100 protein-coding genes, 1 tRNA gene and 1 pseudogene (2 of these 102 only partly in view) are annotated in these 115,343 nt (G+C 70.1%); 57 read left to right on the forward strand and 45 right to left on the reverse strand.

The genetic code is table 11. The annotated features are described in order from the left end of the window. The 7 genes in view from ACIA8E_RS10370 to ACIA8E_RS10400 are tightly spaced (each overlapping or abutting the next) and all read right to left on the reverse strand, a layout consistent with a single transcriptional unit that may run on beyond the window. On the reverse strand, positions 1–333 hold the 5' portion of the coding sequence (locus ACIA8E_RS10370; protein ID WP_399296458.1) for an HpcH/HpaI aldolase/citrate lyase family protein. It extends 486 nt beyond the left edge of the window; the window shows 333 of its 819 coding nt (coding positions 1–333); the start codon lies at positions 331–333; its stop codon lies off the left edge, out of view. Then, positions 330–1,529, reverse strand: coding sequence for a CaiB/BaiF CoA transferase family protein (locus tag ACIA8E_RS10375; RefSeq protein ID WP_399296460.1), 1,200 nt, complete (start codon positions 1,527–1,529; stop codon positions 330–332). Before ACIA8E_RS10375 ends, ACIA8E_RS10370 begins: the two co-directional genes overlap by 4 nt. Continuing rightward, on the reverse strand, positions 1,526–2,410 hold the full coding sequence (gene rbsK, locus ACIA8E_RS10380) for a ribokinase (RefSeq protein WP_399296462.1): 885 nt from the start codon (positions 2,408–2,410) through the stop codon (positions 1,526–1,528). Before rbsK ends, ACIA8E_RS10375 begins: the two co-directional genes overlap by 4 nt. Continuing rightward, a complete protein-coding gene (locus tag ACIA8E_RS10385; RefSeq protein ID WP_399296464.1) occupies positions 2,407–3,771 on the reverse strand; it encodes an ADP-ribosylglycohydrolase family protein in 1,365 nt (454 codons plus the stop codon). The genes rbsK and ACIA8E_RS10385 overlap by 4 nt, the downstream gene beginning before the upstream one ends. Beyond that, on the reverse strand, positions 3,768–4,943 hold the full coding sequence (locus tag ACIA8E_RS10390) for an ADP-ribosylglycohydrolase family protein (protein ID WP_399296466.1): 1,176 nt from the start codon (positions 4,941–4,943) through the stop codon (positions 3,768–3,770). Before ACIA8E_RS10390 ends, ACIA8E_RS10385 begins: the two co-directional genes overlap by 4 nt. Then, positions 4,897–6,162 carry an ADP-ribosylglycohydrolase family protein gene (locus tag ACIA8E_RS10395; RefSeq protein WP_399296468.1) on the reverse strand — a complete coding sequence of 422 codons (1,266 nt, stop codon included), beginning with the start codon at positions 6,160–6,162 and terminating at the stop codon, positions 4,897–4,899. The genes ACIA8E_RS10390 and ACIA8E_RS10395 overlap by 47 nt, the downstream gene beginning before the upstream one ends. Then, positions 6,159–7,457 carry an ADP-ribosylglycohydrolase family protein gene (locus ACIA8E_RS10400; RefSeq protein ID WP_399296470.1) on the reverse strand — a complete coding sequence of 433 codons (1,299 nt, stop codon included), beginning with the start codon at positions 7,455–7,457 and terminating at the stop codon, positions 6,159–6,161. The genes ACIA8E_RS10395 and ACIA8E_RS10400 overlap by 4 nt, the downstream gene beginning before the upstream one ends. 263 nt (positions 7,458–7,720) lie before the next feature. On the opposite strand from ACIA8E_RS10400, the gene ACIA8E_RS10405 reads away from it, so the two are divergent. The 3 genes from ACIA8E_RS10405 to ACIA8E_RS10415 all read left to right on the forward strand — a co-directional run bounded on the left by ACIA8E_RS10405 (position 7,721) and on the right by ACIA8E_RS10415 (position 14,867). Continuing rightward, a complete protein-coding gene (locus tag ACIA8E_RS10405; protein WP_030972787.1) occupies positions 7,721–8,455 on the forward strand; it encodes a VIT1/CCC1 transporter family protein in 735 nt (244 codons plus the stop codon). Between the two features lie 399 nt (positions 8,456–8,854). Next, the gene (gltB, locus tag ACIA8E_RS10410; RefSeq protein WP_399296472.1) at positions 8,855–13,414 is read left to right on the forward strand and encodes a glutamate synthase large subunit; all 4,560 of its coding nucleotides are present in this window, start codon (positions 8,855–8,857) and stop codon (positions 13,412–13,414) included. Then, positions 13,407–14,867 carry a glutamate synthase subunit beta gene (locus ACIA8E_RS10415; RefSeq protein WP_399296474.1) on the forward strand — a complete coding sequence of 487 codons (1,461 nt, stop codon included), beginning with the start codon at positions 13,407–13,409 and terminating at the stop codon, positions 14,865–14,867. The genes gltB and ACIA8E_RS10415 overlap by 8 nt, the downstream gene beginning before the upstream one ends. A gap of 137 nt (positions 14,868–15,004) precedes the next feature. On the opposite strand, the gene ACIA8E_RS10420 is transcribed toward ACIA8E_RS10415, so the two are convergent. Beyond that, positions 15,005–15,940, reverse strand: coding sequence for a rhomboid family intramembrane serine protease (locus tag ACIA8E_RS10420; RefSeq protein WP_399296476.1), 936 nt, complete (start codon positions 15,938–15,940; stop codon positions 15,005–15,007). Between the two features lie 162 nt (positions 15,941–16,102). Here ACIA8E_RS10420 and ACIA8E_RS10425 point away from each other — a divergent pair, with 162 nt between their 5' ends. Further along, positions 16,103–16,822: a VWA domain-containing protein gene (locus ACIA8E_RS10425; protein WP_399296478.1), complete on the forward strand. Its 720-nt coding sequence runs from the start codon at positions 16,103–16,105 to the stop codon at positions 16,820–16,822. Further along, positions 16,819–17,382: a HutD family protein gene (locus ACIA8E_RS10430; RefSeq protein ID WP_399296480.1), complete on the forward strand. Its 564-nt coding sequence runs from the start codon at positions 16,819–16,821 to the stop codon at positions 17,380–17,382. The genes ACIA8E_RS10425 and ACIA8E_RS10430 overlap by 4 nt, the downstream gene beginning before the upstream one ends. Before the next feature lie 7 nt (positions 17,383–17,389). On the opposite strand, the gene ACIA8E_RS10435 is transcribed toward ACIA8E_RS10430, so the two are convergent. Beyond that, positions 17,390–17,677: a hypothetical protein gene (locus ACIA8E_RS10435; protein ID WP_399296482.1), complete on the reverse strand. Its 288-nt coding sequence runs from the start codon at positions 17,675–17,677 to the stop codon at positions 17,390–17,392. Between the two features lie 162 nt (positions 17,678–17,839). Between ACIA8E_RS10435 and ACIA8E_RS10440 the strand changes: the two genes are divergently transcribed. Then, positions 17,840–18,343, forward strand: a complete 504-nt coding sequence (locus tag ACIA8E_RS10440) for a pyridoxamine 5'-phosphate oxidase family protein (protein WP_399296484.1) — start codon at positions 17,840–17,842, stop codon at positions 18,341–18,343. A 127-nt stretch (positions 18,344–18,470) separates the two neighbouring features. On the opposite strand, the gene ACIA8E_RS10445 is transcribed toward ACIA8E_RS10440, so the two are convergent. Next, on the reverse strand, positions 18,471–19,478 hold the full coding sequence (locus ACIA8E_RS10445) for an acyl-CoA dehydrogenase family protein (protein ID WP_399296486.1): 1,008 nt from the start codon (positions 19,476–19,478) through the stop codon (positions 18,471–18,473). Further along, positions 19,478–20,659 (reverse strand): acyl-CoA dehydrogenase family protein, encoded by a 1,182-nt coding sequence (locus ACIA8E_RS10450; protein WP_399296488.1) that lies wholly within the window; start codon positions 20,657–20,659, stop codon positions 19,478–19,480. The genes ACIA8E_RS10445 and ACIA8E_RS10450 overlap by 1 nt, the downstream gene beginning before the upstream one ends. Before the next feature lie 113 nt (positions 20,660–20,772). Between ACIA8E_RS10450 and ACIA8E_RS10455 the strand changes: the two genes are divergently transcribed. From ACIA8E_RS10455 to ACIA8E_RS10475, 5 genes are all read left to right on the forward strand, one after another. Continuing rightward, the gene (locus tag ACIA8E_RS10455) at positions 20,773–21,555 is read left to right on the forward strand and encodes an SDR family oxidoreductase (protein WP_399296490.1); all 783 of its coding nucleotides are present in this window, start codon (positions 20,773–20,775) and stop codon (positions 21,553–21,555) included. Between the two features lie 55 nt (positions 21,556–21,610). Next, positions 21,611–22,222 carry a TetR/AcrR family transcriptional regulator gene (locus ACIA8E_RS10460; protein ID WP_355759199.1) on the forward strand — a complete coding sequence of 204 codons (612 nt, stop codon included), beginning with the start codon at positions 21,611–21,613 and terminating at the stop codon, positions 22,220–22,222. A gap of 31 nt (positions 22,223–22,253) precedes the next feature. Further along, positions 22,254–23,411: an acetyl-CoA C-acetyltransferase gene (locus tag ACIA8E_RS10465; protein WP_399296493.1), complete on the forward strand. Its 1,158-nt coding sequence runs from the start codon at positions 22,254–22,256 to the stop codon at positions 23,409–23,411. A gap of 248 nt (positions 23,412–23,659) precedes the next feature. After that, on the forward strand, positions 23,660–23,863 hold the full coding sequence (locus ACIA8E_RS10470; protein ID WP_003969786.1) for a cold-shock protein: 204 nt from the start codon (positions 23,660–23,662) through the stop codon (positions 23,861–23,863). Positions 23,864–23,998: 135 nt separating this feature from the next. Next, on the forward strand, positions 23,999–25,663 hold the full coding sequence (locus ACIA8E_RS10475; RefSeq protein ID WP_399296495.1) for a DEAD/DEAH box helicase: 1,665 nt from the start codon (positions 23,999–24,001) through the stop codon (positions 25,661–25,663). A gap of 70 nt (positions 25,664–25,733) precedes the next feature. Here the strand turns inward: ACIA8E_RS10475 and ACIA8E_RS10480 are convergent, their stop codons facing one another. Genes ACIA8E_RS10480 through ACIA8E_RS10495 form a run of 4 tightly spaced genes read right to left on the reverse strand, consistent with a single transcriptional unit; the run spans position 25,734 to position 29,201 of the window. Beyond that, positions 25,734–26,816, reverse strand: coding sequence for an NAD(P)H-dependent flavin oxidoreductase (locus ACIA8E_RS10480; protein WP_399296496.1), 1,083 nt, complete (start codon positions 26,814–26,816; stop codon positions 25,734–25,736). Positions 26,817–26,824: 8 nt separating this feature from the next. After that, positions 26,825–27,589 (reverse strand): CoA-transferase subunit beta, encoded by a 765-nt coding sequence (locus ACIA8E_RS10485; RefSeq protein ID WP_399296498.1) that lies wholly within the window; start codon positions 27,587–27,589, stop codon positions 26,825–26,827. Then, positions 27,586–28,440, reverse strand: coding sequence for a CoA transferase subunit A (locus ACIA8E_RS10490; protein ID WP_399296817.1), 855 nt, complete (start codon positions 28,438–28,440; stop codon positions 27,586–27,588). The genes ACIA8E_RS10485 and ACIA8E_RS10490 overlap by 4 nt, the downstream gene beginning before the upstream one ends. Before the next feature lie 17 nt (positions 28,441–28,457). Then, complete coding sequence (locus ACIA8E_RS10495) at positions 28,458–29,201, reverse strand: enoyl-CoA hydratase family protein (protein WP_399296500.1); 744 nt, start codon at positions 29,199–29,201, stop codon at positions 28,458–28,460. A gap of 86 nt (positions 29,202–29,287) precedes the next feature. On the opposite strand from ACIA8E_RS10495, the gene ACIA8E_RS10500 reads away from it, so the two are divergent. Beyond that, positions 29,288–30,232, forward strand: coding sequence for an SDR family oxidoreductase (locus ACIA8E_RS10500; RefSeq protein ID WP_399296502.1), 945 nt, complete (start codon positions 29,288–29,290; stop codon positions 30,230–30,232). A 149-nt stretch (positions 30,233–30,381) separates the two neighbouring features. Here ACIA8E_RS10500 and ACIA8E_RS10505 read toward each other — a convergent pair whose 3' ends face one another. Beyond that, positions 30,382–31,281: a hypothetical protein gene (locus ACIA8E_RS10505; RefSeq protein WP_399296504.1), complete on the reverse strand. Its 900-nt coding sequence runs from the start codon at positions 31,279–31,281 to the stop codon at positions 30,382–30,384. A gap of 230 nt (positions 31,282–31,511) precedes the next feature. Here ACIA8E_RS10505 and ACIA8E_RS10510 point away from each other — a divergent pair, with 230 nt between their 5' ends. Further along, positions 31,512–32,288: a S1 family peptidase gene (locus ACIA8E_RS10510; protein WP_399296506.1), complete on the forward strand. Its 777-nt coding sequence runs from the start codon at positions 31,512–31,514 to the stop codon at positions 32,286–32,288. Between the two features lie 10 nt (positions 32,289–32,298). Here the strand turns inward: ACIA8E_RS10510 and ACIA8E_RS10515 are convergent, their stop codons facing one another. Beyond that, a complete protein-coding gene (locus ACIA8E_RS10515; protein ID WP_399296508.1) occupies positions 32,299–34,101 on the reverse strand; it encodes a glycoside hydrolase family 35 protein in 1,803 nt (600 codons plus the stop codon). Between the two features lie 223 nt (positions 34,102–34,324). Here ACIA8E_RS10515 and ACIA8E_RS10520 point away from each other — a divergent pair, with 223 nt between their 5' ends. The 3 genes from ACIA8E_RS10520 to ACIA8E_RS10530 all read left to right on the forward strand — a co-directional run bounded on the left by ACIA8E_RS10520 (position 34,325) and on the right by ACIA8E_RS10530 (position 36,348). After that, positions 34,325–35,209 (forward strand): helix-turn-helix domain-containing protein, encoded by an 885-nt coding sequence (locus ACIA8E_RS10520; RefSeq protein WP_384110545.1) that lies wholly within the window; start codon positions 34,325–34,327, stop codon positions 35,207–35,209. 50 nt (positions 35,210–35,259) lie between these two features. Next, complete coding sequence (locus ACIA8E_RS10525) at positions 35,260–35,598, forward strand: chorismate mutase (RefSeq protein ID WP_399296510.1); 339 nt, start codon at positions 35,260–35,262, stop codon at positions 35,596–35,598. 165 nt (positions 35,599–35,763) lie between these two features. Next, complete coding sequence (locus ACIA8E_RS10530; RefSeq protein WP_399296512.1) at positions 35,764–36,348, forward strand: dihydrofolate reductase family protein; 585 nt, start codon at positions 35,764–35,766, stop codon at positions 36,346–36,348. Between the two features lie 149 nt (positions 36,349–36,497). On the opposite strand, the gene ACIA8E_RS10535 is transcribed toward ACIA8E_RS10530, so the two are convergent. Further along, positions 36,498–37,925, reverse strand: coding sequence for an MFS transporter (locus tag ACIA8E_RS10535; RefSeq protein ID WP_399296514.1), 1,428 nt, complete (start codon positions 37,923–37,925; stop codon positions 36,498–36,500). Between the two features lie 322 nt (positions 37,926–38,247). On the opposite strand from ACIA8E_RS10535, the gene ACIA8E_RS10540 reads away from it, so the two are divergent. From ACIA8E_RS10540 to ACIA8E_RS10590, 11 genes are all read left to right on the forward strand, one after another. Beyond that, the gene (locus tag ACIA8E_RS10540) at positions 38,248–39,729 is read left to right on the forward strand and encodes an aldehyde dehydrogenase (protein ID WP_399296516.1); all 1,482 of its coding nucleotides are present in this window, start codon (positions 38,248–38,250) and stop codon (positions 39,727–39,729) included. Between the two features lie 29 nt (positions 39,730–39,758). Beyond that, positions 39,759–40,745: a VOC family protein gene (locus tag ACIA8E_RS10545; RefSeq protein ID WP_399296518.1), complete on the forward strand. Its 987-nt coding sequence runs from the start codon at positions 39,759–39,761 to the stop codon at positions 40,743–40,745. Then, positions 40,742–41,578 (forward strand): aspartate dehydrogenase domain-containing protein, encoded by an 837-nt coding sequence (locus ACIA8E_RS10550; protein ID WP_399296520.1) that lies wholly within the window; start codon positions 40,742–40,744, stop codon positions 41,576–41,578. The genes ACIA8E_RS10545 and ACIA8E_RS10550 overlap by 4 nt, the downstream gene beginning before the upstream one ends. Beyond that, positions 41,575–42,372 (forward strand): alpha/beta fold hydrolase, encoded by a 798-nt coding sequence (locus tag ACIA8E_RS10555; protein ID WP_399296522.1) that lies wholly within the window; start codon positions 41,575–41,577, stop codon positions 42,370–42,372. The genes ACIA8E_RS10550 and ACIA8E_RS10555 overlap by 4 nt, the downstream gene beginning before the upstream one ends. A gap of 44 nt (positions 42,373–42,416) precedes the next feature. Continuing rightward, positions 42,417–42,938 carry a cupin domain-containing protein gene (locus ACIA8E_RS10560; protein WP_376258901.1) on the forward strand — a complete coding sequence of 174 codons (522 nt, stop codon included), beginning with the start codon at positions 42,417–42,419 and terminating at the stop codon, positions 42,936–42,938. Beyond that, positions 42,938–43,714 carry an SDR family NAD(P)-dependent oxidoreductase gene (locus ACIA8E_RS10565; RefSeq protein WP_399296525.1) on the forward strand — a complete coding sequence of 259 codons (777 nt, stop codon included), beginning with the start codon at positions 42,938–42,940 and terminating at the stop codon, positions 43,712–43,714. Before ACIA8E_RS10560 ends, ACIA8E_RS10565 begins: the two co-directional genes overlap by 1 nt. A gap of 92 nt (positions 43,715–43,806) precedes the next feature. After that, complete coding sequence (locus tag ACIA8E_RS10570; RefSeq protein WP_399296527.1) at positions 43,807–44,592, forward strand: SDR family oxidoreductase; 786 nt, start codon at positions 43,807–43,809, stop codon at positions 44,590–44,592. 45 nt (positions 44,593–44,637) lie between these two features. Then, on the forward strand, positions 44,638–46,299 hold the full coding sequence (locus ACIA8E_RS10575) for a thiamine pyrophosphate-binding protein (protein ID WP_399296529.1): 1,662 nt from the start codon (positions 44,638–44,640) through the stop codon (positions 46,297–46,299). Then, positions 46,296–47,261 carry a PDR/VanB family oxidoreductase gene (locus ACIA8E_RS10580; RefSeq protein WP_399296531.1) on the forward strand — a complete coding sequence of 322 codons (966 nt, stop codon included), beginning with the start codon at positions 46,296–46,298 and terminating at the stop codon, positions 47,259–47,261. Before ACIA8E_RS10575 ends, ACIA8E_RS10580 begins: the two co-directional genes overlap by 4 nt. 22 nt (positions 47,262–47,283) lie before the next feature. After that, entirely contained in the window at positions 47,284–47,505 is a 222-nt protein-coding gene (locus ACIA8E_RS10585; RefSeq protein WP_313936782.1) for a recombinase-like helix-turn-helix domain-containing protein, read from the forward strand. A gap of 7 nt (positions 47,506–47,512) precedes the next feature. Further along, complete coding sequence (locus ACIA8E_RS10590) at positions 47,513–48,586, forward strand: Rieske 2Fe-2S domain-containing protein (RefSeq protein ID WP_399296533.1); 1,074 nt, start codon at positions 47,513–47,515, stop codon at positions 48,584–48,586. A gap of 166 nt (positions 48,587–48,752) precedes the next feature. Here the strand turns inward: ACIA8E_RS10590 and ACIA8E_RS10595 are convergent, their stop codons facing one another. After that, entirely contained in the window at positions 48,753–49,295 is a 543-nt protein-coding gene (locus ACIA8E_RS10595; RefSeq protein WP_389031305.1) for a MarR family winged helix-turn-helix transcriptional regulator, read from the reverse strand. Positions 49,296–49,458: 163 nt separating this feature from the next. Here ACIA8E_RS10595 and pepN point away from each other — a divergent pair, with 163 nt between their 5' ends. The 3 genes from pepN to ACIA8E_RS10610 all read left to right on the forward strand — a co-directional run bounded on the left by pepN (position 49,459) and on the right by ACIA8E_RS10610 (position 55,007). Then, positions 49,459–51,963 (forward strand): aminopeptidase N, encoded by a 2,505-nt coding sequence (pepN, locus tag ACIA8E_RS10600; RefSeq protein ID WP_399296536.1) that lies wholly within the window; start codon positions 49,459–49,461, stop codon positions 51,961–51,963. Between the two features lie 225 nt (positions 51,964–52,188). After that, a complete protein-coding gene (locus ACIA8E_RS10605) occupies positions 52,189–53,589 on the forward strand; it encodes a pyridoxal phosphate-dependent decarboxylase family protein (protein ID WP_399296538.1) in 1,401 nt (466 codons plus the stop codon). Further along, positions 53,586–55,007, forward strand: coding sequence for a lysine N(6)-hydroxylase/L-ornithine N(5)-oxygenase family protein (locus ACIA8E_RS10610; protein ID WP_399296540.1), 1,422 nt, complete (start codon positions 53,586–53,588; stop codon positions 55,005–55,007). Before ACIA8E_RS10605 ends, ACIA8E_RS10610 begins: the two co-directional genes overlap by 4 nt. 66 nt (positions 55,008–55,073) lie before the next feature. Here the strand turns inward: ACIA8E_RS10610 and ACIA8E_RS10615 are convergent, their stop codons facing one another. Next, the gene (locus ACIA8E_RS10615; RefSeq protein WP_399296542.1) at positions 55,074–56,873 is read right to left on the reverse strand and encodes a bifunctional metallophosphatase/5'-nucleotidase; all 1,800 of its coding nucleotides are present in this window, start codon (positions 56,871–56,873) and stop codon (positions 55,074–55,076) included. Positions 56,874–57,373: 500 nt separating this feature from the next. Here ACIA8E_RS10615 and pyk point away from each other — a divergent pair, with 500 nt between their 5' ends. Then, positions 57,374–58,807 carry a pyruvate kinase gene (gene pyk, locus ACIA8E_RS10620; RefSeq protein WP_356238309.1) on the forward strand — a complete coding sequence of 478 codons (1,434 nt, stop codon included), beginning with the start codon at positions 57,374–57,376 and terminating at the stop codon, positions 58,805–58,807. An 8-nt stretch (positions 58,808–58,815) separates the two neighbouring features. Here the strand turns inward: pyk and ACIA8E_RS10625 are convergent, their stop codons facing one another. Beyond that, the gene (locus ACIA8E_RS10625) at positions 58,816–59,592 is read right to left on the reverse strand and encodes a transcriptional regulator (RefSeq protein ID WP_399296544.1); all 777 of its coding nucleotides are present in this window, start codon (positions 59,590–59,592) and stop codon (positions 58,816–58,818) included. Between the two features lie 109 nt (positions 59,593–59,701). Continuing rightward, positions 59,702–59,776 (reverse strand) — tRNA-Leu (locus ACIA8E_RS10630). A 97-nt stretch (positions 59,777–59,873) separates the two neighbouring features. On the opposite strand from ACIA8E_RS10630, the gene ACIA8E_RS10635 reads away from it, so the two are divergent. After that, the gene (locus ACIA8E_RS10635; protein WP_399296546.1) at positions 59,874–60,533 is read left to right on the forward strand and encodes an ANTAR domain-containing response regulator; all 660 of its coding nucleotides are present in this window, start codon (positions 59,874–59,876) and stop codon (positions 60,531–60,533) included. A 76-nt stretch (positions 60,534–60,609) separates the two neighbouring features. Here ACIA8E_RS10635 and ACIA8E_RS10640 read toward each other — a convergent pair whose 3' ends face one another. The 7 genes from ACIA8E_RS10640 to ACIA8E_RS10670 all read right to left on the reverse strand — a co-directional run bounded on the left by ACIA8E_RS10640 (position 60,610) and on the right by ACIA8E_RS10670 (position 69,819). After that, positions 60,610–61,326: an ABC transporter ATP-binding protein gene (locus ACIA8E_RS10640; RefSeq protein ID WP_399296548.1), complete on the reverse strand. Its 717-nt coding sequence runs from the start codon at positions 61,324–61,326 to the stop codon at positions 60,610–60,612. Continuing rightward, positions 61,323–62,261, reverse strand: a complete 939-nt coding sequence (locus ACIA8E_RS10645) for an ABC transporter ATP-binding protein (protein ID WP_399296819.1) — start codon at positions 62,259–62,261, stop codon at positions 61,323–61,325. The genes ACIA8E_RS10640 and ACIA8E_RS10645 overlap by 4 nt, the downstream gene beginning before the upstream one ends. A gap of 5 nt (positions 62,262–62,266) precedes the next feature. Further along, complete coding sequence (locus ACIA8E_RS10650) at positions 62,267–64,051, reverse strand: branched-chain amino acid ABC transporter permease (protein WP_399296550.1); 1,785 nt, start codon at positions 64,049–64,051, stop codon at positions 62,267–62,269. A gap of 5 nt (positions 64,052–64,056) precedes the next feature. Continuing rightward, a complete protein-coding gene (locus ACIA8E_RS10655) occupies positions 64,057–64,986 on the reverse strand; it encodes a branched-chain amino acid ABC transporter permease (protein ID WP_355778953.1) in 930 nt (309 codons plus the stop codon). Between the two features lie 108 nt (positions 64,987–65,094). After that, positions 65,095–66,303, reverse strand: coding sequence for a branched-chain amino acid ABC transporter substrate-binding protein (locus ACIA8E_RS10660; RefSeq protein WP_399296821.1), 1,209 nt, complete (start codon positions 66,301–66,303; stop codon positions 65,095–65,097). A gap of 636 nt (positions 66,304–66,939) precedes the next feature. Further along, the gene (locus tag ACIA8E_RS10665; protein WP_399296552.1) at positions 66,940–67,410 is read right to left on the reverse strand and encodes a PaaI family thioesterase; all 471 of its coding nucleotides are present in this window, start codon (positions 67,408–67,410) and stop codon (positions 66,940–66,942) included. Between the two features lie 81 nt (positions 67,411–67,491). Continuing rightward, a complete protein-coding gene (locus tag ACIA8E_RS10670) occupies positions 67,492–69,819 on the reverse strand; it encodes an FdhF/YdeP family oxidoreductase (RefSeq protein WP_399296554.1) in 2,328 nt (775 codons plus the stop codon). Positions 69,820–69,975: 156 nt separating this feature from the next. On the opposite strand from ACIA8E_RS10670, the gene polA reads away from it, so the two are divergent. After that, on the forward strand, positions 69,976–72,684 hold the full coding sequence (gene polA, locus ACIA8E_RS10675; protein WP_399296556.1) for a DNA polymerase I: 2,709 nt from the start codon (positions 69,976–69,978) through the stop codon (positions 72,682–72,684). Positions 72,685–72,756: 72 nt separating this feature from the next. On the opposite strand, the gene ACIA8E_RS10680 is transcribed toward polA, so the two are convergent. Next, positions 72,757–73,629, reverse strand: coding sequence for a DUF4184 family protein (locus ACIA8E_RS10680; RefSeq protein ID WP_399296558.1), 873 nt, complete (start codon positions 73,627–73,629; stop codon positions 72,757–72,759). A gap of 195 nt (positions 73,630–73,824) precedes the next feature. Here ACIA8E_RS10680 and ACIA8E_RS10685 point away from each other — a divergent pair, with 195 nt between their 5' ends. From ACIA8E_RS10685 to ACIA8E_RS10695, 3 genes are all read left to right on the forward strand, one after another. Next, positions 73,825–75,495, forward strand: coding sequence for a lytic murein transglycosylase (locus tag ACIA8E_RS10685; RefSeq protein ID WP_399296560.1), 1,671 nt, complete (start codon positions 73,825–73,827; stop codon positions 75,493–75,495). A 144-nt stretch (positions 75,496–75,639) separates the two neighbouring features. After that, positions 75,640–75,777 carry an SPW_0924 family protein gene (locus ACIA8E_RS10690; RefSeq protein ID WP_399296562.1) on the forward strand — a complete coding sequence of 46 codons (138 nt, stop codon included), beginning with the start codon at positions 75,640–75,642 and terminating at the stop codon, positions 75,775–75,777. Positions 75,778–75,789: 12 nt separating this feature from the next. Continuing rightward, a complete protein-coding gene (locus tag ACIA8E_RS10695) occupies positions 75,790–76,794 on the forward strand; it encodes a DUF3068 domain-containing protein (protein WP_399296564.1) in 1,005 nt (334 codons plus the stop codon). Here ACIA8E_RS10695 and hrpB read toward each other — a convergent pair. Together hrpB and ACIA8E_RS10705 are read right to left on the reverse strand one after the other, a co-directional pair. Continuing rightward, positions 76,781–79,288, reverse strand: coding sequence for an ATP-dependent helicase HrpB (gene hrpB, locus ACIA8E_RS10700; protein ID WP_399296566.1), 2,508 nt, complete (start codon positions 79,286–79,288; stop codon positions 76,781–76,783). The genes ACIA8E_RS10695 and hrpB overlap by 14 nt on opposite strands. Positions 79,289–79,394: 106 nt before the next feature. Beyond that, positions 79,395–80,207, reverse strand: coding sequence for a class I SAM-dependent methyltransferase (locus tag ACIA8E_RS10705; protein WP_399296568.1), 813 nt, complete (start codon positions 80,205–80,207; stop codon positions 79,395–79,397). Positions 80,208–80,604: 397 nt separating this feature from the next. On the opposite strand from ACIA8E_RS10705, the gene rpsA reads away from it, so the two are divergent. Then, positions 80,605–82,116, forward strand: a complete 1,512-nt coding sequence (gene rpsA / locus ACIA8E_RS10710) for a 30S ribosomal protein S1 (protein WP_399296570.1) — start codon at positions 80,605–80,607, stop codon at positions 82,114–82,116. A 95-nt stretch (positions 82,117–82,211) separates the two neighbouring features. Here rpsA and ACIA8E_RS10715 read toward each other — a convergent pair whose 3' ends face one another. Continuing rightward, positions 82,212–83,174, reverse strand: a complete 963-nt coding sequence (locus tag ACIA8E_RS10715; protein ID WP_399296572.1) for a right-handed parallel beta-helix repeat-containing protein — start codon at positions 83,172–83,174, stop codon at positions 82,212–82,214. A 338-nt stretch (positions 83,175–83,512) separates the two neighbouring features. Between ACIA8E_RS10715 and ACIA8E_RS10720 the strand changes: the two genes are divergently transcribed. The 4 genes from ACIA8E_RS10720 to ACIA8E_RS10735 all read left to right on the forward strand — a co-directional run bounded on the left by ACIA8E_RS10720 (position 83,513) and on the right by ACIA8E_RS10735 (position 87,187). Further along, positions 83,513–85,036: a flavin monoamine oxidase family protein gene (locus tag ACIA8E_RS10720; protein WP_399296823.1), complete on the forward strand. Its 1,524-nt coding sequence runs from the start codon at positions 83,513–83,515 to the stop codon at positions 85,034–85,036. Between the two features lie 84 nt (positions 85,037–85,120). Next, positions 85,121–86,059 carry a PAC2 family protein gene (locus tag ACIA8E_RS10725; protein WP_399296574.1) on the forward strand — a complete coding sequence of 313 codons (939 nt, stop codon included), beginning with the start codon at positions 85,121–85,123 and terminating at the stop codon, positions 86,057–86,059. An 88-nt stretch (positions 86,060–86,147) separates the two neighbouring features. Next, positions 86,148–86,750, forward strand: a complete 603-nt coding sequence (gene coaE, locus ACIA8E_RS10730) for a dephospho-CoA kinase (RefSeq protein WP_399296576.1) — start codon at positions 86,148–86,150, stop codon at positions 86,748–86,750. 68 nt (positions 86,751–86,818) lie between these two features. Then, a complete protein-coding gene (locus ACIA8E_RS10735) occupies positions 86,819–87,187 on the forward strand; it encodes a tetratricopeptide repeat protein (protein ID WP_399296578.1) in 369 nt (122 codons plus the stop codon). 69 nt (positions 87,188–87,256) lie between these two features. Here the strand turns inward: ACIA8E_RS10735 and ACIA8E_RS10740 are convergent, their stop codons facing one another. Next, positions 87,257–87,559 carry a DUF6343 family protein gene (locus ACIA8E_RS10740; RefSeq protein ID WP_399296825.1) on the reverse strand — a complete coding sequence of 101 codons (303 nt, stop codon included), beginning with the start codon at positions 87,557–87,559 and terminating at the stop codon, positions 87,257–87,259. A gap of 54 nt (positions 87,560–87,613) precedes the next feature. On the opposite strand from ACIA8E_RS10740, the gene ACIA8E_RS10745 reads away from it, so the two are divergent. From ACIA8E_RS10745 to ACIA8E_RS10755, 3 genes are all read left to right on the forward strand, one after another. After that, on the forward strand, positions 87,614–88,732 hold the full coding sequence (locus tag ACIA8E_RS10745) for an ADP-ribosylglycohydrolase family protein (RefSeq protein ID WP_399296580.1): 1,119 nt from the start codon (positions 87,614–87,616) through the stop codon (positions 88,730–88,732). Positions 88,733–88,799: 67 nt separating this feature from the next. Continuing rightward, positions 88,800–89,495 carry a class I SAM-dependent methyltransferase gene (locus ACIA8E_RS10750; protein ID WP_399296582.1) on the forward strand — a complete coding sequence of 232 codons (696 nt, stop codon included), beginning with the start codon at positions 88,800–88,802 and terminating at the stop codon, positions 89,493–89,495. A gap of 115 nt (positions 89,496–89,610) precedes the next feature. Beyond that, positions 89,611–90,036 (forward strand): DoxX family protein, encoded by a 426-nt coding sequence (locus ACIA8E_RS10755; protein ID WP_399296584.1) that lies wholly within the window; start codon positions 89,611–89,613, stop codon positions 90,034–90,036. Positions 90,037–90,231: 195 nt separating this feature from the next. On the opposite strand, the gene ACIA8E_RS10760 is transcribed toward ACIA8E_RS10755, so the two are convergent. Beyond that, complete coding sequence (locus ACIA8E_RS10760) at positions 90,232–90,579, reverse strand: hypothetical protein (RefSeq protein ID WP_399296586.1); 348 nt, start codon at positions 90,577–90,579, stop codon at positions 90,232–90,234. Between the two features lie 193 nt (positions 90,580–90,772). On the opposite strand from ACIA8E_RS10760, the gene ACIA8E_RS10765 reads away from it, so the two are divergent. From ACIA8E_RS10765 to ACIA8E_RS10775, 3 genes are all read left to right on the forward strand, one after another. Beyond that, positions 90,773–91,723, forward strand: coding sequence for a slipin family protein (locus tag ACIA8E_RS10765; protein ID WP_399296588.1), 951 nt, complete (start codon positions 90,773–90,775; stop codon positions 91,721–91,723). 108 nt (positions 91,724–91,831) lie between these two features. Beyond that, positions 91,832–94,798 (forward strand): DEAD/DEAH box helicase, encoded by a 2,967-nt coding sequence (locus ACIA8E_RS10770; RefSeq protein WP_399296590.1) that lies wholly within the window; start codon positions 91,832–91,834, stop codon positions 94,796–94,798. Continuing rightward, on the forward strand, positions 94,795–96,093 hold the full coding sequence (locus tag ACIA8E_RS10775) for an SWIM zinc finger family protein (protein ID WP_399296592.1): 1,299 nt from the start codon (positions 94,795–94,797) through the stop codon (positions 96,091–96,093). Before ACIA8E_RS10770 ends, ACIA8E_RS10775 begins: the two co-directional genes overlap by 4 nt. Before the next feature lie 49 nt (positions 96,094–96,142). On the opposite strand, the gene ACIA8E_RS10780 is transcribed toward ACIA8E_RS10775, so the two are convergent. Further along, positions 96,143–96,451 carry a hypothetical protein gene (locus ACIA8E_RS10780; protein WP_399296594.1) on the reverse strand — a complete coding sequence of 103 codons (309 nt, stop codon included), beginning with the start codon at positions 96,449–96,451 and terminating at the stop codon, positions 96,143–96,145. Positions 96,452–96,607: 156 nt separating this feature from the next. Continuing rightward, positions 96,608–97,078 (reverse strand): DUF3574 domain-containing protein, encoded by a 471-nt coding sequence (locus ACIA8E_RS10785; RefSeq protein WP_399296827.1) that lies wholly within the window; start codon positions 97,076–97,078, stop codon positions 96,608–96,610. Positions 97,079–97,343: 265 nt separating this feature from the next. On the opposite strand from ACIA8E_RS10785, the pseudogene ACIA8E_RS10790 reads away from it, so the two are divergent. Then, positions 97,344–97,697, forward strand: a pseudogene (locus ACIA8E_RS10790) (hypothetical protein); the annotation flags it as partial. 302 nt (positions 97,698–97,999) lie between these two features. Here the strand turns inward: ACIA8E_RS10790 and ACIA8E_RS10795 are convergent. Continuing rightward, positions 98,000–98,653, reverse strand: coding sequence for a peptidase (locus tag ACIA8E_RS10795; RefSeq protein WP_399296595.1), 654 nt, complete (start codon positions 98,651–98,653; stop codon positions 98,000–98,002). Next, positions 98,650–99,861 carry a pyridoxal phosphate-dependent aminotransferase gene (locus tag ACIA8E_RS10800; protein WP_399296597.1) on the reverse strand — a complete coding sequence of 404 codons (1,212 nt, stop codon included), beginning with the start codon at positions 99,859–99,861 and terminating at the stop codon, positions 98,650–98,652. Before ACIA8E_RS10800 ends, ACIA8E_RS10795 begins: the two co-directional genes overlap by 4 nt. Before the next feature lie 86 nt (positions 99,862–99,947). Between ACIA8E_RS10800 and ACIA8E_RS10805 the strand changes: the two genes are divergently transcribed. The 3 genes from ACIA8E_RS10805 to ACIA8E_RS10815 all read left to right on the forward strand — a co-directional run bounded on the left by ACIA8E_RS10805 (position 99,948) and on the right by ACIA8E_RS10815 (position 102,196). Continuing rightward, positions 99,948–100,655, forward strand: coding sequence for a winged helix-turn-helix transcriptional regulator (locus ACIA8E_RS10805; RefSeq protein WP_399296599.1), 708 nt, complete (start codon positions 99,948–99,950; stop codon positions 100,653–100,655). Between the two features lie 72 nt (positions 100,656–100,727). Continuing rightward, a complete protein-coding gene (locus tag ACIA8E_RS10810) occupies positions 100,728–101,261 on the forward strand; it encodes a cupin domain-containing protein (RefSeq protein ID WP_399296601.1) in 534 nt (177 codons plus the stop codon). 287 nt (positions 101,262–101,548) lie between these two features. Beyond that, positions 101,549–102,196, forward strand: coding sequence for a uridine kinase (locus tag ACIA8E_RS10815; RefSeq protein ID WP_399296603.1), 648 nt, complete (start codon positions 101,549–101,551; stop codon positions 102,194–102,196). A gap of 30 nt (positions 102,197–102,226) precedes the next feature. Here the strand turns inward: ACIA8E_RS10815 and ACIA8E_RS10820 are convergent, their stop codons facing one another. Beyond that, complete coding sequence (locus tag ACIA8E_RS10820) at positions 102,227–103,123, reverse strand: carbohydrate kinase family protein (protein WP_399296605.1); 897 nt, start codon at positions 103,121–103,123, stop codon at positions 102,227–102,229. Next, complete coding sequence (locus tag ACIA8E_RS10825) at positions 103,120–104,100, reverse strand: pseudouridine-5'-phosphate glycosidase (protein ID WP_399296607.1); 981 nt, start codon at positions 104,098–104,100, stop codon at positions 103,120–103,122. The genes ACIA8E_RS10820 and ACIA8E_RS10825 overlap by 4 nt, the downstream gene beginning before the upstream one ends. 151 nt (positions 104,101–104,251) lie before the next feature. Here ACIA8E_RS10825 and ACIA8E_RS10830 point away from each other — a divergent pair, with 151 nt between their 5' ends. Continuing rightward, entirely contained in the window at positions 104,252–104,614 is a 363-nt protein-coding gene (locus tag ACIA8E_RS10830) for a cupin domain-containing protein (RefSeq protein ID WP_399296609.1), read from the forward strand. An 87-nt stretch (positions 104,615–104,701) separates the two neighbouring features. Here the strand turns inward: ACIA8E_RS10830 and ACIA8E_RS10835 are convergent, their stop codons facing one another. From ACIA8E_RS10835 to ACIA8E_RS10845, 3 genes are all read right to left on the reverse strand, one after another. Continuing rightward, entirely contained in the window at positions 104,702–105,994 is a 1,293-nt protein-coding gene (locus ACIA8E_RS10835) for an MFS transporter (protein WP_399296611.1), read from the reverse strand. Between the two features lie 68 nt (positions 105,995–106,062). Further along, complete coding sequence (locus tag ACIA8E_RS10840; RefSeq protein ID WP_399296613.1) at positions 106,063–106,629, reverse strand: methylated-DNA--[protein]-cysteine S-methyltransferase; 567 nt, start codon at positions 106,627–106,629, stop codon at positions 106,063–106,065. Between the two features lie 57 nt (positions 106,630–106,686). Then, positions 106,687–107,643 (reverse strand): glycerophosphodiester phosphodiesterase, encoded by a 957-nt coding sequence (locus tag ACIA8E_RS10845; protein ID WP_399296615.1) that lies wholly within the window; start codon positions 107,641–107,643, stop codon positions 106,687–106,689. Positions 107,644–107,859: 216 nt separating this feature from the next. Between ACIA8E_RS10845 and ACIA8E_RS10850 the strand changes: the two genes are divergently transcribed. From ACIA8E_RS10850 to ACIA8E_RS10870, 5 genes are all read left to right on the forward strand, one after another. Beyond that, positions 107,860–108,750: an MHYT domain-containing protein gene (locus tag ACIA8E_RS10850; RefSeq protein WP_399296617.1), complete on the forward strand. Its 891-nt coding sequence runs from the start codon at positions 107,860–107,862 to the stop codon at positions 108,748–108,750. A gap of 40 nt (positions 108,751–108,790) precedes the next feature. Next, on the forward strand, positions 108,791–110,911 hold the full coding sequence (gene uvrB / locus ACIA8E_RS10855; protein ID WP_399296619.1) for an excinuclease ABC subunit UvrB: 2,121 nt from the start codon (positions 108,791–108,793) through the stop codon (positions 110,909–110,911). 129 nt (positions 110,912–111,040) lie between these two features. Next, positions 111,041–111,619 (forward strand): TerD family protein, encoded by a 579-nt coding sequence (locus ACIA8E_RS10860; protein ID WP_030919738.1) that lies wholly within the window; start codon positions 111,041–111,043, stop codon positions 111,617–111,619. A gap of 190 nt (positions 111,620–111,809) precedes the next feature. Beyond that, positions 111,810–113,786, forward strand: coding sequence for a TerD family protein (locus tag ACIA8E_RS10865; RefSeq protein ID WP_399296621.1), 1,977 nt, complete (start codon positions 111,810–111,812; stop codon positions 113,784–113,786). 253 nt (positions 113,787–114,039) lie between these two features. After that, positions 114,040–115,041 (forward strand): TerC family protein, encoded by a 1,002-nt coding sequence (locus ACIA8E_RS10870; RefSeq protein WP_399296624.1) that lies wholly within the window; start codon positions 114,040–114,042, stop codon positions 115,039–115,041. Positions 115,042–115,090: 49 nt separating this feature from the next. Here the strand turns inward: ACIA8E_RS10870 and ACIA8E_RS10875 are convergent, their stop codons facing one another. After that, a protein-coding gene (locus ACIA8E_RS10875) for an MBL fold metallo-hydrolase (protein WP_399296626.1) crosses the window boundary here: on the reverse strand, positions 115,091–115,343 show its 3' end. The gene runs 404 nt beyond the window's last position; the window shows 253 of its 657 coding nt (coding positions 405–657); the start codon falls outside the window, past its right edge — the gene reads right to left on this strand; the stop codon is at positions 115,091–115,093.

The raw sequence follows: 115,343 nt of genomic DNA on the forward strand, positions 1-115,343 counted from the left end.
CACGCCGGGTGCGAGCGCCGCGATGTGGTGGACGGTCGCGGCATGTGTGATCTTCGGCAGGCGCAGTTCGGCGAGGCCCGGCAGTCCGGCCAGGGCCAGGACGTCGGCCTCTGTGTGGACCCGGACATGCACCGGCGCGGCCGTGCCGGCGGCCGGTTCGGTGAGGAGTTCGGCGGTGGCTGACCGGGCGTACTCCTTGCGGTCCGGTGCGACCGCGTCCTCCAGGTCGACGATCACCACGTCCGCGCCCGAGTCGCGTGCCTTGCGCACCACGTCCGGCCGGTCCCCGGGAACGTACAGCCACGTCAGATGCACCTCTTCGGCCGCGGTCACAGGACGCCTTCCGCCCGTAGCGCGGCAATGTCCGGTCCTGACAGGCCGAGCCCGGTCAGGATCTCCTCGGTGTCCGCGCCGTGCGGACGGCCCGCCCAGCGGATCGAGCCCGGGGTCCGGGAGAGCCGGAAGAGGACGTTCTGCATCCGGAGCGGGCCCAGTTCGGGGTCGGGGACCTCGGCGACGGAGCCCAGGGCCCGGTACTGCGGATCCTCCATCACGTCCCGGATGTCGTGAATGGGGGCGATGGCCGCCTCCGCCTTCTCGAACGCGGAGATCGCGTCGTCACGGGTGTGCCGGGCCATCCAGGTGCCGACCGCCTCGTCGAGTTCGTCGGAGTGTTCGGCGCGCGTGGTGCCGGAGGCGAACCACGGCTCGTCGATCAGCTCCGCCCGGCCGACCAGACGCATCACGCGTTCGGCGACGGACTGGGCGGAGGTGGAGACGGCGACCCACTGGCCGTCGGACGTGCGGTACGTATTGCGCGGGGCGTTGTTGCGCGAGCGGTTGCCGGTGCGTTCCTGGACATAGCCGAGCTGGTCGTACCAGAGCGGCTGCGGGCCGAGCACGGTGAGGATCGGCTCGATGATCGCCAGGTCGACGACCTGGCCCTCCCCGGTGCGGTCCCGCCCGGCCAGCGCCGCCATCACGGCGTACGCGGTGGCGAGTGCCGCGATCGAGTCGGCGAGACCGAAGGGAGGCAGGGTAGGCGGCCCGTCCGGCTCGCCGGTGATCGCGGCGAAACCGCTCATGGCCTCGGCGAGTGTGCCGAAACCGGGGCGGCTCGCGTACGGGCCGAACTGGCCGAAGCCGGTGACGCGGGTCAGCACCAGGCGCGGGTTGACGGCGCTCAACTCCTCCCAGCCGATGCCCCACCGCTCCAGCGTCCCCGGCCGGAAGTTCTCGATGATCACATCGCTGGAGGCGGCCAGCCGGAGGAGGACGTCGCGCCCGCCGGGAGTGGAGAGGTCGAGGGTGAGATTGCGTTTGTTGCGGCCGAGCAGCTTCCACCACAGGCCGATGCCGTCCTTCGTCGGGCCGTGGCCACGCGACGGGTCGGGCTTGCGCGGATGCTCGACCTTGACCACCTCGGCGCCGAAGTCGCCGAGCATGGTGGCCGCGAGAGGGCCCGCGAAGAGCGTGGCGAGGTCGAGGACCCGCAGACCGGCGAGGGGTGCTTCCGTGGGCGCGGTCATGCGGCGTCGATCTCGCTGCGGTACGGCATGGAGGTCGAGGCGCCAGGCTTCTGTACGCAGAGCGCCGCGGCGATCGACGCCCAGGCCAGGGCCTCCGGTACGGCCCGCCCTTCGCCGAGGGCCACGGCGAGCGCCCCGACGAAGGTGTCCCCGGCAGCGGTGGTGTCGACGGCGGTCACCTCCGGGGCGGGGAAGTGGATCGTTTCGCTGCCCCGGGCCGCGTACAGACAGCCCTTCGAACCGAGGGTGATGACGACCTCGGGGACGTGTCGGAGCAGGATCTCTGCCGCCGCGTGGGGTTCGGTCTTCCCGGAGAGTGCGGCCGCCTCGTGCTCATTGGGGATCAACAGGTCGACGTTGCCGAAGAGCTCGTCCGGCAGGGGTTGTACGGGGGAGGGGGTGAGGATCGTCCGTACGCCCTGCGCGTGGGCCATCCGGGCCCCTTCGACCACGGCCGACAGGGGCAGTTCCAGCTGGAGGAGCAGCAGATCGGCTTCCGCGATGGCGGCCATCTCGCCGGGGCCGAGCGTGTGGACGGTGCCATTGGCGCCGGGGATCACCACGATGGCGTTGCCGCCCGTGTCGTCGACGACGATGTGCGCCGTGCCGCTGGGGCCCTCGGCGGTGTGCAGCAGATCGGTTTCGACGCCCGCGTGCTCCAGTTCGGCCCGGAGCCGTGTGCCGTACGCGTCGTCGCCGACCGCGCCGATCATCAGCACGTCGCCACCCGCGCGGGCGGCGGCGATGGCCTGGTTGGCGCCCTTGCCGCCGGGGATGGTGCGGAACTCCGTTCCGGTGACGGTCTCCCCGCGCTCCGGGGCCCGTGCGACATAGGCGACAAGGTCCATATTGGTGCTGCCGAGCACCGCGATGGCGGTCATGGGCGGAGTGCCTCCTGGTAGGTCAGTTCAGCGAGTGCGTCGAAGCCGACGGAGTCGAAACCCGGGACGGATGTGGCGAGACGGTTCTTGAGCGGGGTGGTCCACCGGACGGGCAGCGCGTCGGGCCGGCCGGCCAGCAGACCGGCCAGCGAGCCGGCGGTCGCACCGTTCGAGTCCGTGTCCCAACCACCTGAGACCGCACGGCAGATGGAGCCGGAGAAGTCGCCGTCCGCGTGCGTGAGAGCGGCGGCGAGCAGCGCGGCGTTGGGCAGTACATGGACCCAGTGGTACGCGCCGAACGCGGCGTGCAGCCGGTCGGTGACGGCGTCGAAGTCCGGCTCCCCGCGGGCCGCGTCGATCCCGGTGCGGACAGCGTGCGCGAACCGGGAGCGCGGCGGTACGACGCGCAGCCCGGTCGCGAGGCAGCCGTGCACATCGGTCTCCCCGCCGGCCGCCTCGGCGAGCGCGGCAGCGGTGAACATCGCCCCGTACACGCCGTTGCCGGTGTGGGTGAGGACCGCGTCCCGGTGGGCCTGCTCGGCGGCGGCAGCGGGGTCGCCGGGGTGTGTCCAGCCGTGCACATCGGCGCGGATCTGGGCGCCGATCCACTCCCGGAACGGGTTGCGGTGCCGGGCGGTGTCCGGCGGCTCGATGCCGTCGAGCAGATTGCGGTACGCCACCCGCTCGGCGGTGAAGGTCCGGCCGGCGGGCAGTTCGTCGAGCCAGAGCCGGGCGAGATCGGCGGTGGAGAAGGACGGTCCGTAGCGCTGGATCAACAGCAGGGTGAGAAGTGGGTAGTTGAGATCGTCGTCCTCCGGCATCCCGTCGATGTTCTCGGCGAGCGAGGTGGCGGCGGAGCGGCGGTTCCAGGGGTACGCGGCGGTCAGCTCGGCGGGCAGGCCCCTGGCGGTGAACCAGGTGGTGAGCGGCCAGTTCCCGGTGGCGCGGGCCAGTGCGCGGATTCCCGCGAGAGGCAGTTTCTCGACGGGCTTGCCGAGCAGGCAGCCGGCGGCGCGGCCCAGCCAGGCCGCCTCCAGCCGGGCCTTGCCGACCGTTGGAAGCTCCGCGCGCGGAGCCGGCCAGTGCGGGCAGGCCGACCGGATCGCGGCCAGATCCGTCGGCTCGTCGACGGCCGCCGTGGAGTCGAGCTGCGCGAGTTCGTCGAGCAGCCGCTCGGCGAGCGCGCGGAGTGCGGGCGGCGCGGGGGGTGTCGACGCGCCCGCGCGCTCCGGGGCGGGGCCGCCGCCCGCCGCGTACCAGCGGCGTTCGATGTCCCGCACGTCCCGGCCGTCCTCGGCCGCCTGGCGCAGTTCGTGCCCGATCAGATCCTCCGGCTGCACCCAGGTGACCCGCACGGTCACGGCGTACCCGCCAGCGTCGCGAACGCCGCCTCGTGCGTACGTCGCCGGGCGGTGTCCCGTACGAACACCTCGCGGGCGACGTCCGTCAGTGTCCGCGCCGGTGCGTGCAGGTCGAGGCGGCTGGCCTCGGCGACCGTTTTCACCCAGGCGGCGGGGATCGCCGCCTCGCCGTGCAGCGCGCCGGCGACCGCACCGCTCATCGTGGCGATCGAGTCGCAGTCCCGGCCGTAGTTGACCGAGCCGAGCACCGCGTGCCGGTAGTCGCCGTCCGCGACGAGCAGCATCCCGAGGGCGATCGGCAGCTCCTCGACGGAGTGCAGCCGGGACGGGCGGCGGGCGCCGAGGGAGGGTGCGCGGTAGTCGGGCCCGACGGTGTCGAAGGGGGCGACGGCGGTACGCAGCGGCGTCAGTGCCGTCTCGAAGTCCCGGTAGCGTACGGCCACTTCGCAGACCGCTTCGATGGCGGCCCGGGTCCCGTCCTTGGCGAGCGACAGACAGGCGTCGACGACGGTGGCGGGCGTCGCATCCGGCGCACAGGCGGCGGCGACGGCCGCCGCGAAGACTCCGGCGGCCTCCCTCCCGTACGACGACTGATGGGCGCCCGCGACATCCAGCGCCTCGGCGTACGCGGCTTGCGGATGGGCAGCGTTGACCAGGCCGACCGGCGCCATGTACATCGCCGCCCCGCAGTTCACGATGTTCCCGGAGCCCGCCTCGCGCGGATCGACATGGCCGTAGTGCAGCCGGGCGACGATCCATTTCTCGGCGAGGAAGATCCGCTGCAGCGGCAGCGCCTCGGCCTCCAGCTCCGGGATCCAGCGGGGGATCGAGATCAGCTCCGGTACGAGATGGTCGGCGACGCAGTACGCGTCGAGATGGTCCCGTACGGTGCCGTACACCCGTACCAGCGCATGGGTCATCAACGTGTCGTCGGTGACGTGGCCGTCGCCCTTGTGGTACGGGGCGATGGGGCGGGCGGTGCGCCAGTCCTCGCCGTCCCACGGGCCTACGATGCCGGTGATCCGGCCGCCGTGGCGCTCGACGATCTGCTCGGGGGGCCGGCCCTCGACCGGCCCCCCGAGCGCGTCGCCGACGGCGGCGCCGACGAGGGCGCCGGTGATCCGGTCATCGAGACCGAGCGCGGTGGGTGTTTTGTTCTGAATCGGCGTCATGCCGGAATTGTCCACCCGAAGAGGCCGGTTCCGTGTCTGTCAGCAGCCCGGCGAGTTCGATGAGATCGGTGCCCGCGAGACGGGGCAGCGCGCATCCCGCGAGCGTGCGGCAGGCCTCGCGCCAGCCGTCCGGGACGGCGGCGATGCCGCCGAGCGCACCGGTCAGCGCGCCGGCCAGGGCGGGCGCCGAGTCCGCGACCCGTGACAGGCAGGCCGCCGCGGGAACGGCCTGGGCGATCTCGCCGCGGGCCGCGGTGGTCAGAGCCAGGGCGACCGGTACGGTCTCGGCCGCGGCGATCCCGTAGCTGTAGACATGGTCGACGATCTGATGCTCCAGCACGGGTACGAGCGCGAAGGCGCCGGCTGCCTCGCCGACGAAGTCGCGGGCGATCCGGACGGCGTGAGCGGCGTTGCGGGCGATCTCGGTGCCCTCGGGAAGCTGGACGAGCGCGGCGTTCACCGCGGTGTCGACATCGGCTCCGCCCAGTGCCTCGGCGATCGCGGCGGCCATCGCACGGGCGCCGTGCACACCGTCGCCGTCCTGGGTGTATCGGGCATCGAACTCGGCGAGTTCGGCGGCGGCCCAGGGCCGGCCGGGGTGGACGACCGCCAGCACGGCAGCCCTTACACAGGCCGCGTCGTCGAAGTAATGCGGGTTGTCGTGGCCGGTGGCGGGCGGCCGCAGCCCGGCGGCGAGATTGCCGAGCCCGGCCCGGACCGAGATCCGGGCGCGCAGCGGGAGAACCGCCGACTCGACCTCGGGCGCCCGTGCGGCGGCCGCGGCGACCTCGGCGGCCAGTGCGTTCCACGCGACATCGATGGCGGCCCGCATCCGGCGGTCGGGGGAGAGACCGTGCAGCGGACCGGCCGCCGAAGCCAGCACGGTCCCGGCGGCGAACGCGGCCCACTCGGCGTCGTCGGAGGGACCGAGCCGCAGTGGCTCGGGCGGCTGGTTGAGTGCGATGGGCACGGGGAGGGTGGTGGTGGCGTTCTGCTCGGCGAAGGTGTCGAGCTCCCGGGTGAGCCGACGCGTCCATTCGGGCATCCGGGCCGCCCGGTGACGCGCCGCCGGCCACCCGGCGGCATCCCCCGAGGCCAGTCCGAGCAGCAGCCCCTCGATCCTGGCCCGGCGCCCCGGCAGGGGCCGGTTCAGCGGCTGGTTCAGGGGTGGGGTGGAACGATTCTCCGGGCGGGGCTCGGTGTCCCGCGCGGTGGTCATGACACCACCGCCGCGGGTCCGTCCGCGGCGGACGGACCCGACGGCCCGTCGGCGGGGGCGGCGGTCTGCCGGGCCGGGGCGGCCGGGGGGCGGGTGCCGGCGGGGGTGCCGCCGGCCTCGCGGGGTCTGCCGGCTGCGCCGGCTGTGCCGGTCCCGCTGCCCCTGCCGTTCCCGCAGCTCCCCGTGCCGTCCGGCTCGTCCGTCTCGTCCGGTGTGAGCAACTCCGCGATGTCCAGGACGTGGTGGCCCCGCATCGACGGCAGGCAGCTGCCTCGGACCGGCCCGATCGCCCGCCCCCAGTTCCGGGGGATCGCGGATACCCCGCCCAGCGCGCCGGCCAGGGCGCCCGCCACCGCTGCCGTGGTGTCCGCGTCGCGGCCCATGTTGACCGCCGTCAGCACCGCCGTACGGAAGTCGCCGCGCGCCGCCGCGAACGCGCCGAACGCCAGGCCCACCGCCTCCGGTGCCAGGTCCGTCCACGGATAGCCGCCCACCACCACCGCGGAGCGCACCGCGCGTTCCCTCGTGAGGCGGTCGGGGTGCCTGTGCTGGGCGGCCGTCACCGCCCGCCGCAGCGAGCGCGCGGTCCAGGAGTCCATCGGTACGACGGACAGGGCGGCCGCGATCACGGACGTGACCCCCGCTCCCGCCATCGCGGCGGCCACCCCGGCCGCCACCGCCTGGCCGCCGTAGATGCCCTCCCCGTCGTGGCTGACCTGCCCGTCGATCGCGACCAGGCGGGCGGCCTCCGCGGGCCGGCCTGCCGCGAAGACCCCGAACGGGGCCGCGCGCATCGCGAGTCCGTCGCTCCAGGCGTGCCTGTGCTGGGCGGAGATCGGGGCGGCGAGGCCGCGGCGCAGGTTCTCCAGGGTGCCGCGCTCGCTGAACCCGGCGCCGCGGAACGGCCCCTCGTCCAGGTCGGCGATCCACAGATGCCAGGCCCGCTCGACATGGGTGACGGTCAGCGCCGAGCCGTGCCGGGCCAGCAGCAGCCCGGAGAAGATCGCGTACTCCGTGTCGTCGGTACCGGCCGGGTCGTCGCTGACGAAGCCTTCGATCCGGCCCCAGCGGCGGCGGATCTCGGAGGGTCGCAGGTTCTCCGCGGGTGCGCCCAGCGCATCGCCCACGGCAAGGCCGAGGAGCGCACCCCTGGCCCGGTCGGCCCGGTCGGGGCGGCCGGGACCGTCGGCGTGGCTCGCGTCGAGCGCGTCGAGACGGTGCGCGTCGTGCCGGGCTGCCTCCGCCATGCCCCCGCCGGTGCGCGGTTCTGCCGGATTGCCTGCAATCAACTCCATCGCGTCGACCCTTCGCTCGTACCGAGCCAGTTCTCGTACCTGTCCGATCTGTGCCACGCGGAGCACCGACAGAGGCCGATAAACGCAACAAAAGGGCCACTCGGATGACGGGATCCCCTTCGTAAGGCAGGCCGTACTTACCTGGTCAGAGGGCAGGTAAGTACGGCCTGGCTTGCTGGCGGCAGATTCCTTTCGTGCGTACTTTCGGAGGTGTTGAGCGGGGGTGGGGCGAGCAGAACCCGCTGCCGGAGAAGGGGAGAGCTGTGGCCATCATCGAGACCGACGCCGTACTGCACGAGGCGCACCGCGATAACCACACCCACCGTGATGTGAACGGCGGCTGGCTGCGTCCGGCGGTCTTCGGTGCGATGGACGGGCTGGTCTCGAACCTGGCGCTGATGACCGGCGTCGCGGGTGGCTCGGTCTCCCAGCAGACGCTCGTGATCACCGGTCTGGCGGGACTGGCCGCCGGTGCGTTCTCCATGGCGGCCGGCGAATACACCTCCGTGGCCTCGCAGCGCGAGCTCGTCGAGGCCGAACTCGACGTCGAGCGGCGCGAGTTGCGCAAGCACCCGACAGACGAGATGGAAGAGCTCGCCGCACTCTACGAGTCCCGCGGCGTCGAGCCCGGGCTCGCCCGCGAGGTCGCCCGGCAGTTGTCCCGCGACCCCGAGCAGGCCCTGGAGATACACGCCCGCGAGGAGCTGGGCATCGACCCGGGCGATCTGCCGTCGCCGCTCGTCGCCGCCGTCTCGTCGTTCGGCGCCTTCGCGATGGGCGCGCTGCTGCCCGTACTGCCGTATCTGCTCGGTGCGAGCGCGATGTGGCCTGCGGTGCTGCTCGCGCTGGTCGGCCTCTTCGGCTGCGGGGCGGTGGTGGCGAGGGTGACGGCCCGCAGCTGGTGGTTCAGCGGGCTGCGGCAGCTGGTGCTCGGCGGCACGGCCGCTGCGATCACGTACGGCCTGGGTACCCTGTTCGGCGTGGCCGTCGGCGGCTGACCGCGCCCGCGCCGCCCGCGCAATGCGCCTGCAAGCAATCTGCCTGCAATCCGTGTGACGTACGTCTTGGGTTCCGCCCCTGGGCGGAACCACCCCGACGGACGTAAAATGAGTCTCTATACAAGGCTCCACATAAGTAGCCGTTACTCGGCGGTTTCGTTTCCTTTACCACTGGGCATGAGCCGTAGACACCGCAGGCAACGACGCCTGCTCTCTGTGGTCCCCCGGGCGCCGATCCTCCGACTGCGACCCGCTCCACCGCTCCGCGCGGTGTCCGCATGTTGGAACGGACTATCCGCTTCTTGAGAAGCGGCCCATCATGTAACCTGCACGAAATTTCGCAGAGGGCCAACGTCGTCCCTCGGCACTGCATATGCCACGACGACGACGGGAGAGCCAATGCGTTCCGACGCCTGGTCGCCCATGGACGGTCGCCCCGCCCAGCAGGGGATGTACGACCCCCGTAACGAGCACGACGCCTGTGGTGTCGGGTTCGTGGCCACTCTTACCGGTGTGGCCAGCCATGAGCTGGTCGAGCAGGCGCTGACCGTACTGCGCAACCTCGAGCACCGCGGTGCAACCGGATCCGAGCCCGACTCGGGCGACGGCGCCGGAATCCTGCTCCAGGTACCGGACGTCTTCCTCCGCGCGGAGGTCCCCTTCGACCTCCCGGAGGCCGGTGGCTACGCCGTCGGAATCGCCTTCCTGCCCTCGGACGAGTCCACCGAGGCCGTCCAGAAGCTGGAGAAGATCGCCGCCGAGGAGGGCCTGAAGGTCCTCGGCTGGCGTGAGGTCCCGGTCAGTCCCGGCCTCCTCGGCAGCGGTGCCCGCGCCACCATGCCCGAGTTCCGCCAGCTCTTCGTCGCGGACGGCGAGAGCGCCGGCATCGCGCTCGACCGCAAGGCCTTCGTGCTGCGCAAGCGCGCCGAGCGTGAGGCCGGGGTGTACTTCCCCTCGCTCTCCGCCCGCACGATCGTCTACAAGGGCATGCTCACCACCGGGCAGCTGGAGCCGTTCTTCCCCGACCTCTCCGACCGCCGTCTCGCCACCACGGTCGCGCTGGTCCACTCGCGCTTCTCCACGAACACGTTCCCGAGCTGGCCGCTCGCCCACCCGTACCGCTTCGTCGCGCACAACGGCGAGATCAACACGGTCAAGGGCAACCGCAACTGGATGAAGGCCCGCGAGTCCCAGCTCGCGTCGAGCCTCTTCGGTACGGAGCAGCTGGACCGGATCTTCCCCGTCTGCACCCCGGACGCCTCCGACTCCGCCTCCTTCGACGAGGTCCTGGAGCTGCTCCACCTCGGCGGCCGCTCGCTGCCGCACTCGGTGCTGATGATGGTCCCCGAGGCGTGGGAGAACCACGACTCGATGGACCCGGCCCGGCGCGCCTTCTACCAGTACCACTCCACGATGATGGAGCCCTGGGACGGCCCGGCCTGCGTCACCTTCACCGACGGCACCCAGGTCGGCGCGGTCCTCGACCGCAACGGTCTGCGCCCGGGCCGTTACTGGGTCACCGACGACGGCCTCGTCGTCCTCTCCTCCGAGGTCGGTGTCCTGGACATCGCCCCCGCGAAGGTCGTCCGCAAGGGCCGCCTCCAGCCCGGCAAGATGTTCCTCGTCGACACCGCCGAGGGCCGCATCATCGAGGACGACGAGATCAAGGCGGGCCTCGCCGCCGAGCAGCCGTACCAGGAGTGGCTGGAGACCGGCGAGATCGAGCTGGAGGATCTCCCCGAGCGCGAGCACATCGTGCACACGCACGCCTCGGTCACCCGCCGCCAGCAGACCTTCGGCTACACCGAGGAAGAGCTCCGTGTCATCCTCGCGCCGATGGCCCGCACCGCCGGCGAGCCGCTCGGCTCCATGGGCACGGACTCGCCGATCGCGGCCCTCTCCGAGCGCCCCCGGCTGCTCTTCGACTACTTCACCCAGCTGTTCGCGCAGGTCACCAACCCGCCGCTGGACGCCATCCGCGAGGAGCTCGTCACCTCGCTGCGCTCCACGCTCGGTCCGCAGGGCAACCTGCTGGAGCCGACCGCCGCGTCGTGCCGCAGCGTCACACTGCCGTTCCCGGTGATCGACAACGACGAGCTGGCCAAGCTGATACACATCAATGCCGACGGCGACATGCCGGGCATGAAGGCCGCCACGCTCTCCGGTCTCTACCGGGTCAGCGGCAGCGGTGAGGCCCTCGCCGCCCGGATCGAGCAGATCTGTACCGAGGTCGACGCCGCCATAGAGGACGGCGCCCGCCTGATCGTCCTGTCCGACCGGCACTCCGACGCCGAGCACGCGCCGATCCCGTCGCTGCTGCTCACCTCGGCCGTCCACCACCACCTCATCCGTACCAAGCAGCGCACCCAGGTGGGTCTGCTGGTCGAGGCCGGGGACGTCCGCGAGGTCCATCACGTCGCGCTGCTGATCGGTTACGGCGCCGCCGCGGTCAACCCGTACCTGGCGATGGAGTCCGTCGAGGACCTGGTCCGGGCCGGCACGTTCATCGAGGGCATCGAGCCCGAGCAGGCCATCCGGAACCTGATCTACGCGCTCGGCAAGGGCGTCCTGAAGGTCATGTCCAAGATGGGCATCTCGACCGTCGCCTCCTACCGCGGCGCCCAGGTCTTCGAGGCCGTCGGCCTCGACGAGGCCTTCGTCTCGAAGTACTTCAACGGCACCGCGACCAAGATCGGCGGCGCCGGACTCGACGTCGTCGCCAAGGAGGTCGCCGCCCGGCACGCCAAGGGCTACCCCGCCTCCGGCATCTCCGCCTCGCACCGCGCTCTGGAGATCGGCGGCGAGTACCAGTGGCGCCGCGAGGGCGAGCCGCACCTGTTCGACCCGGAGACGGTCTTCCGCCTCCAGCACGCCACCCGCAACCGCCGGTACGACATCTTCAAGAAGTACACGGACCGGGTGAACGAGCAGTCCGAGCGCCTGATGACGCTCCGCGGCCTGTTCGGCTTCAAGTCGGACCGCGAGGCGATCCCGGTCGACGAGGTCGAGTCCGTCTCCGACATCGTCAAGCGGTTCTCCACCGGCGCCATGTCGTACGGCTCGATCTCCCGCGAGGCGCACGAGACGCTCGCTATCGCCATGAACCAGCTGGGCGGCAAGTCCAACACCGGTGAGGGCGGCGAGGACGCTGACCGGCTCCACGACCCGGCGCGCCGCTCGGCCATCAAGCAGGTCGCCTCCGGCCGCTTCGGTGTGACCAGCGAGTACCTGGTCAACGCGGACGACATCCAGATCAAGATGGCGCAGGGCGCCAAGCCCGGCGAGGGCGGCCAGCTGCCCGGCCACAAGGTCTACCCGTGGGTCGCCAAGACCCGGCACTCCACCCCGGGTGTCGGTCTGATCTCCCCGCCGCCGCACCACGACATCTACTCCATCGAGGACCTGGCTCAGCTGATCCACGACCTCAAGAACGCCAACCCGGCGGCCCGCATCCACGTGAAGCTGGTCTCCGAGGTCGGCGTCGGCACGGTCGCCGCGGGTGTCTCCAAGGCGCACGCGGACGTCGTCCTGATCTCCGGCCACGACGGCGGAACGGGCGCCTCGCCGCTCACCTCGCTGAAGCACGCGGGCGGCCCCTGGGAGCTGGGTCTCGCCGAGACCCAGCAGACCCTGCTGCTCAACGGCCTGCGCGACCGCATCGTCGTGCAGACCGACGGCCAGCTGAAGACCGGCCGCGACGTCGTCATCGCCGCGCTGCTGGGCGCCGAGGAGTTCGGTTTCGCGACCGCGCCGCTCGTCGTCTCCGGCTGCGTCATGATGCGGGTCTGTCACCTCGACACCTGCCCGGTCGGCATCGCCACCCAGAACCCGGTCCTGCGCGACCGGTTCTCCGGCAAGGCCGAGTACGTCGTCAACTTCTTCGAGTTCATCGCCCAGGAAGTCCGCGAGCTCCTCGCCGAGCTCGGCTTCCGTACGATCGAAGAGGCCGTCGGCCACGCCGAGCTGCTGGAAACCGACCGTGCGGTCACGCACTGGAAGGCGCAGGGCCTCGACCTGGAGCCCCTGTTCTACGTCCCGGAGCTGCCCGAGGGCGCGGCCCGCCACCAGCAGATCGAGCAGGACCACGGTCTCGCCAAGGCCCTCGACAAGGAGCTGATCAAGCTCGCCGCCGACGCCCTGAACGCGGACAGGGCCGAGGACGCCCAGCCGGTCCGGGCCCAGATCGCGATCCGGAACATCAACCGGACCGTCGGCACCATGCTGGGTCACGAGGTGACGAAGAAGTTCGGCGGTGCCGGGCTGCCTCAGGACACCATCGACATCACCTTCACCGGCTCCGCCGGCCAGTCGTTCGGCGCGTTCGTGCCGAGCGGTGTGACGCTGCGCCTGGAGGGCGACGCCAACGACTACGTCGGCAAGGGCCTCTCCGGCGGCCGCGTCATCGTCCGCCCGGACCGCGGCGCCGACCACCTCGCCGAGTACTCCACCATCGCGGGCAACACCATCGCCTACGGCGCGACCGGCGGCGAACTGTTCCTGCGCGGCCGCACCGGTGAGCGGTTCTGCGTCCGTAACTCCGGCGCGACCGTCGTCTCGGAAGGCGTGGGCGACCACGGCTGCGAGTACATGACCGGTGGTCACGCCGTCGTCCTCGGCGAGACCGGACGCAACTTCGCCGCCGGTATGTCGGGCGGTGTCGCGTACGTCGTCGACCTGGACCGCGACAACGTCAACGTCGGCAACCTCGGTGCGATCGAGGAACTCTCCGACACCGACAAGCAGTGGCTGCACGACGTCGTGCGCCGCCACCAGGAGGAGACGGGCTCCACCGTCGCCGAGAAGCTGCTTGCCGAGTGGGACACCGCGGTGGCCCGTTTCAGCAAGATCATCCCGTCCACCTACAAGGCAGTGCTCGCCGCCAAGGACGCCGCTGAGCTCGCCGGTCTCTCCGAGCAGGAGACCACCGAGAAGATGATGGAGGCGGCGACCAATGGCTGACCCCAAGGGCTTCCTGACCACCGGGCGCGAGGCCGCCAAGACCCGTCCCGTGGGCGAGCGCGTCAAGGACTGGAACGAGGTCTACGTTCCGGGCTCGCTGCTCCCGATCATCAGCAAGCAGGCCGGCCGCTGCATGGACTGCGGCATCCCGTTCTGCCACAACGGCTGTCCGCTGGGGAACCTCATCCCCGAGTGGAACGACTACGCCTACCGCGAGGACTGGACGGCCGCGTCCGAGCGCCTGCACGCGACGAACAACTTCCCGGAGTTCACGGGCCGCCTGTGCCCCGCTCCGTGCGAGTCGGCGTGCGTCCTCGGCATCAACCAGCCGGCCGTCACCATCAAGAACGTCGAAGTCTCGATCATCGACAAGGCGTGGGACAGCGGCGACGTCACCCCGCAGCCGCCCGAGCGCCTGTCCGGCAAGACCGTGGCGGTCATCGGCTCGGGCCCGGCGGGTCTCGCCGCCGCCCAGCAGCTGACCCGGGCCGGTCACACGGTCGCCGTCTATGAGCGTGCGGACCGCATCGGAGGCCTTCTCCGGTACGGCATCCCCGAGTTCAAGATGGAGAAGTCGCACATCAACCGCCGCATCGAGCAGATGCGCGCGGAAGGCACCAAGTTCCGTACGGAGGTGGAGATCGGCAAGGACCTCGATGCCGCCAAGCTCCGCCGCCGGTACGACGCGGTCGTCATCGCCGCCGGTGCCACCGTCTCCCGCGACCTGCCCGTCCCGGGCCGTGAGCTGAACGGCGTGCACTTCGCGATGGAGTACCTGCCGCTCGCCAACAAGGTGCAGGAGGGCGACCTGACGGTCTCCCCGATCTCCGCCGAGGGCAAGCACGTCGTCGTCATCGGCGGCGGCGACACCGGCGCCGACTGCGTCGGTACCGCCCACCGGCAGGGCGCGGCCTCCGTCACCCAGCTGGAGATCATGCCGAGGCCGGGCGAGGAGCGGAACGCCAACCAGCCCTGGCCGACCTTCCCGATGCTGTACAAGGTCACCTCGGCGCACGAGGAGGGCGGCGAGCGGGTCTACGCCGTCTCCACCACCCACTTCGAGGGCGACGAGGACGGCAACGTCCAGGCGCTGCACCTCGTCGAGGTGGAGTTCAAGGACGGCAAGCTGGAGCAGAAGCCCGGCACCGAGCGGCGGATCCCGGCGCAGCTGGTCACGCTCGCCATGGGCTTCACCGGTACCGACCAGTCCAACGGTCTCGTCCAGCAGTTCGGTGTGGAGCTCGACGAGCGCGGTAATGTCGCGCGCGACGCGGACTACGCCACCGACGTCGAAGGTGTCTTCGTCGCCGGTGACGCGGGCCGCGGCCAGTCCCTCATCGTGTGGGCCATCGCCGAGGGCCGCTCCGCGGCGCGCGGTGTGGACCGCTTCCTGACCGGGGCCAGCGCACTGCCGGCCCCGATCCGCCCGACGGACCGTTCCCTCACGGTCTGAGCACCAGCACCACCACCAACAGACGTCCCGTACAACGGCGTACGGAACTGAACGCGGCGCCTGCCCGTCCCCGACCGGACGATTCGGCAGGCGCCGTGGCGCGTCCGGGGACGCCCCGTACCCGCCGGCCGGACAGCTCAGGCCACTGCTCCACCGGTCAGCTGTGATGTCTTGAGCGCCACCAGGGCGACCAGCAGCACGAACAGCACCGCACACCCGGCGATCTGCACGGCGGTACGGCGCTTCGCCGGAGCGTAGGCGAGCACGGCCATGACGATGCCGCCCGTGAGAAGGCCGCCCAGATGCCCCTGCCACGAGGTGAACCCTGCGGAGATCAGCATCCAGATCAGGAACCCGGCCAGGAACCGGTTGACCGCCTGCATGTCCCTTCCGAGCCGCCGGTTGATGACGTAGAAAGCCGCCGCGAGCCCGAAGATCGCCCCCGATGCGCCCACCGCGGTGCCGCCCGGCGCGATCAGATACACCAGCACCGAACCGCCCAGCGCGGACAGCAGATACAGCGCGAGATAACGCCCCCGGCCGAGCTGCTCCTCGACGACCCGGCCCAGATTCCACAGCCCGTACATGTTGAAGAGGATGTGCAGCACCCCGAACGGCATGGAACCGAACGACGAGCCGCCCGGCGGAAGGTGAAGGAAGGCCCCGGTCAGCAGCCGGTACCACTCGCCGTCCACCACACCGACCGCGTCGAACCCGGGGATGTTCCCGCTCTCGTACACGTACTGACTGCCGTCCGAACCGTTCAGGCCCGCGCCGAGCATCCCGAACCTGTCGACGATGTCCGGACGGATCAGCTCGCCCAGATACGCCAGTACGTTCAGGCCTATCAGTACGTACGTCACGACGGGCACCGCCGTCCTCGGCACCGCGCCGCCGAACACCGTGCGCGCCTGCCGGACCGAGCGCTGTCCCTCCTTCACACACTCCACGCAGTGGTGGCCGACAGCGGCCTCACGCATGCAGTCGGGGCAGATGTAGCGGTCGCAGCGGGTACAGCGCACATACGTCTCGTACGACGGATGGCGATAGCACGTGGTGACGGCGGCCTCCATGGCCGGCTCCTTCACTGGTGGGCGGTCACAAGGGCCGGTGGGGCGGTGGCGAACAAGATAGCGAACACCGCGCAGGACGCCGCAGCCGGGTACGAGTGGATAAGAGCAGGTCGGCCACGGTGACGTAACCTCGTAACTCCCGTACCAGGAACGGAGTCCCGGATGGCAGCCATCAGCCTGCGCAAGGTCGAGGAGACGGCGCCCGCGCTGGTCAGCCTCTACAAGAGCGCGGGGGTATCGCTGCAGAAGCACGGGCTGAGCGGGGAGCGTGCGGCGGTCTATCTCGTCCTCGACTACTCCGGCTCCATGAAGGAGTACTACAAGGACGGCAGCGTCCAGGCGCTCGCCGACCGGGTGCTCGGTCTGTCGGCCCACTTCGACGACGACGGCCGTGTGCCCGTCTTCTTCTTCTCCACGGACATCGACGCGGTCACCGAGATAGCCCTGGACAACCACCGCGGGCGCGTCGACGAGATCGTGGCGGGCCTCGGCCACATGGGGAAGACGAGCTATCACCTGGCCATGGACGCGGTCATCGACCATTACATCGACAGTGGCTCGACCGCGCCCGCACTCGTCGTCTTCCAGACCGACGGCGGTCCGATCAACAAGATGGCGGCCGAGCGCTATCTCTGCAAGGCGGCGAAACTGCCGATGTTCTGGCAGTTCATCGGCTTCGGCAACAAGCGCAGTTCGCAGTTCAACTTCCTGCACAAGCTCGACGAACTGGCAGTTCCCGCACAGCGTCCCGTCGACAACGCAGGCTTCTTCCACGCCGGACTCGACCCGCGGCAGGTCCCGGACGCCGATCTGTACGACCGGCTAGTCGCCGAATTCCCGCACTGGCTGGCCGCGGCCCGAGCGCAGAGGATCGCCAAGTGACGCTACGAGTGCTGAGGGCGGCCGACCGCACGGTCGTGCCCTGGAAGAACGGCGGGGGAGTCACCCGGGAGATCGCCGCGTCCCCCGAGGGTGCACCGCTGGACGACTTCGACTGGCGGGTCAGTCTCGCCGATGTGTCCGCGGACGGGCCGTTCTCCTCGTTCCCGGGCGTCGACCGCACGCTGACCGTGGTCGAGGGCGCCGGGATGGATCTGATGGTGGGCGGCGAACACCACATCGTCGACGAGCAGTACTGGCCGCACGACTTCCCCGGAGACCTGGAGACGGACGGCCGGCTGCTCGGCGGCCCGGTCGTGAACCTCAATGTGATGTACCGCAGAGAACGTACGACGGCGGAGGTGGCGGTCGTACGCGGCACCGTCCGGCTGCCGGCGCCGCCGAGCGGTACGGTCCTGGCCGTCGCGCTGGAGGACGGTGCGGTGCTCGAAGGCCAGGACATCGAACTCGACCGCTACGACGCACTGGTGGCCGACAGCGCGTCGCCCGGAGTGCTCCGGACCCAGGGCTGGGCGCTCCTGGTCACGCTGTCCGCCAGGTGAGCCGCGGTCACGCGCCAGGAACCCGGTAGCGGTGCGCCTGCGACATCTTCGGCGGTCCGGACGTCATGGGCAGGCCCAGCTTCTCGGCGACCGGCAGCATCACGCTGCCGAACTTCTCCGCGGCCTCCGAGGACTCCCACAGGTCGAAGAGCTCCACGCCCGAATCGGTCAAAGTGCAGACCTGCGACAGGCAGCCGGCGAAGGGGTCTCCGGGCAGTGCCTGAAGTTCCCTCTGGAGAGCGTCGTACTGGTCGGCCGTGACGCCCGACAGAGTGGCATGCACCAAGATCGCCATCGTCAATCCCCTCGGGTTCACGGGATCAGTCCCTCCCCGCCGCCACGGTGACGGCCAGGTGCCTCGTACAGCAGAACACGATCGACCCAGGACGGCATCCGATCGGGTGGCCACCTGGAAAACCGGACAGAAGATGTCGGGATTCAAGGGTTCGATGGAGTCATGACATCGACTTCCTGGGCAGCGTTCCAGTCGGCGGAGCCGGACTTCGCCGAGACCGTTCAGGCCCGCTTCGGGCTGTACAAGCACCACGTCCTGGCCACCCTGCGCAAGGACGGCTCGCCGCGTGTGACCGGACTGGAGGTGGACTTCCGCTTCGGTGAGCTGTGGCTCGGCATGATGCCGAACTCGCGCAAGGCACTGGACCTGCGGCGCGATCCGCGGTTTGCGGTGCAGGCCAACCCGGGACCGGACGACACGATGGCCGACGCCGACGTCCGGATCTCCGGCCGCGCGGTGGAGGAGACCGACCCCGACGTCCTGGCCCGCTTCGTCGAGGAGGCAAAGCCACCGGAGCCGTTCCACCTGTTCCGCACGGAACTGACGGAGGTGGTCCGCACGGGGTTGAAGGGCGAGGAACTGATCGTCCAGACCTGGCGCCCGGGCACTCCACTGCGCACGCTCCAACGGGGCAATGACGACAGCACCCCGCGCGAGGCAACCTGAATCGACCGGGCCGGGGGGCCGGGCCAGGCGAAGCCACCGGCCCGGGCCATGTCTGGTCCGCCGAGCGGGAGAATCAAGCCCGTCGAGGGGGTCCCATGCGCTTCGGACTTCGCGCCATGGCGGGAGATCACGGGCGAAGCGGCCACCGGGCGCCCCCGGTCACCAGCCGCTCCCGGCAATCCCCCCGCGCCCCCCAGGCATCCCGCAACGGCCCCGCCTTCCGCACCCACACCGAGAGTTCCAGCTCCTCCGTATACCCCACCGCCCCATGCAGCTGCAGCGCCGCCCGCGCCGCCGCGTATGCCGCTTCGCCCGCCACGACCTTCGCCGCCGCCACATCCGCTCCCGCGTGCGGCGCCCCTTCGGCGAGCGCCGCCGCAGCCCCGTACAGCAGCGGGCGGGCGAACTCCAGGGCGATCAGCGTGTCCGCCAGCCGATGCTTGACCGCCTGGAACGATCCGATCGCCACCCCGAACTGGGTGCGCTGCTTCACATACGCGACCGTGGCCCGCAGCAGCGCCTCGCCCGTCCCGAGCGCCTGCGCCGCCGTGGCGAACGCCGCCCAGTCCGCGGCCGCGCCGGCCGCCTCCACCACCCGCGGTCCCGAGGCGAGCACCTGTCCGCCGGGCTCGACCCGGAACAGCCGCCGCGCCGGATCGGACGAAGCGCGGAGCGGGCCGTGTCCGGACGCGAGTCGCAGCTCGTCCCCCGACACCGCGAACACGGCGTCCACGGCGTCCGCGTCCAGCGCGAACGCCCCGCCGTCGAGCAGGAGCGTCGCCGACACGACCCCCGACGCCATCCGGGGCAGCCACTCCTTCGCGACCGGACCCCCCACCCCGCTCAGCAGTATCCCCGCCGCAACCGTCTCCACCAGCGGCCCCGGCACCGCGTGCCGGCCCAGCTCCAGGAAGGCCACCGCGAGTTCCACCGGAAGCGGTCCGAGGCCCTCGTACGCCTCCGGTACCGCGAGCGCGAACACCCCCGCCTCCGCGAGCCGCGCCCACAGGGCCCGCCCGGGTCCGTGGTCCCCGGCGCCCCACGCCCGGACGGCCGCGGGCGTCTGCGCGGCCGACAGCATCGAGTCCAGCGAGCGGGCGAAATCCCGCTGCCCGTCGTCGAGGAGGAATCGCATCAGCGCCGTCCCTTCGGCAGGCCGAGCAGCCGCTCGGCGATGATGTCCCGCTGGATCTCGTTTGTGCCGGCGTAGATCGGGCCCGCGAGGGAGAAGACGTATCCCTGCGCCCACTCGCCCTCCGCGAGCTCGCCGTCCGGGCCGAGCAGATCGAGCGCCGTCTCGTGCAGCGCGATGTCGTACTCCGACCAGAACACCTTGTTCAGACTCGACTCGGCGCCGGTGCCCCCCGCTTTCAGCCCCGTCCGGGCGGAGGGACCCGCTTCGCCCGCCGCGAAGCGCGACGCATGGGCGTATGTGAACAGCTGGTACGCACGCGCCCCGATCACCGCGTCCGCCACCCGGTCCCGCATCGCCGTGTCCGTCGGGTCACCGTGGGTACGCCACAGCTCGGCCAGCCGGTCCGCGGCGGCCAGGAAGCGGCCGGGGGAGCGCAGCGTCAGTCCGCGTTCGTCGCCCGTGGCCGACATGGCGATGCGCCAGCCCTGGCCCGGCTCGCCGATGACGTCCTCGTCCGGTACGAACACCTCGTCCAGGAAGAGCTCGGCGAAGGCCGGCTTGCCGTCGAGCCGTCCGATCGGCCGGACGGAGACGCCCGGCGCCGACAGGTCGAACATCAGATAGGTCAGCCCGTGGTGCGGCTTCGCGGCCTCGGGGTCCGTACGGAAGATCCCGAACGCCCGGTCCGCGAACGCGGCCCGTGACGACCAGGTCTTCTGCCCCGACAGCAGCCAGCCGCCGTCCGTGCGCACCGCGCGCGACCGCAGCGATGCCAGGTCCGAGCCCGACTCCGGCTCGGACCAGGCCTGCGCCCAGATCACCTCGCCACTGGCCATCGGCGGCAGGACCCGGGCCCGCTGCTCGTCCGTGGCGTGGTCGAAGAGGGTCGGGGCGAGCAGGTTGATGCCGTTCTGCGAGACCCGGCCGGGGCCGCCCGCCGCGTAGTACTCCTCCTCGAAGATCAGCCACTTGAAGATGTCGGCGTCCCGGCCGCCGTACGCGGACGGCCAGGAGACGACCGACCAGCGGTCCGCGTGCAGCAGCGCCTCCCACTCCCGGTGCGCGGCGAAGCCTTCCGCGGTCTCCAGGGAGGGCAGCGGTTCGGCGGGCACATGGGCCCGGAGCCACTGCCGGGCCTCGGCCCGGAACGCGTCCTGATCAGGGGTGAAGGTGAGATCCATCGGACGCCCGCCCTCTCTGTCGTCATCGGACCCAGCTTCCCTAACAAGTGTTTGGTAGGTTAACGTACGAGCACGAGGCCGTCGAGGAGCCGGGCACCCGAGGAGGCAGGGGCGTGAGCGCACCGCAGTACATACCGGGACACCAGTTGCTGACCGGCCGCACCGCCGTCATCACCGCGGCCGCCGGCGCCGGGATCGGCGGCGCCACCGCCCGTAAGTTCCTGGAGGAAGGCGCCCGCATCGCCATCGGCGACGCCCACGCCCGCCGGCTCAAGGAGACCGAGCAGGCCCTCGCCGAGGAGTTCGGCGCCGCAAACGTCACCTCGCTGCCCTGCGACGTCACCGACGAGACCCAGGTCCAGGCCCTCTTCGCCCACGCCGAACAGGCCCACGGCAGCCTCGACATCGTCGTCAACAATGCCGGACTCGGCGGAACCGCCGAGCTCACCGAGATGACCGACGCACAGTGGTCCAAGGTCCTCGACGTCACCCTGACCGGCACCTTCCGCTGCACCCGTGCCGCCCTGCGCTCCCTCAGGTCCGCGGGCCGCGGCGGCGTCGTCGTCAACAACGCCTCGGTCGTCGGCTGGCGCGCCCAGACCGGCCAGGCCCACTACGCGGCCGCGAAGGCAGGCGTCATGGCGCTCACCCGGTGCGCCGCCGTCGAGGCCGCCGCGTACGGCGTACGGGTCAACGCCGTCGCCCCCAGCCTCGCCATGCACCCGCACCTGGTGAAGGTCACCTCCGCCGAACTCCTCGACGAACTGACCCGCAAGGAGGCCTTCGGCCGGCATGCCGAACCCTGGGAGATCGCCAACGTCATCGTTTTCCTGGCCAGCGGCTACTCCTCGTACATGACGGGCGAAGTGGTCCCCGTCAGCAGCCAACATGCCTGACCGGGCACCCGCCGGGGCGTCCGCGGCGGGCGGCGCACGGGCGGAGAATGGGCGGGTGCCTACCAAGAAGAAGCCCCAGGTGACCCCCTCTCCCGAGCGGCGCCGCGAACTGCTCGACACCGCCGCCGAGGTCTTCGCCGCGCAGGGATACAACGCCACCACCGTCCGCAGGATCGCGGACGAGGCGGGCATGCTCGCGGGCAGCCTCTACTACCACTTCGATTCCAAGGAATCGATGATCGACGAGATCCTCTCGACCTTCCTCACCGAACTCTGGGAGGGGTACGACGCGGTGCTCGCCGCCGGCCTCGGCCCACGCGAGACGATCGAGGCCCTCGTCACCGAGTCCTTCCGGGAGATCGACCGGCACCGCGCAGCCGTCGCCATCTACCAGAAGGAGTCCAAGCACCTCGCCACCCAGCCGCGCTTCGCGTATCTCGTCGACTCCCAGCAGAAGTTCGAGAAGGCCTGGCTCGGCACGCTGGAACGCGGCGTCGCCGCCGAGGTCTTCCGTGCCGACCTCGACATCCGGCTCACGTACCGGTTCGTCCGCGACACCGTCTGGGTCGCGGCCTCCTGGTACCGGCCGGGCGGACAGCACAGCCCCGAGGAGATCGCCCGCCAGTACCTCTCGATGGTCCTGGACGGCATCGCCCTCGACACCTGACCACACTCGAGCTCACCGAGGAGCAGCAGCCATGGCCGAGGCCTACATCGTCGAAGCGGTACGCACCCCCGTCGGCCGCCGTAAGGGTGGCCTCGGGACCGTCCACCCGGCCGACCTCGGCGCCCATGTCCTGCGGGCCCTCGTCGAGCGCACCGGCATCGACCCGGCGGCCGTCGAGGACGTCGTCTTCGGCTGCCTCGACACCGTCGGGCCGCAGGCCGGCGACATCGCCCGGACCTGCTGGCTGGCCGCCGGACTGCCCGAAGAGGTCCCCGGCGTCACCATCGACCGCCAGTGCGGCTCCTCGCAGCAGGCCGTCCACTTCGCCGCCCAGGGCGTCCTCTCCGGCACCCAGGACCTGGTCGTCGCGGGCGGCACCCAGAACATGACGCAGATCCCGATCGCTTTCGCCTCCCGTCAGGCCGCCGAACCCCTCGGCCTCACCGAAGGCCCGTACGCGGGCAGCGAGGGCTGGCGCGCCCGGTACGGGGACCAGCCGGTCAACCAGTTCCACGGGGCCCAGCTGATCGCCGAGAAGTGGGGCATCAGCCGCCGCGACATGGAGGAGTTCGCGCTCCGCTCCCACCGGCGGGCGATCCGCGCCGTCGACGAGGGGCGCTTCGCACGTGAGACCGTCGCGTACGCGGACGTCACCGTCGACGAGGGCCCGCGCCGCGACACCACCCTGGAGAAGATGGCCGCACTCCCGCCGGTCCTGGACGGCGGCACGATCACCGCCGCCTGCTCCTCCCAGGTCTCCGACGGGGCCGCCGCGATGCTCATCGCCTCCGAACGCGCCGTCGCCGAACACGGCCTCACCCCGCGCGCCCGCATCCATCACCTCTCGGTACGCGGTGAGGACCCGATCCGGATGCTGTCGGCGCCCATCCCGGCCACCGCGTACGCGCTGAAGAAGGCCGGCATGACCATCGACGACATCGACCTGGTCGAGATCAACGAGGCGTTCGCACCGGTGGTGCTGGCGTGGCTGAAGGAGACCGGCGCCGACCCGGACAAGGTCAACGTCAACGGCGGGGCGATCGCGCTCGGTCACCCACTCGGCGCCACCGGCACCCGACTGATGACGACGCTGCTGCACGAGCTGGAGCGCACGGGCGGCCGCTACGGCCTGCAGACCATGTGCGAGGGCGGCGGACAGGCGAACGTGACGATCATCGAAAGGCTCTGAGCCGGGCGCGCCAAGGCTCCTGGGTGACCGCGCCGCCTGGCGGTGGGGTGGATCACACCGCGGATCTGCAGAACGTGCTACGGTTGCCGAGTTGCAGTTTTGGTACCCATGAACTTTATGTGCGCCTGACGGGAATGCTTCCTCAGGCGCATTATTGTTTTCCGGCTTTCTCCGGATGGGGCTCAATGCGGCGACTTGGAATTCGTAAAGTGCGGATTTCCGGCACTGCACCTCTTTAGGAGAATGACATGGCTACTGGAACCGTGAAGTGGTTCAACTCGGAAAAGGGCTTCGGCTTCATCGAGCAGGACGGCGGCGGCGCCGACGTCTTCGCCCACTACTCCAACATCGCCACCTCGGGCTTCCGTGAGCTCCAGGAGGGCCAGAAGGTCTCCTTCGACGTCACGCAGGGCCAGAAGGGCCCGCAGGCGGAGAACATCGTCCCGGCCTAATTGCCGCGACGCGTACCTCGCAGCCGGGGCCCGCACCGTGAAGGTGCGGGTCCCGGCTTGTGCTGTCCGGGGGTGCGCCGAAAGTCCCGGACAGTCCCCAGTAGTTCCCAGGAATCCCCAGGAGGGCAATTCCGTATGACCCGCTCCGAACGCCAGGACCGACCCGCCCGCACTCGCCCGTCGAGGGGGCGCGGCACGGCCCCGGCACAGGCAACCGCCAAGGGTTCCGGCAAGGGATCCGGCAAGGCGTCGCCCCGTCGCAGGGCCACGCCGCCGCAGGGCGAATTCGCCCTGCCCGAATCCATGACCCCCGCACTGCCCGCCGTCGAGGCGTTCGCCGAGCTGGACATGCCCGCCGCCCTGCTGAAGACCCTTGCCGCGCAGGGCGTCACCGACCCGTTCCCGATCCAGGGCGCCACCCTGCCGAACTCGCTCGCCGGCCGGGACATCCTCGGCCGCGGCCGCACCGGCTCCGGCAAGACCCTGGCCTTCGGTCTCGCGCTCCTCGCCCGCACCGCCGGCCGGCGCTCCGAGCCGCGCGCCCCGCTGGCGCTCGTCCTCGTCCCGACCCGCGAGCTCGCCCAGCAGGTCACCGACGCGCTGACGCCGTACGCGACGTCCGTGAACCTGCGCCTCGCCACCGTCGTCGGCGGCATGTCGATCACCAAGCAGTCCGGCACGCTGCGACGCGGCGCCGAGGTGCTCGTCGCCACACCCGGCCGGCTGAAGGACCTCATCGAGCGCGGCGACTGCCGCCTCGACCAGGTCTCCATCACCGTCCTCGACGAGGCCGACCAGATGGCCGACATGGGCTTCATGCCGCAGGTCGTCGCGCTGCTCAAGCAGGTCGAGCCGGACGGTCAGCGGATGCTGTTCTCCGCGACCCTGGACAAGAACATCGACCGGCTGGTCAAGATGTTCCTGACCGACCCGGTCGTGCACTCGGTCGACCCGTCCGCGGGCGCCGTCACCACCATGGAGCACCACGTGCTGCATGTGGCCGACGAGACGGACAAGAAGGCAGTCGCCACCAGGATCGCCGCCCGCGAGGGCCGGGTGATCATGTTCGTGGACACCAAGCGGGCTGCCGACCGCTTCGCCAAGCGGCTGCTGGCCAGCGGTGTACGGGCTGCCGCCCTGCACGGCGGACGGTCCCAGCCGCAGCGCAACCGGACACTCGACCAGTTCAAGAACGGCCAGGTCACCGCGCTCGTGGCGACCAATGTCGCGGCTCGTGGCATCCACGTCGACGACCTCGACCTGGTCGTGAACGTGGACCCGCCGACGGACCACAAGGACTATCTCCACCGCGGTGGGCGCACGGCGCGCGCCGGGGAGTCCGGCAGCGTCGTGACGCTGGTGCTGCCGGAGGAGAAGCGGGAGATGACCCGGCTGATGGCTGACGCGGGCATCGCTCCGCGGACCACCCGGATCAAGTCCAGCGACGAGGAACTCACCCGGATCACCGGGGCCCGTGAGCCGTCCGGCATCGCGGTCGTGGTCGAGGTCCCCCAGCCGACGCAGCCGAAGCCGCGCACGCGGTCGGGCGGTGCGGGTGCCGGTACCGGCGGTACGTTCCGCGCGGGCAGCCGGGGCCGTGGCCGTCGCGGCGGTGCCGGCTCCGGCACCGGGTCCGCTCAGGGCGGCGAGATTCGCTCGGGCGGCGCGGCTCGGGCCGGCGGAGCGGTTCGGGCCGGCGGCTCGGGCCGTGGCAACGGTTCGGGCGCGGGTGCGGGGCGTGCGGGTGGCTCCGGGCGCAGCAACGGCAGCGCGGCCGCGCGAGGCCGCAGGGCGGCGTAGCGGCGTACGCGGTGCGGTGACAGGGCGACGACCGGGTCACCGCACCGGGGCGCTGCCCCGGACGCCGGTCTCAATCGCCGGACAGGCTCGATGTATCCGCCTGTCCGGCGATCGAGGCCAGTGCCTCCAACGTCCGCTGTGCCTCCTTCATCAACCGGCCCACCAGGTCCTCACAGCTCGGCAGGTCCTCGATGACGCCCGCCACCTGGCCCGACGCCATCACCCCCAGGTCCGTCCGGCCGTCGACCATGGATGCCTTGAGCAGCATCGGGGTGTTGGCCGCCAGTAGCACCTGGCTCCAGGACAGATCCTTGCCGTGCCTCATCGCGAGCCCGTCGCGCACCATCCGGGACCAGCTGAGCCCCGAGATCCGCTTGAAGCCCGCGGCCCGGCGCACCGCCTGGACCAGGGCCCTGGTGCGGCCCGCGCGCTCCAGCGCAGCGACCATCTCCGTACGCAGCATCCGGTGCGGCAGCCCGTCCACCGCCGTGGTGACCGTGACGTCCCTGACACCCGCCGCCAGATAGCGGGCCTTCACCGCGTCCGGGACCGTCGAGTCCGACGTCAGCAGGAACCGCGTGCCCATCGCGATGCCCGCCGCCCCGTACGCCAGCGCCGCGACCAGCCCGCGGCCGTCGTGGAAGCCGCCCGCCGCGATCACCGGGATGTCCACCGCGTCCACCACCTGCGGCAGCAGTACCGTCGTCGCCACCTCGCCCGTGTGCCCGCCGCCCTCGCCGCCCTGCACGATCACCGCGTCCGCGCCCCACGCCGCGACCTTCTCGGCATGACGCCGCGCGCCGACCGAAGGAACGACGACCACTCCCGCGTCCTTCAGCTCCGCGATCAGCTCCTGCGACGGGGCCAGCGCGAACGACGCGACCTTCACACCCTCGTCGACGACGATCCGTACGCGCTCGCGCGCATCACCGGCGTCGGCGCGCAGATTGACCCCGAACGGCGCCTGCGTACGGGACTTGACCTCCCGTACCGCCGCGCGCAGCTGCTCCACGGTCATCGTCGCGGAAGCCAGAATGCCCAGCGCGCCGGCCTCGGCGGTGGCGGAGACCAGCCGAGGCCCGGCGACCCAGCCCATGCCGGTCTGCACGATCGGGTACCGGACGCCGACCAGTTCGGTGAGGGGCGTGCGCATCGGATCCATCAGGCCCTGACCTCGCGGTCACGGGTGCCCTCCGGGTCGACGACCTCGCGGATCAGCCGGAGCTCCTCGGGGGTCGGCTCGCGGGTGTACGGGACGTCGTCCGCGATCGTCAGCGTGAAGCCGGTGGCTTCGCGGACCTGGTCGGCGGTGACACCCGGGTGCAGCGAGGCGAGGCGCATCGAGCGGTCCGCGGTCGCGAAGTCGAGGACGCCGAGGTCGGTGACGACACGCGGGATGCGGTGGTAGCGGGTCGCCGACGGGCCGGCGGCCGCCGCACTGTCGTAACCAACCCCGCTGATCATGTCGACGCGCTCGACGAAGACCCGGAGGGAGTGCTTGGGGATCCAGTAACTGACCGGATTGTTCAGGGTGTTGACGGGGGCGCCGCGTACGCCGAGCAGCTGGCGGGCGGGCTGTTCCCAGTCGCCGATGCAGGAGATGTTCTGGTTGCCGAACCGGTCGATCTGGCCGGCGCCCATCATCACGTGGCGCCTGCCGCCGGTGACCATGGCGAGGTGCAGACGGTACGGCAGCCAGCCCTCGGGCGTGCCGTCGAGGCCCACGATCATCGCCTCGCCGTCGGTCAGCAGCAGATCGGGCGAGAAGGTGCGCTTGGCGAGGCGGGCGCCGACGGACGGGATCAGGCCCATCGGGCTGGCGAGCACCTCGCCGTTGTCGCGCCAGGCGTCGGCGCAGGCGATCACGCAGTACTCGGCGCGGGTGGCGGGCCGGGTGCCGGGCGGCGTGGTCTCAGGGGTCGTCACTTCTGCTCCTCGTGCCAGGTCTGGACGGCCGACTGATAGCTCTTCTCGCTGCCGTCGGGGGCCAGGAAGCGGGCGGTGAACGCCGCCCAGGCGGCCGGGTCGGCGGCCGCGGTGGCGTATGCCTTCTGGAACGCCTCGTCGCGCGGGTAGTCGGGGGCGCAGGAGGTGAAGTGCGCGCCGTTCGGGGTCTCGACGACGCCGGTGACCGAGTGCCGCCTGACGAGCAGGGTCTGCGGGGTGGCCCGCGCAGTCAGTTCGGCCGTCTCGACGAGTCGTTCGCAGGAGACGTACGCGGTATCGGCGGCCTCGCAGAACAGGTCGTCGAAGTACGGGTCGGGCCCGAGGTACTGGCCGTTTCCGGACCGGTCGGCGCGGTTCAGGTGGACCAGTGCCGCGTCCATCCGCAGGGCCGGCATCGCGACGAACTCCTCGCCGTCCGCGTACGGCGAACGCACCGTACGCAGACCGGGGTTGACCCGCATGACGTCCGATCCGATGCCGGCCCGGACGGGCAGGAACGGCAGCCGGTTCGCGGCGGCGTGCAGTCCCCACATGAACATCGCCTCGTCCACCTCGGTCAGCTCGAGGTCGCCGCGCTGGCGGGCCGCTCTGAAGTGTGGTTCGAGCGGGATCGAGTCGAGAGTGGCGAAGGCCGCGACCAGTTTGCGGATCCGGCCGGCGGCGGCGAGCAGTCCGACGTCGGGGCCGCCGTACGAGACCACGGTGAGATCGGTGATCCGGGACCGGAGCAGCGCACGCACCAGCGCCATCGGCTTGCGGCGCGAGCCCCAGCCGCCGATGCCGATCGTCATGCCGCTGCTGAGCCGGGAGACGACCTCGTCGGCCGTCATGGTCTTGTCGGTCACCGTCATGCCTCCTTGCCGAAGGTGTCACGGACGCGGTCGGCGGCTCCGCCGAGGTTGGCCTCGAAGGTGAAGCCCTGCTCGAATCGGTAGCTGCGACGGACGTCCACCGGGTCGATGCCGTTGATGGCGGCCTTGGCGAGCCGGATCAGATACCCGTCCTTCCGGGCGATCTCGCCCGCCAGCTCCAGTGCCGCGTCCTGGAGTTCGGCGCGCGGGACGACTTTCCAGACCGAACCGTGGGCGTGCAGCTCGGCGGCCGTGGTGGTGCGCGAGGTGTAGTACAGCGTGCGCATCAGATGCTGCGGGACGAGCCGGGCGAGATGCGTCGCGGCGCCGAGTGCGCCCCGGTCCAGCTCGGGCAGGCCGAACGTCGCGTCGTCGCTCGCCACGATCGCGTCGGCGTTGCCGGCCAGGCCGATGCCGCCGCCGAGGCAGAAGCCGTGCACTGCGGCGACGACCGGCACCTCGCACTCGTACACCGCGGCGAACGCCTCGAAGCAGCCGCGGTTGGCGCCGATCAGGGTGTCGTGCCCGGAGTCGCGCTGCATCTCCTTGATGTCGACGCCCGCGTTGAACCCGCGCCCGGCGGCGGTCAGGACGACACAGCGGACCTCGGGGTCACGGCCCGCCGCGCGCAGTGCGTCCGCGAGGTCGTACCAGCCCTGCACGGGCAGGGCGTTGACGGGCGGGTGGTCGACGGTGACGACGGATACGCCCTTGACGGGGCTTGCGGTGGAGACACCCATGAGCGGATCAGCTACCTTTCCACCAAACATTTGTTAGGTGTGGAAGGTAGCAGCCTGCCCCCGCATCGCCAACAAGGAGATGTGAGATGACCGCAAGCAGCGACGGACACGGCACGGGGCTCTGCGCGGGCCGTGTGGTGATCGTGACGGGGGCCGGGCGGGGGCTCGGCCGGGCCCACGCCCTCGCGTTCGCCGCCGAGGGGGCGAAGGTCGTGGTCAACGACCTGGGTGTAGGACTCGACGGGGCCGGCGGGTCGTCCCGCGGACCCGCCCGGCAGGTGGTCGACGAGATCGAGGCGGCAGGCGGCGAGGCGGTGGCCCACGGCGGTGACATCGCGACCGCGGCGGGCGCGGCCTCGCTGATCGGGGCCGCGCTGGACACCTACGGGCGGCTGGACACGCTGGTCAACAACGCGGGCTTCCTGCGCGACCGGATGCTCGTCAACCTGGACGAGGACGACTGGGACGCGGTGATGCGCGTCCACCTCAAGGGCCACTTCCTCACGCTGAAACACGCGGCGGCGCACTGGCGGGCCGAGACCGAGGAGGGCCGCACCCCCGTAGCCCGGGTGATCAACACCAGCTCGGGTGCGGGGCTGCTGGGCAGCGTCGGCCAGGGCAACTACTCCGCCGCGAAAGCCGGGATCGTCGGACTGACACTGGTCGCCGCGGCGGAGATGGGACGCTACGGGGTCCAGGTCAACGCGATCGCCCCGGCGGCCCGCACCCGGATGACCGAGCAGACCTTCGCGGAGACGATGGCGGCGCCGGGGGAGGGGGCGGGGGCGTTCGACGCGATGGCGCCGGGGAACGTGTCACCGCTGGTGGTGTGGCTGGGCTCGGCCGCGAGCGACGGGGTGACCGGACGGGTCTTCGAGGCGGAGGCGGGCCGGATCACGGTGATGGAGGGCTGGCGCCAGGGCCCGTCCGTGGAGCGAGGCGCGCGGTGGGCGCCGGCGGAGGCGGGGGAGGCCACACGGAAGCTGCTGGCGGAGGCGGGGACGGGGCGGCCGGTGTACGGGGCGCGGTGACGCGCGGAAAGGTGCCGGCAACGGCGGGAGAACCAGCTTCTCCGGCGATCGAGGAGTGGGGGTCCGGTGGCAGCACACCCGGGTTTCGGGAAGAGGCGGTGGGGACACCGCCCGCCGCGGACGCACCGACCCGACCCCACCACCCACGCTCACGTGTCGCAGTCCAGCACCGTGCGGCAGAGCCCGCACCGCACCCGCACTCGCCCCCGCACCGCAACCCGGATCCGCTGAAGACACGTCGGGCACGCGAACGAGACCCGCAGCCCGTCCGGACCGTCTTCGAAGGCGTACGGAACACCGGGGACGGGCGCCGCGGCCGTGCCCGGATGGTCCCGGGCGTACCGGCGGACCTTCGCGTAGCGCCGCCGGCCCGCCCACCCCGCCGCCGCGAGCGGTGGCTGCCGGGCGTCCTGCTCCGCCCGCGCCCGCCCCGCAGCGAACGCCTCGTAGGCCTGCGGGCTGGTGAACCACGGTGAGGGATCCTCGTCGAAGGCGAACGCCCGCTTGGCCAGGACGTACCCGAACTCCTCGGGGGTGAGGTAGCCGAGTTTCTGGCTGGACGTGGCGTCCTCCCGGAACGCGTCGAGCAGTAGCCAGCCCGCGCCCAGATATGCCGCCGCGGTGTCGGTGAGGATCTCGTTGTCGCGCGTGCCGGGGAACTCCAGGCCGAGCCGGTGCAGCAGCACATGCATGACCTCGTGCGAGAGCGCGGCGCCGATGTCCCTGCGGTGGGTGCGGAAGCGGTCGTTGAGCTCGATGAAGTACTCGGGGCCCGCCGCGAGTTCGACACTTCCCGCATGCTCCATCGCCCGGAACGCGACGATCATGCGGGCGTCCGGCAGATGCAGGTGCTGGACCATCGCCCGCGCCACCCGCTGCGCGCCGAGATGCAGATCGTCCTGATCGGAGAAGGCTGCGTCGGCGGGCACGAGGCTCGGGCCGTAACTGCGGACACCGTCGTACGACAGCCTCCGGTACAGCGCGGTGATCGCGGACCGGACGGTGTCGAGATGAGGGAAGCCGTGTACCACCGGACTGTCGCCTGTCACGTCCGCACCCCCTCCGTGACGCTCAACCGGCCTCCACTGTAAGCGGATGCGGGCCGATCGGTGGCGAGTACGGGAGCGAGGGGCGTCCGCGACATTGGCCGAAAAGTGGACCTTGTGGGGTCTGTGATCGCTTCCCGATAATCCGGCTCATGCCCTTGTCGGGTGCATGACGACATCGGGCACGTGTCGACCCACCCCCCACGCACCCCCCCACGAAAGAAGGCACTTCGTTGAAGCAGCTTCTGCGCACCCTGAAAAGATGTTCCGTCATAGCCGCGGTGGTCCTCGCCGCCGTCAGCCTGCAGCCCGCCGGAGCGTCCGCCGCCCCGACGCCCGTCGTCGGCGGAACCCGCGCCGCCCAGGGTGAGTTCCCCTTCATGGTCCGGCTCTCCATGGGCTGTGGCGGCGCCCTCTACACCAAGAGCATCGTGCTCACCGCGGCACACTGCGTGAACGGCTCGGGCAACAACACCTCCATCACCGCCACGGCCGGCGTCGTCGACCTGCAGTCCGCCGGTGCCATCAAGGTCAAGTCCACCAAGGTCCTGCAGGCCCCCGGCTACAACGGCATGGGCAAGGACTGGGCGCTGATCAAGCTCGCCAAGCCCATCGACCTGCCCACCCTGAAGATCGCCACCGACACCACGTACAACAGCGGCACCTTCACCATCGCCGGCTGGGGCGCCGCCACCGAGGGCGGCGGCCAGCAGCGGTACCTGCTGAAGGCCACCGTTCCGTTCGTCTCCGACGCCGACTGCCAGGACGCGTACGGCAGCGACCTCGTCCCCGGTGACGAGCTCTGCGCCGGATACGTCGACACCGGCGGTGTGGACACCTGCCAGGGCGACTCCGGCGGCCCCATGTTCCGCAAGGACAACGCCGGAGCCTGGATCCAGGTGGGCATCGTCAGCTGGGGCCAGGGCTGCGCCGAGCCCGGCTACCCCGGTGTGTACAGCGAGGTCTCGACCTTCGCCGCCAATATCGCCTCCGCGGCAGCCACGCTCTGACGCCGCAGTATCAGCTCCGATCAACCCCGGGTGTGCCCATGCCGACGGGCACACCCGGGCCCAGCTCCGCGTACGGGGCTCCCGCACCCTCCACCTCCAGCACCCACACCTCATTGGTGCCTTCCCGCAGCACCGGACCCGGCACGTACAGCGTCTGCTGCGGGCCCGCCGACCAGTAGCGGCCCAGGCAGAAGCCGTTCACCCAGACGAACCCGCGTGTCCAGCCCGGAAGTTCGAGACCCACATGATCCGGGTGACCCGGCTCCGTCTGTTCGAACGACCCCCGGTACAGCCCGGTGCGTCCCTCCGCGACATCCCCGAACGGCACCCCGGCCACCGCGCCCGGCTCCTCGAACGCGGCCAGCCGCAGCGCCCTGGCCCGTACACCGTGCAGGTACTGCCGCTCGTGCAGCACCCCGCCCGTGATGCCCTTCGGCTCACCCAGTCGCGGCCCGTAGTTGACCCGGCCCAGCGACTCCACCCACAGCTCGACGGACGCAGGCCCGGCCACGGGCGTGTCGAGGGTGGCACTCCCGTCGCCCAGCACGCCTTCCCGGACGCCGTTCACGTACACCACAGCCCGGTCCCGGAGCCCCGTCACCCCCAGCGTGTAAGGCTGCCGCGGACCCGGAACATCCACCTGATAGCGCACCAGACCCCGGTCGACGCCCAGCTCCTCGAACGTCGGCGGAACACCGGATTCCGCCGGTTCCGGGTCGCCCAGTGCTTCCAGCACGCCGGACAGCGGCGCCCACCCGGTCAGCTCCACCCGCACCGGCGCCGCGAGCCCGGACGGCTCCGGCGGCAGATCAGGAAGCGGACCGTCCGAGAACTCGGCGAGGATCTCCCGGAACAGCCAGAACTTCTCCGTGGGCCGCCCGTACTCGTCGATCGGGGCGCCGTAGTCGTACGACGTCACGGTCGGCAGGAAGTCCTCGTCCTGCAGCGAACCGGACCGGTTGGCCCCCGCCCAGCCCGCGAAGTTCGTCCCCCCGTGCGCCATGTAGATGTTCACGGACGCCCCGCACTCCAGGATCTCCCGCAGCGCGTCGGCGGCCTGCGCGGGTTCCCGTACGACCGGCGGAGCACCCCAGTGCGCGAACCAGCCGCACCAGAACTCCATGCACATCAGCGGACCCTTCGGCTGGTGCCGGCGCAGCACCTCGAACGCCTCACGCGCCCCCGACCCGAAGTTCGCCGTGGCGAGCAGACCGGGCACGGATCCGCCCGTCAGCATGTGGTCCTCCGGCCCGTCGGACGTGAACAGCGGCACACTCACCCCCTGTTCGCCCACCATGTCCGCCAGTCGTCGCAGATAGACCGCGTCGGTGCCGTAGCTGCCGTACTCGTTCTCCACCTGGACCATGACCACGGGGCCGCCGCGGTCGATCTGCCGTTCCACCACCTGCGGCAGCAACTGCGCGAACCACCGCTCGACCGCCCCCAGATACCCGGCATCACGGCTTCGCACACGCCGCCCGAACCGCCCCGTCACCCAGACCGGCAGCCCGCCGTTCTCCCACTCGGCGCAGATGTACGGCCCCGGGCGGACGATCGCCCACAGGCCGGCCCGGTGCGCCGCGTCCAGGAACCGGCCCAGCGCCGCCACGTCCCGGAACACGCCGGGCTCCGGCTCATGGACGTTCCATGGAACGTACGTCTCGACACAGTTCAGGCCCATGGCCCGAAGCATCGAAAGCCGGTGATCCCACTGTGCCTCGTGCACCCGGAAATAGTGCAGGGCCCCCGACAGCAGGCGTACGGGGTTCCCGTCGAGCCGGAAGTGGTCGTCCCCCACGGTGAAGTCAGCCATCGTGCTCGTACTCTCCTGTTGCGCCGGTCCCACCCCCGAAGCCGCGCGTCCCGAGGCCGCACGACGGTACGCACCACGGAGCGGGCGGACCCGGGAGGAATGCTGCAGCCACCTTCGCCCCCTGGCGTGCGGCCGGTCCATGGACAAAGATCGCTGCTGTTTGGACACAATGCGCAGATCACCGAACCGACCCCGGCCGAGCGGAGCGGAGGAAGGGAAGCCGATGTCGACCTACCACACCTGGATGCGCTTCTTCACGCCCAGCCCGCTCCACCACCGGCTGGGCCTCGTCTGCCTGGGCGTCGGCCTGCAGCACGGCGCGCTGCCCACGGTCGGTCCCCGCACCCTGGACCACCATGTGGCCGTCGTGATCCACTCGGGCAGTGGCTGGTTCGGCAGCCCCGACGGCCGCCGGCTGCCCGTCACCGCCCCCAGCCTGATCTGGCTGACCCCCGGCACCCCGCACCACTACGGCGCCGACCCGGGCACCGGCTGGGACGAGAGTTTCGTCGACTTCACCGGCCCCGCCACCGCCACGTACACCGAACTCGGCTACATCGAACCGGACCGCCCCCTCGTCCCCCTCGCCGACACGGCGGGCCCGCGCGCCGCGGTGAGCCGGATCGTCCGCGCGGCCCGACGCGGCAACCCGCTGCTGGAGGTCGAGACCGGCGCCGCCGTCCATGAACTCCTCGTCGCCCTGCGCCGGGCCCGCGCCGATGTCAGCCCCGACGGCGACCCGGTCCTGAAGGCCCTCGCCCGCGATGCGTTCCAGCCGCTTTCGGTCGCCGAACACGCAGCCAGGCACAACATGACGCCCGCCGAACTGCGCACCGCGGTACGGCGCGGCGCCGGCTGCAGCCCCAAGGACTACCTCCTGGGCATCCGTCTCGGCCGCGCCAAGGAACTCCTCGCCGCGACCGAACTGCCGGTCGCCGCGGTCGCCCGCCGCGTCGGCTACGACGACCCCGCCTACTTCTCACGCCTGTTCGCCCGCCGCGTCGGCACCGCCCCGGTCCGCTTCCGCGAACAGCAGGGCCGCGCCGTACCGGGCGGTTGGAGCGACACGATCCCCGACCCGGACCACCCACCGATGATCAGCCCCTGAGGGCTGTCCCGTAGCAGGGCCCCGGACCCGGCCGTCTAAGCTCGTCGACCATGACCACCAGCGACACCGACGAGTCCGTACGCGCGGAACTGAACCGGCTCCGCGAAAGCATCGACAACATCGACGCTGCTGTTGTCCACATGCTCGCCGAGCGCTTCAAGTGCACCCAGCAGGTCGGCCATCTCAAGGCGAACCACAAGCTGCCCCCGGCCGACCCCGACCGCGAAGCCGAACAGATCGCCCGCCTGCGCCGCCTCGCGGAGAACGCGAAACTGGACCCGGCCTTCGCGGAGAAGCTCCTCAACTTCATCATCGCTGAAGTGATCAGGCACCACGAGCGGATCGCCGGCGATCCTCCGGCCGGCGACGCAGTCTTCGAGGGGTGCTGACGGCGTTCGTCGCGTACGACACGGAACGGGCCGCCGAGGCTGTCGAGGGGGACCTTCGTGTCGAGGCAGCCGGCAGCCGACCGACTGCCCGGAAGGGCCCGGTCGGCGTACCTCCGGCCCGGGCTGTTGGACCCCCGAATCCCGATCGTGTTGGCGAGGACCGTGATGCGGAAAGTCATCCTGATGATGTCGGTGTCCCTCGACGGATTCATCGAGGGGCCGGACCGCGACATCGGCTGGCACCTGGTCGACGACGAGCTGCACAGCCATTTCAACGACGAACTCGCAGCGATGGGCGGCTTTCTGAGCGGTCGTGTCACCCATGAGCTGATGGCCGAGTTCTGGCCGACGGCCGACGCCGACCCCTCGAATACCGGGCCGATGGCGGAGTTCGCCGGTATCTGGCGGGACATGCCCAAGATCGTGTTCTCCAGGACCCTGGAGCGGGCCGACTGGAACACCACCGTCGTGCGGGACGTCGTCCCCGAGGAGATCATGGCGCTCAAGGCACAGCCGGGTGGGGACCTGTCCCTCGGTGGCGCCGATCTCGCCGCGGCCTTCAGGAAGCACGATCTGATCGACGAGTACCGCGTCTACGTCCATCCGGTCCTCATCGGGCGGGGCAAGCCGCTGTTCCGGCCGGCGGACGCGAAGAGCGATCTGCGACTCGCCGGGACCCGGAGCTTCGGCAACGGGGTCGTCCTGCTCCACTACCGGCGTCCCGAGGAGATCTCCGCGGCAGGGCGATGACCTCCCGCGCGGACTCCCGTCTTCGGGGACACGCCGCGCACCGGCACTGCGGCCACACACCCCCACCGGCACGGCGGCCCGGACGCTGATCGCACTGCAATGCACTGCACCGGGCGGGCCGCCGGCGACGTCGCGAGCGCGCGGGGCGGTCAGGGGGAGATCTCCTCCAGTGGTCGGTTGGCCGTCTCCTCGGCGAGGGCGCCTGCCACCACCGCGCCGACCAGCGCCACCGCACCGAGCATCACGAAGACCGCGGCGACGTTGTTCCCGGCGCTGTAGACCGCGCCGACCAGGATCGGGCCCAGGATCACGCCGAGGCGATTGACCGCGCCGCCGACACTGCAGCCGAGGGCGCGCATCCGGGTCGGGTACAGCTCCGGCGTGTACAGGTACAGGCAGATGTTGGAGCCGAAGAAGCCGACGGCCGACAGCGAGGTCCAGATCAGGACCTGGGCGGGGGTGTGGGCGCCGAGCGCGGCCAGGGCCAGCAGGAGCGCGGCGGAGCCGCCCAGGAAGATCGCGAAGATCTTGCGGCGGCCGAGGATGTCCACGGTGAGCGCCACCAGCAGGCAGCCGAGCAGTCCGGCGACCGAGGTGACCGTGGAGTAGAGCAGGGCGTCGGAGAGCGTGAGGCCGTACCCGTCCTTGTAGATGCTGGGCAGCCAGGACGTCACGCCGTAGTTGACGAAGTAGCCGGTGAACCAGATCGCGCCCACCACCAGGGTGCGGCGGCGGTAGCGGCCGGTGAACAGGGAACGCAGCCCGGTGGCGGTGCGCTCCGCGTCGGTGGCCGCCTTCGCCGCCGGGGACCCGGGGTGCACCGGGGGTCCGGGGGAGTACCGGACCGGCGGCAGCGGTTCGCCCGTGGCGGCCGACACCTTCGCCTCGATCTCGTCCATGACCGCCTCGGCCTCCGCTGTCCGCCCCCGGTCCGCCAGCCAGCGCGGCGATTCGGGAACCGTGCGCTGGACGAGGAACGCGAGCAGTCCGGGGACGGCCGCGACCGCGAACATCACGCGCCAGCCGGCCGCGGGCACCAGCCACGCGGCGGCCAGGGCGCCGACGGTCAGTCCGGCCGGGAAGACGAGTTCGTACAGCAGGACGAAGCGGCCCCGCTTGAAGCTCCGGGTGATCTCGCTGATGAACGCTGCGGCCACCGGTACCTCGCCGCCGATCGCGAGCCCCTGCACGAAGCGCAGCGCCAGGAACGGGGTGAGCGACGTGCAGGCCACGAGGGCGAGGCCGGCCAGTCCTGAGGCGGCCACGCAGTACGCGATCACCCGGACCCGGCCGAACCTGTCGGCCAGCCGGCCCGACAGCAGCGCGCCGATGAGCATGCCGACCGAGCCGACGGTGAGCACCGACGTGGCATCGCCGTCGGTCAGGTGCCACTCCTGCCGGAGCTCTGGCAGTGCGTACGCGATCAGCAGCTGGTCGAAGGCCTCGAAGAAGGTGACGACGCCGACGACGAGGCGGACGGTGACATGCCAGCGGGAGGCCGGCAGCCGCTCGAAGCGGGCGGCTATGGCGTCACGGGCGGTGACGGCTTCGCGGGTGGCGGCGGTGGGCCGGGTCATCGAGGGTTCCTCCTGCTCCGGGTGGGGGCGGAGCGGTTGGGGAGCCAGGTGTGCGGGAGAGCAGGGGCGTACGGGAGTGAGCTGAGCGTACGGGGACGGCGTGGCGGTGCGGGCTCGTGAGCTTGTGAGACCGCCCACCACTGTCGTCGGCTGCTCTCTGAAGTGCCTAGCTTCTTAGGTCTTAAGTTTTATCGGTCGGGGGGTGGAGGTCGTCAAGACCTCCAGGGCAAAAGAGTTTTTACGAAGAGGCCTTGCGGTGAATTACTTAAGCACTTAGATTTTTAGCTCTGAGGTAACCGTATCGACTGCAGGAGGCCAACTGATGCTTGCCGACGAAGTGTTGGTCGCAGGGCAGTGGCGGCAGGGCCGCGGTGCCCCCATCGAGACCGTCGACCCCGCCACCGGCCAGGTCATCGCCACCGTGCACGCCGCATCCCTCGACGACGTCGAGGACGCCGTGACCGCCGCCGTCCACGCGGCCCACGACCCCGCCTGGCGTGAGCTGCCCGCCCATCTGCGGGCCCGGCTGCTGCACCGCATCGCCGACCTCGTCGAGCGCGACGCCGACCGGCTCTCCACCCTGCAGACCGCCGACACCGGCAAGTGCCGTACCGAGACCCGTGCCCTCGTGCTGAGCGCCGCGGGCACCTTCCGCTACACCGCCGCCGCACTGGAGACCGCCGAGGACACGATCACCCCGGCCCGCGGCCCGTACATCACGATGAGCGTCCACGAACCCATCGGCGTCGTCGGCGCGATCACCCCGTGGAACTCGCCCATCGCCAGCGACGCCCAGAAGCTCGCCCCCGCACTCGCCGCGGGCAACGCGGTCCTCCTCAAGCCCGCGGAGTGGACCCCGCTCGTCGCCCTCGCCCTCGGCCGCCTCGTCCACCAGGCACTGACCGAGGCCGCACTGCCCGCCGCACTGCTCTCCGTGCTGCCCGGCCGCGGCAGCGTCATCGGCGACGCGATCGTCCGCCACCCGGCCGTCGGAAAGATCACCTTCACCGGTGGCACGAACACCGGCCGCACTCTCGCGCACGCCGCCGCCGACAAGCTGATCCCTGTATCGCTGGAGCTCGGCGGCAAGTCGCCGACGATCGTCTTCGACGACGCCGACCTCGAGCAGGCCCTGGCAGGCGTCATGTACGGCGTCTTCTCCTCCAGCGGCCAGAGCTGCATCGCCGGATCGCGGCTCTTCGTCGCCCGCTCGCGGTACGAGGAATTCGTCGGCGAACTCGTCGCCCGCACCGAGAAGCTGCGCGTCGGACCCGGCACCGACCCGGACACCCAGGTCGCCCCACTCGTCCACCACAAGCACCGTGACAGCGTCGCCGCCTACGTCGACCTGGCCCGCGAAGAAGGCGCCACCGTCCGGTGCGGGGGAGCGGCCCCCGAAGGCGACTCCTACCGCGACGGCGCCTACTACCTCCCCACCGTCCTCGACGGCCTCCCCAATACCGCCAGGGTCTGCCAGGAAGAGATCTTCGGACCCGTGCTCGTCGCCCTGCCCTTCGACGACGAGGACGACCTCGTCGCCCAGGCCAACGACAGCGTGTACGGCCTCGCCTGCGGACTGTGGACCCGGGACCACACCAAGGCCTGGCGGGTCGCCCGCCGTATCGACGCCGGAACGGTCTGGATCAACACGTACAAGCAGTTCAGCATCTCCACCCCGTTCGGCGGGCTGAAGGACAGCGGCATCGGCACCGAGAAGGGCCGCGACCTGATCCGCGGCTACCAGCGGCAGAAGTCCCTCTACTGGGGCACCGGCACCGCCCCGCTGCCCTGGGCCACCCACTGATGCCGACAGACGAGGAGCCGGAGAACCACATGACTCACGAGAACCGCACGGCGTACGAGAACCTCCACGCCCGCCCCGCCGCCGTCCCGCTCGAACCCGTCGCCCGGCTGCGCGCCCTGCGCTCCGTCGAGCTGCACACCCCCGCCTTCACCGAGTCCACCGACTTCTACACCGAGGTGTGGGGCCTGGAACCCGTCGAGCAGGACCGCGACGCCGCATGGCTGCGCGGCACCGGCGAAGAACACCACGTCCTCGCCCTCACCCGCGGCGAACGCAACGGCCTCGGCCGCATCACCTTCGCCGTCGCCACCCCCGCCGAGATCGACGAGGCCGCCCGCCGCCTCCTCGCCAGGGGCATCGTCCCCGTCGCCGGTCCCGGCCCCCTCGACCAGGTCGGCGGCGGATACGGACTCCGCTTCACCGACCCCGAGGGCCGGCTCATCGAACTCAGCGCACAGACGCACGCCGTCACCCCGCGCGGCCAGGACGCCGCCGTCCCCGTCGGCGTCACCCACACCGTCCTCAACACCACCGACATCGACGCCGCCGTCGCCTTCTACACCTCGATCCTCGGGCTGCGCGTCTCCGACTGGTCCGAGCACCAGATGGCCTTCCTGCGCTGCAACGCCGACCACCACTGCATCGCCTTCAACCAGGCCGCATGGGCGTCACTGAACCACGTCGCGTACGAGATGACATCGGTGGACCACTTCATGCGCGGCCTCGGCCGGCTCCGCCACCACGGCATCAACCCTCAGTGGGGGCCCGGCCGGCACGGACCCGGCAACAACACCTTCTCGTACTTCACCGACCCCGCCGGACTCGTCTGCGAATACACCTCCGAGGTCGCCCAGATCGTCGAGGACGCCTGGATCGCCAAGGTCTGGCGGCGCACCCCCGACCTCTCCGACCTGTGGGGGACAGCAGGTCCGCCGTCCCAGAAGATCCGCTGCCACATGGCGGGCGAACCCGACCCCGGGCCACTGGCCCCCGCCACCGACGAGGTGTCCGCATGACCGCCACCACCACCCGCCCCACTCCCGTCGCACGCCCCGCGCGACCCGCGCGACGCATCGGACTCGTCGGCTGGGGCGCCATCGGCCGTGTCGTCGGCACCGCCCTCGCCGAGGGCCACATCCCCGGCGCCGAACTGACCTGCATCGTCGACAACCGGCCCCTCGTCGACGCCCCCGCACCCCAACTGTCCTTCGAGGACGCCCTCACCGTCTGCGACCTCATCGTCGAAGCCGCAGGCCAGGCCGTCGTACGGGAGTGGGCCGAGCGGGTCCTCGACAGCGGCGCCGACCTGCTGATCGCCTCCACCGGAGCACTCGTCGACCCCGAACTCGTCGACCGGCTGCGCACAGCCGGCCCCGGACGCGTCTACTTCACCGGCGGCGCCGTCGGCGGACTCGACCTCCTCCAGGCCGTCACGGGGCTGGGCGCCCTCACCTCCGTACGCCTGACCACCACCAAACTGCCCGCCACCCTCCACCAACCGTGGATGGACGCCGAGCTCACCGAACGGCTGCGGACCACCACCGAACCGGTGGAAGTGATGCGCGGCACCGCCCGCGACGTCCCGGTGAAGTTCCCCAAGTCCACCAACGTCGCCGCATCCGTGGCCCTCGCGACCGGCGACCCCGACCTCGTCGAGGTCGTCGTCGTCGCCGACCCGGCCGCCACCCTCACCCGGCACGTCATCGAGGCGGACGGCCCGCACGGCACCTACCGCTTCGAGGTCGCCCACCGGCCCGACGCCACGAACCCCGCCACCAGCCAGGTCGTGCCGCACGCCGTACTGCGCAGCCTCGCAGCCGTCGCCGGCCGGGCAGGACAGATCCTGTGACCGCCACCCTCACCACCGCGGTCCACACCCAGGAGGCCGGGAACCCCGACGCACCGCTGCTGCTCTGCCTGCACGGCATCGGCTCCTCCTCCGCCGCCTTCGCCCCGCAACTCGCCGGACTCTCCGACCAGGTACGGGTCGTCGCCTGGGACGCCCCCGGGTACGCGGCCTCCGCCGACCCCGGCCGGGCCCCCGGCCTCGACGGCTACGCCGACACCGCGGCCGCGCTGATCCGTGACCGCGGCGGCCGCGCCCATGTCCTCGGCGTCTCCTGGGGCGGCGTCATCGCCCTGCGCCTTGCCGCCCGCCACCCCGACCTCGTCGAGTCCCTGATCGTCGCCGACTCCAGCCGCGGCTCCGGCACCCACCCGGACAAGGCAGCCGCCATGCGCGCCCGCGCGGCACAGCTCGCCGCCGAAGGCCCGGACGCCTTCGCCGCCGCCCGCGGCCCGCGCCTCGTCTCCGCCGACGCCCCCGCCGAACTCGTCGAACGCGTCGTGGCGACCATGGCCGCCTCCATCCGCACCCCCGGATACGGCTACGCCGCCGACGCGATGGCCGAGGCCGACCTCACAGACGACGTGCCCGCCATCACCGCACCGGCCCTCGTCCTCTGCGGCGAACAGGACACCGTCACCGGAACCGAGGAGTCCCAAGCCATCGCGGGCGGCCTCACCAAGTCCGTGTACGTGACCCTCTCCGGCGCCGGACACCTCTCCAACCAGGAACGGCCCGAGGCCTTCAACGCCTGGGTCCGCGCCCACCTCCACGTCGTCGCCCGCACCCCCGCGTGACGACGGCCCGCCCCCACCCGCACCAACGAACCGAGGAGCAACCCGTGCCCATCGACAACACCCCCTACGAGACCGACGGCGACCTCGCGAAGTACACCGACTCGCTCATCGCCACCAAGGACTCCCGCGAGCCCGACTGGAACACCCTCTCCTTCCAGGCGAAGGCCGGCGACCAGTACAAGCGCGCCCAGATCCGCTACGTCGGCTCCGGCGCCACCGGCAACCACGAGAACGACAACCGCATCATCCCGTCCGGCGGCTTCACCTTCTCCAACATGCTGCTGCCGCCCGGCGCCGAGGGCCCCGAGCACACCCACCACGACGTCGAGGAAGCCTTCTTCGTCCTCGAGGGCCAGGTCAGGGTCGGCATCCACCGCGGCGCCGACGAGGTCGAGTACCGTACCCTCGGCTACCGCGACATGATCGTCGTGCCTGCCGGAGTGGCCCGCTCGCTGAAGAACGAGGGCGACACCGACGCCCTGTTCTGCGTCATCATCGGCACGCAGAAGCCGCAGGTCCCGACGTACCCCGAGCACTCCCCGATGCACGGCATCACCCGCGACTGATGGCCGCCGACGACACCCCCCGTACAGCGGACGGCTCCCGTACGGTCGTCGTCACCGGCGCCGGCCGCGGCCTCGGACTGGCCGCGGCCCGCCGGATCGGCGCCGACGGCTACCGCGTCGTCATCGCCGAACTCGACGAACGGACCGGCAAACAGGCCGCCGACGACCTGCGCGCCGACGGCATCACCGCGGACTTCCACCCGCTCGACGTCGCCGACCCGGACTCCGTCGACGCCCTCGCCGCCACCCTCGCCGGCGACGGCACCAGGCTCCACGGCCTCGTCAACAACGCCGGTCTGGCCAACGCGGTCGGCGGGAAACCGTTCCACGAGATCGACGTGGAGGCGTGGGACCGCATCATGACGGTCAACGCCCGCGGTCCCTGGCTCGTCGCCCGCGCCCTCCTGCCGCTCATGAAGGCAAGCGGTGGCGGCCGGATCGTCAACCTCGCCTCGGACGCGGCGCTGTACGGCTCGCCCCGCCTCGCCCACTACATCGCCTCCAAGGGCGCCGTCATCTCCCTGACCCGGGCCATGGCCCGCGAGACCGGAGAGCTCGGCATCACCGTCAACGCGGTCGCCCCCGGACTGACCGAGGGGGAGTCCTCCGTCGACATCCCCGTCGAACGGCACGAGCTGTACCGGCTGAACCGGGCGATCTCCCGGCCCCAGCAACCGGCGGACCTGGTCGGCCTAATCGCCTTCCTCGTCGGCGACGAGTCCGGCTACATCACCGGCCAGACCTTCGCCGTCAACGGCGGCTTCACCATGCACTGACCTTGCGGGCACCCCGCCGCACCGGACCACCCCCACGGGGGCCCCGGTGCGGCGACCGCCCCAGGACACCCCCTCACACCAAGGAGTACGAGATGGACCTCGGCCTCGCCGACCGCAGCATCCTCGTCACCGGCGGCAGCTCCGGCGTCGGCCTCGCCACGGTCCGCATGCTGCTCGCCGAAGGCGCCCGCGTCGCCACCTGCGGCCGCCGCGCCGACGGCCTCACCACCGCCCTCGACGGGCTCGCCGGACCGGACAGGCTCCACCACGCCCCCTGCGACGTACGCGACGAAGCGGCAGTCAAAGCATTCACCGAAGAAGCCGCCGACCGCTTCGGCGGCCTCGACGGACTCGTCAACAACGCCGGCGCCTCCCGGATGAAACCCTTCGCCGAGACCACCGCCGACGACTGGCGCGACGAACTCGAACTCAAATTCTTCGGCGTCCTCAACCCCCTCCACGCCGCCCTGCCCCACCTGCGCAAGTCCGGCAACGCCTCCGTCGTCAACATCAACGCCGTACTCGCCAAACAGCCCGAGACCCGGCTCATGACCACCAGCGCCGCCCGCGCCGGCATCCTCAACCTCTCGACGTCCCTGTCGAAGGAACTCGCCCCCGACGGCATCCGCGTCAACTCCGTCTGCCTCGGCCTCGTCGACACCGGACAGTGGGAACGCCGCTACGCAGCATCCGGCAGCCCCCTCGACTACGCCGCCTGGCAGGCCGAACTCGCCGCCGACCGCGGCATCGCACTCGGCCGCCTCGGCAACGCCGACGAAGTCGCGTACGCCATCACCACCCTCCTGTCACCCCGGGCCTCGTACATCACCGGCACCACCGTCGACGTCTGCGGCGGCGTCAACCGATCCATCGCATAACACCCACCCCCCACCCCCGTTCACGTACCTCAGGAGCGCAACGACATGACCCAACCCAACGGCGGCGACCTGCTCGTCGAGACGCTGCGCGGACTCGGCGTCGACACGGTGTTCGGCATCGTCAGCGTGCACAACCTGCCGCTCGTCGAAGCCGTGGACCGCGACCTGCGCTTCGTCCCCGTGCGCCACGAAGCCGCCGCAGTCAACGCGGCCGACGGCTACGCCCGCGCCACCGGACGCCTCGGCTGCGCCCTCACCAGCACCGGCACCGGAGCGGGCAACGCAGCAGGCTCCCTCATCGAGTCCCTCAGCTCCGGCACCCCCGTCCTCCACATCACCGGCCAGATCGACAGCGAATATCTCGGCTCCGGACGCGGCTTCATCCACGAGACCAAGGACCAGCTCGGCATGCTCCGCGCGGTCTCCACCCACGCCGTCACCGTGACCGACGCCGCCGACGCGGGCGACATCCTCCGCGATGCCGCCGCCCGCGCCCTCACCGCCCCGCACGGCCCCGTCAGCGTCGAATGGCCCATCGACCTGCAGTTCGCCCCCCAGCAGCTGACCGGCACCCCCGTACCCGTCAGCTCACCCCCGGCCCTGCCCGACCCGGCACTCCTCGACGAGGCCGCGGCGCTCCTCGCCGCCGCACACCGCCCCCTCGTCTGGGCCGGCGGCGGAGCCAACAACGCCCGCCCCGAACTCGCCGCACTCCTCGGCGCGCTGAACGCCGGACTCGTCACCTCCAACTCCGGCCGTGGCTCCGTCCCCGAGTCCGACGAACGCGTCCTCGGCAACTACGCCACCGCCCCCGCCGGACGCGCCCTCCTCGCCGAAGCCGACGTGCTGCTCTCCATCGGCACCCACTTCCGCTCCAACGAGACCGCCGACTACAGCCTCGAACTGCCTTCGGTGCACATCCAGCTGGACCTCGACCCGGCCGCCCCCGGCCGCGTCTACCCGGCCACCTGCGCCCTGCACGGCGACGCGGCCGCCGTCCTCACGGCCCTCGTGGAACGCATCTGCAGCAGCGGTACGGAGACGGACTGGCCGGCCCGCGTACGCAAGGCCCGTAACGACGCCCGCAGCGCACAGCGTCACGCGATCGGCCCGCAGGCCGCAGTCAACGACGCGATCCGCGACGCCTGCCCGCCCACATCCGTCATCGCCCGCGACGTCACCATCCCCTCCTCAACCTGGGGAAACCGGCTGCTGGAAATCACCGACCCGGCGACCAACGTCTTCCCCCGCGGCGGAGGCATCGGACAAGGCCTCGCCATGGGCATCGGCGCCGCACTCGGCCGCCCCGACACCCCCACCGTCGTCATCGCAGGCGACGGCGGCCTCGCCGTCCACCTCGGCGAACTCCTCACCCTCGCCCAGGAGAGGCCCCGCCTCACCCTCCTCGTCTTCAACGACGGAGGCTACGGCGTCCTGCGCAACATGCAGGACACCCACTTCCCCCGCCGCTCCGGAGTCGACCTCACCACCCCCGACTTCGCCGCGCTCGCCGCCGCCGTCGGACTCCCGTACGCCCGGATCGCCACCGAAGCCGACGCGGGCCCCGTCATCAAGGAAGCCACCGCCTCGGACGGCCCCACCCTCGTCGAGATCGACCTCACCGCACTCGGCCCGATGAACACGCCGTTCACCCCGCCCGTCAAGCTCCCCTCGACCGCCACCGGACAAGGAGGCGACCCGCGATGAACACCACCGGACAAGAACCCCAGCTCGACCTGCTCGTCCACCGCATGACCTGGGAAGCCGACGGCGTCCTCGGCATCGAACTCACCCACCCGGACGGCACCCCCCTCCCCGTCTGGACCCCCGGCGCCCACATCGACGTACACACCGGCGGCCACATCCGCCAGTACTCCCTGTGCTCAGACCCCGCCGACCCCACCCACTGGCGCATCGGCATCCTCAAGGAACCCGCATCCCGCGGCGGCTCCGCCCACGTCCACACCCAGCTGCGGCCCGGCCAGACCCTCCGCGTCCAAGGCCCCCGCAACCACTTCGAACTCGACGCCGACAACAACGCCGGCAGCTTCCTCTTCATCGCAGGCGGCATCGGCATCACCCCGATCCTCGCCATGGCCCGCGAAGCGACCCGCCGCGCCATCCCCTGGCGCGTCGTCCACGGCGGCCGCACCCGCGCCTCCATGGCCTTCGGTGCCGAACTCACCGCACTCGCCGAACTCCCCGGCGGATCAGTCGAGTTCGTCCCCCAGGACGAGCAGGGTCACATCGGCCTCGACACCCTCCTCGGCGACCTCCCCGCAGACACCCAGGTCTACTGCTGCGGACCGGAACCGCTCCTCGCCGCCGTCGAGGAACGCTGCCCCACCGCCCGTACGGAACGCTTCGCCGCCCCGACGGCAGCCCCCCGCGACGCAGCGGACACCGGCTTCGACGTCGTCTGCTCCCGCACCGGAACCACCGTCCAGGTCGGCCCCGACACCTCGGTCCTGGACGCACTCGAAGGCGCCGGAATCTCCGTACCCTCCTCCTGCCGCGACGGCATCTGCGGCACCTGCGAGACCAAAGTCCTCGAAGGCACCCCCGACCACCGGGACTTCCTGCTCTCCGACAGCGAGAAGGCCGCCGGTGCCTCGATGATGCTCTGCGTCTCCCGCGCCTGCACCCCGTGCCTCGTCCTCGACCTCTGAACCACCCCCGAAGGGAGCCGACATGACCACCCCGCAGTACCTCAACCCCCACCAGGCACGCACCGCCGACCCCACCCCGTACGAGAAGAAACTCGCCGCGGTGATCGAGGACGTCTTCGGCAGCGGCACCCACGACCTGCCCGGCCTCGTCGCCGGACTCAACGCCCGCGACCTGCCCGCCCCCGACGGCAACCCGTGGACCGAGGACACCTTCCGCACCGAGATGCGACGACTGGGAGCGTGAAACGACCATGACCACCGACACCGCAACACACACCGGCGAGACCACCCGGCCCTCCGAAGTCGCCCGCCCCGGCAACCGCACCGCCGACCGCCTCTTCACCACCGGCATACGCAACCAGTGGTACGCCGTCTGCCCCTCCGGCTCCGTCCCCGCCGGCGGCATGAAGCGCCTCACCCTCCTCGGCGAGGAATGGCTCCTCTTCCGCCGCGCCGACGGCACCCTCCACATGCTCGAGGACCGCTGCCCCCACCGCGGCGCCCGGCTCTCCCTCGGCAAACACCTCGGCGACCGGATCGCCTGCTGGTACCACGGCGTCCAGGTCGACGGCACCGGCACCGTCGCCGCCGTACCCGGCCTGCCCGGTTGCAACCTCGAAGGCAAACAGCTCGTCGCCGCACCCCACGTCATCGAGACCGGCGGCGCGGTCCTCGCCTACTTCGGCGACAACGAACACCCCGAACCCGCCCCCCTCGTCCTGCCGGAACAGCTCACCGACCCCGACGTCTCGGCCTTCCTCTGCTACGCGGAGTGGAACGTCAACTGGCGCTACGCCGTCGAGAACCTCCTCGACCCCATGCACGGATCGTTCCTGCACCGCGACTCGCACAGCATGTCCGAAGGGCAGACCACCGCCCGCTTCCGGATCCGCGAGACCGAACGCGGATTCTTCTTCGAGAAGACCGACCAGAGCGGCGTGAACTTCGACTGGGTCGAACTCTGCCGCACCGGCATCGACTGGGTCGACCTGACCATCCCGTACCCGCCCACCGCAGGCCCCGGCGGCCCGTTCGGCATCGTCGGCATGGCCACCCCCATCGACGAGGACCGTTGCGCCGTCTTCTTCTGGCGCTACCGCCGCGTCACGGACTGGCAGCGCGACACCTGGCGCTTCCTCTACAAGACCGTGCTGGAGGACCGCCACTGGGACGTCCTCGAACAGGACCGGATCATGCTCGAAGAACTCCGCAGCGACGCCGACCAGGCGGAGAACCTGTACCAGCACGACCTGGGCGTCGTCCGCGTCCGCCGCATGTACCGCACGGAAGCAGAGGCCCAGGCCAAGGCGGACACCACCCGCTGAGCCGCCTCGAACACAAAGATGTCCCCGACCGCCGGACGGGCTCGACCACCGAGCCCGCCCGGCGATCGAGGTTCACGCACCGTCCGGGCCAGGCGACTCCGAGCCCGTCCGGCAGATCGAGCGAGTCCGGCGATCGAGGACAAAGCGGCCACCGGGCGACACCGCCCTACCCCTCCTCGCCCGCACCCTCCTCCGCCGCCAGCACGGACCGCTCCAACTTCTCCAACAACCGCGCCAACTGCCGGCACTCCGCAGGAGTGAGCCCCGCCAGCATCCGCCGCTCGTTCTCCAGATGCTCCGAGAACAACTCGTCGATCGTCGACAGACCCTCGTCCGTCAACCGCGAATGCACCACCCGACGGTCCTGCGGATCCCGCTCCCGCAGAATCAGCCCGTCCTTCTCCAGCCGGTCGATCCGCAACGTCACACCGGCCGAACTGATCAGCCCGGAATCCGCCAGCTCACCCGCCGTACGACGAAACGGCGCACCCGCCCTGCGCAGCGCGGTCAGCACATCGAACCCCGCCATCGACAGGCCCTTGCGCTCCACCGGTCGCGAAATCGCCGCGCTGTACCGCAAGAACGCCCGATGCAGCCGGCCGAACACCTCCAGCGGAGCCGTATCCAGCTCCGGCCGCTCCCGCCGCCAGTCCTCGACGATCGACGCCACCGCGTCCTGCCGCGTCGCGGAAGCCGTCTTCTTCGCCATCCCGGGCACCCTCCGTGCAGGAACACAATGGGTAAGAATCTTAGCCCTCAACGGCCACCCGCAGCCGCGCAGCCACCCACCTGCACCGCACCCGGCCCACCGCGCACTCAGCCCTGCGAGAACCCCACTGCGCACCCCCTACGCCATGCGGCAGCATGGATCCATGTCCGTACTGACGCGCAACGAAGCGCAGACCCGAGCCCAGTTCCTCGACGTACACCGATACACGATCGACCTCGATCTGACCACGGGTGAGGACACCTTCGACTCCCGCACCGTCATCCAGTTCACCGCACTCGCGGCCGGAGACACCTTCGTCGAACTCAAGCCCGCCACCCTGCGCTCCATCAGCCTCGACGGACACCCCCTCGACCCCGCCGACCTCACCGAGAACCGGTACCCCCTCACCGCCCTCACCGCCGGCCCGCACGAACTGCGCATCGACGCCGCCATGCGCTACTCCCGCACCGGCGAAGGCATGCACCGCTTCACCGACCCCACCGACGGCGAAACGTACCTCTACACCCAACTCTTCATGGAAGACGTCCAACGCGTCTTCGCCGCATTCGACCAGCCCGACCTCAAATCCGTCTTCGCCCTCACCGTCACCGCCTCCGAAGACTGGACCGTCCTCGGCAACGGCATCGCCGAACACACCGGCAACGGCCGGTGGACCATCGCCCCCACACCACTGATCTCCACCTACCTCGTAGCCGTCGCCGCAGGCCCGTGGCACTCCGTCACCACCCAGCACGCCGGACTGCCCTTCGGCATCCACTGCCGCCGCTCCCTCGCCCCCCACCTCGACGCCGACGCCGACGAAATCCTCGACATCACCCGCGCCTGCTTCGATCGCTACCACGAGAAATTCGACGAGCCCTACCCCTTCGACTCCTACGACCAGGCCTTCGTCCCCGAATTCAACGCCGGCGCCATGGAGAACCCCGGGCTCGTCACCTTCCGCGACGAATTCATCTACCGCTCAGCCGTCACCGACACCGAACGCCAGACCCGCGCCATGGTCATCGCCCACGAAATGGCCCACATGTGGTTCGGCGACCTCGTCACCCTCGCCTGGTGGGACGACATCTGGCTCAACGAGTCCTTCGCCGAATACATGGGCTACCAGACCCTCACCGAAGCCACCCGCTTCACCGACACCTGGGTCGACTTCGGCGTAGCCCGCAAGGGCTGGGGATACGACGCCGACCAACGCCCCTCCACCCACCCCGTCGCCCCCGACCCCGCCGCCGTCCCCGACACCGCATCCGCCATGCTCAACTTCGACGGCATCTCCTACGCCAAGGGCGCATCCGCCCTGCGCCAACTCGTCACCTGGCTCGGCGAAAAGGACTTCCTCACCGGCATCAACACCCACTTCGCCCGACACAAATTCGCCAACGCCACCCTCGCCGACTTCATCGACAACCTCGCCTCCGCCACCGACCGCAACGTCCACGCCTGGGCCGAACAATGGCTCCGCACCACCGGCGTCGACACCCTCACCCCCCACATCGACGAATCCGACGGCGCCTGGTCCATCACCATCGACCAGCACGGCCACCGCCCCCACCGCATCGCCGTCGGCGCCTACGACCACGCCATCGAAACCCAGCCAGGACCCGACCGCCTCATCCTGCGCGACCGCTTCGAACTGGACGTCCCCCACAACAACACCGCCAAGAACCACACCGGACGCCGCCCCGCCCTCGTCGTCCCCAACGACCACGACCTCACCTACGCCAAGGTCCGCCTCGACCCCGAATCCTGGAACACCGCACTCCACACCCTCTCCGGCATCCCCGAGGCCCTCACCCGAGCCGTCATCTGGAACACCGCCCGCGACATGGTCCGCGACGGCGAACTCCACCCCACCACCTACCTCCGCACAGCCCGCACCCACCTCCCGCACGAAACCGACCTCGCCCTCGTCCAAGGCGTCCTCACCTTCGCCGACACCCAGGTCACCCGCCGCTACACCACCCCCGACAACCGCCCCGCCGCCCACGCCACCCTCACCGACCTCTGCCGCGACCTCATCCGCCGCACCGAGGACGGCACCAACCCCGGCCTCCGCCTCACCGCCGTACGCCACTACATCGACGCCGCCACCCAACCCGACACCATCCAGGACTGGCTCACCAACGACAGCGTCCCCGGCGGCCCCGAACTCGACCCCGAACTCCGCTGGCGCATCCTCACCCGACTCGCCGTCCTCGGCGCCACCGACGAAACCACCATCGCCACCGAACTCGAACACGACCCCAGCGCCACCGGCCAGGAAGGCGCCGCCCGCTGCCGCGCCGCCCTCCCCACCCCCGAAGCCAAAGCCACCGCCTGGCACAGCCTGTTCAACGACGACACCCTCTCCAACTACCTCTTCAGCGCCACCGCCCAAGGCTTCTGGCAACCCGAACAGGCCGACCTCGTCCACACCTACGTCCCCCGCTACTACCCCGAAGCCACCGCACTCGCCGCCCGCCGCGGCCCCGCCATCGCCGAAGCCGCAGGCCGCTACGCCTTCCCCCACTACGCCATCGACACCGACAACCTCCACCACGGCGAACAAGCCCTGAACGACCCCACCCTCATCCCCGCCCTCCACCGCAAACTCACCGACCAGATCGACGACCTGCGCCGAGCCCTCGCCGTACGCAACGCCCACTGACCCACCACACCGACACCACACACACCGCAGCACCCGTGCCCGGCGCCACCCACCCCAAGGGGAGACGCCGGGCACACCCATACCACCAGCACCCCCGACAACCCCCCACCCCCCACCGCCCATCCCCCTTTCGAGTTCAGATCACCACGCTCACCGGCCGCGCCACCAGAAACCCGGACAAGCTGGCATGTCCACCCATGCGCGCACCCGAAGGGCCCCACCACCATGCCCACCCCACCCCTCGCCGGATCCACCACCGGACCCGACGCCCTCCGCCCCCTCCTCGACACCGTCCTCACCGCACTCCACGACGGAGCCCACCAACGAAACGGCCCCATCCCCGCCGGCGGACCCCCAACCACCACCACCCGCATACACGCCGCCACCCACCCCGTCATCCCCGACCACGGCACCGGCCCCCACCACGCCCTACGCACCCTCGTCACCGCACTCACCCAAGGCTCCGCAGACCCCGCACACCCCCACTGCGCAGCCCACCTCCACACCCCACCCCTCGCCCTCGCCACCGCGGCCGACCTCGCCGCCTCCGCCCTCAACCCCTCCATGGACTCCTGGGACCAAGCACCCGCCGCCTCAACCCTCGAAGCCGCCACCACCACCGCACTCGCCCACGAGATCTACCCCCACCACCCCCACCCCGACGCCCTCATCACCACCGGCGGCACCGAAGCCAACCAACTCGCCCTCCTCCTCGCCCGCGAACGCCACGGCCCCGTACAAACCATCTGCGCCACCAACGCCCACCACAGCATCAACCGCGCCACCTGGCTCCTCGGCCTCCCCGAACCCCTCACCATCCCCGCCCCCACCGGCGTCATGGACCTCACCGCACTCGAAGAAACCCTCACCCGACACCACCACCAACGCCTCCTCGTCACCGCCACCGCAGGCACCACCGACACCGGCCAGATCGACCCCCTCGACCACATCGCCGACCTCTGCACCACCCACGGCGCCGAACTACACATCGACGCCGCCTACGGCGGCCCCCTCCTCTTCAGCCCCACCCACCGCACCAAACTCCACGGCCTCCACCGCGCCCACAGCGTCACCCTCGACCTCCACAAACTCGGCTGGCAACCCGCCCCCGCAGGCATCCTCGCCGTCCCCGACCACCACCACCTCCAAGCCCTCCACCACCAAGCCCCCTACCTCAACGCCCACGACGACACCGAAGCCGGCCTCCCCGACCTCCTCGGCCGCTCCCTACGCACCACCCGCCGACCCGACGCCCTCAAAATCGCCGTCACCCTCCAAGCCCTCGGCCGCACCGGACTCGCCGACCTCATCGACCGCACCATCAACACCGCCCACCACCTCGCCGACCTCATCACCCACACCCCCACCCTCGACCTCTACGACCGCCCCACCATCACCACCGTCCTCTTCCGCCCCACCCACACCGACGATCACACCGTCGCCACCATCCGCCGCACCCTCCTCACCAACGGCCAAGCCGTCCTAGGCCGCGCCCACACCCACAACGGCCTCTGGCTCAAAGCCACACTCCTCAACCCCCACACCACCCCCAACGACCTCCAAACCCTCCTCGACCACGTCACCCACCTCACCCACCACCTCAAGAAAGGCAACACACCCCGATGACCGACCGACCCAGCCCCAACCCCGACCAGCCACACGACCTCGTCGGCATCGGCATCGGCCCCTTCAACCTCTCCCTCGCCGCCCTCGCCCACGGCATCCCCGGCAACCCCCACCCCCTCGCCGCGACCTTCTACGAACAACGCCCCGCCTTCCACTGGCACCCCGGCCTCCTCATCGACGGCGCCAGCCTCCAAGTCCCCTTCCTCGCCGACCTCGTCACCCTCGCCGACCCCGCAAGCCCCTGGACCTTCCTCAACTACCTACGCAGCCGCGACCGCCTCTTCCCCTTCTACTTCGCCGAGCGCTTCCACATCCAACGAGCCGAATACGACGCCTACTGCCGCTGGGTCACCGACCAACTCCCCGGCCTCCACTTCAGCCACCAGGTCGACGCCGTCCGCTGGAACCCCGAACGCCAGCTCTTCGAAGTCGACTTCACCCAACTCGACACCCACGGCGAAGCCGAAGCCCTCGGCCGCGCCTACACCCGCCACATCGCCCTCGGCATCGGCACCGAACCCTTCATCCCCGAACCCCTCAAACCCCTCGCCGACGCCGAAACCGTCCCCGTCATCCACTCCGCCGACTACCTCCACCACCGCCGACAACTCCTCGAAGCCGAACACATCACCGTCATCGGCTCCGGCCAGTCAGGCGCCGAAATCTTCCTCGACCTCCTCCGCGCACGCCCCGCCGGACACGAAAAACTCCACTGGCTCGCCCGCACCCACGCCTTCGCCCCCATGGAGTACTCCAAACTCGGCCTCGAACACTTCACCCCCGACTACAGCCGCTACTTCCACGCACTCCCCGAACACGTACGCGACGAACTCGTCCCCCACCAATGGCAACTCCACAAAGGCATCGACGCCGACACCATCGCCGCCATCCACGACGAGCTCTACCGACGCACCCTCCACGGCGGCTGGCCCGACACCACCCTCACCCCCGGCGTCCACGTACGCACCGCAGGCCGCCTCGCCAACACCCGCGTCGAACTCCACCTCGAACACACCCAACAAGGCACCCGCACCCGCCTCACCACCGACGCAGTCGTCCTCGCCACCGGCTACCGCGAACGCCCCCTCGACCGCCTCCTCACCGGCCTCGCCCCCCACATCCGCCGCGACACCGGCGGACGCCCCCGCATCGACGACCACTTCCGCCTCGAACTCGACCCCACCGTCACCGGCAACGTCTACGTACAGAACGCCGAACGCCACACCCACGGCGTCGGCGCCCCCGACCTCGGACTCGCCGCCTGGCGCAGCGCCACCATCCTCAACAACCTCACCGACACCAACGCCTACCCCCTCCCACAACGCACCGCCTTCACCACCTTCGGCCTCACCCCCCAGAACACCCCCAAAATCCCCCACCAGCACCCCGGCCTCATCCCCCTCGTACAAGGCAACTGACCCACCCCACCCAAAACAAAAGCGGCCGCCTCCCGGAAAGGAGACGGCCGCTCAACCAAAGAACCGCTAGAACACCGGCTTACCATCCCGCGTCAGCCGCCAGTCCACCGAAGCGAACTGCGAACCGTCCACCGAACCCTTCGACTGCACCCACGCAATGATCGTGTTGCGGATCTCCTCCGAATTCGCCCACAACTGCTTCGCGCCCGGCACATGCGGGAAATTACCGCCACCGCTCGCCCGATAATTGTTCACCGCCAGCACGAACTGAGCCGCCGGATCGATCGCCTTGCCCTCGAACGACAGATTCACGATCCGCGAACCATTCGGCTTCGCAACGTCGATGTCATACGTCAGACCCGACACCGCGTCATAGTTGTAGTCCGGCGTGTTGTCCGCATTCGTCAACTTCGCCGTATCCACCGGAACGTCAGCCGCCGTCTGCACGTAATACCGCGCCGAGAACTCCAGATAGTCCTTGATCTGCGCACCCGTCAACAGCCGGGCCTCAAGCGTGTTCTCGAACGGATACAGCCCCGCCGCGTCCTTGATCGTCACATCGCCGGCCGGAATCTGCGCCGTACGCGAGAAACACGACGCCTGCGACAGCACCGGAAGCGACGCATACTCGCCACCAGCCAGAGCAGCCTTCACCGTCTCCGCCTGAACCACATTGATCAGATCAATGATCGGCTCGTCCTTCCACGCCGCCTCCGCCGTCGTCATCGCCACCGTCGACGTACCGATGACCTGATTGACGTACGCCACGACCTTCTTGTGCTCATCCGCCAGCAGACCAGTGATCTTCGGGTCCTCGGCCGCCGTGTTCGAGTTCAGCACCTGCGAACCCGCACGCTCCACCACCCAGCGGCCCTTCTCCCACACCAGATCGAAGTCGAACAGCGTCAGCCGCTGCCCCCACTTCAACGGCTCGGAGAGCACCACCTTCTTACCCGTCTCCTTGTTCTCCACGAAGTACTCGGGGATCTCCAGATGGGCATGGCCGACCAGAATCGCATCGATACCCGGCACCTGCTCCGCCACCAGAGCCGCCGCATTCTCCACATACGGAACCTGATCACCGTACGACGACGTCCCACTGGTCCCCGAGTGCGCCGACACGATCACCACATCCGCACCCATGGACCGAAGCCGCGGCACAAACTTCGCCGCCTGCTCCTCCAGCCCCGGGAACACCATCTTGCCGCTGACATTCACCTTGTCCCAGATCGCGATCCCCGGATTCGTCAGACCCAGAATCGCCACCTTCACATCCGGACCGTGCGGCGTACGCATCCGCTTGATCACATACGGAGCGAACGCCGGGCGCAACGTCTTCGCATCCAGCGCATTCGCACCCAGCAGCGGGAAATCACACTGCTCCTCGAACTTCCGCAGCACCGGAATGCCGTAGTTGAACTCATGGTTGCCCAGCGCCGCCGCGTCATACCCGATCGCGTTCATCGCCTGCGCCATCGGATGGACCGGACCACGCTTCGCCGTGATCGGATCGATCTTCGCGTAGTAATACGACAGCTGCGTGCCCTGGATCGTGTCACCCGCATCGATCATCAGGGTGTTGTGCCGGCCCTTCTCCGCTCGGACCTGATCCACCAGCGTCGAGATCTTCGCCAGACCCACATCGTTGTGCGCCTTGTCGTCGAACTCCTTGTCCGTGAAGTAGTCCCAGTTGAAGACATTCCCGTGCAGATCGGTCGTGCCCATCACCGTGAACGAGTACCGCTTCGGCGGACGCCCATGACCACGACCGTGAGCCTCGGCAGGCACAGCCACACCCCCAGCCATCGCCACACCGGCCCCGGCCGCAGCCGATGTGCCCAGGAACGTCCTACGGTTCAGCGGCATCTTGTCTCCCACAGATCAGATCTCGTACTACACAACGCGCGTAGATAATGACCCACCAGCCCCACCCAGCAACACCCCTCGCAGGTTTCTATCTGATGACCACACGCGTCACACCCCGATGCGACAGCGGCCCCATGCCCCACACGCCAACCCCCTGCGGCACCCCCGACCACCCACGCGTCGCCCTCCCCGACCCCGGCGCCGAGAACACCACCCCCAAACCACCCACGCCCACCACACCCGGCAGCCACCGCAGCCGCGCCGCATACGGAGCAGAACCCGAAACACCCCCCGCCCCCGACCTCGAACCCCAACGAGAGACCGTCCACGCCCAGGTGAACGCCCGATTCACCAAGGCACCCCCGAAAACTCTGATCAGAATGCTCATCAGAGCACCCCCGTGCACAATTCAACCCTTGTCAATAACCCTTCACCCAAAGGTTGTTGAGTCGACACGCAGACCCAAATCGCTACCCGTAGGTAAGGTCTAGGCTCAAACCATGCGCCGAGCAAAAATCGTCTGCACCCTGGGCCCCGCCACCGACACATACGACCAGATCAAGGCACTCGTCGAAGCCGGAATGGACATCGCCCGCTTCAACCTCAGCCACGGCTCCTACGCCGAACACGAACAGCGCTACCGCCACGTACGCAAAGCCTCCGACGAAACCGGACGCAGCGTCGGCATCCTCGCCGACCTTCAAGGCCCGAAGATCCGCCTCGGCCGCTTCCGCGAAGGCCCCGTACTCCTTGAACGCGGCGACACCTTCACCATCACCGTCGAACCCACCGAAGGCGACCGCAACACCTGCGGCACCACCTACGAAGGCCTCAACACCGACGTCACCACCGGCGAACGCATCCTCGTCGACGACGGCCGCGTCACCCTCGAAGTCACCCACGTCGACGGCCCCCGCGTCCACACCACCGTCATCGAAGGAGGCATGGTCTCCGACAACAAAGGCCTCAACCTCCCCGGCGTCGCCGTCTCCGTCCCCGCACTCTCCGACAAAGACATCGAAGACCTCCGCTGGGCCCTGCGCACCGGCGCCGACATCATCGCCCTCTCCTTCGTACGCAGCGGACAAGACATCGACGACGTCCACCGCATCATGGACGAAGAAGGCCGCCGCCTCCCCGTCATCGCCAAAGTCGAAAAACCCCAGGCCGTCGAGAACATCGACGACATCGTCGCCGCATTCGACGGCATCATGGTCGCCCGCGGCGACCTCGGCGTCGAAATGCCCCTCGAACAAGTACCCATCGTCCAGAAGCGCGCCATCAAACTCGCCAAGCGCAACGCCAAACCCGTCATCGTCGCCACCCAGATGCTCGACTCGATGATCGACAACTCCCGGCCCACCCGCGCCGAAGCCTCCGACGTCGCCAACGCCGTCATCGACGGCACCGACGCCGTCATGCTCTCCGGCGAGACCAGCGTCGGCAAATACCCCATCGAAACGGTCCGCACGATGTCCCGCATCGTCGAAGCAGCCGAGGAAGACATCCTCGCCAAGGGCCTGCCCCCGCTCACCGACCGCAACAAGCCCCGCACCCAGGGCGGCGCGGTCGCCCGCGCAGCCGCCGAGATGGGCGACTTCCTCGGCGCGAAATTCCTGGTCGCCTTCACCCAGAGCGGCGACACCGTCAAGCGACTCTCCCGCTACCGCTCACCCATCCCACTGCTGGCCTTCACCCCGGACCCGGCCACCCGCTCCCAGCTGAACCTCACATGGGGCGTCGAGACCTTCCTCGGCCCGCACGTCGACTCCACGGACGCGATGGTCGCCCAGGTCGACGAGGAACTCCTGCGGATCGGCCGCTGCGAGAAGGGCGACGTCGTGGTCATCACGGCCGGCTCCCCGCCCGGCGTCGCGGGATCGACGAACCTGGTACGCGTGCACCACATCGGCGAGGACGACAGCCCCAAGTAATCCGGTCGTCAGTGCTTCGGCCCGACGTGAGCGTCCATGAGCGCGACGGACGCCCGTCGGGCGACGGAGATGTTGAGCGGGTTGCCCCCGCGTGAGAGGGTCGTCCACTCGACCCCGACAGCGGTGAGGGTGTCGCTGAACAGCTTGCGGATGTCGTCCGACTTGTTGGTGAAGAAGTACCGGGGGTACTCGTAACGCTTCCGCTCGCCGGCGATGAGTCGGGTGGTCCAGTTGGTGATGCGACATCCGTCGGAGTGGATCAGACCGCGGATGAATTCCCACGGGTGGGCATCCACGATCTTCTGTTGCCAGGGCTCGAGAGCGATCTTGCGGTTGTGCTTCCTGCCCGGGCCGTGCTGGGGAAAGAAGCAGGGCCAGTGCTTGCTGTAGCAGGTCACGTTCTGGCAGCCCTGACGCTGAACCCGGAATACCTTGTTGCCAGGACGCACGAGCTGCATGGCCTCGGCGCAGGCGTCGATGAGGCCGGGCCAGGCATCGGCGCAGGCAATACGCAGGAAGTACACGCCCCTTCTCGCGTGGGTGATGCAGCCGTCACCGAGATAGAGGCCGAGTAAATAGGCGTACGCGGCGGGGTCTTCGGGATCGCTCGGCAGGCCGTCGCACCTTGGGCAGTCAGCGGCGCGGTTCCAGCCGAGGGGTTCTATTCGTGTTTGCCACGAACGGATGGCAGCCCGGGAGATGCCGGTCTGTTTGCTTACCGAGTTCTGGCTGAAGCCTTGGGCGATGAGATCCAGAGCGCGCTTGCGCGTATCAAGGTCGTACACAAGGCCGAGCCTGTCCGGATCTTGATGGCCTCGAGTTGGAATAGATCAGCATTCACACGTTCACGTGAAGTTCTGATATTCCTATGTGATCTTGGAATCGAAGGAAAAGTGCCCCGAGTCGGACTCGAACCGACACTGTATGGGTTTTGAATCCATTGCCTGCTGCCAATTGGGCTACCGGGGCTCGCAGAATCGAAGGTTCCCTTCGACCCCCTGCGCGACCACCATACCGCAGGTGGGTAGGCTCAAGGGAGCTGTACCTGCCCTGAACGAGGAGCCCCGTGACCACGCCCGAGTCGCCCCAGCCCGTCGCCGACGACGACAAGTCGCACGTCCCGCCGCTGACGACCCGCGTCGTCATCGCCGAGGACGAGGCTCTCATCCGCCTCGACCTCAAAGAGATGCTCGAAGAAGAGGGCTACGCGGTCGTCGGCGAGGCCGGTGACGGCGAGAAGGCGGTCGAGCTCGCCCGGGAGCACCGGCCCGACCTCGTCATCCTCGATGTGAAGATGCCGATCCTCGACGGCATCTCCGCCGCCGAGCGCATCGCCGAGGAGTCCATCGCGCCCGTTCTGATGCTCACGGCGTTCTCGCAGCGTGACCTCGTGGAGCGGGCCCGGGATGCCGGGGCGATGGCGTACCTCGTGAAGCCGTTCAGCAAGAGCGACGTGGTGCCGGCCATCGAGATGGCTGTGTCGCGGTTCGCGGAGCTGAAGGCGTTGGAGACCGAGGTTGCGGATCTTTCGCAGCGGTTGGAGACGCGGAAGCTGGTGGATCGGGCGAAGAGCATTCTGCAGACGGATTACGGGCTGTCGGAGCCGGCTGCGTTCCGGTGGATTCAGAAGACGTCGATGGATCGTCGGCTGTCGATGCAGCAGCTTGCGGAGGCGTTGATCGAGGATGCCGAGGAGAAGCGGCGGGCGGCGAAGGACGGCGCGTAGTCGTGTAGGTGTGTATGGAAGAGGCCCGCATCCCGGATCGTTCGGGGTGCGGGCCTCTTCGGTGTGCAGGGGTGGGTCAGTCCTCGCCGAGGTATGCCTTGCGGACGGATTCGTCGTGGAGGAGGTTCTGGCCGGTGCCGGAGAGGACGATCTTGCCGACCTCCATGACGTGGCCGTGGTCGGCGAGGGAGAGTGCGGCCTGGGCGTTCTGCTCGACGAGCAGGATGGTGGTGCCCTGGGCCTTGAGCTCGACGATGGTTTCCATGATCTTCTGCATCATGATCGGGGAGAGGCCCATGGAGGGTTCGTCGAGCATGAGCAGTTTGGGCCGGGACATGAGGGCGCGGCCCATGGCGAGCATTTGCTGTTCGCCGCCCGAGAGGGTTCCGGCGGCCTGCTTCCTTCGTTCTCCGAGGATGGGGAAGAGGTCGTAGGCGCGCTGGATGTCCTTTTCGATGCCTGCTTTGTCGTTGCGGAGGTAGGCGCCGAGGAGGAGGTTCTCGGTGATCGTCAGCCGGGGGAAGATGTGGCGTCCCTCGGGGGAGTGGGCGAGGCCCAGGGAGACGATCTTGTGGGCGGGGATGTTGGTGAGTGGTTTGCCCTCGAAGAGGATCTGGCCGCCGATGGGCTTGAGGAGGCCGGAGAGGGTGCGCAGGGTGGTGGTTTTTCCTGCGCCGTTGGTGCCGATGAGGGTGACGACCTGGCCGGCTTCGACAGTGAAGGAGATGCCTTTGACGGCTTCGATCTTGCCGTAGGCGACGCGGAGGTCTTCGACCTGGAGCAGTGCGGTCATCGGGTGTCCTCCTCTTCGGTGCGGGTGGTGCTGGTGTCGTCGTCGGTGGCGGCTTCCGCTTCGGCGGGCTCCGCTTCCGTGGTTTCGGCCTCGGCGTGTGCTCCGGCTTCTGCTGCTTCTACTTCGGCGACTTCTTCGGCACCGGGGGCGCCTTCGAAGGGGGTGCCGAGGTAGGCGGCTACGACGCGTTCGTCGCTCTGGACGACGGCGGAGGTGCCTTCGACGAGCTTTTCGCCCTGTACGAGGACGGCGACTCGGTCGCAGAGGTTGAAGATGAAGCGCATGTCGTGCTCGATGACGAGGACGGCGATGCCTTGGTCCCGGATGGCGAAGATGAGCTCTTCGGTGACGCGGGTTTCCTGGGGGTTCATGCCTGCGGTGGGCTCGTCCAGGAGGAGGAGTCCGGGGTCGCTGGCGAGGGCGCGGGCGATTTCCAGCTTGCGCTGGTCTCCGTAGGGGAGGTTGCGCGCGAGGTGGTCGGCCTTGGCGCGGAGGCCGATGAACTCCAGGAGTTCCATGGCGCGTTCTCGGCTGGCGTTCTCGGCTTTGGTGAAGCCGGGGAGGCGCAGGAGGGCGGACCAGAGGCCTTCTTTGGTGCGGGTGTGGCGTCCGACAAGAACGTTTTCCAGGACGGTCATGTTGGGGAAGAGCCGGATGTTCTGGAAGGTGCGGGCGATGCCTGCCTGGGTGACGAGGTGGGGCTTGGGCGGCAGGACGGTGCCCTTGTAGCTGACTGTGCCTTCGGTGGGGACGTAGAGCCCGGTGAGGCAGTTGAAGAAGGTGGTTTTGCCGGCGCCGTTGGGCCCGATGAGGCCGACGATTTCACCTGCGTTGACGGTGAGGTCGACGTTGCGTACGGCGGTGAGGCCGCCGAAGCGCATGGTGACGCCGCTTGCGTCGAGGACGGTGGTGGCGGTTTGTGTGGTGGTGGTCATGGTGGTCACGCCCCCGCCTTGGCGATGCCGGCGCCGGTTTCTTCGGACTGCCGTGGTTCCGGTACGTCGATGGGGTCGTTCTCGTGGAATTCGAGCTGCTTCCTGCGGTCGGCGACCAGGCCTTCGGGGCGGAAGCGCATCAGGAGGATGAGCGCGATGCCGAAGAGGAACAGCTGGTAGTCCTGCATGAACTGGAGTTTGGCCGGGATGAGGTAGAGCAGTGCTGCGCCGACGAAGGGTCCGCTGAGGGTTCCCATGCCGCCGAGGATGACGGCGGCGAGGAGGAACGCGGAGTTCGGGGGTACGGAGCCGGCGAACTGGTACTGCTCGGGCGTCACGGTGTAGTTGACGTGTGCCTGGACGGTGCCGGCGAGGCCGGCGAGGGTGGCGCCGAGGGCGAAGGCGAGCAGCTTGAGCCGGAAGGCGTTGATGCCCATGGCGGTGGCGGCGGTTTCGTCTTCGCGGATGGCGACCCAGGCGCGGCCGATGCGGGATTCACCGGAGCGGCGGAACACGAGGACGACGACGGCGGTGACGACGAGCATCAGCAGGTAGTAGTTGGCCGGCCTGCTGAGGGTGAAGGGGCCGATGTCGTGGCTGAGTCCGAAGTCGATCCCGAAGAGGTTGAGGTCCGGGATGCTGGGGATGCCTTGGGAGCCGTTGGTGAGGTCGGGTCCGCTGTTGCCGTTGAGGTTGTTGACGGTGACGCGGAAGATTTCACCGAAGCCGAGGGTGACGATGGCGAGGTAGTCGCCGCGCAGTCGGAGGGTCGGGGCGCCGATGAGGACGCCGAAGACGAGTGAGACTGCGGCTCCGGTGAGGACAGCGGCCCAGAAGGGGAAGTGGACGCCGATGGCGGCGAGGGGTGCGCCGGAGACGAGGGCCGCGGTGTAGGCGCCGACACCGAGGAAGGCGACGTAGCCGAGGTCGAGGAGGCCGGCGAGGCCGACGACGACGTTGAGGCCGAGGGCGACGGTCGCGAAGATGAGGATGTTCGCGCCGATGAGGGTGTATTCCGCGGTGTCCTGGGTGAAGGGGAAGCAGAGTGCTGCGACCAGGGCTGCGGTGAGGGCGACGTTGCGGTGCTTCGTGGTCAGCGCGGTGATGCGGGAGATGAGTCCCGCGCGGGTGACAGCGGTGAACGCGAAGGCTGCGGTGATGAGGAAGCCGATGAACTGTTCGGAGTCTTCGGTGGGGATGCCGATGCCGTAGGTGAAGACGTACAGCATGGTGCCGAAGGCTGCCGTGATGATGAGGATTTCGGCCCAGGCGGGGAGTGTTTTGGCGCGGGTTGCCGCGGGTGCGGCGAGGCTGTTGCGGAAGCGCTGCCAGGCGCCCGGCCGGGGTTCGCGCTGGGAGAGGGGTTCGTCGCTGGGGAGTGCGAGTGCGGCGATGATGGCGATGAGTGCGCCGATGCCGCTGACCCATGCGCCGGGTTCGAGGTTGACGACGCCGCCGAGCTCGTAGGAGATGGCGCCCATGGTGTACCCGGTGGTGCCGAGGGTGCCGAGGGCGAGGAGCCGGACGGGGCTGTTGGTGCCGCCGGGGGTGAGCCAGCGGAGTCCTCGGATGCCGTATCCGCTGAGTGCGAAGAGGAGGGTGAGGGCGGCGCCGGTGAGGGTGAGGACCTGAAGGCCGCCGGGGTAGCCGGTGACCGTGAGGTCGCCGGGGAAGTCGGTGGTCCAGGTCCAGGCGAGGAAGGTGCCGGCGAGTGCGATGGCGGCGCCTGCGATGGTGGCGAGGCGGGCGATCGGTGCGGGCAGTGGGATGAGTGTGCTCTGGGTGGTCATCCGTATCACGCCCGATCCGCGACGCGTTCGCCGAGCAGGCCCTGGGGCCGGAGCAGCAGGACGACGATAAGGAGGACGAAGGCCCACACGTCCTTCCAGGCGCCGCCGCCGAAGAGGTCCATGCCGGGGACGTCGCTCATGTAGCCGGTGGCGAGGGATTCGGCGACGCCGAGTACGACTCCGCCGAGCATGGCGCCGTAGATGTTGCCGATGCCGCCGAGTACGGCTGCCGTGAAGGCCTTGAGGCCCATGATGAAGCCCATGCGGAAGCCGATCTGGCCGTTCTTGAGCCCGTAGGCGACGGCTGCGACGGCTGCGAACGCGGCACCGATGGCGAAGGCCATGACGATGATGCGGTCGGTGTTGATGCCCATGAGCTTGGCGGTGTCGGGGTCCTGCGAGGTTGCTTGCATGCCGCGGCCGGAGCGGGTCTTGGAGACGAAGAGTCCGAGGGCGATCATGCAGACGGGTGCGGCGATGAGGACGAAGAGGTCACCGCGTTGGATGTTGGCGCCGAAGATACCGAAGGCGTCGCCCTTGAACTGCGGGAAGGGGTGGTCCTTCGTGGCGTTGGGGTACCACTTCCAGATGGCCTGCTGGAGTGCGAGGGAGAGTCCGATCGCGGTGATCAGCGGGGCGAGTCTGGGGGCGGTGCGCAGCGGCCGGTAGGCGAAGCGTTCGGCGGCGACGCTGACGGCGACGGAGCATATGACGCCGCCGATGATCATGAGAGGGACGATTGCGAGGAGGTTGGAGCCGGCCGGCATCCAGAGGTACACGGTGAGAGCTCCGAAGCCTCCGATCATGAAGATCTCGCCGTGGGCAAAGTTGATGAGCTGGATGATTCCGTAGACCATCGTGTAACCGATCGCGATGAGACCGTACATCGCGCCGAGGATGAGTCCATTGGCCAGCTGTTGCGGCAGTTCGTTCACCGCAGGGCCTCCGTGGAGTGGTTCGGATATGGCACCGCGCGGGAGCGCTGGTAGCGCCCCCGCGCGGCCTGGTTGCTTGCTATGGGTGACCGGTAGGGCTTGGCAGTCCTACTTGTAGGCCTCGCTGAGCTTGGAGACCCACTTGCCGCCGTCGACCTGGTAGGCGGTCATCATGGTGTTGGTGGTGTCGCCGTACTCGTCGAAGGAGACGGGGCCGGTCACGCCGTCGAAGTTGACCTTGCCGACCGCGTCGAGGACCTTGGCGCGGGGGTCGGAGGGGAGCTTGCCGTCGTTGGCGGCGACGACGGCCTTGACGGCCTCGATGATGGCCATGGTGGCGTCGTAGGTACCGCCGCCGTAGGCCTCGTAGGCGTCCTTGTAGCCGGCCGTCTTGTAGTCCGCGATGAACTTCTTGGCGGAGTCGAGCTCCTCGACGGGCTTGCCGACGGAGGTGGCGATGTCGCCCTGGGCCTTCTTGTTGAGCTTGATGAAGTCGGCGCTGTACATGCCGTCGCCGCCCATGAGGGGGATCTGGACGCTGTCCTTGAGCTGCTGGCTCAGGGGTGCGCCGGCGGGGTATTCACCGCCGTAGTAGACGGCCTTGGCGCCGGACTTCTTGACCTTGGTGACGACGGCGTTGAAGTCGCGGTCGTCGGGGTTGACGTGGTCGGCGCCGACGATCTTGCCGCCGAGCTCGGTGAACGTCGCCTTGAAGGAGGCAGCCAGGCCGGCGCCGTAGGTCTTCTGGTCGTCGATCAGGTAGACGTTCTTGATCTTCGCGTTGTTGAAGAGGTACTTCGCAGCGAAGGCACCCTGGATCTGGTCCGTGGTGGCGGTGCGGAAGTAGGTCTTGAAGGGGCGCTGCTTGTCGCCGGTCTTCCAGTCGTTGCCCTGGGTCAGCTCGGTGCCCGTGTTGGCGGGGGAGATCTGGGTGAGGCTGGCGTCGTTGAGCGGCTTCTGCATCGACTGCGAGACGCTGGAGTTCAGGGGACCGACAACGCCGAGGACGTCCTTGTTGTCGATGAACTTCTGGGCGTTCTGCCCTCCGACGGAGGGCTGGGCCTGGTCGTCGAGGGGCTGAATCTTGAACGTGACGCCGGGGACCGTCTTGTTCTTGTTCGCCAGGTTGACGGCGAGGTCGGCGGAGTTCTTGATGCCGAGACCGAGCGCGGAGAGGTCGCCGGTCAGGGGCGCGTCGACGCCGATGACGACGGTCTGGTTGTCGTCGCCGCCGCTGCTGTTCTTGCTGTCGTCGCGCGACCCGCAGGCGGTGAGCGTCAGTGCTCCGGTGGTGAGCACTGTGGTGAGGATGAGCAAAGAACGGTGTCGCACGAAAAGTCCTTTCCCTGGCGCGGCCTCCTCTGCTTGAGGTGCCGTGTCGTTCGCCGGGCCGTACTGGGTTGGTACAGGGCCGTGCAGCAGACGCGCCCGGCGGCGCGGTGACTGGCCGTGACTCTAGGCGCAGGTGGCGGGGTCGGGGATGGGTCGGCTGAGGATGTGACTGTCTTGTTATGACGTTGAGGAAGGCTTGAGGTGGCTGTGCGGACATGTACGGCTTTTTGCTGGACGGTGAAGTGACCGCATTCTGAGAACGCGCAGCTCTGCTAAGGGGCTTGAAGCGATCTTGGTGCTGTCGCGTCGCGGGGGCGGTGCGGGCGCGTCGAAGTGCCCGGCGGCCGAGGGGCCGGGTCCTGTGTGCCGCCCGGCGGTGCCCGGGTATTGCGCGCCTGTTACGCAGTGTTACGCCGGGGGGCGGTGTGGTCCACGCCCCGTGGTGTCCGTGGGGTGTGTGTGGCTGTTGAGTGGGCCATACAACTGGTTGTGCGGTCAAGAGCGTTGGGGGTGGAAGTTGCTCAACGCCCGTTTCTGCGCGGGTGGTTGTGGGTGGATATGGCGCTGCCCGGCCGGGTTTGTGGTCCGGGCCGGGCAGAGGTGTGGTGCGGTGCCGGTGCGTCAGGCGGCGGCGGGCTTGGGGGCGTCGCGCAGCAGGCAGGTGAGGCGTGCGGTGCAGACGCGCTTGTCCTGTTCGTCGGTGATGACGATCTCGTACGTGGCGGTGGAGCGGCCGCGGTGTACGGGGGTGGCGACGCCGGTGACGAGTCCGCTCCGTGCCCCTCGGTGATGGGTGCAGTTCAGGTCGACACCGACGGCGAGCTTGGTGGCGCCGCCGTGGAGCATGCTGCCGACGGAGCCGAGGGTCTCGGCGAGGACGGCGGAGGCGCCGCCGTGCAGGAGTCCGTAGGGCTGGGTGTTGCCTTCGACGGGCATGGTGCCGACGACGCGGTCCGCGGAGGCTTCGACGATCTGGACGCCCATGCGTTCGCCGAGGTGGCCGGCGGAGAAGAGGGCGGGCAGGTCGACGCCGAGTGCGGCGTACTCGTCGATGATCTCCTGGGGGAACTTGGGTGCGGTGTGCTCGCCCATGGGGTCCGGCTCCGATCGTCTGCGGTGGTTCATAGCTTTATTGCTGTGTGCATCGTTCTTACCAGACGACTGAGCGAACGCTTAGCGGGATGTGGGTGCGGATTCTTCCGGTATGTCCTGCTCCTGGACGCTCCGGCTCTGGATGTTCTCGAAGCGGATGACGACGGACTTGCTGGCGGGGGTGTTGCTGGTGTCGGCGGTGGAGTCGAGGGGGACCAGCACGTTGGTCTCGGGGTAGTAGGCGGCGGCGCAGCCGCGGGCGGTGGGGTAGTGGACGATGCGGAAGCCGGGTGCCCGGCGTTCGGTGCCGTCCTTCCATTCACTGACGAGGTCCGTGTATGCGCCGTCGGTGAGGCCGAGGGTGCGGGCGTCGTCGGGGTTGACCAGGACGACGCGGCGGCCGCCCTTGATGCCGCGGTAGCGGTCGTCGAGGCCGTAGATCGTGGTGTTGTACTGGTCGTGGGAGCGCAGGGTCTGCAGCAGCAGCCGGCCTTCGGGGAGTTCGGGGTATTCGACGGGGGCCGCGGTGAAGTTGGCCTTGCCGGTGGTGGTGGGGAAGCGGCGGGAGTCGCGCGGTGGGTGCGGGAGGGTGAAGCCCCCGGGGCGGGCGACGCGGGCGTTGAAGTTCGCGAAGCCGGGGACGACGCGGGAGATGCGGTCGCGGATCGTGGCGTAGTCCTTCTCGAACTCTTCCCAGTCGGTGGTGGATTCGGGGCCGAGGACGGCGCGGGCGAGGCGGGCGACGATGGCGGGTTCGGAGAGCAGGTGGGGGCTTGCGGGGGCGAGGTTGCCGCGTGAGGCGTGGACCTTGCTCATGGAGTCCTCGACGGTGACGAACTGCTTGCCGCTTGCCTGGACGTCCTTGTCGGTGCGGCCGAGGGTGGGCAGGATCAGGGCGCGGCGGCCGGTGACGGCGTGCGAGCGGTTGAGCTTCGTGGAGACGTGGACGGTGAGGCGGGCGCGGCGCATGGCGGCTTCGGTGACGTGGGTGTCGGGGGTCGCCGCGACGAAGTTGCCGCCCATGGCGAAGAAGATCTTCGCGTCGCCGTCGCGCAGGGCCTGGATGGAGCGGACGACGTCGTAGCCGTGGTGGCGCGGTGAGGTGATGCCGAATTCCTTGTCGAGGGCGTCGAGGAATTCGGGTGCGGGGCGTTCGAAGATGCCCATGGTGCGGTCGCCCTGGACGTTGGAGTGGCCGCGGACGGGGCAGACCCCGGCGCCGGGGCGGCCGATGTTGCCGCGCAGCAGAAGGAAGTTGACGACTTCGCGGATGGTGGCCACGGAGTGTTTGTGCTGGGTGAGGCCCATGGCCCAGCACACGATGGTGCGCTTCGAGGCGAGGATCATGGTGAGGGCCTGCTCGATGGCGGTGCGGTCGAGGCCGGTGGCGGTGAGGGTCTCGTCCCAGTCGGCGGCGCGGGCGGCGGCCGCGAACTCTTCGTAGCCGTGGGTGTGTTCGGTCACGAATGTGTCGTCGACGGCGCCTTCGGTCTCCAGGATCATCTTGTTGAGGAGCCGGAAGAGGGCCTGGTCGCCGCCGATACGGATCTGCAGGAACAGGTCGTTGAGGGCGGTGCCCTTGATCATGCCCTGGGGTGTCTGGGGGTTCTTGAACCGCTCCAGTCCGGCTTCGGGCAGCGGGTTCACCGAGATGACCCTGGCGCCTGCGGCTTTGGCCTTCTCCAGGGCGGAGAGCATCCGGGGGTGGTTGGTGCCGGGGTTCTGTCCGGCGACGATGATCAGGTCGGCGTGGTGGAGGTCCTCGAGGGAGACGCTGCCCTTGCCGACGCCGATGGTTTCCATGAGTGCGGAGCCGGAGGACTCGTGGCACATGTTGGAGCAGTCCGGCAGGTTGTTGGTGCCGAATTCGCGGGCGAACAGCTGGAGCAGGAACGCGGCCTCGTTGCTGGTGCGGCCGGAGGTGTAGAAGAGCGCTTCGTCCGGGGAGTCGAGGGCGCGCAGTTCCTCGGCGATGATGTCGAAGGCGTGTTCCCAGGTCACCGCTTCGTACCGGTCGGCGCTTTCGGGCAGGTACATCGGCTGGGTGATGCGGCCCTGCTGGCCGAGCCAGTACCCGCTGCGGCCGGCGAGGTCGGCGACGGGGTGTGCGGCGAAGAAGTCCGGAGTGACGCGGCGCAGGGTGGCTTCTTCGGCGACGGCCTTGGCGCCGTTTTCGCAGAATTCGGCGGTGTGCCGTTTGTCGCCCTCGGGCCAGGCGCAGCCGGGGCAGTCGAAGCCGTCCTTCTGGTTGACCTTGAGGAGGGTCCGGGCGGTGCGGCGGATGCCCATCTGCTGCTGGGCGATGCGCAGGCTGTGGGCGACGGCGGGGATGCCGGCGGCCGAGCGCCGGGCCGGTTCGACGTGCGGTGCGTCCTGGACCGGGTCACCGGTGGGCGGCTTGGTGGCCATTGTGCTCCCCTTTGAGCCAGCTGCGAACCTGCGCGGTGTCGCTGCATGCGTTCCTGTGGTTGTTCCTGTCGTCGATCGTGTCACGCGGCGCGGGGCGTGTGCCGGGCGAGTGGCTTGCGGTCCGGATTGTCAGTGGGCCGTGGCAGGATCGGGGGCGTGGCTGAGACGGCATCGAAGAAGACGGCAGACAACCGACCGCGCCTGCTCCTGATGGACGGGCACTCCCTGGCGTACCGGGCGTTCTTTGCGCTGCCTGCGGAGAATTTCACGACGGGGGCGGGGCAGCCGACGAACGCGGTGTACGGCTTCGCGTCGATGCTGGCGAACACGTTGCGTGATGAGGGGCCCACGCATTTCGCGGTGGCGTTCGACGTTTCGCGCCGGACGTGGCGGTCGCAGGAGTTCCCCGAGTACAAGGCGAATCGTTCGAAGACGCCGGACGAGTTCAAGGGGCAGGTCGAGCTGATCGGCGAGCTGCTGGACGCGATGCACGCCGATCGTTTCGCGGTCGACGGCTTCGAGGCGGACGATGTGATCGCCACGCTGGCGACGCAGGCGGAGGCGGCCGGGTTCGAGGTGCTGATCGTCACCGGTGACCGGGATTCGTTCCAGCTGATCACGGACAACGTCACGGTGCTGTACCCGACCAAGGGTGTCTCGGAGCTGACGCGGTTCACTCCGGAGAAGGTCGAGGAGAAGTACGGGCTGACGCCGCAGCAGTACCCGGACTTCGCGGCGCTGCGCGGGGACCCGTCGGACAACCTGCCGGGTATTCCGGGCGTCGGGGAGAAGACGGCGGCGAAGTGGATCAACCAGTTCGGTTCGTTCGACGACCTCGTCGCGCGTGCGGACGAGGTCAAGGGGAAGGCCGGGCAGAACTTCCGGGACCACCTGGATTCCGTGAAGCTGAACCGTCGGCTGACCGAGATGGTCCGTGACGTGGAGCTGCCGAAGACTCCGCAGGACCTGGAGCGCGCGCCGTACGACCGCTCGGCGGTCACGGGTGTGCTGGATGTGCTGGAGATCCGTAATCCGAGCCTGCGCGAGCGGCTGCTCGCCGTGGATCCGGGGGCTGCGGAGGACGAGGCTCCGGCTCCTGCTGCGGGCATCGAGCTGGACGGTGCGGTGCTGGCTGCGGGCGAGCTCGCGCCGTGGCTGGCCGAGCACGGCGGGCAGCCGCTGGGTGTCGCCTCGGTCGACACGTGGGCGCTGGGCGCCGGCAGTGTCACGGAGATCGCGCTGGCCGCGGCCGACGGGGCGGCGGCGTGGTTCGACCCGGCGCGGCTCGACGAGGCGGACGAGCGGGCGTTCGCCGCGTGGATCGCGGACGCCGGGCAGCCGAAGGTCATGCACAACGCGAAGAGTGCGATGCGGGTGTTCCCCGAGCACGGCTGGCAGGTCGAGGGCGTCACGATGGACACGGCGCTGGCCGCCTATCTGGTCAAGCCCGGCCGCCGTTCGTTCGCACTGGACGCGCTGGCGGTGGAGTACCTGGGCCGGGAGCTGGCCCCCGCGGCGGCGGACGGGCAGCTGGCGTTCGGTGCGGACGACCAGGCGGAGGCCGATGCGCTGATGGCGCAGGCCCGCGCGGTCCTGGACCTCGGGGAGGCGTTCGCCGCCCGGCTGAAGGAGGTCGGTGCGGCCGAGCTGCTCCACGGCATGGAGCTGCCGACGTCCGCGCTGCTGGCCCGGCTGGAGCGGCACGGCATCGCGGCAGGCCGGGAGCATCTCGAATCGATGGAGCAGCAGTTCGCCGGCGCCGTCCAGCAGGCGGTGAAGGAGGCGCACGCGGCGGTGGGCCGCGAGTTCAACCTGGGCTCGCCCAAGCAGCTCCAGGAGGTCCTCTTCGGTGAGCTGGGCCTGCCCAGGACGAAGAAGACGAAGACCGGTTACACGACGGACGCGGACGCGCTCGCGTGGCTGGCCGCGCAGACGGAGCACGAGCTGCCGGTCATCATGCTGCGCCACCGCGAGCAGGCGAAGCTGCGGGTCACGGTCGAGGGCCTCGTCAAGACGATCGCGGCGGACGGCCGTATCCACACCACGTTCAACCAGACCGTGGCGGCGACCGGCCGGCTCTCGTCGACCGACCCCAATCTGCAGAACATCCCGGTCCGCACCGACGAGGGCCGGGCGATCCGGCGCGGCTTCGTCGTCGGCGACGGGTTCGAGACGCTGATGACGGCCGACTACAGCCAGATCGAACTGCGGGTGATGGCCCACCTGTCGGAGGACGCGGGCCTGATCGAGGCGTTCATGTCCGGCGAGGACCTGCACACCACGGTCGCGTCGCAGGTCTTCGGCGTCGACAAGTCCGCCGTCGACCCGGAGATGCGCCGCAAGATCAAGGCCATGAGTTACGGACTGGCGTACGGGCTCTCCGCGTTCGGTCTCTCGCAGCAGCTGAACATCGAGGCGGGCGAGGCGCGCGGCCTGATGGACACGTACTTCGAGCGGTTCGGCGGTGTCCGTGACTATCTGCGCCGGGTGGTGGAGGAGGCCCGGGCCACCGGCTACACGGAGACGGTGTTCGGCCGCCGCCGCTACCTCCCGGACCTGAACAGCGACAACCGGCAGCGCCGCGAGACGGCCGAGCGGATGGCGCTCAACGCGCCCATCCAGGGCACGGCGGCGGACATCGTCAAGGTCGCCATGCTCCACGTCGACCGGGCGCTGACCGACGCGAAGCTGACGTCGCGGATGCTGCTCCAGGTCCACGACGAAATCGTGCTGGAGATCGCCAAGGGCGAGCGCAAGCAGGTCGAGGAGATCTTGCGCCACGAGATGTCGACGGCGGTGCAGTTGCGTGCCCCGCTGGACGTCTCGGTCGGTGTCGGCGCGGACTGGGAGTCCGCGGCGCACTGACCCGGCAGTGACGCGGCGCCCGCCCGGGCGCAGGGATTCCCAGAGGTGTCCGGCCCGGTCGGCCGGACACCCTCAGGGGCTGTCCGGCGGGCTTGTCATCAGGTCTGTCCGGTGACCGGGTGGTGCGGTGGCGGTGGGTGGCTCGTCCCGGGGCCGGGCTCGGAGCCGTATCCAGGTTCCGTACAGCACCAGGCCGACCGCAAGGCCTGCTCCGGCGCCGAAGCAGGCGGTCGGGATGATGTCCAGCGGTGTGTCGATGTGCCCGAAGTACGCATACCAGCGGGCGCACCGGTGGACGATGCCGAGGAGTACGCAGACGCTCAGCAGGGCGCCCGCGCACCACCGTGCCCGGCGGTCGAGGACCGGTACGGACGGTTGGACGGGCCGCGCCCCGGTCCGTCGCAGCGCGGACGCGGTGAACCAGGCGAGCACGGTCAGTGCCACCGCCGAACTGCCGTACTGCACGCACTGGAACACCGGAAAGCCGCCGACGTTCTCATTGAGGACCGGCACCAGCCGGGTGCCCCACCTGTCGTGATGGGTGAACGCGTCCCACACCACGTGCGTGCCCGCCCCGATGACCGCCGACACGACGAACCACGCACCGTCCCGCACCCTCCACGGGCCCTGCCGTTCTCCGCGTACGAAGGTGTGCACGCGCCCCTGCCACGCTCCCGGCAGCAGCGCCACGACCGGTTCGCGCAGCAGCAGCCACAGCGCCACCACGGCCGCGGTGATCAGGACGTCCACCGTGAACACGCCCCACACGGCATGCGTGACCTGACCGAACTCCATTGCGCCCGGGACAGCCGTATCCGCGTAGTACGTCATGTCGGGGGCGAACGAACCCGCGACGAGGGCCGAAGCGAAGAGCGGCCCGCGCGCGGTGCCGTTGCGTCGGACGACCGGCAGTACGGCAGCGGCATGGCTGAGGGTGAACGGCATGGCCGCAAGTATGCGCGAGCACGGTCGTGCGCATCCGATGGACACCCGACACCTGCCGTTCAACTTGCGGTCCGGAACGTGAAATACCAATAAAAATCGGTCAGGCCACTGTGTTCGGGCGGCGCAAGTTGCCGTAGGGTCGCCTGAGTCCTCGCGCTGGGGAGCGCGGGCCGTCGATGGGGAGGGACCAGACGTATGGCAGCGCAATTCGGTCGCCGACTGCGCCGAGGGGCGACCACCACTGCGGTGGCGGCAGTTGCTGTGGCGGCGCTCTCCGCGTCACAGGGCCCCGGAGCGGTGCTCGCATCGGACGGTGGCGGCGGTGACCAGCGCACAGCCGGGTCCGCACCCTCGGACGACAGGGCGGCAACCGGCAACTCGCCGTACTACACGGACCTGCCGCCGCTGGTTTCCCCCAACAAGCCCGGTACGTCCACCAATCTGCCGATCACCGGCAGTGCGGAGTCCGGCATACCGGCCTCGATCCTGGCTGCGTACAAGAAGGCCCAGCAGTCCATCGCGAGCAGCGACGCCGCCTGCCGGCTGCCGTGGCAACTCCTCGCTGCGATCGGCAAGGTGGAGTCCGGCCAGGCCCGGGGCGGCCGGGTCGACGCGAACGGCACCACGTTCTCCCCGATCCTCGGCCCGGTCCTCAACGGCCAGGGCTTCGCGATGATCAAGGACACCGACAACGGGGCGTACGACGGGGACTCGACGCACGACCGTGCGGTCGGCCCGATGCAGTTCATCCCGTCGACATGGGCGACCTGGGGCCAGGACGGCAACGACGACGGCCGCAAGGACCCCAACAACATCTATGACGCGGCGCTCGCCGCCGGGCACTACCTCTGCGCCGGCTCCCGCGATCTGGCGCTCGCGGCCGATCTCGACCGGGCGGTCCTCAGCTACAACCACTCGAACGAATACCTGCGTACGGTCCGCTCCTGGTTCGACTACTACAAGCGCGGCACGCACGAGGTCCCCGACGGCACCGGCGTCGTCCCGCCGCCCCTCGACGGTGGTTCGGACCCGAGCCCGGACCCCGGCACCTCGCCGTCCCCGACCCCGCCCGCTAAGCCGGACCCGGACCCGGACCCGAAGCCGTCGAAACCGGGCGGCGGTTCGACCGACCCGAAGCCCCCCACGCCCCCGGCCACCCAGCCCCCCAAGCCGTCCCAGACCCTCGCCGGTGTGGAGAACGCGGGCACCGGTGCGCTGACCGCCACCGCGGGCGACGCGTTCGCCGAGCGGATCAAGGTACGGGCGAAGAACAGCCTCGGCGGGCCGCTCGCCAAGGTGTCCGTGACGTTCACCATCGCCGGTGACACGGACGCCCGCTTCGAGGGCGGGAAGAGCGCGGTCACCCTGGCCACCGGATCCGACGGCACGGTGACCGCCCCGGTGCTGCAAGCGGGCGAGACGACGGGGAAGTTCACCGTCCGGGCCATCGCCACCGGCCGCTCGCTGCCGGCCGTCATGTACACCGCGACCGTCACCGCCCGGCAGGCCGACGCCATCGCCCGGACCGACGACAAGACGCTGACCGCGGCGCCCGGCGCCGAGTTCGCCGACGCCGTCGAGGTCAAGGCGACCTACAAGGGCGCGATCGCGTCCGGTGTCGCCGTCACCGCCACGATGATCACCGACGCGGACACTCCGGCCGAGAACGACAAGGGTCCGTACTTCAAGGACCCGGACGGCAACACGGTCCGCACCCTGACGGAGCTGAAGACCGACGCCGACGGCACGCTGACGCTCCCGAAGATCTACGCCGACGACACCGCGGGCACGTACAAGCTCCGCCTGACCACCGAGGGCGGCGCCACAGTCGTCATCGAGCTCACGGTCGAGGCCCCCGCCGCCTGACGCCCCGCACCGCGTTTCACCGAGCAGCCCCTGTGCCACCACCCGGCACAGGGGCTGCTCCACGTGTTCTCATCTCGCGCCTGCGTTGCTACGGTGCCCCAACCCTGACGACCCATCAGATCAGCGCTCTCCGGGAGGCCGAGCATGCGTGCAGTCATCGCCGCCGCCATCGGGCTGGCCGCGGCCCTCGCCCTCGTGTTCACCATCAGCGCGATCGGCGCACCCCCCGGCGAGACCTCGCCCCAACCCCTGCTGACCAACGTCCCCGGCCCCAAGAAGTAGAGGGAGGGCGCCATGCGCCGCCGAGCCGGCCTCGTACTCCTGGCCTTCGCCGTGTTCTTCGCCGCCCTGTCACCCCTGCTGCGCTGGTACGCCTTCCCGAGGCTGGCGAAGATCCCCCCGAGCCAGTACCAGGAGATGGTGCTGGAGGCGAAGCCCGCCACCCTCCTCGACTACAACGACGGCATGAAGGTCAAACAGGTCCCCAAGGTCACCATCGTGCAGACCCTCAAGGGCAATGTGGAGGCGTCCGAGAAGATCGAGCGCAGCGCCGGCCGCGACGTCGTCGTCTGGGACGGACTCAGCTACGTCGTCGACCCGAACGGCAAGATGGTCTCGGAGATCCCCGAGCGCTACATCTTCGACGCGCACAGCCAGGCCCCAGTCCACGCCACCGGCGAGATGGTCGACGGCGACCCGGTCGAGCGCCAGGGCATCGAGTTCAAGTGGCCGTTCCTCACCCAGAAACGCGACTACGAGTACTTCGACGCTCAGAGCCGCACCACCTCGCCCATCCACTACAAGGGCACCCGCAAGTTCCGCGGCATGGACGTCTACTACTTCGAGCAGACCATCCCGTGGACCGAGGTCCCGATGCCGAAGAAGATGCCGATCAAGGGCGTCACCGCCGAGCAGGTCGCCAAGACGGGCATGACCCGCTGGTACACCACCAAGCGGATGTTCTGGGTCGACCCGGTCACCGGCGCGCCCGTCAACGGCGAGGAGATCCACAAGGAGGAGCTGCGCAACGCGAAGGCGATGGGCATGCCCCAGGACACGGTCACCGCATTCGCCGGGCACGTGAAGATGCGCGAGGACTACATCGAGTACACCGTCGCCCTGGTGAAGTCCCAGCGGGTGCTGGTCCTGCTGCTCACCTCGTACCTGCCGTGGGGCTTCCTGGTGCTCGCCGCCGGGCTGCTCGCGCTCGCGCTGTGGCTGGAGGCGCGCTCCCGGCGGCCGGGCGGCCCGCAGCCGGCCGCCGCATCCGCACCGGATCCGGTGCCTACTCCCGCCTGAGCCGCGCCGACGTGTACCGGGTCGCCTCCACCGTCGTCGGGTCCGCCGGCCACGGATGCTTCGGGTAGCGGCCGCGCAGATCCGCCCGCACCGCCCGGTATCCGTCCCGCCAGAACGACGCCAGATCCGCGGTGACCGCCGCCGGGCGGCCGGCGGGGGAGAGCAGATGGACGAGCACGGGCACCCCGGCCACCTTCGGTGTCTCGGCGAGACCGAACAGCTCCTGGAGCTTCACCGCAAGCACGGGCTGCTCGCCGCCGTACTCCACCCGGATCCGCGACCCGCTCGGCACCTCGATGCGCTCCGGTGCCAACTCGTCCAGCCGGGCCGCCTCGCCGGTCGCCCACGGCAGGAGCCGGCGCAGCGCCTGCCCGGCGTCGATCCTCGCCAGGTCGGAGCGGCGGCGGGCCCGGGACAGTTCGGGCTCCAGCCACTCCTCGGTACGGGCGAGCAGCGCACCGTCCGACACATCCGGCCACGGGGTGCCCAGCTCCCGGTGCAGAAAGGCGAGCCGCTCGCGCAGTTGTCCGGTCTCCCGGGTCCAGCGCAGCAGTCCGAGCCCCTCGCGCTCGAGCCCGTCCACCAGCGCCGCCCGCACCAGCTCGGGCCCCGGCTGCTTCAGCGCGCGCACCGACAGTTCGACGGCGCCCAGCCGTTCCACCGAGCGCGCCACCACGTCGCCGCCCACCCAGCGGACCTCCTCGCCGGAGAACCGCAGATGCCCGGCGGCCAGCCGCGCAGTGTCCTCGTCGATGACGGCGGCGAGTCGCACCCGGGCGGACGCCGCGTGCGCCGGCCGGTCCGCGACCGCGACGGCCAACCACGGCGCACTGCGCAGCCGCGACCCGTCCCGCAGCTCCGCGCCCGTCCCCGACGCCATCAGGAAGGCCCCTTCGCCGCGGGCCCGCGCCACCCGTTCCGGAAAGGCCAGCGCCGACACCAGGCCGACGGCCGCATCGTCCGAACCACTCCGGCCGGAACCCTCGCCGCTGCCTTCGATGGACGACGACAGCCGCCGTACCTCCTGCCGCCAGCGCGCCGCATAGCCGTCCCCGCCCCGTCGTGCGGTACGCAGTGCGGCCGCCAGGTCGTCCCCGTACTCCCGCGGCGGCTCCTCGCTCAGCAGCGCCACCACCTCGGCCGCCCGGCGGCCGCCGACCTCGGCCGCACCGTCCAGGAGCGCCCGCGCGAGCCGCGGATGCAGACCCAGCCGGGACATCCGTACGCCCCGGTCGGTCACCCGGCCGTCCGCGTCCACCGCGCCGACCGCCGTCAGCGTCTCGCGGGCCGCGCCCATCGCACCGGCCGGCGGCGGATCCAGGAGCGCCAGACCCGACGCGTCCGGATCGCCCCAGCACGCCGCCTGCAGCGCGAACGCCGCCAGATCGGCCACCTTGATCTCCGGCGACGGGAAACGGGCCAGCCGCCCGTCCTCCCCCTGCTCCCAGCACCGGTACACCGCCCCCGGTGCCTCACGCCCCGCCCGGCCCGCCCGCTGCCTGCCCGCCGCCTGCGAGGCCCGTACGGTCGTCAGCGCGCTCAGTCCCCGCGCATGATCGGTACGCGGCTCCCTGGCCAGGCCCGAATCGACGACGATCCGCACCCCTGGCACCGTCAGCGACGACTCGGCGACGGAGGTCGCGAGCACCACCCGGCGGCCCTCCGACGAACCTGCCAGCACGGCGTCCTGGACCGCCGCCGGAGCCCGCCCGTGCACCTGCAGAACCTCTGCCAGTACCCCCGTCAGCTGTCCCGCGACGCGGCCGATCTCACCGACGCCCGGCAGGAAACACAGCACATCGCCGTCCCGCTCGGCGAGCGCCCGGCGCACCACCGAGGCGACATGGGTCAGCAGCGCCGGGTCGACCCGCATCCCGTGCGGCGGCCTGACCGGCCTCACCGGCGGGGCCCACACCACCTCCACCGGGTGCGACACGCCCTGCGCCTCGACCACCGGTGCGTCGCCGAGCAGCCGGGCCCAGCCCTGCGCGTCCGTCGTCGCCGACGCGGCGACCAGCCGCAGATCGGGCCGGATCGCCTCCCGTACGTCGAGGAGGAACGCGGCGACCGTGTCCGCGTCCAGGTGCCGTTCGTGGCACTCGTCGATGATCACCGCGTCGACCCCGGCGAGCTCCTGGTCGCGCTGGAGCCGTTGCAGGAGCACGCCGGTGGTCACGACCTCCACCACCGTGTCGCGCCCCACGACACGCTCCCCGCGCACGGTGAACCCGACGCGCCGCCCGGTCTGCTCCCCGAGTAGCCACGCCATCCGCCGCGCCGCCGCCCGGGCCGCGATCCGGCGCGGCTCGGCGACCACCACACGGCGCGCAGGGCCGCCGCCGACCAGGCCCGCGAGGACCAGCGGGACCAGCGTCGTCTTGCCGGTGCCGGGCGGTGCGCAGAGCACCGCGACACCCCGGTCGTCGAGCGCCTGCCGGAGCGCGGGCACGGCGGTACGGACGGGCAGCCGGTCGAGGGCGTCGGTACGGATCACGCCCCCAGTCTCGTACGACCGGCGCCCGGTACCGCACGGCGGGCGCTCGGTCCCGTACGACCTGCACGGCGCACGGTCGGTCCCGTACGCCATGCAGCAGGAGTGCTCAGTCGCGTACGCAGACGAAGATTGCCGTGCCCGGGATCAGGTTTCCGCGCAGCGGGGACCAGCCGCCCCACTCCTGGTCGTTCCAGGCCGGCCACTCCGGCTCGACCAGGTCGACCAGCCGGAACCCGCCGGCCACCACGTCCCGCACCCGGTCGCCCACGGTCCGGTGGTGCTCGACGTACACGGCGTGGCCCTGCTCGTCCTGCTCGACGTACGGAGTGCGGTCGAAGTACGAGGCGGCGACCGACAGGCCCTCGGGGCCCGGCTCGTCAGGGAACGCCCAGCGGATCGGGTGCGTCACCGAGAAGACCCAGCGGCCCCCCGGGCGCAGCACCCGGTGCACCTCGCGGAAGATCTGGACCGGGTCGGCGACGAACGGCACCGCTCCGTAGGCGGAGCAGGCCAGGTCGAAGGAGCCGTCCCGGAACGGCAGCGTCCCGGCGTCCGCCTCCACGAGCGGCACCCCGCCGCCGATCCGCAGTGCGTGCTGGAGCTGGCGGTGGGAGAGGTCGAGGGCGACGGGGCGGGCGCCGCGGGCCGCCAGCCAGCGCGAGCACTGCGCCGCGCCCGCACCGATTTCCAGGACTGCCAGGCCGCTCAGCGACTCGGCGGGGCCGAGCAGACCGGCGTCGGCCTCGTCGAGACCCTCCGGACCCCAGACGAAACGGTCGTCGCCGAGGAAGGCGCCGTGGTCGCTCTGGTACTCGTCGGCATGCCGGTCCCACCAGCCGCGACTGGCCCGGCTGCTCTCCGCCTTCCCGGCGCTGCGGCGTGTCGCTTCGGGTTCGGCGGCGTAGATCTCTTGGCTCATCGTGTCCGTCGTTGTAGTTTGCCTTCACCCCGTTGCACGCGGTACGTACCTTGGGGGCAGCTGTGGGTACGGAACCGTACTCACGCAACACGGCCGGGGCCGATGTGGCCTCGGGGAACAAGAATTGTGTCGGGTTTGGGCCCTTGTGCCCCGGGTGTGCACCTTCGCGCATTGACCCTGCCCGGCTGCCCCCGTATGCTACAAGTTGCGCTGCGAGCCTGCGCGCCTCAGACCTAGCAGGCCGCGCTTGCGTCTGTTGCATGTCCCCTCGGTTCACGAGGCGCCTCCCGCTCGCGGGTCGGGCGCTTCCCAGGCTGTCCGGCTTCTGCAGAGGCGATACGGGCTCTCGGCGTAGCAGTACCTACGACTCACTGTCCGTACCGGAGCCCTTTCCCACATGACGAGCAGCACCGAGACCACCGCCACCACTCCGCAGGTTGCGGTCAACGACATCGGCGACGCGGACGCGTTCCTCGCGGCGATCGACGAGACGATCAAGTACTTCAACGACGGCGACATCGTTGACGGTGTCATCGTCAAGGTTGACCGGGACGAGGTTCTCCTCGACATCGGTTACAAGACCGAAGGCGTCATCCCGAGCCGCGAGCTCTCGATCAAGCACGACGTCGACCCGAACGAGGTCGTCAAGGTCGGCGACGAGATCGAGGCCCTGGTTCTCCAGAAGGAGGACAAGGAAGGCCGCCTGATCCTCTCGAAGAAGCGCGCTCAGTACGAGCGTGCCTGGGGCACCATCGAGAAGATCAAGGAAGAAGACGGCATCGTCACCGGTACCGTCATCGAGGTCGTCAAGGGTGGTCTCATCCTCGACATCGGCCTCCGTGGCTTCCTCCCGGCGTCGCTCGTCGAGATGCGTCGTGTCCGCGACCTTCAGCCCTACGTGGGCAAGGAGCTCGAGGCGAAGATCATCGAGCTGGACAAGAACCGCAACAACGTGGTCCTGTCCCGCCGCGCCTGGCTCGAGCAGACCCAGAGCGAGGTCCGTCAGACCTTCCTCACGACCCTGCAGAAGGGCCAGGTCCGCTCCGGCGTCGTCTCCTCGATCGTCAACTTCGGTGCGTTCGTGGACCTCGGTGGCGTCGACGGTCTCGTGCACGTCTCCGAGCTGTCCTGGAAGCACATCGACCACCCCTCCGAGGTTGTCGAGGTCGGCCAGGAAGTCACCGTCGAGGTTCTCGACGTCGACATGGACCGCGAGCGCGTCTCGCTGTCGCTCAAGGCGACGCAGGAAGACCCGTGGCAGCAGTTCGCCCGTACGCACCAGATCGGGCAGGTCGTTCCCGGTAAGGTCACGAAGCTCGTTCCGTTCGGTGCGTTCGTGCGCGTCGACGAGGGCATCGAGGGTCTGGTCCACATCTCCGAGCTGGCCGAGCGCCACGTGGAGATCCCGGAGCAGGTCGTCCAGGTCAACGACGAGATCTTCGTCAAGGTCATCGACATCGACCTCGAGCGTCGTCGCATCAGCCTCTCGCTGAAGCAGGCCAACGAGTCCTTCGGTGCCGACCCGGCGTCGGTCGAGTTCGACCCGACTCTGTACGGCATGGCCGCGTCCTACGACGACCAGGGCAACTACATCTACCCCGAGGGCTTCGACCCCGAGACCAACGACTGGCTCGAGGGCTTCGAGGCTCAGCGCGAGGTGTGGGAGACGCAGTACGCCGAGGCGCAGGCGCGCTTCGAGCAGCACCAGGCCCAGGTCATCAAGTCCCGCGAGGCCGACGAGGCCGCTGCGGCCGAGGGCGCTGCTGCCCCGGCCGGCGGTGCCCCGGCTGCCTCCGGTGGCACCGGTGGCGGCTCGTACTCCTCGGAGTCCGCGGACAACTCCGGCGCCCTGGCGTCGGACGAGGCCCTGGCTGCCCTGCGCGAGAAGCTGGCGGGCGGCCAGAGCTGACGCTCTGACCCTCCGGTCGGTCATCGACTGCAGTAGCTGACGAGTGAGGCCCGCTCCCTTCGGGGAGCGGGCCTCACTCGTTTCCGCGGCCGGGGTTACGGCGTGACCGTGATGTTCGTCAGGCCGTTGCCGCCGGTGACCGTGTTGCTGCTGTAGACGGTGGTCGGGCAACTCGCGCTGTAGTTGGTGACGTTGATGGCGATCCGCTTGTCGCCCGTGGAACCGGACAGGTCAGAGGTGTTGTCGCGGAACACGGTGCCGCAGCCCCAGCCGCCCTGCTGGGTGTGGGTCTCGTACCCGTTGTTGGTCGTGCGGGTGCCCCCGTTGCCCTCGACCAGGACGTCGTTGCCCTTCACGTCGACCCAGGAGTCGTCGTAGTTGGCGCCGGTCAGTCCGCTGCCGTCGAAGGTGTTGCCGATGATCTTCGATCCGGTGGTGCCTTCCTTGATGTCGACGTTCTCGCCCCCGACACCCGGCCCGATCGTGTTGTTCAGGATCTGCACCTGGTCGCTCCGGTCGGTGAGATCACCGGCCGTGCCGACGTAGACGCCCTCGCCCATGCCGCGGCCGTCGTGCCCGGTGTCGTAGATCCGCGAGTTCTTGATGACGCCGTTCGCGCTGGACTTGCGGAAGTGCACGCCCTCCATGTCCAGGTCGTGCACGGTCACCGAGTCGATGACGACGCCGTTGGCGGCGTCGGCCATGATGCCCTTCTGGCCGCCGGTGACGGTGACGCCCTGGACGGTCCAGTAGGAGGCGCCGTTGAGGTGGAGGCCGTAGCCGCCGCCTGCGGTGAGGACCGCCCCGGCCGAGCCGGTGAGGGTGATCCGGGCGGAGGCGGTGCCGGGGACGGTCGCCTTGAAGTTGCCGGTGTACGTGCCGTCGGCGAGCCGGATCGTGTCGCCGGGCACCGCGGCGGCCAGGGCCGTCTTGAGTTGGGCGGCGGTGCTCACGTCGATGACCGTGGCGGCGCCGGCGGCGGTGGCGGAGGCGAGAGCCAGGCCTCCGGTGGCGAGCGTCGTGGCCAGCAGGGCGGGGAGCAGCGTGCGGGTGCGCATGGGGGTGCCTTCCCGTCGAAGGAGTGCGAGACGTTCTCGTACATGAATATGGGGCGCATGTCTGAACGTGCTGCCCAGTGACCGTAGGGATGGGGCGTGCCCCTGTCAAGGTCTGGACCATTGTTCGCCGACTGCCGTCGCGCCGTGAACAGAGAGAAACGTGCGGGATACACGAGTAACTGACGGGACGTAACACGCGCTTGCCAGGATCCCGGCAACGTCAAGATCTGAACGGGAGCCGGGACATGACGCACACTTCGAACAACACGTCCGTGCCGACGGGCGCGAGCCGTCGCACCTTTCTGCGCCAGGTCGGGATCACCGGTGGGGCGGGCGCGATGTTCGCGACCATGGGGGCCCTCGGCCTCGCCCCCACGGCCCAGGCCGCACAACGCGAACCCGCCTTCCACGCCCCCAGCAAGGGCGACTTCACGCTGACGGGGAAGGGGGCGGCCAAGGTCGTCGTCGTCGGCGGCGGCATCGCCGGACTCGCCGCCGCGTACGAGCTGGGCAAGGCTGGTTACGACTGTACGATCCTGGAGGCCCGGAGCCGTACGGGCGGCCGCAACTTCACCGTACGCAACGGAGATTCCACCACCGACCTGAACGGCAACACGCAGACCGCACGGTTCAGCGAGGGCCAGTACATGAACTGCGGCCCCGGCCGGATCCCGCAGTGGATGGTCACCCTCGACTACTGCCGCGAACTCGGCGTCCCCATCGAGATGTTCACCAACGTGAACGCCAACGCCTATATCTTCAACGAGAAGGCCGGCATGAAGGCCCCGGTGCGCTACCGCACCGCCAAGGCCGACGTATACGGCTATGTCGCCGAACTCCTCTCCAAGGCCACCGACAAGGGCGCCCTCGACCGTCAGATCACCGCCGAGGACCAGGAACGACTCCTCGAATTCCTCAAGGAGTTCGGCGACATCGGCGACACGCTCGACTACACCGGCAGCCCCCGGCGCGGCTACCGCATCGACCCTGCGGCTGCCGGAACCCCCGGCGAGGAACTCGGCTCCGTGCCGTCCGCCTCCGAGGTCTTCGCCAGTGGCGTCGGACGCTACTTCGCCTTCGAGTTCGAGTACGACCAGGCCATGCTGATGTTCCAGCCGGTCGGCGGCATGGACCGGATACCCGCGGCGCTCACCCGGGCGATAGGCGAGCGCAGGATCCGTACCGGCGCAGCCGTCAGCAAGATCACCGACACGGCCCATGGCGTGACGGTCACGTACACCCAGGGCGGACGCACCCACACCGTCGACGCGGACTACTGCATCGCCGCCCTGCCGCCCAACATCCTCGCCAAGACCGCCCACAACCTCGGCCCGGCCGTCCAGAGCGCCCTGGAGGCATGCAAGCCGTCCTCGGCCGGCAAGATCGGGCTGGAGTACAAGAGCCGCTGGTGGGAGACCGACCACCAGATCTACGGCGGCATCACCGAGACCGACATGGACCTCTCCCACATCTGGTACCCGTCCTACGGCCACCAGGGCCGGCGCGGCACCATCATCGGCTACTACAACACCGGTTCCAACGCCGATGGGTACGCCGCTCTCACCCCGCGCGAGAGGGAGGCACGGGCCATCGCCCAGGGCGTGAAGATCCACGGCGACAAGTACCGTACGGAACTCGCCACGTCGTTCTCCCACCACTGGCGGCAGACCCCGTACCTGGAGGCCTCCTGGCACTCCCTGTCGGGAGGGCCCGACGCGCCGGCCTTCGCACCGCTCAACCAGGCCGCCGGACGCGTCTACTTCGCCGGTGACTACCTGAGCTACGCGGATGCCTGGCAGCACGGTGCCTTCACCTCCGCACGGAAGGCGGTCACCGCACTGCACGCGCGGGTTCTGGCGTAACCACCTCCGTGAAGGGGCACAGGCAGGGAATGCCTGTGCCCCGGAGGGCGTTCTTCTCATGGAATACGAGGAGGAGCGGTAACCGTGCCTGATCCGCAGAGTTTGTACGAATGGGAGCCGAAAGGCCTGGCCGTCGTCGACATGGCGCTCGCGCAGGAGTCGGCCGGCCTGGTCATGCTCTACCACCTCGAGGGATACATCGACGCGGGTGAGACGGGCGAGCAGATCGTGGACGGCCTGCTCGAATCGCTGCCGCACCAGGTCGTGGCCCGCTTCGACCACGACAGGCTCGTCGACTACCGCGCACGGCGCCCGCTGCTGACGTTCAAGCGCGACCGCTGGGCGGCGTACGAGACCCCGACGCTGGACGTCCGGGTGGTCCAGGACGCCACCGGGGCGCCCTTCCTGCTGCTGTCCGGGCCCGAGCCGGACGTGGAGTGGGAGAGGTTCGCCGCCGCCGTCGAGCAGATCGTCGAGCGGCTGGGCGTCCGCCTCGCCGTCAACTTCCACGGTATCCCTATGGGCGTCCCGCACACCCGCCCGGTCGGCATCACCCCGCACGGCAACCGCACGGACCTGATGCCTGGCCACCGCAGCCCGTTCGACGAGGCGCAGGTCCCCGGCTCCGCCGAGGCCCTGGTGGAGTACCGGCTGATGCAGGCCGGACATGACGTCCTCGGTGTCGCCGCCCATGTGCCGCACTATGTCGCCCGCTCCGCCTACCCGGACGCCGCGCTCACCGCGCTGGAGGCGATCACGGCCGCGACCGGACTGGTCCTGCCGAGCATCGCCCACTCGCTGCGCACGGAGGCGCACCGCACACAGACCGAGATCGACCGCCAGATCGACCAGGGCGACGAGGAGCTCGTCTCGCTCGTCGAGGGGCTCGAGCACCAGTACGACGCGATCGCGGGCTCCGAGACGCGCGGCAACCTGGTCGCGGAGTCGGTCGAGCTGCCGTCCGCCGACGAGATCGGCCTCGAATTCGAGCGGTTCCTCGCCGAGCGGGAAGGCGATGCCTGACGGACCGGCGCGTGCGATGCCGTGACCGGCGACGGTGCGCCGTGACCGGGGCATGACCGGCCGGGGGTCGCGCACTAGGCTGCCGACCATGCTGAAAGTGGGCCTGACCGGCGGCATCGGCGCCGGCAAGAGCGAAGTGTCACGGCTGCTGGCGTCGTACGGGGCCGTGCTGATCGACGCCGACACGATCGCGCGCGAGGTCGTCGAGCCCGGGACCCCCGGACTCGCGGCCGTCGTCGACGCGTTCGGCACAGGCATCCTCACCGCCGAGGGCACCCTGGACCGGCCGAAGCTCGGCTCGATCGTCTTCTCCGACGGCGACCGGCTCGCCACCCTCAATGCGATCGTCCACCCGCTGGTCGGTGCCCGCTCCGCCCAACTGGAGCGGGCCGCAGGCCCCGACTCCGTCGTCGTCCATGACGTACCGCTCCTCACCGAGAACGGCCTCGCGCCCCTCTACGACCTGGTCGTGGTCGTGGACGCCACCCCGGGGACCCAGCTCGACCGGCTCGTACGGCTGCGCGGAATGACGGAGTCCGAGGCCCGCGCCAGGATGGCCGCGCAGGCCACCCGCGAGCAGCGAAGCGCCGTCGCCGATCTGATCATCGACAACGACGGGCCGCTCGAGGCGCTGGAGCCGCAGGTCCGCAAGGTCTGGGCGGAGCTCACCCGGCGGGCGGCCGCCGACTGACCACCGGACCGGAATACCGGTACCCGGCCGGACGTTGGAAGGCCGGAAGCGAAGGGAAGGATGCGAGCGTGCCCAAGAGGACCCCGGAAACCCACGTCATCGACTTCCGCGCGGCCGAACGCCTGCTGGCCGCGCGCGATCCACGGGGCGCGGTCAAGCTCCTGGACTCGGTGATAGCAGCCCATCCGGAGAACACGGCCGCCCGCCTGCTGCGGGCCCGCGCCTTCTTCGCCGCCGCCCAACTGCGCCCCGCCGAGCTCGAATTCGAACTCGTCCTGGAGCGCGAACCGGACAACGCGTTCGCGCACTTCGCGCTGGCCCGCACCTTTCAGCGCTCCGGCCGCTCGGAAGCGGCCGTGCGCCACTTCCGGCTGGCCGCCGCCCTCGACCCGAACCCGGAGTACCTGCGGGCGGCCCGCTTCGACACGGGCGCCTGACCGCCTCGGCCCGTCGCGCGTACCTGCGCCGGAACCGACGGGTACCCGCGCCGGAACCGAACCGAGGCGTCAGTGTCCGTACCGGCCGCGTCCGCCGTGGTCCGGCTCGTACGGGGGGACGTTGCGGCCCGGCTGGTAGTGCGGTCCCTGGTGGATGTGGTGCACGATCACCGCAAGATCCACCAGCGTCAGCAGAAGCAGCAGCCCGCAGGCCACGGCCCAGCCCGGACGGTCGACCAGGGAGAAGGCTGTCAGGCCGAAAACAGCCCAGGCCATGCCCCATAGACTCAGGCACAGCCGCAGTCGCAAGGGGCTGCGTGCAGTCATCGGTTCGTTACCGGTACGCATGGCGATCGCCTCTCCTACCAGGATGGACCCACGACTGCGGATTTGAGGCACGTCGAGACAGATTGTGGGGGACCGCCCGTGAACGGCACACCATGGCGCAACAGCGCCGCCCGCAGGGCCCGGGTCCGCGGATCGCTGCTGGGCGGTGCGATCGGGGACGCACTGGGCAACCCGGTGGAGTTCCTCTCGCTCGCCGGCATCCGCAGGGCGTACGGGGAAGACGGCGTCCGGGGACTCGTCGCGGACGCGGACGGGGCCGTCGGCCGGATCACCGACGACACGCAGATGACCCTGTTCACCGCCGAAGGACTGATCAGGGCGCACTCCCGGGCGATGTCGAAGGGCATAGGCGGCGCCGAGACCGCCCTCGTACGCAACGCCTATCTGCGCTGGCTCGACACCCAGAACCACCCCGCACCACCACCCCGCGGCGGGGACGACCCCGTACGGACCGGGTGGCTGCGGCAGCAGCGCTTCCTGTACGCGCGCAGGGCCCCCGGCAACGCCTGCCTGACCGGGCTCGCGGCCGAGCACATCCCCGACCCCACGGGTCCGCTCGGCCGGCCCGGGCCGGTCAACACCGGGTCCAAGGGATGCGGGACGGTGATGCGGTCCGCGCCCTTCGGGCTGATCGGTGAGGGAGCGGAGACCGGCTTCGGGCTGGCGTACCGGTGCGCGCAGATCACCCACGGGCACCTGACCGGCGCGTACGCGGCCGGTGCGTTCGCCGCGGTCATCGCCCATCTGATGGAGGGCGACTCGATGGCGGGCGCTGTGCTCCGGGCCATGGAGCTGCTGGCCCGCCACCCGGGACACGAGGAGACGACGGTGGCGCTGCGCGCGGCCGTCGACCTGGCCGCGCAGGGCGCGCCGACCGCCGAGAAGGTGGAGTCGCTGGGCGCGGGCTGGGTGGCCGAGGAGGCCCTCGCCATCGCCGTGTACTGCGCCCTGGTGCTGCCGGGAGCCGACCAGGTGGCACAGGCGCTGCTGCTCTCGGTCAACCACTCGGGCGACAGCGACTCCACCGGTTCGGTCTGCGGAAATCTGCTCGGCGCCCGCCACGCGGACGTGCAACTCCCGCCGTCCTGGCTGGTGCTGACGGAGGGGCGGGCAGTGATCGCCGAACTGGCCGACGATCTGTGTCTGGAGTTCGAGCAGGCGGTGGAGTGGCCGCAGGAGCGCTATCCGGTGTGCTGACGGGTCTTTCCCGGGACCGCCCCGCCGGACCGGGAACGACACCCAACGGCCGTTCGTTCGGCTGTACATGAGCGGATCAGTGGTGCGTGAGGGGCATTCGGGGACGGGGCCCGGCTCGATCACGCCGGACGGCTGCGCGGTCGAGCTGTACGCGCGGCTGTCCGTCGGAGCCGAACCGGACGTGATCGAGGCGGCGGTGCCCGCCGGCGCGAGCATTCTGGAGCTCGGCTGCGGGGCGGGCCGGGTGACCCATCCGCTGGTCGCACGCGGCTTCGAGGTCACGGCCGTGGACGAGTCGGCGCAGATGCTGGAACACATTCGGGGCGCGCGCACGGTGCGGAGCCCCATCGAGTCGCTCGAGCTCGGCGACGAGACGTTCGACGTGGTGATGCTGGCGTCGTTCCTGGTGCACACGAGCGAGCACCGGGTGCGCGACGCCATGCTGCGGACCTGCCGGAGATACGTCAGGGACGGTGGCGTCGTACTCCTTCAGCGCGAGGGCGCCGACTACCACACCGATCTGCCGCGGGAGCGGGTCGATCCGGCTGGATACACCGTGCGGATCGTCTCGGCGGACCCCGTGGGCGACGGGGTGAACTCGGTGCACGCGGAGTACATCTTCGACGATGCGCGATGGACCCAGACGTTCCTGTCACGGGAGCTGACGAAGGAACAGTTCGAGGGGCACCTGGAGGCGGCGGGACTTGCCGTCGACCGCTGTCTGACGGATGACGGGGTGTGGGTACGGGCCGTGCCCAGGTAGCCGCCGGGGCAACGGAACCGAGAGATCGGCTGTCCGGGATGCGATGAGTTCCGGACCGCTGTGGGGTCTTTCCTTGCGTACGCAACACCACGCGACGCTTCCCGAGGAGACCCAGATGTCCGAGACCACGACGAACACCGTCACCGGGGCGACCGCGGCACGCAGCCGGGGTGCGGTCGCGCTCACCGTCGCACGGGTCGTGCTCGCCCTGTTCTTCGCCTTCAGCGCGTTCGCCAAGCTGATCGCCCATGAGTCCGCGATCGAGTCCTTCGACCGGATGGGCTGGAGCCATGGCGCGATGTACCTCATCGGAGCCCTGGAGATGGCGGGCGCCGTCGCCCTGCTGGTGCCCCTGCTGTCCGGGGTGGCGGCGATGGCCTTCGTCGGGCTGCTGGCCGGAGCGTCCATCGTCCAGCTCACGCTGCTCGACCCGGTGAACGCGATCATGCCGGCGCTGCTCATCGTGCTGGTCGTCCTGATCGCCCGGGACCGGCAGGACAGTACGGCACAGCTGATCGCGCTCGTGCGTCGGCGGGTCTAAGAGCCGTGCCGTAATCCCTGGTGGATAAGCGCGCGGCGTCGGATGCGGTGCATCGCAAGGCGGAGGGGCGTGCTCATACTGAATGTATTCGGGCGTTCCGACAACGCAGCGAGGTGCCGTAGCTGTCGTCGTGCGCCCGCCCGGGATTACGGGACAGCCCTTGGGGACAGCGGCGGGGCCTGCGTCCAGCGCCTGTCAGTGGACCGTGCTGAAGCTGCGCCAGGGGAGAGCGCTCGGAGGATTGACGTCGGTGAGCGTCGTGGCGACATACGTCGTCCCCGGACCCGTGCAGTCGCGCGTGCGGTACAGGATGATGTCGATCGCGGTCCCGTTCAGCACTTCTTTGGCGCCCGCCGGAGCGAGCTGGTGGCAGCCCTTCACGGAGGGGCTGTTCAGCATGATCACGGCGTCCCGCTCGGTGACGTAGGTGACCGGCCCGACCGCGGTGCGGCCGAGGCCGGAACAGCCCGCGACGGTGACGGTCAGGAGCGCGGTCCCGGCGGCGATGCCGAAACGGCGGCGTCGGTGATCGATCACAGGCATGGGCGGGTCCTCGTCTGTCTCGTCCGGCTCATCTGTACCGCTAGTCACGCTGCCCGTTACCGGCCGCCCCGGCATCCGGTGCGCGGCCTGCCGGGTGACCGTGGAGCGGACCCGTGTTCGCCCGGTGTTCATATGGGGCATACCGTGGTAATAGCGGCATTAATCGTATGTATCCGGCTGGCAGGGGGCCGTCATGGTCCAAGAACTGGTGGTCGCCCTGGTGGCGGCGGCGTCCGTGGGTGTGGTCTACGTGGCGGCGGCTGCGAAGGTCGTCAAGCAGTACGAACGGGGCGTCGTGCTGAGGCTCGGCAGGCTGCGCAACGAGGTGCGCGGACCGGGTTTCACCATGGTGCTTCCCGGTATCGAGCGATTGCGCAAGGTCAACATGCAGATCGTGACGATGCCGGTGCCCGCGCAGGACGGCATCACGCGGGACAACGTGACGGTGCGGGTGGACGCGGTCATCTACTTCAAGGTGGTCGACGCGGCCAGCGCGGTCGTGGAGGTGGAGGACTACCGGTTCGCGGTTTCGCAGATGGCGCAGACATCCTTGCGCTCGATCATCGGCAAGAGCGACCTGGATGATCTGTTGTCCAACCGGGAGAGGCTGAACCAGGGGCTGGAGCTCATGATCGACAGTCCGGCCGTGGGGTGGGGCGTCCAGATCGACCGGGTGGAGATCAAGGACGTATCGCTGCCGGAGACGATGAAACGCTCGATGGCGCGTCAGGCCGAGGCCGACCGGGAGCGGCGCGCGCGTGTCATCAACGCGGACGCCGAGCTCCAGGCATCGAAGAAGCTGGCCGAGGCGGCGAAGGAGATGTCCTCCCAGCCGGCCGCGCTCCAGCTGCGACTGCTGCAGACCGTGGTCGCGGTCGCTGCGGAGAAGAACTCCACGCTGGTGCTGCCGTTCCCGGTGGAGCTGCTCCGCTTCCTGGAGCGGGCGCAGCAGCCCGTATCGACGCAGCAGCAAGGGCAGCTCCAGCCTCAGCCTCAGCAACAACAGTCGCTGCAACCGCAGCCCGAGCAACAACAGTCGCAGCAACCACAGCAGCAGCCGCCCCTGACGCCTGCGCCGGCCCCCGCGCCCACCCCCTCCGGGCCCGCGCGGGGCACTCGCTCCAAGCCGCTGGCCAGGCACTGACCTGCTCGAATACCGGTGCGAGACCGGTTGTCGGACCCCCCGCCTAGACTCGCAGAGACAGAGAGATCGAGAGGATCGGACGATCAAGGGCGGGACGGGAGGGGAGCGATGACCTCGGCACCACACGCACAGCAACAGACGCAGGACGCGGCAACTGCCCGCCTCCTGCGTTGCGCTGCCGTCTTCCTGCCCGCCCCACTGCCGAGAGAGGGACGCGTCGCCTTCTGGGACCCGGACGACGGACCGCTGCCGGCGAGCGGCGGCGCCCACGAACAGACCGCGGCCGAGACCACCGAGATCACGGTGGTGCGACGCCACGGGCAGGACGGCGTCCGCCGCCGGACGGTACCCGCCGTGCTGCTGCCCGTCGCCGATGCCGTGCCCCTGCTGGCCCGCGCCCGGCATCAGCAGTCCGCCCACCCGGCCGCGCGCTGCTGGGGCGCGGCCGCACTCCATGCGCTCAACCTGGTGGCGCGCGGCAGGCTGGTCCCCGGCCTGACGGCCGACGACCACGACGCCTGGCGGGCCGGACCGCGCGACGCAGAGGACATCGCCCATCTGCGGGCGGTCGCCGCCGCCATGCCTCCCGAGGCCTACGCCGTCCCGCTCTCTGACCGCACACCGCTCCGGCTGCCCGACCCCGAGTCGCTGCTCGGCGCCTTCCTCGACGCGATCGCCGACACTTTGCCCCGGACGCCCGCTGCGGCGTACGCGACGGGTGCCCCCTTCGCGGCCCGCGAGGCCCAGCATCTGCCCCGGGCCCGCGACTGGGCCGTCGAGGTCGCGGCCGGTCTGGACGCGGGCGTACGGGTATCGCTCCGCCTCGACCTGTCGGCGTACGAGCTCTTCGACACGGCCGACACCTACGGCAACCCCGAAGCCGGGGACGCGGCCGGCGAAACCGCTGCCGACGCCGAGGGGCCCGAGGCCTCCGGTAGCTCCGTGGAGGTCCACCCGGGCGCCGCCCGGCACGCCGCCGCGGCGATCACGCAGGTGCACAGCTTGGCCGACCCTACGTACGTCATCGACGCCGCCGCACTGTGGAACGGCGGCGGAGGAGAGCCGTTCGGTCCCCGGGCCAGGATCGACGCCGTGCTCGCCCTGCGCCGTGCCGCCCGCGTCTGGACGCCGTTGGAACGGCTGCTGGACCAGCCGGTCCCCGATGTGCTCGCACTGACCGAGGACGAACTGTACGAGCTGCTGAGCGACGCCGGGGCGCGGTTGGCGCAGGCCGGGGTGAGCGTCCACTGGCCGCGCGAGCTGGTCCGTTCCCTGACCGCCGCCGCCGTGGTCCGGCCCGCACCCGGCTCGGCCACCGACGGCACCTCGTTCTTCGACGCCGAGCATCTCTTCGCCTTCAACTGGCAGTTGTCCCTCGGCGACGAACAGCTCACCGAGCGGGAGATGGACATCCTCGCGGAGGCCCACCGGCCGGTGGTGCGCCTGCGGGACCAATGGGTCGTCGTCGACCCCGCGCTCGTACGCAAGGCGCGCAAGCGGGAGCTCGGACTGCTCGATCCGGTGGACGCCCTCGCCGTCGCGCTGACGGGCAGCGCGGAGGTGGACGGCCAGCAGGTCGAGGCGGTGCCGGTCGGGGCACTCGCCGAGCTCCGCACCCGCATCCTCGCCGACGACACGGCCATCGTGCCGCCGCCCGGGCTCGACGCCACGCTCCGCGACTACCAACTGCGCGGCCTGGCCTGGCTGGACCGCATGACATCGCTGGGCCTCGGCGGCTGCCTCGCCGACGACATGGGACTCGGCAAGACCATCACCGTCATCGCCCTCCATCTGCACCGCGCGCACCCCGCACCCACCCTGGTGATCTGCCCCGCCTCCCTCCTCGGCAACTGGCACCGTGAGATCAACCGCTTCGCCCCCGGTGTCCCCGTGCGCCGTTTCCACGGCACCGGCCGCACGCTCGACGACCCCGACGGCGGCTTCGTCCTCACCACATACGGCACGATGCGCTCCAGCGCGCCCCAACTCGCCGCCCACAGCTGGGGACTTGTCGTCGCCGACGAGGCGCAGCATGTGAAGAACCCGCACTCCTCCACGGCGAAGGCGCTCCGCACCGTCCCGGCGCCGGCCAGGATCGCCCTCACCGGCACTCCCGTGGAGAACAACCTCTCCGAGCTCTGGGCCCTGCTCGACTGGACCACCCCCGGACTGCTCGGCCCGCTCAAGGCGTTCCGCGCCCGGCACGCCCGGAGCGTCGAGAGCACCGGCACCGCGGCAGGACTCGGTGACGACGACGCGGTCGAGCGCCTTTCCCGGCTGGTCAGGCCGTTCCTCCTGCGCCGCAAGAAGTCCGACCCGGGCATCGCCCCGGAGCTGCCGCCCAAGACGGAGACCGACCACCCCGTCTTCCTCACCCGCGAACAGGCCACGCTCTACGAGGCGGCGGTGCGCGAGACCATGGCGTTCATCGAAGCCTCGGAAGGAATCGCCCGTCGCGGTCTGATCATGAAGCTGCTGGCCTCGCTCAAGCAGATCTGCAACCACCCGGCGCAGTATCTGAAGGAGGAGCCGACCCGCCTCGTCGGCCGCTCCGGCAAGCTCGCCCTGCTCGACGAGCTGCTCGACACGATCCTCGCAGAGGACGGCTCCGTGCTGATCTTCACCCAGTACGTGACGATGGCCCGGATCCTCTCCGCGCACCTCGCCTCGCGCGCCGTCCCCTCCCAGCTCCTGCACGGCGGTACGCCGGTGGACGAGCGGGAACGGATGGTGGACCGCTTCCAGTCCGGCGAGGTACCCGTCTTCCTGCTCTCCCTCAAGGCGGCCGGCACCGGGTTGAACCTCACCCGCGCCGCCCACGTGATCCACTACGACCGCTGGTGGAACCCGGCCGTCGAGGAACAGGCCACGGACCGTGCGTACCGCATCGGGCAGACACAGCCCGTCCAGGTGCACCGGCTGATCGCGGAAGGCACCGTCGAGGACCGGATCGGCGAGATGCTGGCGGCCAAGCAGGCCTTGGCCGACGCGGTCCTCGGTACCGGAGAGACCGCGCTCACCGAACTCAGCGACCGCGACCTCGCGGATCTCGTCTCGCTCCGGAGGCTCTCATGAGCCCCCGCTCCCAGCCCTCGCCCCCGTCGTACGTCAGGGCCCGCCCCGGCCCCGACGACCTGCGGCGCACCTTCGAGGCGGTTCCGCCCCGCACGTCCCACGGCGACGAACCGTTCGCGGACACCTGGTGGGGGCGGTCCTGGGTGGCGGCGCTGGAGTCCCTGTCGATGGACGAGGGCCGGCTCGCCCGCGGCCGTACCTACGCCGACAGCGGCCATGTCGCCGCGATCACCGTCACCCCCGGCCGCGTCGTCGCCTACGTCCAGGGCAGCCGCCCCCGTCCGTACCGCGCCGAGCTGCGGCTGCGCCCCCTCACCGACACCGGCTGGGACACCTTCCTCGACGCCGTCGCCGCCCGGCCCGACCATCTCGCCGCGCTGCTCGCCAAGGAGATGCCGCACACCCTTGTCGACACGGCGGCCGAGGCGGGCACCGGCCTGCTGCCCGCCGCGAACGACCTCGACCCGAGCTGCTCCTGTCCTGACCACGGCTGGCCCTGCAAGCACGTCGCAGCCCTCTGCTACCAGATGGCCCGGCTGCTGGACACCGACCCGTTCGTCCTCCTGCTGCTGCGCGGCCGCGGTGAGCGCGAACTCGTCGAGGAGCTGGGCCGGCGCAGCGCGGCGCACGGTGCCCGGGAACGCCCCACGGCCCCCGCCACGCCTTCCGTACCGGCGCGCGAAGCCCTGGCCGATCGCTTCCTCCCGCCGCTGCCCGCCCCGCTTCCGGTACCGTCGCAGTCCGGCCAGCCACCCTCGTACCCGCAGCTGCCCGGCGCCCGCGACCCGCTCTCCCTCGACCACCTGGCCACGGACGCGGCCGCCCGCGCGCACGCCCTCCTCACCACCGGCCAGGACCCCCTCTCCGGGCTCACTCCCTGGCAGGACGCCGTCCGGCTGGCCGCGGCCCGCCCCACCGCCGGACTCACCGCCACCACTCGCGCCCTCTACCGGGAACTGGCCTTCGCCACCGGCCGGACCACCACCGATCTGGCCCGCGCCGTCGCCGCCTGGCGCCAGGGCGGCGCCGAGGGCCTGGAGGTCCTGGAAACACCGTGGGACCCCCCGGCCGGCCCCTTCGACCGGGCCCGCCCCGCCCTCGCGGCCGCCGACTTCCCCCGCTTCCAGCCCTGGCGCAACCACCTCACCCACCCCGTCGGCACATTCCAGCTCCGCTTCGGTCACGACGGCCGCTGGTACGGCTATGAATCGGACCGGGGCAAGGACGACTGGTGGCCCCGGGCCATGCCGGATGTGGACCCGGTGGGCGCACTCACGGCGCTGCTCGGCCGCTGACCACCGGCGCCCCCTGGCCCCACCCCGCATCGGTCCTCGACCCCGGCCGTCAGCTCCGCAGATAGACGAAGAGCGCGATCAGAATCACCGCGACGACCGGCAGAACGATCAACCGGCCCTTCCGGAACGACTCGTTCTCGTACTGGGCCAGGCCGCGGTCGGCGCCGTGCGCCGACCTCAGATGCTCCCCGGCCATGTCGTTGATCCTTTCCATGGTGAGAAGCGACGGCGACCAGTCACAGTGCGCACAGACAACGAAGTCGCGGTACGGGTTGTACTGGAAATTGCGCTCGATATTGACCGTGAAGACCTGACCGTCCGCTCGTGCGGCAGTGAAGTGGCGTATCGGCGTGCCCATGTGATTGCTCCCTGCTTCACGTGTCCCGTGCATCCGGAATCCTGGCCGCGGCACAGTATCGGATCGGACAAGGAGCACCTGGGGGTGGGCTGTTCGCCGCTTGAAAGCAGCCGGCGTGCAGGTGGGCGGCGGCCCGTGAGGGCGGCTCGGGTCTCGTCAGAAGTCTGCGGTCGTGCGCTCTTCCAGCCGGGCCACTGAGTCCTGGGCGTACGCGTTCTCGTACGCGTTGCGGATCCGCTCGATCTGCTCGTCGCGCAGGCGTGCCTCGGTCGCCGGGTAGAGCAGGATCAGTTCGTAACTGCGCTCCCGCTCGATCTCCCCGCGGGAGTCCCGCCACTGACCGCGGCCGTCCTGGATGGTCAGGCCCCTCGGGAAGCGCGGGGTGACCTCCTCGTCGACGAAGGCCAGGAACTGCTGGTCGGTCACATCGGGTCCGCCGTCCGGGCGTTCCGTACCGAAGAACAGCCTGGTCTCGATATAGGCCTTGCCGCGGGCGGCGACGCCCGATGGAGCGGACTGAGAGGCGGTGGGCGAGCCGTTGCCCAGTGTGGCGTAGGCGACGGGTGTGCCCACGGCCAGTACGGCGAGGGCGGCGGCCGCCGCGGTCAGCGCGGTGTGCTGCTTCAGGCGGCGCCGGCTGTCACCGGAGTCAGCGCTGTCGTTGCAGTGGTGGCCGGTCGAGTGGGGGAGGAGCGGCAACGGAGGGGCCTTTCGGAGGGGGCGGCGCGGACTGCGCGCGGCTCACTGTGGCAAGTGGCCCCCTCCGGAGAGCGGCAGGACATGGGCATCGGATGGAAACCACCCGTACCGGTGAGGGCAGGTGCGCGGGAGGCGGAGTACCGCCGCAAAAACCCTTCGTACGGGGCGGATCGGTGGTGCTGACTTCGTCGACGTGGCGAAACTCAATCAGATCATCGCAGTGGAGAAAGGCGTCAAGTCCAAGGCTCACCAGGACCTGACGGCGGCGCATCACGGCCTCCGGAAGGCCGGGCTGCTGGCCGGGATCTCCCGGACCTATCAGCCGAAGGACGAAGAGGGTGAGCAGCTTCCGCCGGAATCGACACCGGTGCAGATCAAGGCCGAGGACGTGCTGCGGGACACCGCGGCGACGCTGACCCGCCTCTTCGATGTGACCGCCACGAAGGACTGGGTGAACTGTGCGGCCCGCGCGGATGTGAGGGTCGACGGCCGTGTGCTCGTCGCCGATGTCCCGGTGTCGTATCTGCTCTTCCTGGAGAAGCAGCTGACGGCATCAACCGATTCGGTCGGTGCGGTCACACGGGCCGGGGTGGCCCAAATGGCAGAGGCAGACCGCGATCGATCTCAGACTCTTGCTCCGGACTCAGCATTCGCCGCCGATCGCCGATCGCCGATCGCCGGTCAAACGGGCTCGGGCCCATGCGCGTCGAGATGTTGATTCGACTCCAACCCGCGGAGCTTCGATCTGCGGTCGTCCAAAGGAAGGACGCGGCGACATCACGACTGACCCGGGCTCTTAGAAGTGCCGGCGTGCCGAACGGGCGGCATCACTCAGGGCCCGGGGGCCGGCTACGCCCCCGGATCCGCTCCCGTTTCCGGCGCCTGCCGCGTGTCGCCGGCGAGCGATACCCCGCGTCCGGCGAAGAATCGCTCGAAGTCCGGCAGGGGCAGTTCCGCGGCCCGAGTCGTGGCCGTCGTGCCCGACGGGTTGTGGAAGTGGACGCCGTTGCCGTCCGGCGTACGGGACGTCACCAGCACCAGATGCCCGCCCCGGCCCGGAGCGGGCCGCTCCGGATGCCGGATCCCGTAGTGCACCGACGCCATCACCGTCCGCTTCTCGTCGAGCAGGGCCACGATCTCGTCCATCGACAGGTGGCGGTGGACGGTGGCTTCGAGGCCGTGCACCTCCCGCACGTACTCCGCGAAGGGCGCATAGACCAGGCCCCGGATCGCCCCCTCCGTATCCTCCGTGTACGCACCGTACTTGAGCGCCCCGTCACGCAGGGCGAACAGCGGCGGGGCGCCGGCGCCGAGCGCCATGCGCAGACAGGTCACACCGCACAGGTGACCTGCCCAGCGCGCGTACTCGGCGGGTGAGTCCGCCCCGGAGTCCGCCCAGCCCGGGTCGTCGGCCGGATCGAGTCCGCCCTCGACGATCGGGCCGACGAGCCCGGGCGAGGCGAACTGCGTATGGACGGGCAGCCGGCAGGCAGGGCAGGTCACTGACGGTATCCGTTCAGGAAGCGGCCGATGCGGCTGATCGCCGCGTCGAGATCGTCGGCGTACGGGAGGGTCAGGATCCGGAAGTGGTCGGGACGCGGCCAGTTGAAGCCGGTGCCCTGCACCACCTGGATCTTCTCGCGCAGCAGCAGATCGAGGACGAACTTCTCGTCGTCGACGATGTTGTGCACCTTCGGATCGATGCGCGGGAACGCGTACAGCGCCCCCTTCGGTTTCACGCACGACACCCCTGGGATCTCGTTCAGCTTCTCCCAGGCCCGGTTGCGCTGCTCGTACAGCCTGCCGCCCGGCGCCACCAGCTCGCGGATGGACTGCCGGCCGCCGAGCGCGGCCTGAATGGCGTACTGGGCGGGCGCGTTCGGGCACAGCCGCATGGAGGCGAGCATGGTCAGGCCCTCCAGATAGTTGCCGGCGTGCTGCTGCGGACCCGACACCACCATCCAGCCGGAGCGGAACCCTGCCACCCGGTACGTCTTGGACAGACCGCTGAAGGTGAGGCAGACCAGGTCGGGGGCGAGGACCGCCACACTGTGGTGCTCGGCGTCGTCGTAGAGGATCTGGTCATAGATCTCGTCGGCGAGGACCAGCAGACCGTGCCGGCGCGCCAGGTCGAGGATGCCTTCGATGATCTCGCGCGGATAGACGGCGCCGGTCGGGTTGTTCGGGTTGATGATCACGACGGCCTTGGTGCGGTCGGTGATCTTCGACGCCATGTCGGCGAGGTCCGGGTTCCAGTCCGATGCCTCGTCGCAGGTGTAGTGCACGGCTTTGCCGCCCGCCAGGGTGACCACCGCGGTCCACAGCGGATAGTCGGGCGACGGGATCAGCACCTCGTCGCCGTCCTCCAGCAGTGCCTGTACGGACATGGAGATCAGCTCGGACACCCCGTTGCCGAGGAAGATGTCGTCCACCCCGACATCGGTCAGGCCCATCGCCTGGTAGCGCTGCGCCACCGCGCGGCGGGCGGAGAGGATGCCGCGCGAATCGCTGTAGCCGTGGGCTTGCGGGAGCATCCGGATCATGTCCTGGACGATCTCCTCCGGCGCCTCGAAACCGAAGAGCGCGGGGTTGCCCGTGTTGAGGCGGAGGACGCTGTGGCCCGCCTCCTCCAGGGCGTTGGCGTGCTCGATGACCGGGCCCCGGATCTCGTAACAGACCTCGTTGAGCTTGCTGGACTGCCGGAATTCCATGCGGTGGCCTCCCCGACCTGATTGCGATACTTGGTTTTACCAAGCCCGGGCTTGGAAAGTCCAACAACATGTCTAGACTGCGTCGCATGCCACGTCAGCAGCAGCCGCCCGCACGCTCCGCGCGCCGCCGAAGTTACGACCAGTTCTGCGCCACCGCCCGGGCCCTCGACTCCGTCGGAGACCGGTGGACCCTGCTGATAGTCCGTGAACTGCTGGCCGGACCACGCCGCTACACCGACCTGCACGCCGACCTTCCCGGAGTCAGTACGGACGTCCTCGCCTCGCGCCTCAAGGACATGGAACAGAGCGGCCTGGCCACCCGCCGACGGCTGCCGCCGCCCGCCGCCGCCTCGGTGTACGAACTGACCGAGCGCGGCCAGGGGTTGCTGCCGGTGCTCGCCGCGCTCGCCGAGTGGGGCGCGCTCGCGATCGGCGAACGGCGGCCGACGGATGCGGTGCGGGCCCACTGGTTCGCGCTTCCGCTGTTGCGGATGCTGGACGGGCCGGCTCACGAAGGAGTCGTCGAAGTCCACCTCGACGAGGGGGAGTTCCACGTGCGGGTAGGTGGACCGGCCGACGGCGAGGGGGTGTACGGGGACGGGCCCGCCGCTCACGCCGACGCCCGGATCATGCTCGACGTCGAGGTCTGTCTCGCGCTCGGGCGGGGCGAGTGCACGCTCGCCGAGGCCGTGAAGGACGGACGGATCGAGGTCGTGGGCGAGGGGCCGCTGGCCGGAGAGCTTCGGGGTGAACGGCCGGCATGTGACTGTTGCATGACCGTCGTGTCCGAATGATTCCGCGTATCAACTCCCGGGTAGCGTTGGGGCATTTGGGATGTCCCGGACGTCTGGGCGGGGAGGGTTCGCATGAGAATAGGCAGACAACAGGACCGGCGGGAACGGCAGGAACGGCAGGAACGGCAGGACCAGCACGGGCAGCAGGTGCGACTCGGTAAGGCCTTGGTCGGGGGCGGCTGTGCGGCGGCGCTCGGCTTCGTACCGTCGGCGGCCACGGCCGCGCCCGGCAGCGGGGTGAGCGGCACGGTGGTCGCGAAGGGCACGTCGACCGGGAAGCTGAAGGTCAAGACGCCGAAGGGCCGGACGGATGTGACTTTCCGAACGATCACTGTGGAGCCGGGCGGCTCCACCGGCTGGCACACCCACAGCGGCCAGGTGATCGCCGTCGTCCAGTCGGGGACGCTCACGCGCATACTGGACGACTGCTCGGTCGAGGTGATGGCCGCGGGCACGTCGTTCATCGAGCCGTCCGGCGCCCACCGCCCCCACATCGGACGCAACCTGGGCACCGAGCCGGTCGTGCTCTGGGTGACCTATCTGCTGCCCGAGGGCAGCGCACTCTCCGACGACGCCGATGCGGTGGACTGCGGCGCGAAGAAGTGACGTGGCGCAGGACGCTCGCCCACTGCCGTCGCCGGCCGTCGGTCGGCGAGCGTCTCCCGTACGCCTCCGGATCCGGGCATGTTGCGCGCGCCCGGCGCCCGCCGCTCCGGATTCCGAGCGGAACCGAGGGGAACCCTCGCCCGAGGAGCGGCGGACGGTAACGCGACATCGACATCGTCCGGTCCGTGCCCGACGAGCGCTTCGCCGCAGACGAACCCGACGAGCGAGCACCCCGTCGGCGGGACGGCCGACACCGGCGCACGGGCGCCGGGAGCGATGATGGACGGGTGCGACTTGAACCGATCACCTGGGAACGGCTGGCCGAAGCGTTTGCCGCGCACGCCGACGGGTTGAGGCCGGCCGACGGCGGGCCGTGGCTCAAGGTCGCTGTCGACGGCGCTCCGGCCGCCGGCACCGGGGAGCTGGCGGATCGAGTCGCCGAGGCGCTGCGGATCCGCGGCCGTGCGGTGTTCGTCGTGCCCACCGAGGGGTTCCTGCGCCCGGCGAGTCTGCGGTACGAGTACGGCAAGGAGGACCCCGACTCGTACTTCGACAGCTGGTTCGACACGGGTGCGCTCTGGCGTGAGGTCTTCGGGCCGCTGGAGGCGGGCGGCAGCGGGCGCGTGCTGCCCGATCTCTGGGACCCGGCGACGGACCGGGCCACCCGCAGCCCGTACCAGCGGCTCCCGGAGGGCGGTGTGCTGGTGGTGCATGGGCCGTTGCTGCTCGGGCACTGGTTCCCGTTCGACGCGAGCGTCCACCTGCGGCTCTCGCCGGGTGCGTTGCGGCGGCGTACCGAGGAGAGCGAGCGGTGGACCCTGCCCGCCTTCGCGCGGTACGAGGACGAGGTGGCGCCCGCCGGGCGCGCGGACGCGGTCGTCCGGGCCGACGATCCGCTCCACCCGGCCTGGACCGGTCTGCCCCAGGAGAGTTAGAGGCTGTCCCGTCGGGAAAGGGCCTTGAGGTCACGTACCGGGGCGGCCGCCGACCGTCGTGACCGCCTCCGCCCCCGACCGGCAGCCCGCCGCCGCGGCCGTGGCATCGTCCGCCCCGGCCAGCCGCGCCGCAAGGAACGCTCCGGTGAAGGCGTCGCCCGCTCCCGTCGAGTCCACCGCTCCCCGCACCGGGACGGCCGGAACGCGCCCGGTCACCGTCCCTCCGGTGGCCAGCAGGGCTCCCTCCTCGCCCAGGGTGACGACGACTTTCGGAACCAGAAGGCTCAACTTGGCCGCGGCATCGGCTGTTCCGGGGAGGCCGGTGAGCAGCCGGGCCTCGTCCGCGTTCGGCAGCAGCAGCTCCGTCCCCTCCACGGCCGTCAGGAACGGGCCGACGCCGAGTTCGGCGAGGAAGCCCGCGGAGGCGGGGTCCACGCTCGCCGGGATGGAACGCCGCCGGGCCTCCCGCAGGGCGAGCAGGGCCGTGGCGCGACTGGTGGCGGCGAAGAGGAGGTAGCCGGAGACATGAAGATGCGCGATGCCGTCGAGCATCGAAGGCGACCAGTTGTCGGGGGACAGACGCAGCACGGCGCCGCTGTCGGTGAGGAAGGTGCGTTCGGCGGCGGAGTCGACGAGCGCGACGACGGTGGCGGTCGGCGCCTCGTCGTCCACGGCCAGCAGCGGACGTACCCCCGCCCGGCGCAGCACATCCTCGTGCCAGGCGGCGGAGTCGGCGCCCACCCGTGCCAGCAGCCGTACGTCCCGGCAGCCCGAACGCACCGCCCAGCAGGCGACATTGGCACCGGCCCCGCCCGGCAGCGTGCTGATCCGGGCCACCGTGTCCGTGCCGTGCACGAGAGGCCCGCCGTGCCGCGCCACCACATCCGTGACCACGTCCCCGACGACGAGAAGACCGCCGTCGGTCATCGGGCGGCCGCCGCCTTCGGGCCGGCTGTTCCGTGTCCCACGGCGGACCGGGCAACTGCGATCCGCGCAGCAAGGGATACGTTTCCACGCACGGCCGCCAGGTTGGCCTCCAGTGAGGCCCCTCCGGTGTGCTGCATCAGGTGGTCCAGCAGGAACGGCGTGACGGCCTGTCCCACGATGCCGCGCTCCCGGCACGCGTCCAGGGCCTGGGCCAGCACCCGGTCGTGCAGGGCGGGATCCAGCTGATCCTTCCGCGGCACGGGGTTGGCGACGATCAGCGCCGCGGCGGGCCCGCCCAGGGTCTCCCTGGCCCGCATCACCTCCACGACCTCCTCTGGCGTACGCACCGTCCAGTCGACGGGCTCGCCCGAACTGCTCAGATAGAAGCCGGGGAAGTGCTCCGTGCCGTAGCCGAGCACCCCGACCCCGAGTGTCTCCAGGCGCTGCAGTGTGGCCGGGACGTCCAGGATCGACTTCACGCCGGCGCACACCACCGTGATGTCGGTTCGGGCGAGCAGCCGGAGATCCGCGGACTCGTCCTGGGTCGCGGTCCAGTCCCGGTGTACGCCGCCGAGGCCGCCGGTCGCGAAGACGCGCAGGCCCGCGCGGGCCGCGAGGAACGCGGTCGCGGACACGGTCGTCGCCCCGCTCGCACCGGCCGCCAGCGCCGGTGCGAGGTCGCGGTGCCCGAGCTTCCGCATCGCCGGATCCTCGGCAACCCTTTCCAACTGGTCCTTGTCCAGGCCGATGTGGGCTCGTCCGTCCAGTACGGCGATGGTCGCGGGTACGGCGCCCGCGGATCGCACGAGCTCCTCCAGCTCTTCCGCGACCCGCCGATTCCGGGGGCGCGGCAGCCCGTGCGCGATGATCGTCGACTCCAGGGCCACGGCGGGGCGGTGCGCGGCGAGGGCTTCCTGTACCTCGGCGGAGAGGACCGGTACGTACGGGTGGGCGCTGTCCGGCGCATTCAGTGACATGTCCACATCCCTGTCGCGGCCGGGCTGCCCTCAAACGTGACCTGGGACCCGAACGGCCGCCGGACCGTGCGGCATCAGTCGGACGAGTCCGGCTCCCTCCGGCCGGTCCTGATCGCGAGACGTCCTGTGGCGGCCGCTAGGGTGACCGGCCATGACCACATTTGATCAAGCCTCCGCCTCCTTCGCCGTGCACATCCCCGACGCCGAGCTCGAACCGGAGCCGCTCGACCCCGGGCAGATCGTCTCGGGCGAGCCCGTGGTGACCGGCAAGGTGCTGTGGGAGTCGGCCGACGGCAAGCAGGTGCGGGGCATCTGGCAGATCACGCCGGGCGTGGTCACCGACACCGAGGCCGACGAACTGTTCGTGGTCGTCAGCGGGCGCGCGACCGTCGTGGTCGAGAACGGCGCGACACTGCAGATCGGTCCCGGTGACGCGTGCGTCCTGCGCGAGGGCGACCGTACGACCTGGACCGTGCACGAGACGCTGCGCAAGGCGTACCACATCAGCCTCTGAAGACCCGGGGTTTGTCCCTGGCCTGGCCAGGGACGTCTTGCCCTGCGGACCTCGTCCTGCGATGTCCGCCCGGCGGATCCTTCCCGGTCAGGCGGCGGCGGGCCGGGTCAGCGCGCGGCGCAGCGTCAGTGCCGCCATCGGCAGCAACAGGCACGCGCCGACCGCGTTCAGCCAGCCGTAGCCCGCCTGGGAGACGATCACCCCCGCGACCGCACCGCCGATGCCCGCCGCCGCGTTCATGGTCAGGTCCGACAGGCCCTGCACGGCGGCGCGGGCGGGCTGCGGTACGGAGTCGGTGAGGAGCGCCGAACCGGCGACCAGCCCCGCCGACCAGCCGAGACCGAGCACGAACAGGCCGGCGGCCGTCCGGCCGTGGCTGGGGCCCGCGGTGCCGGCCAGCAGCGCGGCGCACGACAGCAGCCCGGCCGCCAGTCCGATCACGGCGAGCCGTCCGAACCTGTCGGCGAGCCAGCCCATCACCGGCGAGAACGCGTACATGCCCGCGATATGACCGCTGATGACCAGGCCGATCAGCTCGAGGTCCGCGCCGTGGTGGCCCAGGTGGACCGGGGTCATCACCATGATCGAGACCATCGCGGTGTGCGACACGGCAACCGTCAGCAGCGCCAGCCGGGCCATCGGCGAGGCCCGCACCGCCGCCAGGCCCGCACGCAGCGAACGGCCGCCCGCGGAACGGCCGTCCTGCGGCGCCAGCGCACGTGCGGTGAGCAGCGGATCGGGCCGCAGCAGCACCCCGACCACCACGGCGGCGAGCAGGAAGATGGCCGCCGCCATGAGGAACGGTCCGGCCGTCTCGGATATGGCTGTGCCACGGAAGACATGGCCCGCCGGAGCCGCGATGTTGGGCCCGAGGACCGAACCGATCGTGGTGGCCCAGATGACGGTGGAGATCGCCCTTCCTCGACGGTCCGGCTCGGCCAGATCGGCGGCGGCGAACCGGGCCTGCAGATTGGCCGACGAACCGGCACCGAACCCGGCCATGCCGAGCAGCAGCAACGGGAAACTGCCCACGACGGTGGCCAGGACCACCAGGGCCGCGCCGAGTGCACCGATCAGATAGGCCAGTACGAGGCCGGGGCGCCGGCCCCGCGAGGTCATCAGTGCGGCCAGCGGCAGCGACAGCAGCGCCGTGCCGGTCACCGACGCCGTCGGGGCGAGACCGGACAGCGCATCCGAGCCGCTCACCTCCGTCGCCAGTACAGGGGCCAGGGCGATACCGATGGGCACGCCGAGCCCGCCGAGTATCTGGCTGGCGATGAGCACCGCCGACGTTCTGCGCCGCAGGGCGGGGAGTTCCGCCGCGGTGACGGGACAGCCGGGCCCGGCGGGGGTGTCAGGTGCGTCGAGGGCGTTGGTCACTGACAGAGTGTGCCAGCTCGCATGCAGGTGCGAAAACAGGTCGGGGGGGGCGGTCGTGGCGAGCGGCCTCAGAACAGCGGCTGCGGCAGGACCCCCTCCAGCGCCAGCAGCTGCCGCTTGGTCTCCAGGCCGCCGCCGAAGCCGCCGAGCCCCCCGTCGCTCTCCACCACCCGGTGGCACGGAACCACCACCGGCAGCGGGTTGGACCCCATGGCAGCCCCGACCGCCTGGGCGGCTCCCGGCTGCCCCACACGCCTGGCGAGATCCCCGTACCCGACGACCGTTCCGTACGGCACACCCGCCGCGAGCTCGCGGAGCACCTGACGGTTGAAGCCGGACGTCAGCGACCAGTCCAGCGGGAGGGAGAACTCCCGCAACGAACCCGTGAAGTACTCCGCGAGCTGGCGTATCGGCTCGGTGAGGCGGTTGGAGCCAGGTGTCTCCACGGGCTCCGCACCGAGCCGGGTCCGCAGCTGCCCGACCGCCCTGTCCTGCACCGCGGGGCCGGCGTGGAAGACGACGCTCACCAGCCCCGCGCCCGTCGCGGCCAGCAGCAGCGGCCCGATGTCGCTGCCGACGACGGCCCACTCGACCGTCCCACCGGTGCCACCGCCGGCATCCCCGTTGCTGTTCATGGAAACCACCGTACGGCCGGCTTCTGACAGCGGGGGAGGAGATGCTCCGGCCGGCCGTCAGTCGGTGGCCCTGCGCACCACGTCAGGGGTGTTGGTGATGATCCCGTCGACGTGGAATCCGTCCACCGTCCTGGCGGTGGCCGCGTCGTTGACCGTCCATGTGTTGACCCGGAGCTTCCTGCCGTGCGCGCCCTTCAGTGCGTGCGCGGCCGCGACATAGCTGGTGCTGATCGACGCGTACGACGGGTTGATCTGGTCGGTGAACGCCGCGTACGCCTTCAGATCGGCGACCGCGGGGGTGCCGAGGAAACCTGTGGTGACGTCGGGACGCTGCTGGTGCACCTTCTTGATGCTGCTCGCGCTGAAGCTCTGGATCACCAGCCGGTGCCTGACGTGACCGGGGTCCAGCCAGCCCTTCTGGCGCAGCACCCGCAGCGTCTCCTTCTCGATGCCCGGGTAGATCTGCGGGCTTTTGATCTCCAGCAGCAGGTTCTGGTCGTTGCGCTCGATCCGGTCCAGGTACTGCTTGAGCGTGGGGATCCGGGTCCCGGCGTACCGGGCGCCGAACCAGCTGCCCGCGTCCAGCCGGGCGATCTCCGCGGCCGTGAGGTCCTTGACCGCCCACGGTGCGCGCTTCGGGAAGACCTTCTCGACGTCGGTGGTCCGCTTCAGGTCGGGGTCGTGGATGACGACCAGCACTCCGTCCTTGGTGAGCTGGACGTCGTTCTCCACCCAGTCGAAGCCGAGGTGGTTGGCCCGGTCGACGGCGGCCAGGGTGTTCTCCGGCGCGTACGCCGATGCGCCCCGGTGGGCGAGGACGACCGGGACACCGGGTGTCGGAATGGCCCGCGTGTTCACTACGGTCCGGATGACTTTCTCCGTGCTTGTGTCCGTGCGCGTACCCGCAGCCGTGTCCGTTCCGGAGTCCGTGGTCTGCGAGTGGGGGATCAGCAGCAACGCGCCGGCGCCCAGCAGGGCGGCGACGAGGGAGGCGGTAGCGGTGCGTGCGTACACGTGTACTCCTTGCGTCAGAGTTCCGTCCGGGCCGAGGGTGACAGCCGCCCCCGAACGACGGACCGGCGAAGGATGGCCACCACATGAACGGAAGAGCCGAGACCGGGTCTCCGGCCGATTGAGCTGCCGATAAAATGCAGGTTCTTCTGTTTGTTTGCCGGGCAATGCGCCTTAAGGTCACCCCGAACCCGGGCTTCACTCGAAGGGCGTACGAGCATGCAGGGCACAATCGACGGCTTCAGCTATGGGATGGTGACGCCCGCTACGGCCTTCCTCATGGCGTGCCTCGGCGCGGCCCTGGGGTTGCGCTGCACGACGCGGTCGCTGCGGACCGAGCGTTCCTTCAAAGCCGGCTGGCTCGCTCTTGGGGCGACATCCATAGGCTCCGGCATCTGGACGATGCACTTCATCGCGATGACGGGATTCAGCGTCGATGAGGTGCCGATCGGGTACGACGTCCCGATCACCTTCGCCAGCCTGGCCGTCGCGATCGTCATGGTCGGCATCGGCATCTTCATCGTCGGGTACCAGGGCGCGACCTGGATGGCCATGGTCACCGGCGGCACCATCACCGGTCTCGGCGTGGCCACCATGCACTACCTCGGCATGGCAGGAATGCGCCTCCGGGGGCAGTTCGAGTACGACACGCTCACCGTCGCGCTCTCCGTCGTCATCGCCGTCGTCGCCGCGACGGTCGCACTCTGGGCGGCCGTCTCCATCCGCGGCTTCCTGCCCAGCCTCGGTGCCGGCGTGGTGATGGGCGTGGCCGTGAGCGGGATGCACTACACGGGCATGGCAGCGCTCAGTGTCCATCTGCACCACGCCGTCACCGGCGACGCGGCCGACAGCCCGCCGACCGCACCCCTGATCCCGCTGCTGATCGGCCCCGGCTGCTTCCTCCTGCTCGCCGCGGTGGTCGTGATGTTCGATCCCTTGATGGTGATGGGCGACCCGGACTGGAACGACCCGGCGGGACACGGCACCCATGGCATCGGCCGGGCCCCCGGCATCCCCGTCCAGCGGCAGCTCCCGCGGTTCGGCACCTACGCCGACCCGGCGTCCTTCCGGTCGCAGCGTCAGCACACCCCGCCGTCGCGGGACCGGTGACCGGACCCCGGTTGTCAGTGGGGGGTCGTACGGTGGTTCCATGCGGCCCGTTTCGAAGATCGAACGTTCGGTGGCGCCTTTCGAGGTCGTCAGTTCCTACCAGCCCAGCGGCGACCAGCCCGCGGCCATCGCCGAGCTGGAACGACGCATCCGGGCAGGTGAGAAGGATGTCGTGCTGCTCGGCGCGACCGGCACCGGGAAGTCGGCGACCACCGCCTGGATGATCGAGAAGCTCCAGCGCCCCACCCTGGTGATGGCGCCGAACAAGACCCTTGCGGCCCAGCTGGCGAACGAGTTCCGCGAACTGCTCCCCAACAACGCCGTCGAGTACTTCGTCTCGTACTACGACTACTACCAGCCCGAGGCGTACATCCCGCAGTCGGACACGTACATCGAGAAGGATTCGTCGATCAACGACGAGGTCGAGCGGCTGCGCCACTCCGCGACGAATTCGCTGCTCACCCGCCGTGACGTGGTCGTGGTCGCCTCGGTCTCCTGCATCTACGGCCTCGGTACGCCACAGGAGTACGTGGACCGCATGGTCCCGCTCAAGGTGGGCGACGAGATCGACCGCGACCAGCTGCTGCGCCGCTTCGTGGAGATCCAGTACACCCGCAACGACATCGCGTTCACCCGGGGCACCTTCCGGGTGCGCGGCGACACCATCGAGATCTTCCCGGTCTATGAGGAGCTCGCCGTCCGCATCGAGATGTTCGGCGACGAGATCGAGGCGCTCTCCACCCTCCATCCGCTCACCGGCGAGGTCATCAGCGAGGACAACGAGCTCTATGTCTTCCCCGCCAGCCACTACGTGGCGGGACCCGAGCGCATGGAGAAGGCGGTCAACGGGATCGAGCAGGAGCTGGAGCACCGCCTCGCCGAGCTGGAGAAGCAGGGCAAGCTGCTGGAGGCCCAGCGGCTGCGGATGCGCACCACGTACGACATCGAGATGATGCGCCAGATCGGCACCTGCTCCGGTATCGAGAACTACTCGATGCACATGGACGGCCGCGACCCCGGCACCGCCCCCAACACCCTCCTCGACTACTTCCCCGAGGACTTCATGCTCGTCATCGACGAGTCGCATGTCACCGTGCCGCAGATCGGTGCGATGTACGAGGGCGACGCCTCCCGCAAGCGCAGCCTCGTCGACCACGGCTTCCGGCTGCCGTCCGCCCTCGACAACCGCCCCCTGAGGTGGGAGGAGTTCGTGGAGCGGATCGGCCAGACCGTCTATCTCTCCGCCACCCCGGGCAAGTACGAGCTGTCCCGCGGCGACGGGTTCGTGGAGCAGATCATCCGCCCCACCGGCCTCGTCGACCCGGAGGTCGTCGTCAAGCCCACCGAGGGCCAGATCGACGACCTGGTGCACGAGATCCGCAAGCGCACCGAGAGGGACGAGCGGGTCCTGGTCACCACCCTCACCAAGAAGATGTCCGAGGACCTCACGGACTACTTCCTGGAGCTGGGTATCCAGGTCCGTTATCTGCACAGTGACGTCGACACGCTGCGCCGCATCGAGCTGCTGCGTGAACTGCGCGCCGGTGAGTACGACGTGCTGGTCGGGATCAACCTCCTGCGCGAGGGGCTCGACCTGCCCGAGGTGTCCCTGGTGGCCATCCTCGACGCCGACAAGCAGGGCTTCCTGCGCTCCGGGACGTCTCTCATCCAGACCATCGGCCGCGCGGCCCGCAATGTGTCGGGCCAGGTCCATATGTACGCCGACAAGATCACCCCGGCGATGGAGAAGGCCATCGACGAGACCAACCGCCGCCGGGAGAAGCAGATCGCGTACAACACCGAGCGCGGCATCGATCCGCAGCCGCTGCGCAAGAAGATCAACGACATCGTCGCGACGATCGCCCGCGAGGAGATCGACACCGAGGATCTGCTCGGCACCGGCTACCGCCAGACGAAGGGCGACAAGGCCCCGGTCCCCGCGCTCGGCGGCAAGGCGGGTAAGGCGGCCGGCGCCAAGAAGGCCGGCGCGGTGGTCACCGACCGGCCCGCGACCGAACTCGCCGGGATCATCGAGGAGATGACCGACCGGATGCGGGCAGCCGCCGCGGACCTGCAGTTCGAGGTGGCCGCCCGACTGCGCGACGAGGTCGGCGAGCTGAAGAAGGAGCTGCGCCAGATGCGCGAGGCAGGCCTGGCCTGACCCGTACCGGTGTGTGTTGCAGGACCGACACAAAAACGGTCCAAGGCTGCTGCGCCTTCGGCGTGACTGCGTAGGGTGCTGGGAAACCGCGCACGGACGGTTGCGGGGCAAGGGGAGAGGGGACAGCGCGTGACGGTCAACATGACCAAGGGTCAGGCCATCAGCTTGCAGAAGAGCGACGGGGGGACCCTGACCGCGGTACGGATGGGACTCGGCTGGCAGGCGGCGCCGCGCCGTGGTCTGTTCGGCTCGCGCACGCGGGAGATCGACCTGGACGCGTCGGCGGTGCTGTTCGCCGACAAGCAGCCGGTCGACGTGGTCTTCTTCCGCCACCTCGTCAGCGACGACGGGTCGGTCAAGCACACCGGCGACAACCTGGTCGGTGGTGCCGGTTCGGGCGGCGACGACGAGGCGATCCTCGTGGACCTGCAGCGGGTGCCGGTCCACATCGACCAGATCGTCTTCACGGTGAACTCCTTCACCGGCCAGACGTTCCAGGAGGTGCAGAACGCCTTCTGCCGCATCGTCGACGAGACCAACGGCCAGGAGCTTGCCCGCTACACGCTCGACGGCGGCGGTCAGTACACCGCCCAGATCATGGCCAAGGTGCACCGCGTCGGCGCCGGGTGGCAGATGACGGCCCTCGGTAACCCGGCCAACGGCCGAACGTTCCAGGACCTGATGCCGGCGATCCTGCCGCACCTGTAGGCACGGCCGGACCGATCGGGTCCGTATCGGTACGCGCAGCTCCCGGAGGCATCGGCCGCCGGGAGCTGCACCACATGCACCGAACCACGTGCACCGCCCACATGCACCGCACCACATGGCACGGCATCGCGCGGCGCGGCGGATCGTGGCAGCGGACCGCGCATCATCAACTCGTCGAGGGGACAGGGCAATGACGGCCGAACTGGTCCGGGGGCAGAACCACACCTTGCCCCAGACCCGTCTGGAGATCCGGGTATCGGCCGGCACACCCGTCGTGGCCGGTGCCACGCTCGGTGACGAGCGGGGCACCGTGCACGGCATCGAGTGGATCGCCCACCCGGGCTCGCCCCAACTGCCCGGACTCGAAGTGTCAAAGCAGGCCGCCGCCGACCACCGGCTGGCCGTGGACCTGGACGCCGTGCCTGCCGCGGTGCACCGCGTCACCGTGCTGCTGGCCCTGCCCATGGAGGCCGGCGGTCCGGTCAGATTCGGCACGGTCGCCGCGCCCTTCGTAGCCGTCACCGGCCTCGAAGGCACCGAGATCGCCACCTTCACCCTCACCGGCCTGGATGCCGAGTCCGCGGTCGCCGCCCTGGAGCTCTACCGTCGGCAGGGCGACTGGAAGGTCCGCGCGGTCGGCCAGGGATATGCGGGCGGCCTGGCCGCGATGCTCGCCGACCAGGGGGTGACCGGGGCGGCGGAGCTGGCCCGGTCGATCCACGAGGCGGTCGCCCGGGGCATGGCCCGTTCGGTGGCGCTGCCCCCGCCCCGCACCCCGGAGGGGGACCGGGTCCGCCACACCGCCGCGATCGGCGATCCGGCCCCGCCTGTCGCTCCGCCGACCGGCCCCGCGCCTTCCCGGCCCACAGCCGCCACGGGCCCCACCACGGACTCCACCGCGGGCGGCCCCACTGCGGGGCCGGGCGCGGGCCCCGCCACGGGTCCCATCAACTACGCGCACCCACGCCGCCAGGCGACTGCACCCCCGCCGCCCCCGCCCACCGCACCGCCCGCCGAACCTGGCCGGCCCGCGCAGCCCGTCGCCGGGGACGCGACCGGCTGGTCCATGGAGGAGCGCCTCTACAACCAGGTCTGGGGCATGTTCGAGGACCTGGCCCGCACCACCGCCGCGTACCGCAGCGCTGTCGACTTCGCCGAGTCCCGCATGGACCAGGAGCTCGACCGGGCGCTGTCCGATCCGCGCAACAGGATCGGCGGGGCGGGCGACCGGGCCCGCCAGGAGGCCCGCGCCAAGCGTGACCAGCTGACCGACCGGGCCCGTGAGGCGCTCGACCGCGATCTCGCGCAGCTCGCCGCCGAGTCCGCCGTCGTCGAACCCGCGCTCCCCGCCGCGTTCGCAGCCTGGGACAACCCCGTGTGGCATGCCTACCGCGTCCCCATGGAGATCCCCATGGCCCTGCGGATCGGCGACCTACATCTGCCCGAGAACCCCGACCTGCACATCCCCCTGCTCGTACGGCTGCCGCTCGAGCGCGGCATCTGGGTCGACAGTGGGCGCACGGCATCCGAGGCCGCGGCTCTGACCGATACGGACCGGCTCCGCCGCCTCGCCATGGACAACGCGGTCGCGCACGCAGCCCGGCTGCTCGCCGTCTACCCCGCGGGCGAGTTCTCCGTCCATGTCATCGACGCCGCGGGCTCGGCGGCGGCAGCCCTCGCGCCTTTGGTGAACTCCGGTGTGCTCGCCGGGCCGCCCGCTGCTGGTGCCGGGGGAGTGGCATCGGTCCTCGCCCGTCTCACCCGTCGGGTCGATCTGGCGCAGATGGCGATCCGGGCCGGCGCCGCCGACTCGCTCCCGCCGGACCTGGACACAGCCGAGCAGCTGCTGATCGTCAACGACTTCCCGCACGGCTTCGACGACCGGGCCGTCACCCAGTTGCGCTATCTGGCCGACGAGGGGCCCTCGGTCGGCGTCCATCTGCTGATGGTCGCGGACCGGGAGGACGCGAGTGCCTACGGGCCGGTGCTCGATCCGCTGTGGCGGTCCCTGCTGCGGATCACCCCGGTCGCCGACGATCACCTGGCCGATCCCTGGGTCGGCCATGCCTGGACGTACGAGCCGTTGAGGACGCCGGCCGGCAGCCGGGTGCTGGAGCAGGTCCTCGCCCAGGTTGCCGCTGCCCGGCGCACCGGCCGACGACCATAGGGCAACGGCCTCTCAGGTAACCCCTGACCTGGTCTTTTGGGTGATCTTTACCCTGTGCTTTACCTTTTCTTGGTATTTCCTGTACTGTCCTTTGGACGGAGGGGAGTATTCCCATACGCGGCGTGCCCGTCAGTACGGACTGTGACCGGTCCCGGGGCGTCGGCCCGTGGTGCGCATCCCGTGCGCCCGGGTGGAAGAGACCTCCGGCAGCGACGACGCTGATCAGTAGCCGTAGCGAACTGCCGGAGGCGCAGTGGACGTTTCAGGAACCCTCTGGGTGCTGACCATTCTTGGTCTGTCAGCCCTTATTGCCATCGACTTCTTCATCGGGCGCAAGCCACATGACGTGACGACGAAGGAAGCCGGAATCTGGACGATCGTCTGGATCGCGCTGGCCGCCCTCTTCGGGCTCGGCCTGCTGGTCTTCGGCGAGACCCAGGCGTCGGGCGAGTTCTTCGCCGGCTTCATCACCGAGAAGTCGCTCAGCGTCGACAACCTCTTCGTGTTCGTCCTGATCATGGCCAAGTTCTCGGTGCCCTCCCACCTCCAGCAGCGCGTGCTGCTCGTCGGTGTGCTGATCGCCCTGGTGCTGCGAGCGATCTTCATCGCCGCGGGCGCCGCGGTCATCGCCAACTTCTCGTGGGTCTTCTACATCTTCGGCGCGTTCCTGATCTACACCGCCTGGAAGCTCATCCAGGAGGCGCGGGCCGACGAGGAGGAGGACGAGTTCGAGGAGAACCGTCTGCTCAAGTCGATCGAGCGCCGCTTCGGTGTCGCCGACAGGTACCACGGCACCAAGCTCTTCATCAGGAACAACGGCAAGCGCGTCCTGACCCCGCTGATGGTCGTCATGCTCGCCATCGGCACCACCGATGTGCTGTTCGCGCTGGACTCGATCCCCGCGATCTTCGGCCTGACCCAGGACCCGTACATCGTCTTCACCGCCAACGCCTTCGCGCTGATGGGACTGCGGCAGCTGTACTTCCTGATCGGCGGTCTGCTGAAGAAGCTGGTGCACCTCAGCTACGGGCTCTCGGTCATCCTCGGCTTCATCGGCGTCAAGCTGGTGCTGCACGCCCTGCACGAGTCCGGGGTGCATGTCCCCGAGATCTCGATCCCCGTCTCGCTCGGCTTCATCTGCGCGGTGCTGGTGATCACCACGATCACCAGCCTCATCGCCAACAAGAAACAGGAGGCGGCCGAGGCCGCGGAGGCCGACCGGGCGGCGGAGAAGAGTTCCAGCATCGACGCCTGATCCGGGACGGGGGCAACAGGGGCGGGTGGCAGAGCCGCCCGCCCTTCCCTCACCAGCCGCGTTTGTGCCACTCGGGCAACTGCGGACGCTCGTCACCGAGCGTCGTGTCGTGGCCGTGCCCCGGATAGACCCAGGTCTCGTCGGGCAGCTGGTCGAAGAGCTTGGTCTCCACGTCGTGGAGCAGGCTCGCGAACGCCTCGGGGTCCTTGTGCGTATTGCCGACCCCGCCGGGGAAGAGGCAGTCCCCGGTGAACAGGTGCGGAGCGCCGTGCGGATCGTCGTAGACGAGCGCGATGGAGCCC

The sequence above is a fragment of the Streptomyces sp. NPDC051664 genome, assembly GCF_044453545.1.
GTDB lineage: Bacteria > Actinomycetota > Actinomycetes > Streptomycetales > Streptomycetaceae > Streptomyces.

Coding starts and splice junctions, on each gene's coding strand:
- ACIA8E_RS10470 (WP_003969786.1), top strand. CDS start 23,660: ATGGCTACTGGAACCGTGAAGTGGTTCAACTCGGAAAAGGGCTTCGGC.
- ACIA8E_RS10645 (WP_399296819.1), bottom strand. CDS start 62,261: ATGACCACCACCACACAAACCGCCACCACCGTCCTCGACGCAAGCGGC.
- ACIA8E_RS10590 (WP_399296533.1), top strand. CDS start 47,513: ATGACCACCGACACCGCAACACACACCGGCGAGACCACCCGGCCCTCC.
- ACIA8E_RS10755 (WP_399296584.1), top strand. CDS start 89,611: ATGTCCGAGACCACGACGAACACCGTCACCGGGGCGACCGCGGCACGC.
- ACIA8E_RS10515 (WP_399296508.1), bottom strand. CDS start 34,101: ATGGCTGACTTCACCGTGGGGGACGACCACTTCCGGCTCGACGGGAAC.
- ACIA8E_RS10415 (WP_399296474.1), top strand. CDS start 13,407: ATGGCTGACCCCAAGGGCTTCCTGACCACCGGGCGCGAGGCCGCCAAG.
- ACIA8E_RS10610 (WP_399296540.1), top strand. CDS start 53,586: ATGACCGACCGACCCAGCCCCAACCCCGACCAGCCACACGACCTCGTC.
- ACIA8E_RS10500 (WP_399296502.1), top strand. CDS start 29,288: ATGACCGCAAGCAGCGACGGACACGGCACGGGGCTCTGCGCGGGCCGT.
- ACIA8E_RS10840 (WP_399296613.1), bottom strand. CDS start 106,629: ATGAACAGCAACGGGGATGCCGGCGGTGGCACCGGTGGGACGGTCGAG.
- ACIA8E_RS10375 (WP_399296460.1), bottom strand. CDS start 1,529: ATGACCGCGCCCACGGAAGCACCCCTCGCCGGTCTGCGGGTCCTCGAC.
- ACIA8E_RS10775 (WP_399296592.1), top strand. CDS start 94,795: ATGAGCCCCCGCTCCCAGCCCTCGCCCCCGTCGTACGTCAGGGCCCGC.
- ACIA8E_RS10670 (WP_399296554.1), bottom strand. CDS start 69,819: ATGGCCACCAAGCCGCCCACCGGTGACCCGGTCCAGGACGCACCGCAC.
- ACIA8E_RS10465 (WP_399296493.1), top strand. CDS start 22,254: ATGGCCGAGGCCTACATCGTCGAAGCGGTACGCACCCCCGTCGGCCGC.
- ACIA8E_RS10570 (WP_399296527.1), top strand. CDS start 43,807: ATGGACCTCGGCCTCGCCGACCGCAGCATCCTCGTCACCGGCGGCAGC.
- ACIA8E_RS10445 (WP_399296486.1), bottom strand. CDS start 19,478: ATGCGATTCCTCCTCGACGACGGGCAGCGGGATTTCGCCCGCTCGCTG.
- ACIA8E_RS10530 (WP_399296512.1), top strand. CDS start 35,764: ATGCGGAAAGTCATCCTGATGATGTCGGTGTCCCTCGACGGATTCATC.
- ACIA8E_RS10495 (WP_399296500.1), bottom strand. CDS start 29,201: ATGGGTGTCTCCACCGCAAGCCCCGTCAAGGGCGTATCCGTCGTCACC.
- ACIA8E_RS10750 (WP_399296582.1), top strand. CDS start 88,800: ATGAGCGGATCAGTGGTGCGTGAGGGGCATTCGGGGACGGGGCCCGGC.
- ACIA8E_RS10765 (WP_399296588.1), top strand. CDS start 90,773: ATGGTCCAAGAACTGGTGGTCGCCCTGGTGGCGGCGGCGTCCGTGGGT.
- ACIA8E_RS10810 (WP_399296601.1), top strand. CDS start 100,728: ATGAGAATAGGCAGACAACAGGACCGGCGGGAACGGCAGGAACGGCAG.
- ACIA8E_RS10420 (WP_399296476.1), bottom strand. CDS start 15,940: ATGGAGGCCGCCGTCACCACGTGCTATCGCCATCCGTCGTACGAGACG.
- ACIA8E_RS10665 (WP_399296552.1), bottom strand. CDS start 67,410: ATGGGCGAGCACACCGCACCCAAGTTCCCCCAGGAGATCATCGACGAG.
- ACIA8E_RS10480 (WP_399296496.1), bottom strand. CDS start 26,816: ATGCGCACGCCCCTCACCGAACTGGTCGGCGTCCGGTACCCGATCGTG.
- ACIA8E_RS10475 (WP_399296495.1), top strand. CDS start 23,999: ATGACCCGCTCCGAACGCCAGGACCGACCCGCCCGCACTCGCCCGTCG.
- gltB (WP_399296472.1), top strand. CDS start 8,855: ATGCGTTCCGACGCCTGGTCGCCCATGGACGGTCGCCCCGCCCAGCAG.
- ACIA8E_RS10395 (WP_399296468.1), bottom strand. CDS start 6,162: ATGACCACCGCGCGGGACACCGAGCCCCGCCCGGAGAATCGTTCCACC.
- ACIA8E_RS10450 (WP_399296488.1), bottom strand. CDS start 20,659: ATGGATCTCACCTTCACCCCTGATCAGGACGCGTTCCGGGCCGAGGCC.
- ACIA8E_RS10760 (WP_399296586.1), bottom strand. CDS start 90,579: ATGCCTGTGATCGATCACCGACGCCGCCGTTTCGGCATCGCCGCCGGG.
- ACIA8E_RS10695 (WP_399296564.1), top strand. CDS start 75,790: ATGCGCCGCCGAGCCGGCCTCGTACTCCTGGCCTTCGCCGTGTTCTTC.
- ACIA8E_RS10685 (WP_399296560.1), top strand. CDS start 73,825: ATGGCAGCGCAATTCGGTCGCCGACTGCGCCGAGGGGCGACCACCACT.
- ACIA8E_RS10825 (WP_399296607.1), bottom strand. CDS start 104,100: ATGTCACTGAATGCGCCGGACAGCGCCCACCCGTACGTACCGGTCCTC.
- ACIA8E_RS10390 (WP_399296466.1), bottom strand. CDS start 4,943: ATGACGCCGATTCAGAACAAAACACCCACCGCGCTCGGTCTCGATGAC.
- ACIA8E_RS10805 (WP_399296599.1), top strand. CDS start 99,948: ATGCCACGTCAGCAGCAGCCGCCCGCACGCTCCGCGCGCCGCCGAAGT.
- ACIA8E_RS10435 (WP_399296482.1), bottom strand. CDS start 17,677: ATGGCGATCTTGGTGCATGCCACTCTGTCGGGCGTCACGGCCGACCAG.
- ACIA8E_RS10400 (WP_399296470.1), bottom strand. CDS start 7,457: ATGGAGTTGATTGCAGGCAATCCGGCAGAACCGCGCACCGGCGGGGGC.
- ACIA8E_RS10780 (WP_399296594.1), bottom strand. CDS start 96,451: ATGGGCACGCCGATACGCCACTTCACTGCCGCACGAGCGGACGGTCAG.
- ACIA8E_RS10680 (WP_399296558.1), bottom strand. CDS start 73,629: ATGCCGTTCACCCTCAGCCATGCCGCTGCCGTACTGCCGGTCGTCCGA.
- rbsK (WP_399296462.1), bottom strand. CDS start 2,410: ATGACCGCCATCGCGGTGCTCGGCAGCACCAATATGGACCTTGTCGCC.
- ACIA8E_RS10440 (WP_399296484.1), top strand. CDS start 17,840: ATGACATCGACTTCCTGGGCAGCGTTCCAGTCGGCGGAGCCGGACTTC.
- ACIA8E_RS10800 (WP_399296597.1), bottom strand. CDS start 99,861: ATGGAATTCCGGCAGTCCAGCAAGCTCAACGAGGTCTGTTACGAGATC.
- pepN (WP_399296536.1), top strand. CDS start 49,459: ATGTCCGTACTGACGCGCAACGAAGCGCAGACCCGAGCCCAGTTCCTC.
- ACIA8E_RS10565 (WP_399296525.1), top strand. CDS start 42,938: ATGGCCGCCGACGACACCCCCCGTACAGCGGACGGCTCCCGTACGGTC.
- ACIA8E_RS10830 (WP_399296609.1), top strand. CDS start 104,252: ATGACCACATTTGATCAAGCCTCCGCCTCCTTCGCCGTGCACATCCCC.
- ACIA8E_RS10520 (WP_384110545.1), top strand. CDS start 34,325: ATGTCGACCTACCACACCTGGATGCGCTTCTTCACGCCCAGCCCGCTC.
- ACIA8E_RS10650 (WP_399296550.1), bottom strand. CDS start 64,051: ATGACCACCCAGAGCACACTCATCCCACTGCCCGCACCGATCGCCCGC.
- ACIA8E_RS10615 (WP_399296542.1), bottom strand. CDS start 56,873: ATGCCGCTGAACCGTAGGACGTTCCTGGGCACATCGGCTGCGGCCGGG.
- ACIA8E_RS10865 (WP_399296621.1), top strand. CDS start 111,810: ATGACGGCCGAACTGGTCCGGGGGCAGAACCACACCTTGCCCCAGACC.
- ACIA8E_RS10540 (WP_399296516.1), top strand. CDS start 38,248: ATGCTTGCCGACGAAGTGTTGGTCGCAGGGCAGTGGCGGCAGGGCCGC.
- ACIA8E_RS10715 (WP_399296572.1), bottom strand. CDS start 83,174: ATGCGCACCCGCACGCTGCTCCCCGCCCTGCTGGCCACGACGCTCGCC.
- ACIA8E_RS10770 (WP_399296590.1), top strand. CDS start 91,832: ATGACCTCGGCACCACACGCACAGCAACAGACGCAGGACGCGGCAACT.
- ACIA8E_RS10850 (WP_399296617.1), top strand. CDS start 107,860: ATGCAGGGCACAATCGACGGCTTCAGCTATGGGATGGTGACGCCCGCT.
- ACIA8E_RS10535 (WP_399296514.1), bottom strand. CDS start 37,925: ATGACCCGGCCCACCGCCGCCACCCGCGAAGCCGTCACCGCCCGTGAC.
- ACIA8E_RS10705 (WP_399296568.1), bottom strand. CDS start 80,207: ATGAGCCAAGAGATCTACGCCGCCGAACCCGAAGCGACACGCCGCAGC.
- ACIA8E_RS10820 (WP_399296605.1), bottom strand. CDS start 103,123: ATGACCGACGGCGGTCTTCTCGTCGTCGGGGACGTGGTCACGGATGTG.
- ACIA8E_RS10490 (WP_399296817.1), bottom strand. CDS start 28,440: ATGACGGCCGACGAGGTCGTCTCCCGGCTCAGCAGCGGCATGACGATC.
- uvrB (WP_399296619.1), top strand. CDS start 108,791: ATGCGGCCCGTTTCGAAGATCGAACGTTCGGTGGCGCCTTTCGAGGTC.
- ACIA8E_RS10580 (WP_399296531.1), top strand. CDS start 46,296: ATGAACACCACCGGACAAGAACCCCAGCTCGACCTGCTCGTCCACCGC.
- ACIA8E_RS10690 (WP_399296562.1), top strand. CDS start 75,640: ATGCGTGCAGTCATCGCCGCCGCCATCGGGCTGGCCGCGGCCCTCGCC.
- ACIA8E_RS10425 (WP_399296478.1), top strand. CDS start 16,103: ATGGCAGCCATCAGCCTGCGCAAGGTCGAGGAGACGGCGCCCGCGCTG.
- ACIA8E_RS10575 (WP_399296529.1), top strand. CDS start 44,638: ATGACCCAACCCAACGGCGGCGACCTGCTCGTCGAGACGCTGCGCGGA.
- ACIA8E_RS10585 (WP_313936782.1), top strand. CDS start 47,284: ATGACCACCCCGCAGTACCTCAACCCCCACCAGGCACGCACCGCCGAC.
- ACIA8E_RS10640 (WP_399296548.1), bottom strand. CDS start 61,326: ATGACCGCACTGCTCCAGGTCGAAGACCTCCGCGTCGCCTACGGCAAG.
- rpsA (WP_399296570.1), top strand. CDS start 80,605: ATGACGAGCAGCACCGAGACCACCGCCACCACTCCGCAGGTTGCGGTC.
- ACIA8E_RS10605 (WP_399296538.1), top strand. CDS start 52,189: ATGCCCACCCCACCCCTCGCCGGATCCACCACCGGACCCGACGCCCTC.
- coaE (WP_399296576.1), top strand. CDS start 86,148: ATGCTGAAAGTGGGCCTGACCGGCGGCATCGGCGCCGGCAAGAGCGAA.
- ACIA8E_RS10550 (WP_399296520.1), top strand. CDS start 40,742: ATGACCGCCACCACCACCCGCCCCACTCCCGTCGCACGCCCCGCGCGA.
- pyk (WP_356238309.1), top strand. CDS start 57,374: ATGCGCCGAGCAAAAATCGTCTGCACCCTGGGCCCCGCCACCGACACA.
- ACIA8E_RS10525 (WP_399296510.1), top strand. CDS start 35,260: ATGACCACCAGCGACACCGACGAGTCCGTACGCGCGGAACTGAACCGG.
- ACIA8E_RS10720 (WP_399296823.1), top strand. CDS start 83,513: ATGTTCGCGACCATGGGGGCCCTCGGCCTCGCCCCCACGGCCCAGGCC.
- ACIA8E_RS10595 (WP_389031305.1), bottom strand. CDS start 49,295: ATGGCGAAGAAGACGGCTTCCGCGACGCGGCAGGACGCGGTGGCGTCG.
- ACIA8E_RS10545 (WP_399296518.1), top strand. CDS start 39,759: ATGACTCACGAGAACCGCACGGCGTACGAGAACCTCCACGCCCGCCCC.